The organism is Cupriavidus basilensis, from assembly GCF_000832305.1.
GTDB lineage: Bacteria > Pseudomonadota > Gammaproteobacteria > Burkholderiales > Burkholderiaceae > Cupriavidus > Cupriavidus basilensis_F.
The window spans coordinates 1,308,191-1,420,086 of record NZ_CP010536.1 but is presented as its reverse complement, the minus strand read 5'-3'; the positions used below and the strand labels follow the sequence as shown (position 1 = coordinate 1,420,086).

The window sequence follows — 111,896 nt, the reverse complement described above, 5'->3', positions numbered from 1 at the left end:
GATGCCCACACAGGGATCGTGGCGGCCGAAGGTTTCCACCGTGGCGGGCTGGCCTGCCTTGTCGATGGATTCGCGCGGGGTGCGGATGCTGGAGGTGGGCTTGATTGCCAGGGAGACGGTAACATCCTGGCCGGTCGAGATGCCGCCAAGCACGCCGCCGGCGTTATTGCCACGGAAGCCTTCGGCGCTGAGCGAGTCGCCATGCACGCTGCCGCGCTGGCTCACGCTCTCAAACCCCGCGCCGATCTCCACGCCCTTGACGGCATTGATGCCCATCATGGCATGCGCGATGTCGGCATCGAGCTTGTCGAACAGCGGCTCGCCCAGGCCCACCGGCACATGGCTCGCCACCACCTCGATGCGCGCGCCGACCGAGTCGCCGTCGCGGCGCAGCGCGTCCATATAGGTTTCCAGCTCCGGCACGATCTCCGCATTGGGGGCAAAGAAGGGATTTTCCGGCACTTCCGCCCAGTCCACGAACGGCACGCGGACTTCGCCGAGTTGCGACATATAGCCCCGGATCTCGGTGCCGTACTGCTCGCGCAGCCACTTCCTGGCCACGGCCGCCGCCGCCACCACGGGCGCCGTCAGGCGGGCCGACGACCGGCCACCGCCGCGATAGTCGCGGATGCCGTACTTCTGCCAGTAGGTGTAGTCGGCGTGGCCCGGGCGGAAGGTCTCGACGATATTGCCGTAGTCCTTGCTGCGCTGGTCGGTGTTGCGGATCAGCAGGCAGATCGGCGTGCCGGTGGTCTTGCCCTCGAACACGCCGGAGAGGATCTCGACCTGGTCGGGCTCCTGGCGCTGCGTGACGTGGCGCGAGGTGCCGGGCTTGCGGCGGTCCAGGTCCAGCTGGATGTCGGCCTCGGTCAGGGACATGCCCGGCGGGCAGCCATCCACCACCGCGCCGATGGCCGGCCCGTGCGATTCGCCAAAAGTGGTGACAGTAAAGAGCAGGCCGAGAGTATTGCCGGACATGATGGGAGGCCGCGCAGGGCGTGAGAATTGGGGAACGGGCTACATTGTAAGGCTTTTGCCGCCCTTCCGGCCCGCCCCGGCTCTCGCTCAGGACGCGGGCGCTGCCTGCAGGTCCGGATAGAAGCGCTCCCGCATCCGCGCCACGTAGGCCACCAGGGTGGGGTGGGATTCGGCGGCGGTGCGGATCGGCGTGTCGAACAGCGGGCACAGCGCACCGGCCATGAAGGCGAAGACCGTGGCGTCGGCGCCGCAAGGCTTGTCGCCCATCAGGTAGGGCTGGCTGCCCAGCACGTCGGCCACGGCCGCCACATCGCGGCCGGCGATCGCGGCCAGATCAGCCGGGCTATGGCGCCCGAGCCCCTGCGTCCACAGGATGCGGCGGATCTTCGAGCGCACAAAACGCATCGCCAGCCCGCGCACCGGCCACGGCACGGCGCGGAAAAACGTCGCCGGGCCCCGGGCAAAATTGGCGTCATGGTTCCAGCGCGCGTCGGCCACCGCCCAGTAGAAGTTATCTTCCAGCATCTTCTCGACCGCCCAGGCCGTGCCACGCTGGGACTGCGTCAGCCCTTCATCGAAGTCGATGTGGTAGGTCTTCTCCAGGTGCCAGCGGATCAGCGTGGAGTCCGCCACCACGCGGCCCTCGTCGTCGAGATAGGGCAGCTTGCCCTTGGGCGCGCGCCGCAGGCCGCCCTGCGCGGCGCGGTACGGCAGCCCCGCGAGCTTGAGCAGCATGTCGGCCTTGGTGACGAAAGGGCTGGCGTCTGGCAGGCCGAAGGCCGGCCCGAAGGTGTAGAGCGTGATCATGCTTGCCGCCTCCCGCTTGTCGTTAGCGCCACTCGCCGCGCAAGCCCTGCACCACCTGCTGCAGGGCCTCCGGCGTGGCCAGTTCCGGCGCGATCGGGTCGCCCACGACCAGTTCCAGCCGGTTCAGGATGCCGCGCCGGAATGGCCGGGACATGGCATTGCCGCCCTTGCGGGAGAAAAAGCTGCCCCACAGCCCGCGCAGCGCCATCGGCACGACCGGCACGGGGGTGCGCCGGATGATCTGCTGCACGCCCTGCTTGAAAGGATTGAGCTCGCCGGTGGCCGTGATCTTGCCCTCCGGGAAGATGCAGACCAGGTCGCCGCCGGCCAGCGCCCGCGCGACTTCGTCGTAGGCGCGCTCCAGCATGGCCGGGTCCTCGTGGGCCGGCGCGATCGGGATCGCCTTGGCCTGGCGGAAGAACCACGACATCAGCGGCACCTTGAAGATGCGGTGATCCATCAGGAAGCGCACCGGCCGCGGGCTGGCGGCCATCAGCACCACCGCATCGGCAAAGCTGACGTGGTTGCACACCAGCACCGCGGCGCCCTCGGCCGGAATGTGCTCGGCATTGACGCGCTTCAGGCGATACACCGTATGCACCAGGATCCAGGCAATGAAGCGCAGCAGGAATTCCGGCACCAGCGAGTAGATGTAGATGGCAACCACCGCGTTGAGCAGCCCCACCACCAGGAACAGCTGCGGAATGCTGAATCCGGCCTGGGTCAGCACCACCGCCAGCAGCGAGGAGCCGATCATGAAGAAGCTGTTGAGGATGTTGTTGGCGGCGATGATGCGGGCCCGGTGCGTCGGCGCGCAGCGGCTCTGGATCAGCGCGTACAGCGGCACGCTGTAGAAGCCGCCGAACATCGCCAGCAGGAACAGGTCGATCAGCACGCGCCAGTGGCGCGGGTCGGCGGCGAAGCCGGCCAGCCCGGACAGCTCGCCGTGCTGCTCGCCGTTGCTGGCGAAGAACAGGTCGACCGCGAACACCGTCATGCCAATCGAGCCGAACGGCACCAGACCGATCTCGACATGCCGACCGGACAGCCGCTCGCACAGCAGCGAGCCGGTGCCGATGCCCAGCGAGAACACCGCCAGCAGCAACGTCACCACGTTCTGGTCGCCGCCCAGCACGTCCTTGGCAAAGCTGAAAAACGAGGTGAGGAAGGTCGCGCCCAAAAACCAGAGCCAGGAAATCCCCAGCAGGCTCAGGAACACCGTGCGGTCGGTGCGCGCCAGCTTGAGGTTGCGCCAGGTCTCGGAAAACGGGTTCCAGTTGATGCGCAGGTCGGGTTGCGGCGCCGGCGAGTCCGGCACGCGCGCGGACACCATGCGACCGGCCAGCGCCAGCGCCACGCAAGCTGCGCCGACATAGAACGGCCCCACGATCTTCTCGCCATGGGTCAGGCCGGCCAGTTCGCCGCCAAGCAGGGTGCCGAGCAGGATGGCCACGAAGGTGCCCATCTCCACCAGGCCGTTGCCGCCCACCAGCTCTGTCTCGTCCAGGTGCTGCGGCAGGTAAGCGAACTTGACCGGACCAAACAGCGTCGAGTGCAACCCCATCAGGAAGGTGCCCGTGTAGAGCAAGGGCGCGCTGTGCATGGCAAAACCCGCCAGCCCTAGCAGCATAATGGCGATTTCCAGCGTCTTCACCAGCCGGATCAGCCGGGACTTCTCGATCTTGTCGGCGATCTGGCCGCTGGTGGCCGAGAACAGCACGAACGGTGCGATAAAGATGGCCGAGATCAGGAACGCCGCGCTCTTGGCGTCAACACCGTCGAACAGGGCCGTATGGTAGGTGACCAGCGAGGTGAAGGCGACCTTGAACAGGTTGTCGTTCATGGCGCCCAGGAACTGGGTCCAGAAGAACGGCGCGAAGCGGCGCGTGCGGAGCAGACGGAATTGGTTTTGTTGGCTCATGTAGCGCTCATGTCGCGGTCGGCTCAAAAAGATGCCGCGTCGTTGCGCGGCATTTACCACTGGTACGGACTACGGGCGCGCCCCAGGAGGGGGCACGGCCCGCAGCGCCTCGATCGGCCCAACCCGGCCGCCGCTACGTGGCGCCTCTCGCGCCATGGGCGGCTCAATCGGTCTTTTCTTCCGGCCAGTCGCGGATGTAGGCCTTGAGCATGCGGTTCTCGAAGCTCTGCTCTTCCACCACGGCCTTGGCCACGTCGTAAAACGAAATCACGCCCATCAGCGTCCGGTTGTCCAGCACCGGCAGGTAACGGGTGTGGCGCTCCAGCATCATGCGGCGGACTTCATTGACGTCCGTCTCCATGGTGCAGGTCAGCGGCGCGTCGTCCATGACCTTGCGCAGGCTGGTGGTGCCGACGTTGCCGCCGTTGGCGGAGAGCGTCTTGATGATCTCGCGGAAGGTCAGCATGCCGACCAGGTCGCCGTACTCCATCACCACCAGCGAGCCGATATCGTGCTCTGCCATGATATTGACCGCCAGCAGCAATGACGTTTCCGGCTTCACCGTATAGAGCGTGTTGCCCTTGATCTGCAGGATGTCGCTGACTTTCATGATGGTCTCCGCTTCTCTGAATCTGCTGTTTTGCTGTTTATTACCTGCCGCCGCCGGCATGGCCTGATGCGCCGATCCTAGCCGAAACCAGCCGCCCAAGTAAAGCACGGGCCGCCGCCGGGGCCGCCAAGGCTATTTGCCGTGCCCCCGGCGGCAGCGGATGCTACGATGCGATCCGCAGACAACTCTAGCCCTTGAAGCCATGTCCGGTACCCGTTTCGACACCCTGGCGCTGCATGCTGGCGCCGCCCCCGACCCCGCCACGGGGGCGCGGGCCACGCCCATCCACCTGACGACATCCTTCGTTTTTAAAGACAGCGAGCACGCCGCCTCGCTGTTCAATATGGAACGCGCGGGCCACGTCTACTCCCGCATCTCCAATCCCACGGTCGCCGTCCTCGAGGAGCGCATCGCCGCCCTGGAGAACGGCGCCGGTGCGATCGGCGTGGCTTCGGGCCAGGCCGCGCTGCATCTGGCGGTGGCGACACTGATGGGCGCGGGCTCGCACATCGTGGCGTCCAGCGCCCTGTATGGCGGCTCGCACAACCTGCTGCACTACACGCTGCGCCGCTTCGGCATCGAGACCACCTTCGTGCAGGCGCGCGACATCGACGCCTGGCGCGCAGCCATCCGGCCCGAGACCAAGCTGCTGTTCGGCGAGACCCTGGGCAACCCCGGGCTGGACGTGCTCGACATCCCGACCCTGGCGCAGCTCGGCCAGGACAACGGTATCCCGCTGCTGGTCGACTCCACCTTCACCACGCCCTACCTGCTCAAGCCCTTCGACCTGGGCGCCGGCCTGCTCTATCACTCGGCCACCAAGTTCCTGGGCGGCCACGGCACCACCATCGGCGGCGTGCTGGCGGAAGGCGGCACCTTCGACTTCGAAGCCTCCGGGCGCTTCCCGGAGCTGTCGGAGCCCTATGCTGGCTTCCACAACATGGTCTTCACCGAGGAGAGCACGGTGGCCCCGTTCCTGCTGCGCGCGCGCCGCGAAGGCCTGCGCGACTTCGGCGCCTGCCTGAGCCCGATGGCCGCCTGGCAACTGCTCCAGGGCATCGAGACGCTGCCGCTGCGCATGGCCCGCCATGTGGACAACGCGCGCCGCGTGGTGCAGTTCCTGGTGTCGCACCCGATGGTCGAGTCGGTCGCCTATCCGGAGCTGGAATCCCATCCGGACTACGCGCTCGCCAGGCGCCTGCTGCCGCGCGGCGCGGGCGCCGTGTTCAGCTTCAACCTCAAGGGCAACCGTGCCGCGGGCCAGCGCTTCATCGAGAGCCTGGCGCTGTTCTCGCACCTGGCCAATGTGGGCGATGCCCGCTCGCTGGTGATCCACCCGGCCTCCACCACCCACTTCCGCATGGACGCCGCGGCGCTGCAGGCGGCCGGCATCAGCGAAGGCACCATCCGTCTGTCGGTCGGACTGGAAGACCCTGACGACCTCATCGACGACCTCAAGCGCGGCCTCAAGGCAGCCGAGAAAGCCATGAGCGCCAAAGGAGGGCAAGCCTGATGGAACTGACGATCGCAGGCCGTAAGGCCTACGCCTATACCGGCGGCAAACCCTTCGACCCGGCCCTGCCCTGTGCCGTGTTCGTGCACGGCGCGCAGAACGACCACAGCGTCTGGGCCCTGCAGACGCGCTGGTTCGCCAACCACGGCTTCAGCGTGCTGGCGGTGGACCTGCCCGGCCACAACCGCAGCGAGGGCATGCCCCTCGATACGGTCGAGGCCATGGCCGACTGGGTGATCGAACTGGTCCGCGCAGCCGGTGTCAGCACCCCCGCGCTGGTCTTCGGGCACAGCATGGGCTCGCTGATCGCGCTGGAAACGGCCGCCCGCCACCCTGACGCGGTGCGCGGCATCGCCCTGCTTGCCACGGCCTACCCGATGAAAGTCGCCGACGCCTTGCTCGACGCCTCGCTCAACCGCGTGGACCAGGCCATCGCCATGGTCAACGCGTGGTCGCACTCCAGCCTCGCCAACAAGCCCTCCTCACCGGGACCGGGCTCGTGGATGCAAGGCGGCAGCCAGCGCCTGATGGAACGCGTGGCACAACGCAACCCCGAAGGCCACGTCTTCCACAACGACTTCTCCGCCTGCAACGCCTACGCCAACGGCGACGCCGCGGTGGCCGCCGTGCGCTGCCCCGCCCTGTTCATCAGCGGCAGCAAGGACATGATGACCTCGCCCAAGGCCGCCCAGGCGCTCGCCGCCAGGATGGCATCGGCCAGCACAGTCACGGTGCCCTGCGGGCACGCGCTGATGGGGGAAAAGCCGGATGAAGTACTGGACGCGCTGGCAGCGTTCGCGCGCAAGGTGGTAGCGGCAGGCTGAAAGCGGCGGCGCAGCAAGCGCCCGTCCTCTCCCCCACAAGCGGGAGAGGGGAGCCAACCAGCGGCAAGATCAACCAACTGTGGTAGCCGTGATTCCCGCCCCCAGGCGGAAATCACCCAAGCGCGATGCGAAGCGAGCCGTCAAGGTGTGCCAAGGCCGTATGGGGCGCCTCGGGATTCGGCGAAAAGAGTGGAAAAGAGGGACCCATGTCTGAGTATCGCCTCAAGGCGATGCGAGTTTGGGTCCCGGCCGCTCTTTTCGTCGAAGCCCGAGGAGGTAGTCGCCCCATCCGGCGCGCCTTCTTTGCCTACTTTTTTGGCAAGACAAAAAAGTAGGTCGCCGCCCCGCAGGGGTGGTGAAACCGCAGTTGAAGTTGACGTTAAGCCGTTGCAGTTGCAGTTGCAGTGACAGTCCCCCCCACCTAAACTAAAAACCCCCGAACACCCCACAGGCCCCCGCCATGCCCCAGGCCCACCCCCGTGAGTTCGAGAATTTCGCCGCCTTCTACCCCTTCTACCTGAACGAGCACCGCAACCCCACTTGCCGCCGCCTGCATTTCGCCGGCTCCACCGTGGCATTGCTGTGCCTGCTTGCACTCCTGCTCAGCGGCAACTGGTGGTGGCTGGCAGCGGCCGCGGTGTCCGGCTATGCCTTCGCCTGGGTCGGCCATTTCGGCTTCGAGAAAAACCGGCCCGCCACCTTCCGCCATCCGCTCTACAGCCTGATGGGCGACTGGGTGATGTACGGCGATATCTGGCGCGGCAGGATTCCCTTCTAGGCCTGCGAGGCCTTCAGACCTGGCCGTGCCAGCCGGGCGGCACCACCTCCAGGGTGCGCCGCGCGGAATCGGCGGGGCGTTCCTGGGCGGCCGTCCCGGTCTGCGTTTGCGCCTGTTGGTCCTGCTGGTCCTGTTGCTGGCGCCGGAACACGGCCTCGAGCGGCTGGTCCAGGCGCGGGTTGTCCAGCACCTGCTTGAGCGCATCGGCACCCCGCAACTGCTGCGCCAGCGCCGTGCGCGGCAAGCGCGGCAGGTTCAGCACCAGCCGGTCGTGCAGCGTGCGCAGCGTCACCTGGCCCGGATCGCACAGCAGCGCCCAGTGCGCCTGGCCGCGATCCTGCGCCAGCCTGCCGACCAGATGCATGCCCTTGAGCTTGCCGAGCAGGCCAGCCAGGTAGTCCGCCTCCACCCGCAGCTTGCGCCCCAGGTCGAGCTCGCCGACGCTGCGCGGCACTTCATCCCGCGCCCGATAGAGCAGGTAGAGCACGCCCAGCGCGTCGAAGAACTCGCTGCCAGCAAAGGTGCGGCGGCGCCAGTAGCCCTGCCGGATCACCGGCAGGTTGGCGGCGATGGTGGCACCCAGCAGCGTCACCAGCCAGCTCAGGTAGATCCACAGCAGGAAGATCGGCAGCGCGGCAAAGGTGCCGTAGACCGCGGTGTAGGTCGGGATATGGGTGACGAAGTAGCCGAAGCCGCGTTTGGCCAGCTCGAAGGCCAGCGCTGCCACCAGCCCGGCGGCGATCGCGTCGCGCCACTCCACGTTGGCGTTGGGCACGGCCGTGTAAAGGAAGGCAAAAGCGACCGCCGACAGCAGCACCGGCGTCAGGCCGACCACCAGTCCCAGCCCGAACGGCATGGTGCCGACATAACCAGCCGAGACCGAGATCAGGTAGGAGCTGATCGACAGGCTGGCGCCAATCAGCACGGGGCCCAGCGTCAGCACGGCCCAGAACACCAGCACGCGCTGTGCCAGCGGGCGGCGTTGCTTGACGCGCCAGATCGCGTTGAGCGCGTCCTCCACCGTCAGCATGGTGAGCACCGAAGTCACCATCAGGCCACCCAGGCCCACCGCCGTGAGGCCCTTGGCGTTCTTGGCGAACTGGCCAAGGTAGCTGGTGATGGAATTACTGACGTTGCCAGGAATCAGGTTCTGGAACAGGAAGGATTCGGTCGCGCTGCGGAACTCGCGGAACACCGGGAAGGCCGCCAGCAAGGCGAAGGCCACCGTCAGCACCGGCACCACCGCCAGCACCGTGGTGAATGTCAGGCTGGCCGCGACCTGCGGCAAGCGTCCTTCGCCGGCGCGGCGCAGCGCGTAGCGCGTGAGCGCGCGTAGTTTTTGCAGATTCCATTCCCTGCGCAGGCGAACGATGCGGGCGGCTAACATGCGGGGGCAAACTCCTTACCGGATTCCGTGGCGAGGCCGCAACTATAATACGCGCATTGCCCTCGCGCGCCGCGCAAGGCACAAACCCGGCCTGCCTCCCGGGACCGCTCCATCCTGGCGCCACCCCGGTTACACCGTCAGGCGCCGTAGCCCCGTCCATGACCGAACTCCTAGTCCTCTACTACAGCCGCCACGGCAGCACCCGCAAGCTGGCCGAACTCATCGCCACCGGCATCGACAGCGTGCCCGGCGCCCAGGCGCGCCTGCGCACGGTGCCGCCGGTCTCGACGGTGAGCGAAGCCACCGCTCCGGATATCCCCCCGCAAGGCCCGCCCTACGCCGAACTGCGCGACCTCGAGGAATGCGCGGGCCTGGCCCTGGGCAGCCCCACGCGTTTCGGCAACATGGCCGCGCCGATGAAGTACTTCCTCGACGGCACGGTGGCCCAGTGGCTGTCCGGCGCCCTCACCGGCAAGCCCGCCTGCGTGTTTACCGCCACCGGCAGCCTGCACGGGGGCCAGGAAACCACCTTGCTGTCCATGATGCTGCCCCTGCTGCATCACGGCATGCTGGTCATGGGCCTGCCCTATTCGGAAAGCGCGCTGATGACCACCACCGGCGGCGGCACGCCCTACGGCCCAAGCCACCATGCGCGCGTGGACAACAGCGCGCCGGTGTCCGAGGAGGAAGCCGCGCTCGCTCGCGCCATGGGCAAGCGCCTGGCCGAGACCGCGCTGCGCCTGGCCGGCGGGAGCCGCGCATGAGCGCCGCCCCGAAAGTCCCGGACGTGTCGCACGCCACGGCGCCGTCCACCGCTAACGCCAGCGACGGCGCGCTGCACAATGCCGCCCTGTGGCGCGTGAGCGCCGGCAGCCTGATTGCGCTGATCGTGCTGTGCATCGCCTGGGAATGGTTCCTGGCGCCGCTGCGCCCGGGCGGCTCGTGGCTGATCCTCAAGTTCCTGCCTCTGCTGCTGCCGCTGCGCGGCGTGCTGACCCGCAACCGCTACACCATGCAGTGGTCGTCGATGCTGATCCTGCTGTTCTTCACCGAAGGCATCGTGCGCGCCACCAGCGACCGCGCGCCATCGTCCACGCTGGCGTGGGCCGAAGTGGCGCTGACGCTGCTGTTCTTCTTCGGCACCATCCTCTACCTGCGCCCTTACAAGCGCCGCGCCAAGGCCCTGCAGCCGGCCAAGCCCGGCAAATGACCACGCCGGCGAGCTCGCCATCAGCCCGCACCGATCCATCTCAGCGCGGCCGCTCTCGCAGCAACCGCCCTCCCGGACCCACCGCCATGAACGCCTCGCACCTCGATTCCTTCCTTGCCCTGTGCCGCGCCGCGCTCGGCGAGCAGCACGTGCTGACCGACGCCGCCGATCAGGCCCCCTACCTGACTGACTGGCGCAAGCGCTACACGGGCGAGGCAGTGGCGGTGCTGCGGCCGGGCTCAGCGGAGGAAGTCGCCGCCGCCGTGCACGCCTGCCACGCGCACAAGCTCGCCGTGGTGCCGCAAGGCGGCAATACTGGGCTATGCGGCGGCGCCACGCCGCAGGCGGACCAAGCTTCGGTGGTGATTTCGCTGCAACGCTTGAACCGCGTGCGGCAGGTGGACCCGCTCAACAACACCATCACCGTGGAAGCCGGCGTGATCCTGCAGCAACTGCAGGACACCGCGCGCGAGCATGGGCGGCTGTTCCCGCTGAGCCTGGCCGCGGAAGGCAGCTGCACCATCGGCGGCAACCTCTCCACCAACGCGGGCGGCACAGCCGTGCTGCGCTATGGCAATACGCGCGAGCTTTGCCTTGGGCTGGAGGTGGTAACGCCTGCCGGCGAGATCTGGGACGGCCTGCGCGGCCTGCGCAAGGACAACACAGGCTATGACCTGCGCGACCTGTTCATCGGGGCGGAAGGCACGCTCGGCATCATCACCGCCGCCGTGATGAAGCTCTATCCGCTGCCGCGCGCTCGCGTCACCGCGCTGGCAGCCGTGGCCAACCCGCGCGCTGCGCTGGCCCTGCTGGCCATCGCCCAGCAGCGCGCGGGCGCCATGCTGACCGGCTTCGAGCTGATGTCCGAGCGGTGCCTGTCGCTGGTCACCACGCATTACCCGCAACTGCGCTATCCGTTCGACCGCCCGCACCCCCAAGTCGTGCTACTGGAACTGTCCGACAACGAAAGCGAAGACCATGCGCGCGCCATCTTCGAAGCGCTGATGGAAACTGCCTTCGAAGCCGGCGTGGTGCAAGACGCGGTAGTCGCCGAATCCGTGCAGCAGTCACGCGACTTCTGGAACCTGCGCGAACATATCCCGCTCGCCCAGGTCGACGATGGCAAGAACATCAAGCACGACATCGCCGTGCCGATCTCGCGCATCGCCGATTTCATCGACACCACCGACGCCCTGATCCAGCAAGCCTTCCCCGGCGCGCGCATGGTCACCTTCGGCCATCTCGGCGACGGCAACCTGCACTACAACGTGTCGCCGCCCGTGGACGAAAGCCACGATACCTTCCTCGGCAACTCGGAAGCCATCAACCTGATCGTGCATGACAGCGTGCATGCGCATCGCGGCTCGATCTCCGCCGAACATGGGCTGGGACAGCTCAAGCGCGAGGAGAACCGCCGCTACAAGAGCGGCGTGGAGCTGGCGATGATGCGGGCGATCAAGCAGGCGCTCGATCCCCAGGGCTTGATGAATCCGGGCAAGGTGATCTGACAGGAAATGCCCGCCGGTGGCTTAGCGCGCCGCCGGAATTTCCACGACCTGCCAGCCCTCGTTGCGGTCCGCCAGGAATCGCATCACGGAATCAACGGTGACGGTCCTGATGCGATCGGAGAAGCGCAGTTCAGTGGGATGGTCGTCAAAGGCCACGTTGGCCTTGAACACGCGGCCACCCGGGCGCTTGAACGTACCGATCTTCATCTCGGACGGCTGGTAACCGGCCAGCTTGAGCCAGGCCTGCGCCATCCTGCAGGCGCAGCAGCAGGCGATCGGCGATCTGCTTGGGAGAGACGAGCGGCCGGGCTATCCCGCGAACCAGGCGGGCAACCTTTCAACCGCCCGTCAACTCCGCCACGTGCTGGTCCTTCAGCTTGACGTAGTTGGCCGCCGTATAGCGGAAGAAGCCAAGCTCCTTCTCCGTCAACGCCCTCGCCTCTTTCGCCGGACTGCCGACATAGAGATGCCCGCGCTTGAGCACCTTGCCAGGAGGCACCAGGCTGCCGGCGCCGAGGATCACTTCATCCTCGATCACCGCGCCGTCCATCACGATGGTGCCCATGCCGATCAGGATGCGGCTGCCTATCGTGCAGCCATGCAGCAGCGCCTTGTGGCCGATCGTCACGTCGTCGCCGATGGTGAGCGCAAAACCATCGGGATTGAACGGCCCGGCGTGCGTGATGTGCAGCACGCTGCCGTCCTGCACGCTGGTGCGCGCGCCGATGCGAATGCGGTGCATGTCGCCACGAATGGTCACCAGCGGCCAGACGGAGCTGTCCGCGCCGATCTCTACGTCGCCGATCACGACGGCACTGGGGTCGACGAACGCGCGATCGCCGAGTTGGGGGGCCTTGCCCTGGAAGCTGCGAATGGTCACGATAGAAGCCTGGATACGGAAAGTCGCCAATCAAGCGCGCGCTGCGGCGCCCGGATGGCGCCGGGTCAGCGTGGAGCGCGCCGGTTCGAGCATTCTAATCCGCTGGCTGCCTGCATCGCCGCGTCGCGTGATTCGCATGGGCAAGGTGTCAATCCAAGTGCCTGAATTGCGCTGAAGCACGCACGCATTGCGCCAAAGCCTCCCCCATTGCCTGCTTGAACAATGCCGGCTTCCCGAAATGCCGCCCGAGACGCGGTCTCGAAATCTTGCCGTCCTGCTCGATGGCACGCGCTGCGCGCTCACTATCAAATGGCCTCTGCCACGCCCGCCTGCAACGCCTTCCCCATGATCGAAGGCGGCTGCGCCCCGGCTATGACGGCATTGCCGATCCGGATCGTGGGCACGGAGCGCCCCCCCTCGCGCTGCGCCTTGGCCTGCGCCACCTCGACCTGCGCTTCGCCGTCGGTGCCAGACAGGTGGTCCTGTACGGCTTGCGCATCGAAACCAGCCGATACGGCCAGCGGCACGAGTACATCGATCAGGCCGATGTGCTCGCCGCGGGAGAAGTACGCAGCGAAGATGGCATCGAACAACGCTTCCACCATGGCTGCGCCGCCGGTCTGTTGGGCGAAAGCCATCAGCTGGTGCGCAAGCCGGGTGTTGGGCGTGACCGTGATCAGGTCATAGTTGAAATCCAGTCCGGCGCGCCGGCCCATCATCGCCACCTCCACATCCATAGCCTGCGAGCGGGCCCAGCTGCCGAACTTCGCAGTGCGATAGGCCTTGCGGTCGGCGCCTTCCAGCGGCATGGCCGGGTTGAGCTCGTAGGGCACATAGGAAATCGCAGGGGCAACCTCGGTCGACATGCGCCCGATGGCCGTCTTCAGGTTGCGATAGCCGATCCAGCACCACGGGCAAATGAAGTCATAGGTGATCTGGATGTCGACGGGATGCATGACGGCTCCTTGCCTAAGTGATGGAGCCAGCGTAGATGGCGGCCCGTACCAGCGCAATGACATGCCAGCGCAAACCTGCTTTGCTGCCCATGCAACGCTCCTTTGCCCCCGCATGCGTTCTCTGCGGGCCCCGACGCTTCTACGATGCAACACATACACACGTACGCTGGAGCCACACATGAACACCCATGACGCATAGAAGTGGCGCAGCCGGCATGCAGCATTGCGCCGATCAGGGTAAGCCCTCCCCTTTTTCGCTCTTGGCCGTTCTCTTCAGCTGCCCTACAATTTATCACACGATCACTAATCGATCGATCAATAGTAGAGTAACAGAGGCAACCATGACCATCCGCAAGCTCGCGCACTTCTCGATCCGCACCACGGACGTCGAGCAATCCTGCGCTTTCTACGAACGCATTCTCGGCTTCAGGCAAGGCTATCGCCCGCCCTTCGACTTCCCCGGCGCGTGGCTGTACATGGGCGGGGATGAAGGTGACTTCGGCACGGTCCACATCATCGGCGCCGACCCCGGCAACCCCGGCGGGCTGTCCGCCTACCTCGGCGACCGCGCCCCCTCGGCGGCGGGCACCGGCACCCTCGACCACATCGCGTTCCTGGCCACGGGCGTGGCGCAGATGTGGGCGAAGCTGGAAGCCGAGGGCATCCCATGGCGCGACCGCACGGTCCCCAGCCTGGGCCTGCATCAGGTGTTCATCGAGGACCCTTCCGGCGTCACCATCGAACTGAACTACCCCGCCGCCGAGGTGGCGGGCCTTGAAATCCCGGGCAACGGCGCGCGCGCGCCCCACCCCGAAGTGGCAGGAGACTGATCATGACAACCCGATCGACAAGGCCGAAGGCCATCATCGTGGGCGGCTCGCTGGGCGGGCTGTTCGCGGCCAACCTGCTTGCCCGCGGCGGGTGGGAAGTGGAGGTATGCGAGCGCGTTCCCGAAGCCCTTGCCGGGCGCGGCGCAGGCATCGTCACGCACCCGGAATTGTTCGAGGCCCTGGCCGCCGCCGGGGTCGAGGTGGACGACGCCATCGGTGTGCAGGTGAAGTCCCGGCTGACGCTGGGCCAGGACGGCAGCGTGCTGTCGCAGCGTGAGCTGCCGCAAACGCTGACGGCTTGGGGCAAGATGTACCACGTACTGCGATCCGCCTTCACCGGGGGCACCTACCACACGGGCGCCAATGTAGTGTCGGTGCGCAGCGAGCCCGGCCGCGCCGTGGTGATGCTGGACGACGGCTCGATCCATCACGCCGATCTTGTCATCGCCGCGGACGGCTTGCGCTCCGCAATGCGCGAGGACCTGTTGCCCGGGGCCAGGCTCCAGTACGCAGGGTACATCGCCTGGCGCGGCCTGGTGGACGAGACGAGCCTGAGCAAAGCCACGCGCGACATGCTGTTCGAGAAGTTCGCCTTCTGCCTGCCGCCCCGCGAGCAGATCCTCGGCTACCCGGTGGCGGGCCAGGGCAACAGCACCCGGGTTGGCGAGCGCCGCTACAACTTCGTGTGGTACCGCGCCACCAGCGAAGACGTGGACCTGCCCGACCTGCTGACCGACGCCAGCGGCAAGCGCTGGTCCGGCGGCATCCCGCCGGCGCTGATCCGCCCGGACGTGCTTGCCAGCATGGAGCAAGCCGCGCTGGCCAACCTGGCGCCACAGTTCGGCGAGGTCGTGACCAAGGCCGCGCAGCCGCTGTTCCAGCCCATCTTCGACCTTGAGGTGCCGCGCATGGCCTTCGGGCGCGTGGCGCTGCTCGGCGACGCCGCCTTCGTGGCTCGCCCGCACTGCGGCATGGGCGTGACCAAGGCCGCGGGCGACGCCATCGCGCTGGTCAAGGCACTGCAAGCGCATGACAGCGTCAGTGCCGCACTGGAAAGCTACAGCGCCGAGCGCGTGCAGGTGGGCGCGGCCATCGTCCAGCACGCGCGCCACCTCGGCGCCTACATGCAGGCGCAGCTCAAGAACGAGACCGACCGCCATATGGCCGAGCGCTATCGCACGCCGGAAGCCGTGATGCGCGAGACGGCGGTGTCGACGCGCTTCTGAGCGCACCGCCGCACTCCCGCCAGACCCACCGCCCCCAACGGAGACAACCTTGGAACACACCGCCCCCACCTTTGCCGCAGCCGCCCGCGAAAGCGCCGCGCTCGCTGCGCCCCCACCGAATCCCCTGCTCGCCGATCCGGCATTCCAGTCCCTGGTAAGCGCGCGGCGCAGGTTCGCGTGGGCCCTGACCGCCATCATGCTGGCGGTGTACTTCGGCTACATCCTCACGCTCGCCTTCCGGCCCGCGCTGCTGGGCCGGCAACTGACCCTGGGCCAGCCCATGAGCGTGGGCATTCCCGTGGGCTTCGGCATGTTCGCGCTGACCTTCCTGCTGGTTGCGGTGTATGTGCATCGCACCAACACCGTGTACGACCAGCGGATCAGCGAAATCAAGCAAGGGGCAGCAAAATGAAGCAAGCCAACCTCTGCGCCATCGGCGCGGCCCTATTGCTCACCGCCTTGCCAGCCTTTGCGGCGCCGGGCTCGGTGGGCCAGGGCATGAACGTCATCGCCATCGCCATGTTCCTGATGTTCGTCGCCGCCACGCTCGTGGTCACGCGCTGGGCGGCCAGGAGCAACCACAGCGTGGCCGACCACTATGCGGCGGGCGGCAAGATCACCGCCCTGCAGAACGGCTGGGCGATTGCCGGCGATTACATGTCGGCGGCCTCCCTGCTGGGCATCTCCGCGCTGGTCTTCACCAGCGGCTACGACGGCCTGATCTACTCCATCGGCTTTCTCGCCAGCTGGCCGATCATCCTGTTCCTGATCGCCGAGCCACTGCGCAACCTGGGCCGCTTCACGCTGGCGGACGTGGTCTCCTACCGCCTGCGGCAGCGCCCCATCCGCGCATTTTCCGCGTCCAGCTCCATTGTCATCGTGCTGCTGTACCTGGTGTCGCAGATGGTGGGGGCCGGCAAGCTGGTGGAGCTGCTGTTCGGCTTCAGCTACACGGCGGCGGTCGTGCTGGTCGGCGTGTTGATGGTGGTCTATGTGTTCTTCGGCGGCATGCTGGCCACCACCTGGATCCAGATCATCAAGGCGGTGCTGCTGCTGGCGGGCGCCGCTTTCATGGCATTCATGGTCATGAGCCGCTTCGGCTTCAGCCTGAATGCGCTGTTCGCGCAGGCCATCGAGGCCCACGGCAAGCACGCGGCCATCATGCGCCCGGGCGGTCTGGTCTCCGATCCCGTCTCGGCGGTATCGCTCGGCCTGGCGCTGATCTTCGGCACCGCCGGCCTGCCACATATCCTGATGCGCTTCTTCACCGTTGGCGACGTCAAGGCGGCACGCAAGAGCATCCTGTACGCCACCGGCATCGTCGGCATCGGCTACGCGCTGATCATCATCATCGGCTTCGGCACCATCGCGCTGGTCGCCAGCGATCCGGCCTACCACACACCTGCCGGCGCGGTGATCGGCGGCGTCAACATGGTGGCCGTGCACCTGGCCCATGCCGTCGGCGGCAACCTGTTCCTCGGCTTCATCTGCGCGGTGGCGTTCTCGACCATCCTGGCCGTGGTGGCGGGGCTGACGCTGGCCGGCTCCTCCGCCATCTCGCACGACCTCTATGCCAAGGTTCTGCGCCAGGGCAACGCCACCGACAAGGAGGAGATGCGCGTCTCCCGGATGACCACGCTCGTGCTGGGCGTACTGTCTATCCTGCTGGGCATCCTGTTCGAGAAGCAGACCATTGCCTTTATCGTCAGCCTGACCTTTTCGATCGCCGCCAGCTCGAATTTCCCGGTGCTGCTGCTGTCGATCTACTGGCGCGGACTGACCACGCGGGGCGCTGTGGTGGGCGGCTCTCTTGGTTTGCTGAGCGCGGTGGTGCTGACGGTGCTGAGCCCGACCGTGTGGGTGCAGGTGCTTGGCCATGCGCGCGCCATCTACCCCTACGAATATCCGGCGCTGTTCTCCATGCTGGTGGCCTTTGCCGGCATTTACGTGTTCTCGGTCACCGACCGGTCAGCGCGCGGTGCGCGCGAACGCGGCGCCTTCAACAATCAGCTGGTCGATTGCGAGCTCGGGCTGGTCAAGCCGCAGTAGGTCCCGTGTCCTGTGCTGCCGGCCCCACGGCCGGCAGCCCGGCCGCGCCTCGCAATTTATCACCCGATTGGTACAATGCCGCGAACGCTCCGCACGGGACGTGCCTGTCACAGGTGAACGAATGAAACGAGACGCAACGCCGCCGGAGACCCCAGCCCCGGCCAAGACCGCGAAACGGCTGCTCCCCGAAGAGCGGGAGCAACAGATCGTGCAGAAGGCCATCGAGCACTTCACGCGCAACGGATTCTCCGGCAGCACACGCGATCTCGCCAAGCAGATTGGCGTCACCCAGCCCTTGCTGTACCGCTACTTCTCCAGCAAGGAGGCGCTGATCGACCGGGTCTACAGCGAAGTGTTCCAATGGCGGCCCGACTGGGAACGCCAGATCGCCGATCGCGCCACGCCGCTGACCGAACGGCTGTATGCGTTCTACCTCGACTATGCGTCCGTGATCCTGCGCGAGGAATGGATCCGGGTCTTCATCTTTGCCGGCCTCACGCGCGAAGGCATCAACAACAAGTACCTCAACAAGCTGCGCAGCAAGGTCTTCCTGCCCGTGCTGGCCGAGGTTCGCGCCGCGTACGGCATCCCGGAGCCGCGCAATGCGGCCGAGCTGGAAGCCGAGGTCGAGTTGATCTGGGGCCTGCACGCGGCCATCTTCTATCTCGGCGTGCGCAAATGGGTCTATGGCCTCAAGGTGCCCGCGGACATCGGCGCCGTGATCCGCCGCAAGGTGGACATGTTTCTCCACGGTGCGCCTGCCGTCATGCGCTCCCTGCGCGCGCCCGACAAGCCCGGCAACTGAGCCCCTGCAGGGATAGACGGCACTCTTACCGCTGGAGTCCTACCTATGGACAAGCTGCTGGCATTGAAGCTGTTCGTCGAGACGGTCGACGCCAAGGGGTTCTCCTCCGCCGCGCGCCGGGTCAACCTGGCCACGTCATCGGTGACCCGCATGATGGACAGCCTGGAGGAGGAGCTGGGCACCGTGCTGCTGAACCGGTCGACACGGCAGGTGACGGTGTCCGAGGCCGGCGCGGCCTATTACCAACGGGCGCGCAAGATCCTCGACGCGGTGGCGGAAGCCGACGCGCTGATCGCCGACCGTGGCGATACGCCGGTGGGCCAGCTTCGCGTGTCGCTGCCGGTGGCGTTCGGGCGCCGCTGCATTGCGCCGTTCCTCGGCAGCCTGATCGCGCAGTATCCGAAGCTGGAACTGGAAGTCACGCTGACCGACGAGATTGTCGACCTGCTTGGCGAACGCATCGATCTATCCATCCGCCTGGGCAGCGCCGCGTCGCTCGACGAAGTGGTGGCGCGTCAGATCGGCACGTTCCGGCGCAGGGTGGTGGCAAGTCCTGGCTATCTGCAGCAGCGCGGCATCCCCACCGCGCCGGCGGAGCTGGCCGGGCACGCGTGCCTGCGCTTCACGTACGGCGCGGGCCAGCAGATGTGGACCTTGCTGCGCGGCACCGAGGAAATCCAGGTGCCCGTTCCGGGCACCTTCAAGAGCAACAACGCCGAAGTGCTGCGCGAACTGGCGCTGGCCGACGGCGGCATCGCCCTGCTGCCCGACTGGCTGGTCGACGACGATATCCAGAGCGGACGGCTGACCGCGCTCCTGGAAGACTGGACCGTCAACCCCAACCGCGCCAGCTCGGCCATCTCCGCGCTTTACCTGCCCAACCAGCGCGGCTCGCGGCGCATCGCCGCCTTTCTCGACTTTCTCTCGCGGATTCCCGGGCCGACCGGCCGGAGCGAAGCAGGCGGCTGACGCCTCCACCCCGTCCCCCATCCCCTTGCCGCCAGCGCAACGCAACGTTGCGCTGTAGCCCGATTCTCCGGCGACGGGTTAGCACCTAACCTTCAGGTCAGCTCTTTTCGAGACAGCCAGCGCAGCGCGAAGGCAAGCCTGCTGCCGCCGACCCATCGCACCTGACGGAGAACCACCGTGACCCACCATCTCTTCACCCCCGTTCGCCTCGGCAACCATACCCTGGCGCATCGCGTTGCCATGGCGCCGCTGACGCGCTCACGCGCCGGCCAGCCCGGTAACGTCCCCACCGACATGAATGTCGAGTACTACCGGCAGCGTGCCGGCGCGGCGCTGATCGTCACCGAAGCCACGCAGATCTCGCAGCAGGGGCAGGGCTACGCCTGGACACCGGGCATCCATAGCGAGGCGCAAATCCAGGGATGGCAAGCGGTCAGCGACGCCGTGCATGGGCAAGGCGGCGTCATCTTCATGCAACTGTGGCACGTCGGCCGCGTCTCGCACCCGGTGTTCCAGCCCGGCGGCGCGCTGCCAGTGGCGCCCAGCGCCCTGCCCGTCCCCGGCAAGACCTTCATTATCGACGCGCAGGGCAACGGCGCCTGGGGCGACGTGCCTGTGCCACAGGCGCTGACCCTGGCCGGCATCCACGATATCGTGTCCGACTACCGGCACGCCGCCCGCAACGCCATGGCTGCCGGCATGGACGGCGTGGAGATCCACGCGGGCAACGGCTACCTGCTCGACCAGTTCATCAACTCCAACAGCAACCAGCGCGACGACGCCTACGGCGGCAGCATCAAGAACAGGGCACGGCTGCTGCTGGAGGTGGTGGACGCAATCGCGGCGGAGGTCGGGCCCGCGCGCGTTGCCGTGCGGCTGACGCCCATGGGGCGCTTCATGGGCATGGGAGATGCGTCGCCCGAAGAAACCTTCGGCTACATCGTGCGCCAGCTCGACACCCGGGGCCTGGCCTACCTGCACCTGGTCGAGCCGGCCATGGTCGGCACCGTCAAGGAGGAGCACGCCGATCCCCGCTGGGACGCGATCATCCAGCAATTGCGCGCGGCCTACCGCGGCGTGCTGATGCTGGCGGGCGGCTACGGCCGCGACACCGCCGAACACGCGCTCGCCAGCGGCCGCGCCGACATCATTGCCTTCGGCCGCCCGTTCATCGCCAATCCCGATCTGCCCGCCCGGCTGCGCGGCGGCCTGCCCTTGAACGCACCAGATGCCACGTCATTCTTCGGCGGCGGTGCCGCAGGCTACACCGATTATCCAGCTGCGGCGTGAATGCGGGTGGCCGGTAGGCGAACGGCGCGCTCGGCCGGGTCGCGCACCTCCCGCCCGCGCCATCGCGCCGGCACACCACCCTCTCACACTTTGGTTTGGGCGTCACAGACCACCCGTCTGATTGTTGCCGCTCAACACGGCTCCTACCATGCGAGTTGAGCCGCGCCTACCCGCCGCTGCCAAAGGTCCCGACGCATGGAGTGCGCGCCTCGGGCCTCTATCGAAACAAGGATGCCCGCAATGAACCGGCATCGACTCCCGATCCCTTCCTGCAGCTGATCCAGGACTACGCAGCGCCCCGCATGCGCTTTGGCCGCGCCGTGCTGCTAGGCGATGCCACCTTCGTGGTGCGTCCGCATACCGGCGCGGGCGCGGGCAAGGCGGCAGCCAATGCCGTGGCCCTGGCGCGCGCGCTGCAGGCCGGCGGGGAGCGCATCGACGACGCACTCGCGGTGTGGGATCGAAGCCAGTGGGCCGTGGACAGGCGCCTGGCCCAGTGGGGCATCTCGCTCGGCCGGCGCATCATGGGCGTGATGCAGCCTGACTGACCGGCGCGATCGATTCGTGCGCGGTCGATGGCCCGGTCCTTGACGCTGAAGCGGCGCAAGATCTCTCGCTTGCCAACGACGCCATGCGGTCCATCGGCACGCGCTTGCGCAGGTCGTGGATGCCGTCTCGGCGGGCGAGGTACATGCTGGCTCCCGGTCAGTCTGTGTCAGATACACATGCGCACACACGCGGGAGCAGCAATGAAACGGGGAGCACAAAAAACAAAACCCCGGAAGACCGCAATCTTCCGGGGTTCCGCCGCCAATACTGATGTAGTGGCGGAGACGGAGGGATTCGAACCCTCGATCCAGGTTTTGGCCCGGATGCTCCCTTAGCAGGGGAGTGCCTTCGACCTCTCGGCCACGTCTCCCAAATCTGCCGTTGTGTGAGGGAGGCCACACAACGAAGCGCGTATTCTATCGGTCAGATTTCAATTGGTCAACGGTGATTCGATGACTAATTGAAAAAACTTGCACAGCCCGTTAGAAGCGCAGACCGCACGCGGCCTGCCTTGCATGGATCACGCCTGATCCAGCTCGAACACCTTATGCAGCGCGCGCACGGCGAGCTCCATGTACTTCTCGTCGATCAGCACCGAGATCTTGATTTCCGACGTGGAGATCATCTGGATGTTGATGCCTTCTTCGGACAGCGTGCGGAACATCTTGCTGGCGATGCCGACGTGCGAGCGCATGCCCACGCCGACGACCGAGACCTTCGACACCTTCGGGTCGCCCGATACGCTGGCGGCGCCGATGTGCGCCTTCACGCTATCGTTGAGGATGGCAAGCGCGCGCTGGTATTCGCCGCGCGGCACGGTGAAGGTGAAGTCGGTCTTGCCGTCGACGGACTGATTCTGGATGATCATGTCGACGTCGATGTTGGCGTCGGCCACCGGGCCCAGGATCTGGTATGCGATGCCGGGCTTGTCGGGCACGCCCAGGACGGTGATCTTCGCCTCGTCACGGGCAAAGGCGATGCCGGAGATGACGGCTGCTTCCATTTCAGAATTTTCCTCAAAAGTGATCAGCGTGCCCGAGTGCATTTCTTGCTCGAGGGGCATCAGGGGGTCGGTGAGCGACGACAGCACGCGGGTCTTCACGCGGTACTTGCCGGCGAATTCCACCGAGCGGATCTGCAGCACCTTGGAGCCCAGGCTGGCCATTTCCAGCATTTCCTCGAAGGTGATCTGGTCCAGGCGGCGAGCGTCTTCCACCACGCGCGGATCGGTGGTGTAGACCCCGTCCACGTCGGTGTAGATCAGGCATTCCTCAGCCTCGATGGCAGCGGCGATCGCCACGGCCGAGGTATCGGAACCACCGCGGCCAAGCGTGGTGATGTTGCCGTTGTCGTCGATGCCCTGGAAGCCCGTGACCACCACCACGCGCCCGGCGTCGAGATCGGCCAGGATGCGCTCGTCATCGATGGACTCGATGCGGGCCTTGGTATGGGACGAGTCGGTCTTCACCGGCACTTGCCAGCCGGTGTAGCTGATCGCGTCGACGCCCTCGCTTTGCAGCGCAATCGCGAGCAACGCGGAACTGGCTTGCTCGCCGGTGGCGGCCAGCATATCCAGCTCGCGCGGGCTCGGCTGCGCCGAAATTTCCTTGGCAAGGCCAAGCAAGCGATTGGTCTCGCCTGACATGGCCGAAGGCACCACGACTACGCGGTGACCTGCACGATGCCATTTGGCAACGCGCTTGGCGACATTCTTGATGCGTTCCGGAGAACCCATCGAAGTGCCACCGTATTTGTGAACGATGAGAGCCATCTGTTTGTCGACACCAGCGATTGTGCAAACCCTTGAAAATACACGAAGGGGAGCCCCAAGGCAAGGTGTGGGCGGCTCGGACGACGGCCACGCAAGTGGCGCGCGAGGAATATTGCGGGCGGAAAGCGGCCTGCCGAGGCTTACTCGGCGGCTGCGCCCTGCCCGGGCGATGCGACCGGCTCGACCCACTCGACCCATTCGACACGCCAGCGCGGCGCGGCCGGCGCATCCGGCCAGCGCCGGTGCATGCCAAGGCCCGCCGCGAACACGAGCTGATCGCCCGACCACAGCAGCGGCAGCCGCGCACGCCGCGCCATCGGCACGCCAGCCTCCTGGTAGGCCTGCTTGAGCGCGCGCGCGGGTCCGCCCGGGCGCAGCACGATGCGCTCGCCGCCTTGGCGCGCGGCGAGGCGCAGGGGCCGGTGCAGCATCGCCTCCGGCAGGCCGAAGGTATCGTCGCGCGTAAAGCGCAACTCACCGTGCCAGGCAGGCACGGCCAGGCGTGCCTCGCCCTGCCAGTGCAGCGCCAGGTCTTCAGACTCGATGGCCGGCCCCGCGCGGCGGGCCAGCACGCGCCCCCTGAAGCGATGCAACATCAAGGTCTCGTGCTGGATGGCAGGCTCGCCGCCTTCATGCTCGATCAGTTGCGCGCGCATGGCGGACAGCCGCGCGGTGGACGGGGCCTGCGTGCCAAGCTCGCGCAGCCACAGCCGCAGCACGGCGTCGGCCTCGGCCGGCGGCAGCGCGCGCAGTCCGGCAAGATCGAGTTCAGCCAGCGTGCTGGCATCGCGTGGCGTGCGCACCAGCCCCGCCATCCATTGCGTAGCCAGCGCGTCGAGCAATTCGCCGGCCTGCGCCAGGTGAGCAGCAGCTTGCGCCACGTTGGCGCGCAACGCGGGAAACGCCGCGGCCAGCGCGGGCATGTGCTGCCGCAGCGCGTTGCGGGCGAATCGGGAATCGTCATTGGAAGGATCATCGATCCAGGGGAGCGCATTCACGGCGCAGTACGCATCGATGTCGTCGCGACCGACGTCGAGCCACGGGCGCAGCAAGACGATCTGCTGCCTCGCCCCGAGCCTGCGCAGGCTCGGCATGCCGCCAAGCCCGGCCAGCCCGGCGCCACGGAACAGGCGCAGCAGCACCGTCTCGACCTGGTCGTCCAGGTGATGGGCAAACAGCAGCAACTCCGCCCCGGCCTCGTCGCACATGGCTTCGAGCGCAGCGTAGCGCGCGCGGCGCGCCGCCGCCTCCAGCCCTTCGCCCCGCCCCTGGCTGACCGAGACACGCTGGCTGTAAAACGGCAGTTGCCAGTCGGCGCACAGCGTCGCGCAGAACACGTCCCACTTGTCCGCCTCAGCCTGCAGGCCATGATGCACATGCAGCGCCACCACGCGCAGCGGCAGCGACGACGCCACCACCGCCGCACGCAGCGCGTGCAGCAGCGCGACCGAATCGCGTCCGCCGGAGAGTGCCACCGCCACCGTGCCTGCCCGTGCGCCGCCGCCAGAAACAACAAAGGCCGCACCGGCCTGAAGCGCCTGTGCGACCTTGTCGGTCAAGCCGGCGGACGGGTCAGCCCGGTGCGCCGGTTTCCTTGAACTTGCCATAAGCCAGCAGACGCTCATTGCGACGCGCTTGCAACTCCTTCACGCTCATGCCCTGGAACTGGCGCAGCGAATCGGCCAGCGAACGCTTGAGCATGGCGGCCATGCCCTTGACGTCGCGGTGCGCGCCGCCCAGCGGCTCGCTGACGATCTTGTCGATCAGGCCAAGCGCCTTGAGACGGTGCGCGGTCAGGCCGAGGGCTTCGGCAGCTTCCGGCGCCTTCTCGGCGGTCTTCCACAGGATGGAAGCGCAGCCTTCCGGCGAGATCACGGCGTAGGTGGCGAACTGCAGCATCTGCACCACGTCACCCACGGCAATCGCCAGTGCGCCGCCCGAGCCGCCTTCGCCGATGATGGTGGCGATCAGGGGCACCTTGAGGCCCGCCATCACGTAGAGATTGTGACCGATGGCTTCGGACTGGCCGCGCTCTTCGGCGTCGATGCCGGGGAATGCACCCGGGGTGTCGACGAAGGTGAAGATCGGCAGGCCGAACTTGTCGGCCAACTCCATCAGGCGCTTGGCCTTGCGGTAGCCCTCGGGCTTGGGCATGCCAAAGTTGCGCATCGCGCGCTCTTTGGTGTCGCGTCCCTTCTGGTGACCGATCACCATGCACGCCTGCCCGTTGAAGCGGGCCAGGCCGCCCACGATGGAGAGATCGTCGGCAAAGTTGCGGTCGCCGTGCAGTTCGTGGAAGTCGGTGAAGATCTCCCGCACATAGTCCAGCGTGTAAGGACGCTGCGGGTGCCGGGCGATCTGTGCCACCTGCCATGGGGTCAGGTTGGCGTAGATGTCCTTGGTAAGCTGCTGGCTCTTGCCGGCCAGCCGCGAAATCTCTTCGGAGATATCGACAGCCGAATCGTCCTGCACAAATCGCAGTTCTTCGATCTTTGCCTCGAGTTCGGCAATCGGCTGCTCAAAATCTAGGAAGGTGGTTTTCATGAGACTCGCGTACCTGTCTGTGAAGGAGCGCATTCTACCGGAATTCGCCCACTAAACCGCAAGTCTGCGGATGCAGTCTCGCGCACTTCCATGCAAATTTTGCTGCCTTCCAGCCTAATACGTCACAGGCAGGGGATCAAGACTGCGCCACATGTACCAGGTGGCGACGGTGCGCCAGGGCTCCCAGTTGGCCGCCACCTCGCGCGCCTCGCTGCGCGTGACGGGCTCGCCACTGAAATAATTTGCCGAGATGGCGTTGATCAACCCGACGTCATCGAGCGGCAGCACATTGGGCCGCATCAGGTTGAACATCAGGAACATTTCGGCGGTCCAGCGGCCAATGCCGCGGATCTGCGTCAGCTCCGCGATGACGGCTTCGTCATCCATCTCGGTCCAGCTATTCACATGCACGCGCCCTGCCTTGAAATGCTCGGCAAGGTCGACGATGTATTCCGCCTTGCGGCGCGACAGGCCGCAGGCGGCCAGGTTGTCGTGCCCCGCCTTGAGCATCTGCGCCGGCGTGAGCTTGGGACAAACCGCCACCAGCCGCTCCCACACCGTCTGCGCGGCCTTCACCGAGATCTGCTGGCCCACCACGGAGCGGGCCAGCGTGATGAACGGGTCGCCGCGCGAGATCAGGTGCGCGGGGCCGTAGGTGGGGATCATCTTGCGCAGGATGCGGTCGCGCTTCATCAGGTCGGCGCAGGCCTCGTCCCAATAAGCCGGACGCACGGCATCCACCACCGTTTCGACCGGCAGGGGCAGCGCCTCGGCTTGCGGCAGCACGGGCGCCTTGGCCGCGCGCGTGCCGGTCTTGAGGGCGGGCTTGCCGTCCGCCTTGAGCACCGGGCCAGGTGACTTGCCGGCAGCCTTGGCGGCCGCTTTCACAGGCCTGGCAACTTTCGCCGCCGGGCTCGCCTTCGGCGGCTTTGCAGGCAGCTTCACGGGCGCCGGCGGCTTGGCCGCGGGCTTGGCCTTGGTGGTCGCAGCAGTCTTGGACGGCGCCGCGGGCGTCGCCGTCTTGCGCACGGCAGCGTTCAAGCGCGCCTCCACTCGGTAGCACCGCCGGGCTTGTCCTCGAGAACCACGCCGCCCGCCAGCAACTCGGCACGGATGCGGTCGGCTTCGGCAAAATTGCGCTCGGCCTTGGCCTGCTTGCGCGCCGCGATCAGCCCCTCGATCTGCTCCGGCTCCAGGCCATCGGCCGGCTTGCCGCCTTGCAGGAACGCATGGGCGTCGCGCCCGAGCAGGCCCAGCGTGGCGGCCAGGCCCTTGAGCTGGCGCGCCATCGCGCCGGAGCCGGTGCGATTGACTTCGCCCGCCAGGTCGAACAGCACGGCCATGGCGATCGGCGTATTGAAGTCATCGCCCATTGCATCGACAAAGCGCCGCGCATGCGCCTCTTCCCAGTCCAGCGGCAGGACATCGGGCTGCACGTCCTTGAGCGCCGTGTACAGGCGCGTCAGCGAGTGACGAGCGTCTTCCAGGTGGACATTGCTGTAGTGCAGCGGGCTGCGGTAGTGCGCGCGCAGGATGAAGAAGCGCACCACCTCGGCGTCGTACTCCTTGAGCACATCGCGGATGGTGAAGAAGTTGCCGAGCGACTTCGACATCTTCTCGTCGTTGATGCGCACGAAGCCGTTGTGCATCCACAGGTTGACGAACGTCTTGCCGCTCGCGCCCTCGGACTGCGCGATCTCGTTCTCGTGGTGCGGGAACTGCAGGTCGGCGCCACCGCCGTGGATGTCGAAATGCTCGCCCAGCAAGGCGCAGCTCATCGCCGAGCACTCGATATGCCAGCCCGGGCGGCCCGAGCCCCACTTGGAATCCCACTTGCTTTCGGCGGGCTCGCTTTCCTTGGCGGACTTCCACAGGACGAAGTCGAGCGGATCGTGCTTGGCTTCGTTGGTGGCCACGCGCTCGCCGGCGCGCAGGTCCTCCAGCGACTTGCCCGACAGGCGGCCGTAGTTGGGAAACTTGCGCACGGCGTAGTTCACGTCGCCATCGCTGGCGTGGTAGGCCAGGCCGCGGGCTTCGAGCTTGCTGATGATGTCGAGCATCTGCGGCACGTAGTCGGTGGCGCGCGGCTCATGGTCCGGGCGCTGGATGCCGAGCGCGTCGGCGTCTTCGTGCATGTAGCGGATGAAGCGGTCGGTCAGCGCGCCGATGGTCTCGCCATTCTCCGCGGCGCGGCGAATGATCTTGTCATCGATGTCGGTGATGTTCTGTACATACGTCACGTCGTAGCCGGCGGTGCGCAGCCAGCGCTGCACCATGTCGAATACCACCATCACGCGCGCATGGCCGACGTGGCAATAGTCGTACACCGTCATGCCGCAGACATACATGCGTACACGGCCGGGTTCGATTGGCACGAAAGGCTGCTTTTCACGCGCGAGCGTGTTGTAGATATTCAGAGGATGCATGAAACGAGGTGAATGGATGAGGGATTGGCGCCATTGTCGCGCCATTCGCGAGACCGGCAACTTGCGCCAACGCAAAGCCTGGCGCGACCCATATCTTACCGGAAGCGCCCGAGCGCGGCAGGCCGTCGCCCGCCTTGCACCTCGCCACGGCCAAGCCGGCTCGGGCCGGGCCAGCGCAGGCCGGCGCGCCGATACCCGGGCCGGCATGGCCGCGCTTTGCTAGAATGCCGCGGAGTATAACGGACCGCCCTTACATGAGCCTGTTCCTGCCCACCCTAGCAACCGTGTCATCCCAGCCCGCGCGCCAACGCATTGCGGCCGCCTCATTCGCCCTGGCGGCGATCCTGGCAGGCCTCCTTGCCGTAGCGGGGCCTGCGCGCGCGCAGAACGGTCCGCTATCGCTCGCGGTGCCGGCCACGACACCAGGCGGCGTGCGCTCGGCCGACCCTGGCATGGCGGACGCCGAGAAGGCGGCGGCGCATCAGCAATACGGCGAGGCCATCGACCGCTTCGACCGCGTGCTGGCCACCAACCCGCGCAATGCCCAGGCACGCTTCGAGCGGGCCTGGGCCCTGGCCCAGGCCGGGCGCGAGGACGAGGCCATCGCGGCGCTGCAATCCATGGCCCAGGACTTCCCTGAGTTGCCCGAACCGCACAACAACCTGGCGCTGCTGTACGCCAAGCGCGGGGACTTGAAGCGCGCCGAAGCGGAATTGCTGATCGCGATCGATGTCAAACCCGATTTCGCCGTGGGCTATGCCAACCTTGGCGACGTCTACCGCCGCCTGGCCGAGAATGCCTACCGCAATGCACTGCGGCGCAATCCCAAGGATGCGGGCGCCGCTGCCAGCCTCAAGCAATTGCAGCCTGTCGAGGCCATCCAGCCGCCGGCAGACGGCGCCCGAGGGCCAGGCGCGGCAGCCAGCAAGCCGGCCACGGCGCCCAAGCCTTAAATACCTTGCCCAACGGGCCGGGCCGCTACCCTGCCAGGCCCTATCGTTTCCCCGATCCACGGAGTCAAGCATGATCTTTTCGCGTCGCCTAGTCCTTGCCGGCATCGCCGCCGCAGCCATGGCGCTCTCGCCGCTGGCCGCGCAGGCACAGCAGACGAAAACCGAACGGGTGCAGTTCGTCACCAGCGCCGGCAAGTTCACGCTCGAGGTTTATCCGGACGCCGCGCCCAAGACTGTCGCGAACTTCATGGAGTACGTGAAGAGCGGCTTCTATAGCGGTACCATCTTCCACCGCGTGATCAATGGCTTCATGGTGCAAGGCGGTGGCTTTGACCGCGACATGAAGCAAAAGCCCACGCGCGCGGCGATCCCGCTGGAAGCCCAGAACGGGCTGAAGAACAAGGCCGGCACGGTGGCCATGGCGCGCACCAGCGATCCGAACTCCGCCACCGCCCAGTTCTTCATCAATGTGGTGGATAATTCGAGTCTCGACTATCCGTCGCCGGACGGTAACGGCTATGCCGTGTTCGGCAAGGTGGTGGAAGGCATGGATACCGTCGACAAGATGAAGAACGCGCCCACCACCTCGTATGGCCCGATGCGTAATGTGCCGGCCACGCCGATCGTGATCGAGTCGGCTACTGTCGTCAAATAACCGCCGAACAAACACCGAACAAAGGAACGCAAATGTCCAAGGTAGAACTCCACACCAACCAGGGTGTCATCACCATCGAACTCGACGCTGAAAAGGCACCGAAGTCGGTTGAGAACTTCCTGTCGTATGTGCGCAAGGGCCACTACGACAACACCATTTTTCACCGCGTGATCAAGAACTTCATGATCCAGGGCGGCGGCTTCGAGCCCGGCATGAAGCAAAAGGGCACCGATGCCCCGATCGAGAACGAAGCCGGCAACGGCCTGAAGAACGATCGCTACACGGTTGCCATGGCGCGTACCAACGCACCGCACTCGGCCACCGCGCAGTTCTTCATCAACGCGGTCGACAATGACTTCCTGAACTTCACCTCGCCGACCCCGCAAGGCTTCGGCTACGCCGTGTTCGGCAAGGTGACCGACGGCTCCGACGTGGTCGAGAAAATCAAGGGCGTGCGTACCGGCAGCGCTGGCTTCCACCAGGACGTGCCGCTCGAAGACGTGGTCATCGAAAAGGCCGTGGTGGTCGAATAAGCCACGGGCCATCACCGGGACACGTTCCACCGGGCCCCGCGGGGTCGCTCCATGCCGTCAGGCCAGCATCTCTTTCCAACAGCATGACTGTGACCCCATCCACGCCGGCGGCCGGCGCCCTTGCGGTGCCTGCGCCGGCGTGGTTCATTTCCGACCTGCATCTCACCCCCGGCATGCCGCGCACGCTGGCCTCCTTCGAGCACGTGCTCGAACGCGCGGCGCAAGAGGCGCGCGCCCTGTTCATCCTGGGTGATTTTTTCGAATTCTGGGTTGGCGACGAAGAAACCGACAGCCCCTTCGCGGCGCAGGTGGCCGCCAGGCTGCGCCAGCTTGCCGAACGCGGCGTCCAGGTCTACCTGATGCACGGCAACCGCGACTTCCTGCTGGGGCAGCGTTTTGCGCGCGCCGCTGGCGCCACCTTGCTGCCCGACCCCACCGTGATCGACTGCGCTGGCCAGCGCGTGGTGCTCAGCCACGGTGACATGCTGTGCACCGACGATGAGCGCTATATGCGGTTTCGCCACTGGACCCGCAAGCGCTGGGTGCAGCGGGTATTCCTGTCGCTGCCGTTGACGCTGCGGCTGCGCGTGGCGCGCCGCCTGCGCGCCGATAGCGAAGCGGGCCGCACGCAGGCCCGCCGCGACGCACCGCCAGACTACGGCGACACCACGCCGCAAGCCGTGGCCGCGCTATTGCGCGCCAGCCAGGCGCCGGCCCTGGTGCATGGCCATACGCACCGCCCCGCCCGGCACGAGAGCCCGGAAGGCGTGCGCTGGGTGCTGACCGACTGGGACCTCGACGGCAAGCGGCCGCGCGCCGCCGTGCTGCAACTTGACGCGGGCGGATTCAGTGTGCTACCGCAAGTAAGCTGACGCCAAATCCGCCCGCTGCGCTTCATCGACCTGCTTCATCAAACTACTTCATCAGCTTGCGCAGCTCGCTCGCATCGAAGCGGTCGTTCGGCGTGTTCTCGAGATGCTCGCCGAGCCGGTCCAGCGCGGCCATCACGGTCTCCAGCCGCTCGTGCTGTTGCGCCGCGTTGTCGATCAGGCTCTTGAGCGCCAGCGAGACCGGGTCGTCTGCGTTCGGCGTGATGCCATAGGCGGAGAACTCCTGCTTGGCGCCCTGCTGCCCGCTGGGTGCGTCCGGCAGGATGATGCGCGCCGGGATGCCGACCGCGGTAGCGCCCGGCGGCACCGGCTTGAGCACCACGGCGTTGGAGCCGATGCGCGCGCCGTCGCCGATGGTGTAGCCGCCGAGCACCTTGGCACCGGCGCTCACCACCACGTTCGCACCTAGCGTGGGATGGCGCTTCACCCCCTTGTAGAGCGAGGTCCCGCCCAGGGTCACGCCCTGGTAGATGGTGCAGTCGTCGCCGATCTCGGCGGTCTCGCCCACCACCACCCCCATGCCGTGGTCAATGAACACGCGCCGCCCCACCTTGGCGCCAGGGTGGATCTCGATACCGGTGAAAAAGCGGGCCCAGTGCGAGATCCAGCGGCCCAGCCAGTGAAACCCTGCATTCCAGCAGGCGTGCGCGAAGCGATGGAACACCACGGCGTGAAAGCCGGGATAGCAGGTCAGTACCTCCAGACGGCTGCGTGCGGCGGGGTCGCGCCGCATGATGGCGTCGATATCTTCCTTCAGGCGAGTGAACATCTTGGTCGTGTCGTGTTGCCACGCCGTGCGCCGCGCGCCCTGGGCCAGGGCTGGCGCGATCGCCGGCATGGTCATTGGCCGGTGAAAACGGGATCAGGGAGTGTAAGAGATTTGCTGCCCTGCTGCCGTCATGGACATTGGCTGCAATGGCGCCGGCCGCCCCGCGGAACATGCCGGACATGTGAGGCATGTTGGATCTGCGGGATCTGCGGGACCGGCGGCGCCTGCCATCAACATCGCTCGGGCACGTGCACCAGGCCGGTCATCAGGCGGCGCGCGCTGGTGGAGGGCAACGACCCACTGGCCGGCGCGAGATAGTCGAGCACGATCCCGTCCGCCGCGAACGGCAGGCCGTCCTCGGCAAAATCGCCATCCTCGAGCGGATGGCCATTGCGGCAAGGCACGCGGGCAACGACGGCCTGGCCCGCGCTCAGCAACCAGATGCGCACCGTGGTGACGCTATCGCGCGCCGGCACGAAACCGCGCCAGATCGCGAACGGCGCCGCCGCGGCCAGCAGCTCGCCGCCATTGCCGGCCCAGTCGATCCGCGGCTCGCCGATGGCCACCGCGCCGAACAGGCAGTCCACATCGCAATCGGGACGCTGCGAGGGGCGCACCAGCACGACATGGCTGGTGTTGGCGGTGGCGCCACCCATGCCATCGCTCTGCCGGCCATGCGGATCGGGCGAGCCGATCACGCGCAGCAGCACGGCATCGCGGTCGCCCGGATCGGTGGGCAAGTCGTCAGCCAGGAAGAAGACCCCTTTGCTGGTGCCGCCACGCATGTAGTAGGCCGGAATCTCCACCTGCTCACTTCTCCTGTTTGGTTGGCGCCCGTGCGTCTTGGCCTTGCGTGGCTGCCAGCATGTGCTTGGCAATGCCCCGCAGGATATTGACCTCCTCGCGCTCCAGCCCGCTGCGCGCGAGCATCCGGCGCAAGCGCGGCATCAGCTTCTTCGGGCTAGCCGGATCCAGGAAGCCGATGGCTTCCAGCCCTGACTGCAGGTGGCCGAACATGGCCTCGATCTGCTCGGCCGTGGCCGGTTCGCCAGCATAGCCGATCTCGGCGAGCGGCGTCGCCCTCACCTCCAGCAGTGCCAGGCGCATCTCGTAGGCCACCAGTTGCACGGCCTGGGCAAGATTGAGCGAGGTGTAGGCGGGATTGGCGGGAATGTGGGTGACTGCCGAGCAGCGGTCGACCACCTCGTTGGGCAGGCCGAAGCGCTCATTGCCGAACACAAAGGCAATGTGGGCGCCGGCGGCTTGCGCGCCTTGCGGGGTGGCTTGCAGGGCGGCAATGCGGGCACCGGCCTGCGCCACCGCGTCGCGCGGCAGCAAACGGGGCGGCCCGAACTCGCGCTGGCGTGCCGTGAGCGCCACTGCGTAGGCGGTACCGGCCAGCGCGGCCTCGATGTTGTCGACGATCACCGCGCCTGCCAGTACGTCGTCGGCGCCGCTGGCCATGGCGATGGCATCCGGATGCTCGCGCACCGCCGGCTCACGTGGCGAAACCAGCACCAGGCTGCCCGGCGCGGCGCCGAAGCCCATGGTCTTCATGGCCCGCGCGACGGCGCCGACATTGCCGGGATGGCTGGTCTCGACCAGCACGAAACGCACTGCGGCAAACGCGGCGGGGGCCGTCAGGGCCGCATCGGCTGCCGGCCCTGGAGCGGCAGCGGAAACTCCCTGGCAAGGCGCGCCAGATGGCGGATCAAGGTCCGGACCGGCCTGGGTGGCGGGGGCTGCGGCGGGGGCGCCGTTGGCGTCGGCGCTCGTCTGGTTCTGCGGGTTCATATACAATTCAGGCTTCATCTTCGGTGCGCCGCCCGTTTCATGCGGTAGCGACGCGCCCGTTCTTCTACAATCCGTTGTGTTGTCAGCCGCCCCAAAGGGCAGCGCGCCGGCCTTTTGCGCCAGGCCGCGCACCCTTGGCCGGCCTGGAGAGATTCATGCATCCGATGCTAAATATTGCCGTCAAGGCAGCCCGCAAGGCAGGTTCCGTCATCAACCGCGCGTCGATGGACATCGACCGGGTTCAGGTATCTCGCAAGCAGCACAACGATTTCGTCACCGAAGTCGACCGCGCCGCCGAGGCAGCGATCGTCGAGATCATCCGCACGGCCTATCCGGATCACGCCATTCTAGCGGAAGAGTCCGGCCAGTCCTGGGCCGAAGGCGAAGAACCCACCAGCGAATACGTCTGGGTCATCGACCCGCTCGACGGCACCACCAACTTCATCCACGGCTTTCCCCAGTACGCGGTCTCGATCGCCCAGCTGCACAAGGGCGTGCCGGCACAAGCCGTCGTCTACGACCCGGCGCGTGACGAACTCTTCACAGCCAGCAAGGGCGCCGGCGCGTTCCTGAACAACCGCCGCATCCGCGTGTCGCGCCGCGACAAGCTGGCCGACTGCCTGATCGGCACCGGCTTCCCCTACCGCGACATGGAAGGCCTGGACCAGTACATGGAACTGTTCGCGCTGATGACGCAAAGCTGCGCCGGCCTGCGCCGCCCTGGCGCCGCGGCGCTCGATCTGGCCTATGTGGCCTGCGGCCGCACCGATGGCTTCTTCGAGCAAGGCCTGCACCCGTGGGACATGGCCGCCGGCATGCTGCTGGTGACCGAGGCCGGCGGCCTGGTGGGCAACTACGCCGGCGAAGCGCGCCAGCTCGAACAAGGCGAAGTGCTGGCCGGCAACCCCAAGGCGTTCGCGCAGATGGTGCGCCTGCTGTCCCCGTTCTCGGTGGACAACGCCAAGCCGGCCCGCTAAGCACCCCGGCAACAACGCAGCGCGATGGCGTCGCGGCGTGAAGGCGCTGCGATGGCCATGGCGTGCTGCCGCCTCAAGCATCCACCGTGACCGCCCTGCCCGGCATCGTCTCGCCGGGTGCCTCGGCCATCGCCTCAGCACAAACGCACTGCCCCCAGCTTCGCACATAGTCCGGCACGCTGGGCTGCACGCCATCCGGCACCGGCCGCTGCCCCTGGAGGCGCAGCGGCAGCACGCCCGCCCATACCGGCAGCGCCATATCGGCCTCGTCATCCTTGGGCCCGCCGCTGCGGATCTTGGTGGCGGCTTCCTCCAGCCCGATGCGCAACACCGTGGTCGCCGCCAGCTCATTGGCATCCCCCGGCCTGGCTTGGCCCGAACGCCCCAGCGCAATGCGCTCCAGGAAGGCATCCATCGCCGCCGCCTTCGCTGCGCCAGCCACCACTTCAAAACTGCCGTAGATCACCGCCGAGCGGTAGTTCATCGAATGATGAAACGCCGAGCGCGCCATCACCAGGCCGTCGAGGTGCGTCACGGTGACGCAGACCTGGCTGCCTGTCGCGGCCAGCTTCAGCATGCGGCTGCCATTGGAGCCATGGATGTAGAGGTGCTCGCCCTCGCGCCAGCACGCGGTGGGAATGCAGTGGGTGCCGTGATCGTCGGTGAAGGCCAGGTGGCACAGGTAAGCATCGTCGAGAATCGCATGCAGTGTGGCGCGATCATAGTGGCCGCGATCGGCGACGCGCCGCACTCGGGTACGTTCGCTCGGCGGCATGGGTTTCTGGCTCATGGTGGCTCCTTGTCCTGGGGTTGTGGGTGCCGGCCGGCAATCTCGTTGCGTTACGGCGATGCCGCCAAGATAGGGATTTCGTGGCACCATGGCTAGACCCAGCCGACCTACGGTTTTTAGAACCACGAAACCACGGAAACCACGGAAACCACGACATGGACTACGGCCTGCTGGTCTCTACCTTCAAGCGCCAGCTCGATGGCCGCAAGCTCACCCAGCAGCGGCTCTTGTACGAGTGCTTGCGCGGCGCCATCCTCGACGGGCGAATCGCCCAGGGCAGCCAGCTGATCGCCACGCGCACCCTGGCGGCGGAACTCGGCATGGCACGCAACTCCGTGATCTACGCCTACGAGAGCCTGGCGGCCGAAGGCTTCGTGGTACCGACGCGGCACGGCACCACGGTGGCGCGCGTGGGCCTGGTGCCGGCCGGCCACGGCACGGAGGCAGTCAAGCGTGTCGCCGAGTTGTCGCGGCGGGTGCGCGGGCTGCAGCGCGATGCCGACGACATGCACGACTTGCTGCCGTTCGTGCCCGGCGTGCCCGACCTGGATGGCTTTGCGCTGGCCGCGTGGCGGCGCAGCATCGAGCGCGCCTGGCGCCAGCTCGGCCCGCGCCATCTTGGCTACGGCAAGGTCGAGGGGCAGCCCGCGCTGCGCCACGCCATCGCCGAGTACCTGAAGGTCTCGCGCGGGGTGCGCTGCGACATGGACCAGGTCTTCATCACCGACGGCACGCAGACCAGCCTGGACCTGTGCGCGCGCATCCTGGCCGATGCCGGCGACACGGCCTGGATCGAGAATCCCGGCTACGGTGGCGCGCGGGCCGCCTTCCAGTCGGCCGGCCTCGTACTCGAGCCCGTGGCGGTGGATGCGGACGGCCTGGCGCCCCGCCCGGAGCAGTGGCGCGACGCCCCGCCCCGGCTGATCTACATCACGCCATCCCATCAGTATCCACTGGGCTCCATTCTCAGCCTGGAACGGCGCCTCAAGCTCATCGAAGATGCCCGCGCCGCCGGGGCCTGGATTGTCGAGGACGACTACGACAGCGAGTTCCGCCGCGGCGGCGTGCCGCTCTCGGCCGTGCAGGGGCTGAGCGAGGATGCGCCGGTGATCTACCTGGGCACGTTCAGCAAGACCATGTTCCCGGCGCTGCGCCTGGGCTTCATGGTGGTGCCGCGCTACCTGGCCGCGACCATCGCCGGCACGCTTGGCGAAATCACCCGGCGCGGCCACGTGGCCGAGCAGATCGCACTGGCCGACTTCATCGACAGCGGCCAGTTCGCCCGCCACCTGCGCCGCATGCGCCAGCGCTACGGACAGCGCCGCGACGCCCTGGAGGCGGCACTGGCGAAGCACTTGCGCGACAGCGTGACGGTATCGGCCAGCGCTGGCGGCATGCACCTGTCCGCGCGCCTGGAACTGCCGCTCGCCGACACCGTGGTCACCCGCGCGGCGCGTGCGCAGGGACTGATCGTGCGGCCGCTGAGCACCTACCGCTTGCCCGGCACGCCGCTGGCGCAGTACAACGGCTTCGTGTTCGGCTACGCCGGCGTGCCGGCCGGCGCCATCGACGGGCTGATCGCGCGGCTGGCCCAGGTGATCGACACGCTGCGGCGCGAGCTGGCGTCATAGCGCGGCCTCGAACCCGTTCTTGCGAATCGGCCCGCTTGCCGCCTACATTACTTGCAGGGAGTGCCGAGCTCCCGGTGCTGGCGCGCGGGCAGGGGCGCCGCCGGCGGCAAATTCCGGCGCCGCGCTTTCGTGCGCTGCGCCGCAGTCGCGTCCAGGGTGGCGAACATGACGGCATGGTCGAAGTGGTGGCGGCACCTGGCCGGAAAACCGCTCGATCCGCTCGCCCCGGAAACCCGCCACGCGATCGCCGTGGTGCCGGTGCTGGCCTGGGTGGGATTAGGCGCCGACGGGCTTTCCTCTTCGTGCTATGGGCCCGAGGAGGCATTCCTCGCGCTTGGCACCCATACGCCGCTGGCGCTCTTCCTTGCGCTGGCCACCGCCAGCACGGTATTCATCATCGCGGTCGGCTACAACCAGGTCATCGAGCTGTTCCCCACCGGCGGCGGCGGTTACCGCGTGGCCACGGCCTTGCTGGGGCCGCGTCCCGGACTGGTGTCGGGCGCAGCGTTGCTGGTCGATTACGTGCTGACCGTCGCGACGTCGCTGGCCAGTGGCGTCGACGCGTTCTTCAGCTTGCTGCCGGTAGAGGCCCAAGCCTTCAAGCTGGCCACCGAGCTGGTGATCGTGATCATGATGACCGGGCTCAATTTCCGCGGCATGAAGGAGTCGATCCTGGTGCTGATGCCCATCTTCCTGGCCTTCGTGGTACTGCATCTCGGGCTGATCGTCTATGGCGTTGCAGCACACGGCGACCATCTCGGCGCGGTCGTGCCCAACGCCATTGGCGAGGCCTCCGGCATGTCCCAGGCGATGGGTCCGATCGTGGTGGCGGCGCTGCTGATGCGCGCGTTCTCGCTGGGTGGCGGTACCTACACCGGGCTGGAGGCGGTCTCGAACAACGTGAACATGCTGGCCGAGCCGCGGGTGTCGAACGGCAAGTGGACGATGTTCTACATGGCGACCTCGCTGGCCTTCACGGCGGGTGGCATCATCCTGCTTTACATGCTGTGGAACGCAGCGCCGGTGGAAGGCAAGACGCTGAACGCCGTGGTCTTCGACCGCATCATCGACCATCTTGGCTTCGGCTCGGCATGGTCCCGCCATGCGCTGCTCGCGGCGCTGCTGGCCTCCGAGGCTGGGCTGCTGCTGGTGGGCGCGCAGACCGGCTTCCTGGACGGCCCGGCGGTGCTGTCGAACATGGCGGCGGACTACTGGGTGCCGCGGCATTTCCGCGACCTCTCCGCCCGGCTGGTGCGGCAGAACGGCGTCATCGTCATGGGCCTGGCCAGCTTGCTGATCCTGTTGTGGACGCACGGCCAGGTCGCGGTGCTGGTGGTGCTGTACAGCATCAATGTCTTTCTGACCTTCAGCCTTTCCTTGCTCGGCCTTTGCATCTACTGGTGGCGCCATCGCGGCGAGCCGCGCTGGATCGCGCGCTTCGCCCTGTCCCTGCTGGGCTTGTCGGTCACCGCCACGGTCCTGGTGATCACGCTGGTGGAGAAATTCACCGCTGGCGGCTGGCTGACCGTGCTGGTAACAGGCTTGGTGGTTGCGCTGTGCGTCTTCATCAAGCGCCATTACACGACAACGCGTGCCGAGCTGGCCCGGGCCGATGCCCTCTTCGCCGGCAGCCCGCCGCTGGTCGATGCGAGCCGCGTGCGGCCCCTCGATCGCAGCCTGCCCACCGCCATCGTCCTGGTGGGCAAGCACCGCGGCGTCAGCATGCATGCGCTGCTCTGGGTCGAGCGCCTGTTTCCCGGACACTTCAAGAACATGATCTTCCTCGCCGTGGGAGAGGTCGATGCGCAGAGCTACGAGGGCCAGGAAACGCTGCACCGCCTTCAACAGACGATTGGTGAGTCACTGCGCTATTACGTCGCCAATTGCCAGCGCCACGGCCTGGCGGCCGATTCGCGCGCGGCATTCGGCACGAACCCGGTGCTCGAGTTCATGACGCTGGTCGATGCGGTGACGGCTGAGTACCCGAACAGCGTCTGCTTTGCCAGCAAGCTGATCTTCCAGCACGTCAATTTCCTGACAGCCTGGTTGCATAACCAGACGCCGGGCGAGTTGCAGGAGCGGCTACACCTGCAAGGCAAGCAGATGGTGCTGCTGCCGATGAACGTAGCTTGATCGCGCGGCCTACTTGACCAGCGTCACCGGTACACGTGACATGCGTATCAGCTTGTTGGTCAACCGGCCCGCCAGCAGCGCGCCAACCGCCGTGCGCCCGGCAGTGCCCATCACGATGGCATCGCAGTCGTTCGCGGCCGCCGCCCGCGCAATGGTCTGCGCCACGTCGCCCACCTTGATTTGCGCCACATAGCTGGCCCCGGCGTCGTCCAGGATGCTGCGTGCATCGCGCAGCGCAGCCTCGCCGCTCGCCGCCTCCAGCTTGCGCAAGGCGGCCAGCGAGTGAAAGGCCGAAGCGCGGCCGGACTCCAGCGGCGGCTGGACATTGAGCAGGACTACCTCGGACACACAGCGGTCCCGGAACATGAAGGCAGCATGACGCACAGCATCCAGCGCGTGCGCGGAGCCGTTGACGGGTACCAGAACTCTCAGCATGTCGAACCCCTTCCCTTGTCTCGATCTTCGATCGTTTCACCGCCGGCGTGTATCTGCCGGTCATCACGATTCCATATAAGTTCGGATCCCGCAAAGATGCTGTAAAGAGACGGATGGCCGCGTATTTTTTTTGTAAACATCCGTCACGGTCGAACGGGCTGCGGCGCGGCGCATGGCGGCTATGTCGACACCTGAGCACAGCACAGCCCGCAGCGGGGCAAAAGCCGAAAAGCCGCCTTGGCGGCCTGCCCGGTCCCTCCCGCGCCACTCCCCCATCCTGCCCCCTCAGCCCCCTCAGCCCCCTTCGGTGCCCGGCTCGCAGTAAAATGCCGGTTTTATCCGCGCCCGCCCATCCACGGTGCCTGCCGCGCACGCCGCGCCAGGCCCGCGGGCCGCCGGAGTACCCGAAAACAGGCGGTTTCGCCAGAGCCGCCCGAGAGGATTGCATGTCCGTAGAACCCCGACAGTCCGCCAAGACCGAGCCCAAGGCCGGCAGCGCGGAAAAGCACACGCCCATGATGGCGCAGTACCTCGGCCTGAAAGCCGACCATCCGGACACCTTGCTGTTCTACCGGATGGGCGACTTCTACGAGCTCTTCCACGACGATGCCGAAAAGGCTTCGCGCCTGCTCGACATCACCCTGACTTCGCGCGGCAGCTCCAACGGCGTGCCAATCCGCATGGCCGGTATCCCCTTTCATTCGGTGGACCAGTACCTCGCGCGGCTGGTCAAGCTGGGTGAATCGGTGGCGATCTGCGAGCAGATCGGTGACCCGGCCACCAGCAAGGGGCCGGTGGAGCGCAAGGTGGTGCGCATCGTCACGCCGGGCACGCTGACCGACGCGGCACTGCTGCCGGACAAGGTCGATACCTACCTGATGGCGGTGCACCAGCAAACCACGCGCCGCGGCGTGAGCAAGACCGGGCTGGCCTGGCTCAACCTGGCTAGCGGCGAGCTGCGCCTGATGGAGTGCGAGGTGGCGCAACTCGGCCGCGAACTGGAGCGGATCCGCCCGGCGGAGCTGCTGTATGCCGATGGCATCGAGCTGCCTGCGCTGGAGTGCGCACGCACCCGGCTGCCGGAATGGCATTTCGACCAGGAAGCCGGCACCCGCCGCCTGCGCGAGCAGCTCGGCGTGGCCAGCCTCGATCCGTTTGGCTGTGCCGGGCTGGGCGCGGCGCTCGGCGCAGCCGGCGCGCTGCTGAACTACGCGGCCTCCACCCAAGGGCAGTCGCTGCGCCATGTGAAGGGCGTGACGGTCGAGCGCGAATCCGAATTCGTTGGCCTGGACACCGCCACGCGGCGCAACCTGGAGCTGACCGAGACCCTGCGCGGCGGCGAGTCGCCGACGCTGTTCTCGCTGCTGGACACCTGCGCCACCGCCATGGGCAGCCGCCTGCTGCGCCACTGGCTGCACCATCCGCTGCGCGACAGCGCCATCCCGCAGGCACGCCAGCAGGCCATCGGCGCGCTGATCGACCAAGGCACCGATGCGCTGCGCGCTGCGCTGCGCCGGCTGTCGGACGTGGAACGCATTACCGCACGCCTGGCCCTGATGAATGCGCGCCCGCGCGACCTGTCCTCGCTGCGCGACACGCTGAGCGCCCTGCCCGACGTGCAGGCCTGCCTGCGCGCCGACGATGCCGCGCCGTTGCTCAACCAGACGCTGACGGAACTGGCGGTGCCCTGGGAATGCCATGCCCTGCTGGCCAGCGCGGTGGCGCCGGAGCCGGCCACCGTGATCCGCGACGGCGGCGTGATCGCCCGTGGCTACGATGCCACGCTCGATGAGCTGCGCGATATCTCGGAGAACTGCGGCCAGTTCCTGGTCGACCTGGAAGCCCGCGAGCGCACCCGCACCGGCATCGCCAACCTGCGCGTGGAATACAACCGCGTGCATGGCTTCTATATCGAGGTGACCAATGGCCAGGCCGACAAGGTCCCCGACGACTACCGCCGCCGCCAGACGCTGAAGAACGCCGAGCGCTACATCACGCCCGAGCTCAAGGTCTTCGAGGACAAGGCCCTGTCCGCGCAAGACCGCGCGCTGGTGCGCGAGAAGCAACTGTACGAGGCATTGCTCCAGCAGTTGCTGCCGCATATCGGCGAGTTGCAGCGGGTCGCCGGCGCGCTGGCGCGCCTGGACGTCCTCGCGGCGCTGGCCGAGCGCGCGCAGACGCTGGACTGGACCCAGCCCGAGCGCGTCGCGGAAAACGTGATCGACCTGACCCAGGGCCGCCATCCGGTCGTGGAGGGCCAGCTCGCCGCGGAATCCGTGCCGTTCATCGCCAATGATTGCCAGTTGACCGAAGCGCGCAAGCTGCTGCTGATCACCGGCCCGAACATGGGCGGTAAATCGACCTTCATGCGCCAGACCGCGCTGATCGTGCTGCTGGCCTGCGTGGGCGCCTATGTACCGGCGCGGCGCGCGGTGATCGGCCCGATCGACCGCATCTTCACCCGCATCGGCGCCGCCGACGACCTCGCGGGCGGGCGCTCCACCTTCATGGTGGAAATGACCGAGGCCGCCAGCATCCTGCACAACGCCACGCCGGCCAGCCTGGTGCTGATGGACGAGATCGGCCGTGGCACGTCGACCTTCGACGGCCTCGCGCTGGCGTGGGCGATCGCGCGGCACCTGCTGGCGCATAACCGCAGCCATACGCTGTTTGCCACCCATTATTTCGAGCTGACGCAACTGCCGCAGGAGTTCACGCAGGCGGCCAATGTCCACCTGTCCGCGGTCGAGCATGGCGACGGCATCGTCTTCCTGCATGCGGTGCAGGACGGCCCCGCCAGCCAGAGCTACGGCCTGCAGGTGGCGCAGCTGGCAGGCGTGCCGCAGCCGGTGATCCGTGCCGCGCGCAAACACCTGGCCTGGCTGGAGCAACAGTCGGCGCACGCCACGCCCACGCCGCAACTGGACCTGTTCGCCGCGCCGCCCTCGCCCTCGGACGATGACGACGACTACCTGGAACAAAGCGAAGGCGAAGGCAATGAAGGCAATGGCCAACCCGTCAACGCGATTTCCGTGCAGCAAGCCGCCTTGCTAGATGCGGTGGCCGAGCTCGACCCGGACAGCCTGACGCCGCGCGACGCGCTCGACGCGCTCTATCGGCTGCGCGCGCTCGCCAAGGATGCCGTAGCCACCGCATGACACCAACCGGGATCGCGCACCCGCGCAGGCGGCGCCTGGCCGCACTGGCCATGCTGGGCGTGCTGCTGGCGCTGCCTGCGCCGCCGGGCCAGGCGCAGGCGAACCGCGCCCGGGTTCCGGCTCCGGTTCCAGCCACCGAAACGACACGCGTGGCCCTGGTCGCCGACCAGCCGCAGTGGCCGGCCGCCGAAGCCGGCACTGCCCGCCTGCTCGATTTCCTGGCTGCGCGCCGGCTGGAGTTTGTCGTCCATCTGGGCGGCATCAAGGGCGATACCGAATCCTGCGGCGACACCCTGCTTTCCGCTCGCCAGCGGCTACTCGACCAGTCGCCGCTGCCGCTCGTCTACCTGCCTGGCGAAACCGACTGGGCGGAATGCGCTCGCGCCGCCAACGGGCGCTTCGATGCGGTGGAGCGGCTGAACCGCCTGCGCGAGCTGTTCTATCCGGCCGATACCACGCTGGGCCAGCGGGTGCTGCCGCTGATGCGGCAATCCGAACAAGCTACCTTTCGCAGCTATCGGGAAAACGTGCGCTGGCGTGCCGGGCGCGTCATGCTGGTGGGGTTGAACCTGCCGGGCGACAACAATCACTATCGCTCGGAGGGCGGGCGCAACGGCGAGTTCGAGGATCGCCGCGAGGCCAACCGCCAATGGCTGGCGCGCGCGTTTTCGCTGGCGCAGCAGCAGAACCTGCCCGGCATCGTGCTGCTCATGCATGCCGACCCGCAGTTCGGCAACGGCTGGGAGCAGCGTGGCAAGCCCTCCCTGTTCGACGGCTTCCTGCGCCGGCGCGCGCGCGATGGCTTCCTGGAGTTCAAGCGCCAGTTGCGCGAGCTGGCCGGGCGCTACCGGGGCCAGGTCCTGCTGGTGCATACCGGCCAGGGCGGCTTCGGCGTCGACACGCCACTGAAAGACGCCAGCGGCAAGACGCTGCGCAACGTCTCCCGCGTGGTGTTGCCAAGCGGTGCGCCCGGCCAGTACACCGAACTGGTGATCACGCCGGGGTCGCCGTCGCTGTTCGAGGTCACGCTCAAGGATGGCCCCGAGGCGGAATAAATGGCGTCAGCCCAACTCCGCAAGCACAAAGAAAAAGCCGGCGATGCCGGCTTTATTCGTGGGACCTTCCGCGAGGGCGCGCGCGCGTGGCGCACTCAGTGCAGCGTGCGGCTGCTGTCGCCTTCGTCGTCCTCATCTTCGTCCACGACTTCGATGCCCGAGGCGCCATGCGCGTGGCCGTGCTGCACTTCGTCACCCGTGGCTTCGCGGACTTCCGCTACCTGCAGCCAGAAACGCAGCGCCATGCCGGCCAGCGGGTGGTTGCCATCCAGCACCACCTTGTCTTCAGCCACATCGGTCACGGTGTAGATGATCGAGTCTTCGTCGTCGCCGTCTTCGGGCACGCCTTCGAACTGCATGCCGACTTCCAGCGGCTCGGGGAAACGGTCGCGCGGCTCTACCTTGACCATATCGGCGTCGTAATCGCCGAAGGCTTCCTCGGGCTCGAGCTGCAACTGGGTTTCGAAGCCGGCCTCATGGCCTTCGAGCGCTTCCTCGATCTTGGGGAACGTGCCATCATATCCGCCGTGCAAGTAAACCATCGGCTCATCCGACTCCTCGATCAGATTGCCCTGCGCATCCGACAGCTTGTACACCACGGATACCACCGTGTTCTTAGCGATTTTCAATTCTTGACTCCATGAACGATTCCGCATTATACGCGCAGGCCTTGCCCCCCGGCCCCGTCGATCCTGACGCGCCGCTCACCCTCCTGGGTGGCATGACGCCAGCTGCTTTCATGCGCGATATCTGGCACCGCAAACCCCTGCTGGTTCGACAAGCCGTACCGGGAATCGTGCCGCCGGTATCGCGCGAGTCGCTTTTCCAACTGGCCGACCGCGACGACGTCGAGTCGCGCCTGGTGTCGCACTTTCGCAACCGCTGGAAGCTCGAACAAGGTCCCTTCGCCGCCGATAACCTGCCCTCGCTGAAAGCCCGTCAATGGTCGCTGCTGGTGCAGGGCGTTAACCTCCACGATAGTGCAGCCGCAGACTTGCTGGGGCAATTCCGTTTCGTCCCGGATGCGCGCCTGGACGACCTGATGGTCAGCTATGCCACCGACGGCGGCGGCGTGGGTCCGCACTTCGATTCTTACGACGTTTTTCTGTTGCAAGTATCGGGCCGGCGCCGCTGGCGCATCTCGTCCCAGACCAAGCTCGATCTGGTCCCTGACCTGCCACTCAAGATCCTGGCGGACTTCACGGCCGAAGAAGAATGGGTGCTGGAACCAGGCGATATGCTCTACCTGCCACCTCAGTATGCCCACGACGGCGTGGCTGACGGCGAGTGCATGACGTATTCGATCGGCTTTCGCGCACCGGCCTACCGCGAACTGGCGGGGCACTTCCTGGCCTGGCTCTCGGAAACGGTCGAGGACAACGAGGATCTGAACGGGCGCTACGCGGATGCCGGTGAGCCGGCAACGGCACATCCGGCCCAACTGCCGGCCCAGATGGTGCGAGCGGTGACCGAGAAACTCAGTGCCCTCCGTTGGTCGGGTAGCATGGTCTCGGAGTTTCTGGGTGCGCATCTCTCCGAGCCCAAGCCAAGCGTGGAGTTTGCGGAAATATCCGAAATCGCGCTGAAGAAATACAACAAACTCGCCCTGTCTCACGGCGTCGTGCTTGCGCCGGGATCGATTGCGTTGTATGACCGCACCCATTTCTTTATCAATGGCGAAGCATACGAGCCGCCCTCGGCGCTGGCGCGCTGGCTGCGCCTGCTGGCGGACCAGCGCTGCCTGAGCGCCGCGGAAGTGACTGCCTGCGCGGATCTGCCGGATCTGATGGAAACTTTCCATCACTGGGCGCTGGAGGGCTGGCTGCAATTCGGACCCGCTTCGCTGTAATAATCCGTAACAACCAAAAACAGGAAAAGACAGCGCTACACAAGCCGGGAAAACGCGGATATAATCACCGGCTGGCTAGTACTGTGTACCACTGCATTTGTCGGCACCCGGGAGAGCCTCTATTTTGCAGTTCAAGAGCGATAATTACCGGTAATTATTCATCGCCTGTTTTTCTGTTATTAAAGTTAAAGGACGAACAATGAAGAAGTCTCTCCTGATCGCATCGCTGCTCGCCGCCGTTGCTCTCGCCGCTTGCGGCAAGAAAGAAGAAGCCGCTGCTCCGGCACCGGAAGCTTCGGCTCCGGCTGCTGCCGCTCCGGCTGAAGCATCGGCTCCGGCTGCTGCTCCCGCTGCTGACGCATCGGCTCCGGCTGCTGCCGCTGACGCTTCGGCACCGGCTGCTGACGCATCGGCTCCGGCTGCTAAGCAGTAATCGGTCTCGACCGATAAAAAAGCCGACCTTCGGGTCGGCTTTTTTACGTCCGTAGCTTTTACGCCTGCAGGCTTCGCCGGCGTGTTGCCGGCCCCGCCTCAGGCCCTGACCGGCTGCCAGCCCAGCCCTTCGTGCTGGTCCGCCACCAGGATGTCGCCTGACGACACCCCCAGCACCGAGGCCAGTGCCTGGGTGGCCAGCTCCCGGGTATTGTTCTGTTGGCTCAGGTGCGCGGCCACCACGCGCTGCAGCCCGGCATGCGCCACTCGCTCCAGGATGCCGGCCGCCACTTCATTGGCAAGGTGGCCAAAATCGCCGCCAATGCGCTGCTTGAGTGAATACGGGTAGGCGGAATTGCGCAGCATCTCCCGATCGTGGTTACATTCCAGCACCAGGGCATGCACCCCCGCCAGCCGCGCGGTAACGTAAGGCGTCTCCATGCCGGCATCGGTCAGCACGCCCAGACGGGCGTCGCCGTCACTTAGCACGAACTGCAACGGCTCCCGCGCATCGTGCGGCACGGTGTAAGGGAGGATGTGAAGGCCGCCGATCACCAACGGATGGTCGGCACCACACACGCGTACGTCGGCCTTGTCCGCCCCGCGCATGTGCGAGGTGGCAAGCCAGGTGCCGTGGCTGGTATGTACCGGCAGGTCGTGACGGGAAGCAAAGGCGTAAGCCGAGCCGACATGATCGCCGTGCTCGTGGGTAACCAGCACGGCATCGAGCTGATCCGGCGTGATGCCGAGCCGCTCCAGCCGCCGCGCGGTTTCGCGAATGCCGAAGCCGCAATCGAGCAACACCCTGGTCGTGGTGGTGCCCTCTTGCGACTCGATCAACAGGGAATTGCCCTCGCTGCCGCTACCGAGGAAGGCAAAGCGCATCATGCGCCCGCCTCCCCTGGCAGCCCGGCGAGCCACCTCGCGGCCGGGCGCCGCGGGGTGGTTTGCGTGACCCGCATGCCGGTCAGCGCAGTTGCTCGTCGAGCAGCGAAAGAATGCGTTTGCCGACTTCGGTGCCTTCCGGCTGGCCCGCATCGTTCTGCACCGTCACGGTCGTGCCGGTGCCATCACCCTTCAGTGCCACGCGATACTTCTTCGCCTTCTTGCCGTCCTCGGTGCCGGTCTTGGTGAACAGCTTGGAGAAGAAACCGCGGTTGTCCACGGTGTCGCGCGGATCGACATAGCGCACGTAGTACAGGCCTTGCGCGCGGTCCCGGTCTTCCACCGTAAAGTTCACGCGGTCCAGCGCCAGGCCGACCGAGCGCCAGGCACGGTCGAACGGCTCGGACAACTGCAGTGCCTGGCTGCCATTGACCTGTGTCAGGCTGGCATTGGCGCTAGGCGCTGCACCCTTTGCGGCAGTGGCGCCCGCGGCGGCGGCGGCTACCGGCGAGGCGGGGTTCTTGGCCATGCGGTCGGCCTGCTCCTTCTGCACCCCCAGGCGCTGCGCGAAGCGCGAAAGGAATTCGGCCTCCAGCTCGGGATCGGAGGGGCGCGGCGTCCAGGTCGTGGTCGACTTGTCGATGCCGGTCAGTTGCTCCTGCGCGCCACGGTGGCTGATGAAGACTTCCAGGCTGCCGTTCTGCGAGCGCTCCAAGCGCGTGCGGAACTTGTCGCGCTCGGACGTCGAGTACAGCCCGTCGAAAACCTTGCCGATCGTGTTGCGGATGAAATCCTGCGGGATCTTGGCGCGGTTCTCGGCCCAGTCGGTTTCCATGATGCCGGTCTCTGGCGAGTCCTGCACCAGCAGGAAACCGCTCTCCTGCCAGAATTCACGCATCGACTGCCACAGCTTGTCCGCCGGCATGCCGTTGCTGATCACCAGCCAGCGCTGGTTGCCATCGCGCTCCATGCGGATGCCTTGCGTGGAGGGCAGCACGTTCTCGGCGCCCACCTGCTGCTGCACGACCTTGTTCGACTGGTTGTAGGTCGACAAGGTGGACGTGCCGTTCTGATCCGGCACGGAGTAGCGGCGGTCGCCTTCGATCTTGGTCAGGTCCGGCGGCACGTCCAGCGTGGAGGTGCGCTTGGCAGCGGACTTGTAGTCGATCTTGTCGGGCGCCATCGCGTCATTGATGCTGCTGCAACCGGACAACGCGCTTGCCACTAGCACGGGCAAGACCAGGGCGGCACGGCCAACTTGCGTTGCACCGTGGCGGTTAAGCTTGAGTTTCATTGACACGCAATCCTAGTTGAGGGATGACGGCAAAACACAGTGCGATCAGCCGAGCAGGCCGGCCGCCGACAGCGCCTTGCGCACCACATCGTGGTATTCCGGTGACAGCGGAGTAAGCGGGAGGCGGATGCCACCCTGCATTCTGCCCATTTGCTGGAGCGCCCACTTGACGGGAATCGGGTTGGCCTCGACGAACATCGCCTTGTTCAGCGCAACCAGTTCCATATGGATGCGACGCGCGGTAATCGCGTCGCCCTTCAAGGCAGCCACGCACAATTCGTGCATCTTGCGCGGCGCCACGTTGGCCGTGACGGAGATATTGCCATGGCCACCCAGCAGCATCAGGGCAATCGCCGTGGGATCGTCGCCACTGTAGATGGAGAAGCCCTGCGGCGCATCCTTGATCAGTTGCGCGGCACGGTCGATGTTGCCGGTCGCTTCCTTGACGCCGATGATGCCCGGCACCTGCGCCAGGCGCAGGATGGTGTCGTGCTGCATGTCGGCCACGGTACGGCCCGGCACGTTGTACAGCACGACAGGCAGCTCCACCGCTTCCGCGATCGTGCGGAAATGGCGATACATGCCTTCCTGGGTGGGCTTGTTGTAGTAGGGCACCACCTGCAGCGACGCATCGGCGCCGACCTGCTTGGCAAACGCGGTCAGCTCGATTGCTTCCTTGGTCGAGTTGCCGCCGGTGCCGGCGATGATCGGGATGCGCTTGTCGGCCTGCTCCACGGCGACGCGGATCAGCTCGCAATGCTCATCCACGTTCACCGTGGGCGACTCGCCGGTGGTGCCGACGATCACGATGCCATCGGTGCCCTCGGCCACGTGCCAGTCGACCAGGGCGCGCAGCGCGGGGAAATCCAGGCTGCCATCTTCCTGCATCGGCGTCACGATAGCGACGATGCTGCCGTTAATCTGTGTCATAACGTTTGAGAATTCGAGAAACGAATACCGCGATTGTACCGGATACCCAAGGCCTTCCGACCGCACCTTCGACCGGGAAAAACCCAAGGCAGTTCAACGCGTGAAGCCCAGGTCTCGCCGACCGGGCCCGCAAATAACCGGGGCCGCACTTCAGCCCGGCAAAGGATACCGCGGCGGCGCTCCGCCGCCCGTTTTGCCTATATCTTCGCGAATCGCGCAAATACGCTGCACAAAGGCAGTTTTAGGCGCTTTCAACACGCCATCTTCGTAGGCGATCACGCGCAAGATGCCGTGCACGGCATCCAGCAACTCACCCGGCCGTAGCAGGAAATCCGGGTTCGAAGGCTTGCCCACGGTCTCGTTGCCAGCCGCGAATGTTTCATAAAGAAGCACGCCGCCCGGCGCCAGCGCAGCGAACAAATGCGCCCAAAGCGGCCTGTGCAGGTAATTGGTGACCACGATCGCGTCGAAGCCCGGCTCGTCCGCCAGCGGCCACGTGCCCTGCTCCAGGTCGACCGGGCGCGTGGCCACGCCTTCGGGCAAAGCCGCCAGCGCGGCCAATGCCGCCGCATCGCGATCGACGCCCAGCACCGCATGGCCGCGGCACGCGAACCAGATGGCGTGCCGGCCATTGCCGCAGGCCAGGTCGAGCACGCGGCCGCCCGGGCGCACCAGATGTGCCCAACGCGCCACCCACGGCGACGGTGCGCCCAGCGGCGCGTGGGGGATGCCCGCCGCCGTGCTCACCGGTACCCCAGGCCCATGACGGCGCGCACGTCGCGCATCGTCTCACGCGCCACCTGGCGGGCCTGGTCGCAGCCGTGGTCGACAATGGCGCGCAGCAGCGCGGGATCATCCATGTATTTCTGTGCCCGCTCCAGCATGGGCTGCTGCTCGCGCAGGATGCCCTCAATCACCGGCTGTTTGCATTCGATGCAGCCGATGCCGGCGCTGCGGCAACCCTTCTCGACCCACTCGCGGGTGGGCGCGTCCGTATAGACCTGGTGCAGTTGCCACACCGGGCAACGCGCCGGGTCGCCGGCATCGGTGCGGCGCACGCGTGCCGGATCGGTCGGCATGGTACGCACCTTCTTTTCCACCGACGCCTTGTCCTCGCGCATGCGGATGGTGTTGCCATAGGACTTCGACATCTTCTGGCCGTCCAGCCCGGGCATGCGCGATGCCGCGGTCAGCAGCGCCTGCGGCTCGACCAGGATGGTCTTGCGCGAGCCGCCCAGGTAGCCCAGCAGCAACTCGCGGTCTTCGGCGGCCAGGCTCTGCGACTGCGCCACCAGCGCGCCGCCCTCCTCGAGCGCCTCTGCCTTGCCCTGCTCCTGATAGGCGCGGCGCAGTTCCAGATAGGCCTTGGTGCGCTTGCCGCCCAGCTTTTTGGCGGCTTCCTGCGCCTGCGCCTCGAAGTCTGGCTGGCGCCCGTACAGATAGTTGAAGCGGCGCGCGATCTCACGCGTGATCTCCACGTGCGGCACCTGGTCCTCGCCCACGGGCACGCGGCCGGCACGGTAGATCAGGATGTCGGCGGCCTGCAGCAGCGGATAGCCGAGAAAACCGTAGGTGGAGAGATCCTTGTCCTTGAGCTTCTCGATCTGGTCCTTGTAGGTCGGCACCCGCTCCAGCCAGCCCAGCGGTGTACCCATCGACAGCAGCAGGAACAACTCGGCATGCTCGGGCACTCGGCTCTGGATGAACAGCGTGGCGCGTTCGGGATCGACGCCGGCGGCGAGCCAGTCGATCAGCATCTCCCACACGGATTCGCCGATCACCTCCGGCGATTCATAGTGCGTGGTGAGCGCGTGCCAGTCTGCCACGAAGAAGAAACAGGGATATTCGGCCTGGAGCTGGACCCAGTTCTTGAGTACGCCGTGATAATGGCCCAGGTGCAGCGCGCCGGTAGGCCGCATGCCGGAAAGAACGCGATCGGGGAACATGTCTATCTGTATTTGTGGGAATCGGTGCAGGTACGGGTACGCGTGGTCGAGGTCTGCGCCGGCATGGGCGCCGGCGCCGCGGCTTACTGCACCAGCGCCAGGATGGGTTGCAGCATCAGCAACACCAGGCTCCTGAGCGCCCCCATCACCGGCTGCATCCACACTTTGGTAATCACGCCAGCCGCCACCAGCGCCAGCACCACGAAGATGCCATAGGGCTCGATGCGCGACACCGCTTGCGCGATGCGCGGCGGCAACAACGCAGTCAGGACGCGGCCGCCGTCGAGCGGCGGCACGGGGAACAGGTTGAACGCAGCCATCACCAGGTTGACCAGCACGCCGGCCTGCGCCATTTGGGTGAAGAAGGGCTCCTGCACCCTGGCGACCACCAGGCCGACTGCCACCAGCGCCCACAGGAAGGCCTGCAACACATTGCTGCCCGGGCCCGCCAGCGCCACCCACATGCCATGCCAGCGCGGATTGCGCAGGTGGTCGAAGGCGACCGGCACCGGCTTGGCGTAGCCGAAGACGAACTGTCCGCTGGTCATGAAATAGAGCAGCAGCGGCACCGCGATGGTGCCGATGGGATCGATATGGCGCGCCGGGTTAAGGCTGACGCGGCCCATCGAGTAGGCGGTGTTGTCGCCAAACAGCTTGGCCACGTAGCCGTGCGCGGCTTCATGCAGCGTGATGGCGAACAGGACCGGCAGGGCGTAGACCGCTAGGGTCTGAATCAGGGAAGAATCCATGGGTCGCTATTGTACCGGGGCCGCGGCAAAGCGACTGTTCGGTGGCAATCACAGTCCAAAACGCTCGATATCACCACGTCCCTGCCTTACCAGTTCTGGCTCGCCGGCGGTCAGGTCGATCACCGTGGTCGGCTGCGCGGGCGCGGCGCCGCCGCAGATCACCAGTTCCAGCAGTTTTTCCAGCCGGGCGCGGATCACCTCAGGCTCGTTGAGCGGGGCTTCGTCGCCCGGCAGCTGCAGGGTGGCCGAAATCAGCGGCTCGCCCACTTCGGCCAGCAGCGCCAGCGGAATGGGATGATCGGGCACCCGCACGCCAATGGTCTTGCGGGCGGGATGCGAAAGCCGGCGCGGCACTTCCTTGGTGGCCTCGAGGATGAAGACGTAGGGCCCGGGCGTAGCGCCCTTGAGCCAGCGGTACTGCCGGTTGTCCACCCGCGCGAAGTTGCCAAGCTCCGACAAATCGCTGCACATCAGGGTCAGATGGTGCTTGTCGTCGATCCCGCGCAAGCGGCGCAGCCGCTCTACCGCCGCCTTGTCGTCAAGGCGGCAGGCCAGCGCGTAGCTGGAGTCGGTGGGCAAGGCAATCAGCCCGCCCTGCCCGATGATCTGCGCGGCCTGCTTGATCAGGCGGGATTGGGGGTTGAGCGGATGGATATCGAAGTATTGGGACATGTGCGGGCCTGGGGCGACCGGCCGCGGGATGGGCGCAAACGCCGCGCGCATTCCGGGCCAGTTCTGCGATGGAGAGAAGCGAATGGAACGCATGGCGGGTTCGGGACGGCTGGGCGCGGGGCGGCCGTTGGCCGGCGCGGCTTACCAGTCATGCCAGACCGGGGTGACCGACGACGGCAGCGGCGGCAGCGAGCCCAGCTCGATCCGTCCCTCGCCCGGCCCGTGGAAGTCCGAGCCGCGCGAGCCCAGCAGGCCATAGTGATGCGCGACATTGGCATATTGGCGGTACTGCTCCGGCGTATGGCTGCCGGTGACCACCTCGACCGCGGCCCCGCCAAGCTGCTTGAACTCGTCGAACAGCGCATCGTGCTGGAGTTGCGTGTAGTGGTAGCGGCCCGGGTGTGCCATCACCGGAATGCCGCCGGCCGCCTGGATCCAGCCCACCGCATCGGCCAGTTTGGCCCAGCGGTGCCCGACATAGCCCGGGCAGCCTTCGCCGAGGTAGTCGTCGAACACTTCGCCAATGGTCTTGCACCGCCCTTGTTCCACCAGCCAGCGCGCGAAATGGGTGCGCGAGATCAGGTCGGGATTGCCGACATGGCGCAGCGCGCCTTCATAGGCGCCCCCGATGCCGATCGCGGCCAGCGCTTCGCCGATGTCCTGCGCCCTGGCAGCCCGCCCGGAGCGCGTGGCCGCCAGGCCGTTGACCAGCACCTGGTTGCCGGGGTCGATCTGCAAGCCAACGATATGCACGGTCTGCCCGGCCCACGTCACCGAGATCTCCACCCCGGGCACGTAGCGCATGCCAAGCGCCTCGGCCGCGGCCCGCGCCCTGGCCTGGCCCTTGACCTCGTCATGGTCCGTCAGCGCCCAGAACGCCACGCCGCCGGCATGCGCGCGCGCGGCCACGTCCTCGGGGGACAACATGCCGTCGGACACCGTGGAATGGCAATGCAGATCTGCGTTGATTGCGTGTGAATTTTGCATGCGTCTATTCTACTCTCGCGATAATTCCGCGTTAATCCACCTTCAATCCGACTTTAATACCGCGCCAATGCGCGCCGCGTGGGCTGGCCCACACATCCGCGCCGATAGCCCTGCCGCCAACGCTGGCGTAGGCGGCGGGACCGGCCCCGCGCGGTATAGTTGGGGCCTGATGACCCTCCTGCCGGGGCGCCGCCACGCGCGCCGCCCGCCAAGCCATGCCGATCCAAACCCCTGCTTGCGCCACGCCTGATTCCCGCACCCCAACCGTCCCGGCCGACGTGATCCGCACCGATGTGCTGATCGTCGGCGCCGGCCCGGTCGGCCTGTTTGCCGCCTTCCAGGCGGGCGTGCTGGGGCTGAAGTGCGAGCTCATCGACGTGCTGGACCGCGCTGGCGGACAGTGCACCGAGCTCTACCCGGAAAAGCCGATCTATGACATCCCCGCGGTGCCGGGCTGCCTGGCGCAGGACCTGGTCGACCGCCTGCTCGAGCAATGCGCGCCGTTCGCTTTTCCCATGCATTTCAACGAGCGCGCCAACGGCCTGGCCGAGGTCCCACCCGAACCTCAGGCCACGGCCGGCCATGAGCACCCGCACCGCCTGCTGGTCACAACCGACACCGGCAAGCGCTTCGACGTGGCCGCGGTGCTGATCTGCGCCGGCGCCGGCGCTTTCGCCCCGCAACGCGTGGCGCTGCCCGAGGCCGCCGCGCTGGAAGACCGCCACCTGCACTACGCTGTACGCGACACCGCGCGCTTCGCCGGCAAGCGCGTGGTGGTGGCCGGCGGCGGAGACTCCGCCCTGGACTGGGCGCTGGCGCTGCGCAAGACCGCGGCGCGCGTTACGTTGCTGCACCGCCGGGAAGGCTTTCGCGCGGCCGACGGGGCGGTGGCCGAAATGCGCGCGGCCGTGGCCGCCGGCGAGATGGACTTCGTGGTGGGCATGCTCGGCGCGCTCAAGACCGAAGGCGACGCGCTGGCCGGGGTCGACATTCGTACCCGGGAAGACACGATCAGCCTGCCTGCCGACGAACTCGTAGCGCTGTACGGCCTCGTCTCCGAACCCGGCCCGATCGCCCAGTGGGATCTCGACATGCGCGCCGGGCGCATCGTGGTGGATACCACCACCTACGAAACATCCCGCCGCGGCATTTTCGCCGCGGGCGACATCGCCTTCTACCCCAACAAGCAAAAACTCATCCTCTCCGGCTTCCACGAGGCAGCCCTGGCCCTGCGGCGCGCCTATCACTATGCCTTCCCGGAAAAGGCACTGGTCCATGTGCACACCAGCAACAACGCCACGCTCAAGGAAAAGCTGACGCACGCCTAAGAGGCTGTTTCAACATGAAGCGAAGCGGTTCTGGCTAGGCGCGCGGCCGCAGACAGTACAACTGGTACGGCAAGGCCGCGCAACGACGCCAGAATCTTTTTGAAATGGCCTCTAAAGCGCGTCGGCATGCACGGCCCACAGCATCAGACGCAGAAAGACTCGACCAGCCCGGCCACCACGCGCGGCTGGTCGTGATGCAGCATATGGCCGGCGTCATCGACAATGGCCTCGCGGAAATCGCGAAACGCCTTGAAGCGCTGCTTGAACTCCGCCAGCGGCTGGCCCTTTGCGATATGGCTGAGCGTCTGCGAATTGCGCGCTTCCACGTGCAACACCGGCGCTGTGGCCTGCGCCCAGATCGCCATGACCTCGTCGAGCCGGTACAGCACCGGATTGACCATCTTGTGCGCGGCATCGCCCAGTATCTCCCAGCGGCCTTGCGCATTGCGCGCTGACCAGTGCTCGGCCAGGAAGGCGGCGCGGTCGTCGGGCAGGCGCGGATTGGTCTTCTGCAGCCGTGCCGCCACCGCCTCTACGCTGTCATAGGAACGCAACGGCTGGCGCTCGCGCAACTCGTCGAGCCAGCGCGCATAGCGCCCGGGTGCTTGCTCGGCGCGCGTACCGGTCATGCCAAACCCCTCCAGGTCGACCACGCGGCGCACCCGCTCGGGGCGGATGCCAGCGTAGAAGCAGGCCACATTGGCGCCCATGCTGTGCCCCACCAGGTTCACCGGCGCGTCCGGCTGGTAGTGGTCGAGCACGGCCTCGAGATCGGCGACATAGTCGGGAAACCAGTAAGACCCGGTGCCGGGATAGCGCGTAGGCCAGTCGGTCTGGCCAAAGCCGCGCCAGTCCGGGGCGATCACGTGCCAATCGCGTTCCAGCGCGTCCACCATGAACTGGAACGAGGCGGCCACGTCCATCCAGCCATGCAGCAGGAACAAGGTGGGCGCACCGGGCTCGCCCCAGTGGCGCACGTGCATATGGAGGCCGCGCAACGTGATAAATTCCGAGCGCGAGGTTTCTCTAATTGTCATGGTGTCTCCCCGGGTGCCTTTTCCCTGATCGTGGCAGACGCTTTCACCCGCGGCAACGGGGAAGCCAAAAAAATAGAACGATCGTTCGTTTGTGGATTATAGCGGCAAGCCGGCCCGGCCCGCATCCCGAACGCAACCCAGGAGACCCAGCATGGCCGCACCTGCCCTGCCAGCAAGCCGGCGCGACGACTATCCCGCGCTACACTCGCAATTCCACTGGCATGTGCCCGAGTTTTTCAACCTGGCCGAAGCATGCTGCGGCCGCTGGGCACGCGACCCGGCCACGATGGATCGCATCGCGGTCCACACCGAGCACGAGGACGGGCGCCGCGCCAGCTACAGCTACGCCTTCATCCAGGCCGAGGCCGATCGCCTCTGCCGGGCGCTGCGCACGCTGGGTGTGGCGCGGGGCGACCGCGTGGGCATCGTCATGCCGCAGCGCATCGAGACGGTAATTGCGCATATGGCGATCTATCAGCTCGGCGCCATCGCCATGCCGTTGTCGATGCTGTTCGGCCCGGAAGCCCTGGCGTACCGCCTCCAGCACAGCGAGGCGTGCGTGGCGATTGCCGACGAATCCTCAATCGACAACGTGCTGGCCGCGCGCGCGGAGTGTCCGGCTCTGGCCACGGTGATCGGCGCCGGTGCCGCCGTGGGCCGCGCGGAGCACGACTGGGATGCGCTGCTGGCCGCCGAGTTGCCGGCGTTCACCGCGGTCGTGACCAAGGCCGATGAGGCTGCGGTGCTGATCTACACCAGCGGCACCACCGGCCCGCCCAAGGGCGCCCTGATCCCGCACCGCGCGCTGATAGGCAATCTCCCCGGCTTCGTCTGTTCGCAAAACTGGTTCCCCCATGCCGACGACGTGTTCTGGAGCCCGGCGGACTGGGCCTGGACCGGCGGGCTGTGGGATGCGCTGATGCCCACGCTGTACTTCGGCAAGACCATCGTGGGCTACCAGGGCAGGTTCTCCGCGCAAACCGCCTTCGAGCTGATGGCGCGTTATCGCGTCACCAATACCTTCCTGTTTCCCACCGCGCTCAAGCAGATGATGAAGACCTGCCCCGCCCCGCGCGCGCATTACCAGTTGCACCTGCGCGCGCTGATGAGCGCGGGCGAGGCCGTGGGAGAAACCGTGTTCGCCTGGTGCCGCGACGCACTCGGCGTGGTCGTCAACGAGATGTTCGGCCAGACCGAGATCAACTACATCGTGGGCAACTGCACCGCGCAAAACGACGATGGCCAGCCAGGCTGGCCGGCGCGCCCGGGCTCGATGGGAAGGCCCTACCCCGGGCACCGCGTCGCCGTCGTCGATGACGAGGGCAGGCCCTGCGCGGCTGGCGAGGACGGCGAGGTGGCCGTGTGCAGCACCGACGTCCACGGCCATCCCGACCCCGTGTTCTTCCTCGGCTACTGGCGAAATGACGACGCCACCGCCGGCAAGTACCTGGCGCGCGACGGCCTGCACTGGTGCCGCACGGGCGACCTGGCGCGCATCGACGAAGACGGCTACCTGTGGTACCAGGGGCGCGCCGACGATGTCTTCAAATCCTCCGGCTACCGCATTGGCCCGAGCGAGATCGAGAACTGCCTGCTCAAGCATCCCGCCGTGTCGAACTGCGCGGTGGTGCCCTCACCGGACCCGGAGCGCGGCGCGGTGGTCAAGGCGTTCATCGTGCTGGTGCCATCGATCGTGCGTTCGGCGCAGGCCGACGCCGCGCTGGTCGCCGAGCTGCAGCAGCATGTGCGCGGCCAGCTTGCGCCGTACGAGTATCCCAAGGTCATCGAATTCATCGCGCAGTTGCCGATGACCACCACCGGCAAGATCCAGCGGCGCGTGCTGCGCGAAATCGAAGCCCGGCGCGGCGCGCCAGCGCACCCGTAGCACTGGCAGGCGGGTGCGGCCGCAAGGCTCTCGCCCGCCCCTGCCCCAGGCACTCAAACCCGCCCCCCAAGCCCCGCCTCCCAGCGTCCGGCCGGCACAACCTGCCGCGCCACCGACAACCGATCGCCCGCGTCGATCCGCGCCGCCCTCCCGGCAGTCAAGTTTTCGTCGAATCTGACGTTAGCAAGGACATGCGGAGCGCATCGCTATTGCGCATCCCATTCGGCAGATCGGTCCACACGTTCCAGTCGCAGAGGAAGGCATCCATGCCAGCGCATTTTCTCCGAAAAATTTATAGGATCATCCCTATAAAAGCCAACAAGAATCATTCTCTTTTTCCCATTTTTATCAGGGTTTTTCTTATATCCCCAGCGGCATCGACACGGCCGATAGCAGCGCATTTCGCAACCTGATCTGCAACCTGACCTAACAGATTAGTGCAAAAAAAGGGTTGGGAAAACTCTGATTATCTTGATTGTTTTTCCCAATTTCGGGAAATAAAGTTCCCAAAGAGCGCACAGAAATTTCCCAATGTGCCTCAAGTCAATGACGAACAGGAGATCACGATGAGCACGTTTGCAAGCACCGGCCGCGCCGCCTCCCACCGCTTCGCTCTTCGGCTGCCGCTGGCCCTGGCGAGTGCTTTGCTTTCGGTATCCGCGTGGGCCGCGGACGGCGTGATCTACTTCCGGGGGGCCATCGTCGCGCCCCCCTGCAATACGCAAATCAGCACGAGCGGGACCGCCTCGCTAAGTTGTCCGGCAAACGGCACGCATGCCGCGGAGTCTGCCGCCCTGCCGCTACAGCCTGGCCGGGCCGTCCAGCTGGCGACCGCGCGCGCCTTTGTCGTGCCCGTGCAATTCGCGACCGGCCCCGGTAGCGGCAACAAGCAGGGCTATGTCGTGGTGACGGAATACAACTGAGCGGCCTGTCCCTCGAGCCACGCCAGCTCATCCTCGTCGAAACCCGCCGCGCGGCGCGCCGCCAGGTTGAAGGGCGGCCGCAGGCGCGGCGCCTGGTAGCGCTCGGCCAGTTCGGCGTAGGTGGCGACGGGGTCCAGGCCGCGGGAGGCGCATAGCCAGCGGTACCAGTGGTTGCCAATGGCTACGTGACCTACCTCGTCGCGCAAGATGATGTCGATGATGGCGGCGGCCTCATGATCGCCCGCGGCTGCGAGCTTGGCGCGCACCGGCGGCGAGGCATCCAGCCCGCGCGCCTCCAGCGTGCGCGGCACCAGCGCCATGCGCGCCAGCACGTCGCCGGCAGTCTTGTCCGCCATCTCCCACAGGCTGTTGTGCGCCGGAAAATCGCCGTAGCATGCATCCAGCGTGGCCAGGTGCTGCGCGAGCAGGCTGAAATGCAGCGCCTCCTCGTCGGCCACGCGCAGCCAGTCCAGGTAGAAGGCTACCGGCATCGCATCGAATCGCCAGATGGCATCCAGCGCCAGGTTGATCGCGTTGAACTCGATATGCGCGAGCGCGTGGATCAGCGCCGCGCGGCCGGCGGGCGTATGGATGGAGCGGCGCCGCTCCACCCGCTGCGGGGCCACCAGTTCGGGCAGCGCCGGCCGGCCGGGCAACGGCAGTTCGGCCGCGATCGCCTCGCCGATGCCCAGGGCGTCTGGCGCCATGGCCTCGGCCGCCAGCCGCATCCGGCGTGTGGCCGCAGCCTTCTCGTGCGCGTCGCTCAGGCACAGGATGGCAAGCGCCTGGCGGCGCAAGGACGGCGCCGCCGCGCCGGATAGAGCACCAGGCGTGGCACCGCGATCGGGGTCAGGGGCGCCAGGCGACGCGGCGTCGGGTAGGTTTGCTGGCATAAGCGTAAAATCCGGTTTGCCGCCATTGTAGGGCCCGGCAGGTGGCACCCTATGCCAGCAGGCCCGCCCACGACCCTTTAAAGCCCGGCGGCAAACCCCATATACCCATACGAACTTGTGCAGGAGACCCCATGGCGCTTTACCAGCTCGGCGACGTTGCCCCCACCATCGATCCGGATGCCTACGTGGCGCCGGAGGCCACCATCATCGGCAACGTGACGCTCAAGGCGCGTGCCAGCGTATGGCCAGGCGTGGTGATCCGAGGCGACAACGAGCCGATCGTGGTTGGCGAGTCCAGCAATGTGCAGGAAGGCACCGTGCTCCATACCGACCCCGGCTGCCCGCTGACCATCGGCGACAAGGTCTCGATCGGCCACCAGGCCATGCTGCACGGCTGCACGGTGGGCGAAGGCTCGCTGATCGGCATCCAGGCGGTGATCCTGAACCGCGCGGTGATCGGCAAGGAGTGCCTTGTCGGCGCCGGCGCCGTGGTCACCGAAGGCAAGGTGTTCCCGGACCGTTCGCTGATCCTCGGCGCGCCGGCCAAGGTGGTGCGAGAGCTCACCGAGCAGGACGTGGCCAACCTGTATCGCAATGCCGAGACCTATGCCACTCGCCAGGCCATGTACAAGACACAACTCAAACGCATCGACTAAGCGACCAAGGCGCCGCGCCAGCGGCTCCGCATTACCGACGGATCATCGTGACTGACACCACCACCCCTGACACCCTGCAGAAATTCCTGTTCGACGCGGCCCCCGTGCGCGGCGAGCTGGTACGCATGCAGGCCACCTGGCAAGAAGTGCTGCGCCGCAACCATTACCCCACGCCGGTGCGCCGGCTGCTGGGCGAAATGATGTCGGCCGCCGCCCTGCTTTCGGCCAACCTGAAGTTCAACGGCGCGCTGGTGATGCAAGTGCACGGCGATGGCCCGGTGCGCATGCTGGTGGTGGAGTGCCTGTCCGACCTGTCAATGCGAGCAACGGCCAAGCTGGCCGAAGGCGTGACGCTGGCCGACGACGCCACATTGGCGGATCTCGTCAACGTCAGCGGCCACGGCCGCTTTGCCATCACGCTGGACCCGCAGGACAAGCTGCCCGGGCAGCAGCCGTACCAGAGCATCGTGCCCCTGGCCGACAAGCATGGCCCGATGACATCCATGACCGCCGTGCTCGAGCACTATATGCAGACGTCCGAGCAGCTCGACACGCGGCTATGGCTGGCCGCCGACGACAAGGTTGCCGCCGGCATGCTGCTGCAAAAGCTGCCCTCCTACGGCGGCACGCTGGAAGGCCACGCCGAGCGTGAGCCCGCGCAAGTCGGCGAAACCGGCGCGCCGCTGGCGGAGACCGCCCGCGCGCAGGACCTCGACACCTGGGACCGTGCCTGCCAGCTCGGCGCCACGCTCAAGGACGCCGAACTGCTGGCCGAGACCCCGGACACCTTACTGCGCCGCCTGTTCTGGGAAGACCTGGAAGCCACCGGCCTGCGTGTGTTCGAGCCGCTGACGCCGCACTTCCAATGCTCGTGCTCGCGCGCCAAGGTGGCGGGCATGCTGCAGAACCTGGGCCGCGTGGAAATTGAAGACATCCTGGTGGAACGCGGCGAAGTGGAAATCCAATGCGATTTCTGCGGCCAGCAATACCACTTCGACCCGGTCGACTGCGCGCAGCTGTTCACGCCGGTGCCTGTGGCTACCGGCGCCGGCGACGGCGCGGGCCAGCAGCACTGAGCGGCGGCGCGCGCAACGGCGATGCGAGCGACGGTGCGGGCCATGATGCGAAGCGCAACGGCAGGAACCTTTCTGCACTGCGCCGGGGTCCAAGCGTCAGCGCCTCACCAGAGTCAGGGAGTCATCATGTCCGCTTTGTCCTCTCACCCGTGCGCCACGATCAGCGCCATGCTGCTTGGCGCCGTGCTGGCCTGCGGCGGCTGCGCCCAGCTGCCGCGCGACCTCAACGGCTCGCCGCCGACAGCCCGCCTGGCGCCCAACGGCGTGCCGCCGCCGCCCGTCACCGCGGAAGAAATCCAGAAGATCGGCGAGCTGAACCGCCAGGTACTGCGCGAGCAGGATGCCGCGATTGCCCGCCAGCAACAGGCGGAAGCCATGGCGCGGGCGGCAACCTACTATGCGTATCCCTCGCCTAGCTGGAACCTGTACTACGGCGGCTGGGGCGGCGGGCACTGGGGCGGCGGAGTCGGATTCAGCAGCCCGGGATACCGGGGCTGGGGCTACGGTGGCTATCCGTACTGGTGGTAAGCAGCGGTAAGCAGCTAACGAAACTGGTGCAGCAGGCAACCAAGGACGCGAGCCTGCGTCATCCATGCCGTTGCGCAGCAACGGCGGCAGACGCCACGAGACAGAAACGGGAAAGACGCCAGCTTAGTGGCGATTGAATGCCGGGGAGTTCGCCGGAGGCGGCAGCGGCGGCGTGGCGCTGACCTTGGGGGCCGGTGCCACGAACTGCACGAACACCTCGCCATCCTTGACCATGCCCAGCTCATAGCGGGCACGCTCCTCAATGGCGCCGGTGCCATCCTGCAAGTCCTTCACTTCCCCTTCCAGCTTGGCGTTGCGCAGCTTGAGCGCCTGGTTGTGCGCAATCTGTTCCTGCGCCTGCTTGTCCATATCCCACACACGCAGCCAGCCGCCCTTGCCCAGCCATAGTGGATACTGGATGGCGAGCAACAGCACAAACAACAGCAACGAGATCAGGCGCATGGATTCCGGCGCTTAAGCAAAAGAAGGGAAGTTGCGTCATGCGCCGGCCGCGGCATTGTGCGCGGCCGGCGCATGGCACGAGCTTAGCGCAGATTGTAGAACGCGCTCTTGCCCGGGTAGCTGGCGATATCACCGAGATCTTCCTCGATGCGCAGCAGCTGGTTGTACTTCGAGATACGGTCCGAACGCGACAGCGAGCCGGTCTTGATCTGGCCGGCGTTGGTGCCCACCGCGATATCGGCGATGGTGCTGTCCTCGGTCTCGCCCGAACGGTGCGAGATCACGGCCGTGTAGCCGGCGCGCTTGGCCATTTCGATGGCGGCGAAGGTTTCGGTCAGGGTGCCGATCTGGTTGATCTTGATCAGGATCGAGTTGCCGATGCCCTTTTCAATGCCTTCCTTCAGGATCTTGGTGTTGGTGACGAACAGGTCGTCGCCCACCAGCTGCACGCGCTTGCCCAGCTTGTCGGTCAGCACCTTCCAGCCGTCCCAGTCGCCTTCGCCCATGCCGTCCTCGATCGACACGATCGGGAACTTGTCGCACAGGTTGGCCAGGTAGTCGGCGAACTGGGTCGAGGTCAGCTTCAGGCCTTCGCCATCCAGGTGGTACTGGCCTTCGGCTTCGTGATAGAACTCGGTGGCCGCGCAGTCCAGCGCCAGCAGCACGTCTTCGCCCGCACGGTAGCCAGCCTTCTCGATGGCCAGCAGGATGGTGTTCAGGCACTCCTCGTTGGAAGCGAAGTTGGGGGCAAAGCCGCCCTCGTCACCAACCGCCGTGGACATGCCCTTGTCGGACAGGATCTTCTTCAGTGCGTGGAACACTTCAGCGCCGCAACGCAGGGCTTCACGGAAGCTCGTTTGCGAAACCGGCATGATCATGAATTCCTGGATGTCCAGGCTGTTGTTGGCGTGCGCGCCACCGTTGACGATGTTCATCATCGGCACCGGCATCTGCATCGCGCCCGACCCGCCGAAGTAGCGGTACAGCGGCAGGCCGGCTTCTTCGGCAGCGGCACGGGCCACGGCCATCGACACGGCCAGCGTGGCGTTGGCGCCAAGGCGGGCCTTGTTGTCGGTGCCGTCGAGGTCGATCAGGGTGCGGTCCAGGAAGGCTTGCTCGGAAGCGTCCAGGCCCATGATGGCTTCGGAGATTTCGGTATTGATATGCTCGACCGCCTTCAGCACGCCCTTGCCGAGGTAGCGCGACTTGTCGCCGTCACGCAGCTCGATGGCTTCGCGCGAGCCGGTGGATGCACCCGACGGCACTGCCGCGCGGCCCATCACGCCGGATTCGAGCAGGACGTCGCACTCGACCGTCGGGTTACCGCGCGAGTCGAGAACTTCGCGACCGATGATATCTACGATTGCACTCATGGATTCCTCTTGGACTGTTGATGCTTGAGATGCTTGATGACTTCTTACTACACGGGCGCCATGCCCTGGACTACCGCTGGCTACAGCTGACCGAACTGGCTGACGCTTAAGCCTCAGGCGCCTTCCACCACGATCATGTTCATGCGCGCGGCATGCTCGCGCGACCTGCGCGCGGCGCGGTATTCCTCGCTGTCGTGGAACGACTTTGCCGCGTCATAGCTGGGAAACTTCAGCACGACGACGCGCGTCGGGGCCCAGTCGCCCTCGAGCTGCTCGGTCTTGCCACCGCGCACCAGTACCTCGGCACCATGCACCTTCATGGCATGGCTGGAGAGCACTTTGTACTCTTCATACTGCTGGGGATCGGTGACATCGACGTGGGCAATGATATAGCCGCTGGCCATGGCGTATCTCCGTGTGTTCTTATGATGTTGATTCTACTTGGCTGATCATGGCCGCCTGATGACGGCCATGACCGCGGAGGCACGGCAAGCTCAGGCGCAAGCCACCGGCCAGCCGAAATTGTCTTCCAGGAAGCCGGTGCGCTTGACCAGGGTGTCCAGGTCCTTGAGCACCGACAGCAGTTCCTTCATGCGCGACAGCGGCACGGCGTTGGGGCCGTCCGACATGGCCTTGCTCGGATCCGGATGGGTTTCCATGAACAGGCCCGCCACGCCAACCGCCACGGCGGCGCGGGCCAGCACCGGCACGAACTCGCGCTGGCCGCCCGAACTGGTGCCCTGGCCGCCCGGCAACTGCACCGAGTGGGTGGCGTCGAACACCACCGGCGCGCTGGTCTCGCGCATGATCGCCAGCGAGCGCATGTCCGAGACCAGGTTGTTGTAGCCGAAGGAAACGCCGCGTTCGCAGGCCATGAAGCTGTCTTCCGGCAGCCCGGCCTCGCGCGCGGCATCGCGCGCCTTGTCGATGACATTCTTCATGTCATGCGGCGCCAGGAACTGCCCCTTCTTGATATTGACGGGGCGGCCGCTCTGCGCGCAGGCACGGATGAAGTCGGTCTGCCGGCACAGGAAGGCCGGCGTCTGCAGCACGTCGACCACGGCCGCCACCGGCTTGACCTCGTCGATCTCGTGGATGTCGGTCAGCACCGGCACGCCGATCTCGCGCTTGACGGTGGCGAGGATCTCGAGACCCTTCTCCATGCCCAGGCCACGGAAGGTCCGGCCCGACGAGCGGTTGGCCTTGTCGAACGAGGACTTGTAGATAAAGGGAATACCGAGCTCGCTGGTGATCGCCTTGAGCTCACCGGCCGTATCCAGCGCCATCTGCTCGGACTCGATCACGCACGGGCCGGCGATCAGGAAGAAGGGCCGGTCCAGGCCGACGTCAAATCCACAGAGTTTCATCGCTAATCTCCTGCTTGCGGTGCCGGGGCTCAGCCCGCCTTCTTCTGCTGGCTGGCCAGCGCCGCTTCCACGTAGGCCTTGAACAGCGGATGGCCATCGCGCGGGGTGGAGGTGAATTCCGGGTGGAACTGCACGCCAACGAACCACGGGTGCAGGCTTTCCGGCAGTTCCATCATCTCGGGCAGGTCTTCGGTCGGCGTACGCGCCGAGATCACCATGCCCGCCTTTTCCAGCGTCGGCACGTAGTGATTGTTGACCTCGTAGCGATGGCGATGGCGTTCGTTGACTTCCGGGCCATAGATCTGGCTGGCCTTGGTTCCAGCCTTGACCGGCACGCGCTGCGCGCCGAGGCGCATGGTGCCGCCCAGGTCGGACTCGGCGGAGCGCTGCTCGACCTTGCCTTCGCGATCCACCCACTCGGTGATCAGCGCGACCACCGGATGTTCGGTTTCCAGGTTGAACTCGGTCGAGTTGGCATCGGCCATCGCCGCCACGTGGCGAGCGAACTCGATCACGGCCAGCTGCATGCCCAGGCAGATGCCCAGGTACGGCACCTTGTTCTCGCGAGCGTACTGGATCGCACGGATCTTGCCTTCCGTGCCGCGCTTGCCGAAGCCGCCCGGGACCAGGATCGCGTCCAGCGGCTTGAGCACTTCGAGGTGACCGGACTCGAGCTCTTCCGAATCGATGTACTCGATGTTCACGCGGGTGGCGGTGTGCATGCCGGCGTGGCGCAGCGCTTCGATCAGCGACTTGTAGGATTCGGTCAGGTCGACATACTTGCCCACCATGCCGATGGTGACCTCGTGCTGCGGGTTTTCCTGGGCATTGACCAGGCGCTGCCACATGGAGAGATCGGCCGGTTTGGGATCGATACGCAGCTCCTCGCAGATCAGGCGGTCGAGGCCTTGCTCGTTGAGCATCTGCGGGATCTTGTAGATGCTGTCCACGTCCCACACCGAGATCACGGCTTCTTGCGGGATATTGGAGAACAGCGAAATCTTGGCGCGTTCTTCGTCCGGAATCGGGCGGTCGGCGCGGCACAGCAGCGCGGTCGGCGAGATGCCGATTTCACGCAGCTTTTGCACCGAATGCTGGGTCGGCTTGGTCTTGAGCTCGCCGGCGCTGGCAATGAACGGCACCAGCGTCAGGTGCACGAAGGCGGCGTGGTTGCGGCCCATGCGCAGGCTCATCTGGCGCGCGGCTTCCAGGAAGGGCAGCGATTCGATGTCACCCACCGTGCCGCCGATCTCCACCAGCGCGACGTCCGCCTTGCCACCGTGCGACGCAGCCGCGCCGCGCTCGATGAAGGCCTGGATTTCGTTGGTGATGTGCGGGATCACCTGCACCGTCTTGCCGAGGTACTCGCCGCGGCGTTCCTTGCGGATCACCGATTCGTAGATCTGGCCCGTGGTGAAGTTGTTCGACTTGCGCATCTTGGCCGAGACGAAGCGCTCATAGTGGCCGAGATCGAGGTCGGTTTCCGCACCGTCTTCCGTGACGAACACTTCGCCATGCTGGAAGGGGCTCATCGTGCCGGGATCGACGTTGATGTAGGGATCTAGCTTGAGGAGGGTGACTTTGAGGCCGCGCGACTCGAGAATGGCCGCGAGCGAAGCAGCAGCGATGCCCTTGCCGAGAGAAGAGACGACACCACCGGTGACGAAGACGAATTTGGTCATAAACCGAGCTTGCCGGGGAAATCGGGATTATACATGAGAGGCCGCCTGCTGCAGCGCCGCATTTGCGACAAGTCGCCTTGCCCGGCAACCGCTGAGACGCTTTCGGCGCTTCGCACTCGTGCCCCCGCGCCCCGCCCTATCCTGCCCCGCCTACGGACGCGCGCAGGCAGTGCCGTCGCCCCGCATTTGCCCGACCAGATCGCGGATCAGTCCGGCGGTCTGCCCGGGATGCTCCATCGGATACAGGTGCCCGCCCTCGATAAAGCGCAGGCGCTCGCCCACCAGCTTGCGCGTGGCGCCGAGCCCGCATTGCCGCACTTCGCGCGAGCGCGTGCCTGCGACAAAGCTGACCGGCACCGGCGCGCCCCCAGGCTGGTGGGCAGCGTGCGGTAGATCTGGTACTCGATCTCGCGCTCGAAGCGCAGGCGGCGCTCGGCGTCGTTGCCGGTCGGCTCCGTGCCATGCATCGCATAGTCGCGCAGCACTTCCTCGTCCCACGATGCAAACACCGGCTTGGAGCGGAAATGCTCCCACACCGCCTCGGCATCCGGCCAGTGCGTGCGCCGCCGCCGGGTCGCGGCAGCCGGGCTGGGCCGCTCATCCAGGCCGAAGCGCTGACCGGCCTTGAGCAAGGCGGCGCGCCACCCGGCAATCACGGGCGAATCCAGCATCACCACGCCGCGCACCCACTGCGGGCGGCGCAGCGCGGCCATCAGCGACAGGAAACCACCAAGCGAATGCCCCACCAGCCATACCGGCTCGCGGTACTTCTGCTCGATCGAAGCCAGCAGCTCATCGACCAGGTGCGGCCACTCGCGCGTGACCGGGAATTTCGGGTCGTGGCCATAACGGTCCACGGCGCGGATCTCGAAATCGTCTTCCAGCGTTCCAAACAGCTTGCGGTAGGTGCTGACCGGAAAACCGTTGGCGTGCGAAAAATGCAGAATGTCGCGCATCGGGGTATTCGCGGTGCGCCCTCAGTCCTGCGTGCCGGCACGTTCGCGCGTGGCGCGCACTGGCTGGCCCCAGCGGTCGCCCGCGCCCTGGCGCGCCAGCGGAAACTCGGCCGGCGCGTTGGCATCCCACTCCGGATCGTTGATCTCGCCGAAGACCTGGCGCAAGCGTTGCCCCCAGGTATCGCGGATCATGCGGAAGTAGGCGTTCTTCTCGTCAATGTTGACAAAGCGGGTCACGCGCAGCGAATCGCCCTCGTAGACCAGCAGGTCCAGCGGCAGGCCTACCGAGATATTCGACTTCAACGTGGAATCCATCGAGATCAGCGCACACTTGGCTGCCTCGCCCAGCGGCAGCGTCGGCTCGACCACGCGATCGATGATGGGCTTGCCGTACTTGGCCTCGCCGATCTGAAAATAGCAGTTCTCGGGGGTGGCCTCGACGAAATTCCCGGCAGCGTACACATGGAACAGGCGCACGCGTTCGCCGCGGATCTGGCCGCCGAAGATCAGGCTTACATTGAACTCGATGCCGGCCTCGCGCAGCGCGTGGGCGTCGTGCTTGTGCACCTGGCGCACCGCGTCGCCAACGATGGCGGCCGCCTCGAACATATCGCGCGCCGCCCACAGCGAGCGCTTCTCGTCGCGGCCCTCCGCCAGGATCTGGCGCACCGCCTGGCTGATCGCCAGGTTGCCCGCGGTCAGCAAGACCATCACGCGGTCGCCCGGCTCCTCGAACACGGTCATCTTGCGAGCGGTCGAGATCGCATCGACACCGGCATTGGTGCGCGAATCAGAGAGGAACACCAGCCCGGCATCCAGCCGCATGGCTACACAGTACGTCATGATCTTGTCTTGTAATGGTGCACGTTCACGCCTGGCCCATCGCCAAGCCTGTCGCCCGGGCCAAGGCCGCATTCTAGCGCCGCGCAGGTGCGCCCGGGACCTTGCGGCGCGCCCGCTTTTGGTGCGCGACGCACCACCTCATTCACTGCAACGGCAAAATGGCGATCTCGACCGCCAGCCGCTCGCCGCTGCCACCTTCGCGAATCCCGCGCACCGGCGCGGCCATGCGATAGTCCCGCCCGACCGCCAGCCGGATATGGCGCGCGTCGCTCAGGCAGCCGTGGGTCACGTCGATGCTGCACCACAACTCCTTGCCGGCATCCACGCAGACATCGGCCCAGGCGTGGCTGGCCAGTTCCGTTGCGGCCGGGTCATGGAAATAGCCGCTGACGTAGCGCGCCGGCATGCCCAGGGCCCGGCAGCATGCCACCATCACTTGCGCCTGGTCCTGGCAAACCCCACGGCCCAGTGCGAACGCGTCGCTGGCCGAGGTGTCCACATCGGTGCTGTCCGACTGGTAGCGCACCCGCCCGGCGATGCCATTGGCCAACGCCAGCAGCGCGGGCACTGTCGCCCCTGCCGCCAGGTAGGGCGCGGCAAAACGCACCATCTCCGGCTTGGCGGCGGTCAGCGGCGTGCCGCCAAGGTAATACAGCGGCGACACACGCGTCTCGCCGGCCGGCGGCGCATCGCAGAAAAACGGTCCGTGCGCATCCACTGGCGGCGTCACATCGACCACGCCGCCGGCCTCGATCACCAGCGTATGCGCCGGCCCGGCCACAGTGAAGCTGTGCACGATATTGCCGAAGCCGTCACGCGCCTCGGACAGGTTGCCGGGAACGGACAACTGCCATTGCTGCACGGCCTGCAGCGGGCCCGAGCGCGGCGCGAGGCGCAGTTCGTGCACGCTGCGCAGGAACGGCTCGGCGTAACGGTAGACCGTCTTGTGGTGAATCTTGTATTTCATGATGTGGCGAGGCCGGCACCCCCCACTTCTAATAGGTCAGGCAGCGAGCAGCGGCACGAGGAAATCCCGGCTGATGCCGTTGCCGAGGTCGCCGATGCGCTCCAGGAAACTGGTCAGGTAAGCATGCAACCCGACGGCGAAGATGTCGTCGATGCGCGCATATTTCAAATCGGCGTGGAGTTTACCAGCCTGGCGCTCGGTCTCCGAAGAATGGTGGTTGCCCACCAGCGCCAGGATCGACACCACCTCGTCCATGCTGGACACCAGCGAGCGCGGCATGTCGGGGCGCAGCACCAGCAGTTCGGCCACGCGCTCCGGCGTGATCACGGTGCGATACACCTTGCGGTACACCTCGAAGCCCGACACTGAGCGCAAGACGGCCGCCCAGTGATAGAAATCGTTGGCGTCGCGATTGGGATCGCTATCGTCGACCGTGCTGGCCTGGAACTTCACGTCCAGAATTCGCGCGGTGTTGTCGGCGCGTTCCAGGAACGTGCCCAGCCGCATGAAGTGGAAGGCATCGTCCTTGAGCATGGTGCCAAACTGCACGCCTCGGGCCAGGTGGGAGCGGAACTTCACCCACTCGAAGAACTGCGAAGGATCCTCGCGCAGCACGCCATCGGCGATCATGCGCTGCACGTCGAGCCAGGTGGTGTTGATGGTCTCCCAGACCTCGGTGGTCAGCGAGCCGCGCACCGCGCGGGCGTTCTCGCGGGCCGCGCGCAGGCAGCTCATGATGGACGAGACATTGGTCATGTCGCGCACCATGAAGTCAATGACATCGTCGCGCGTGAGCAGGCCGTACTTCTCGTCGAACACCGTGGTCAGCTCGGAGATATCGAGCATGGCCCACCAGCCTTGTTCCGCCACTTCCGCGGACTGCGGCAGCAGCGAAGTCTGGTAGTTCACGTCCAGCATGCGCGCGGTGTTCTCCGCGCGTTCGGTATAGCGCGCCATCCAGAACAGATGGTCGGCGGTGCGGCTAAGCATGGTCAGTCCCCTCGTACAGCGCTGTTCGCCCGCGCGCCGCCGGCAACGCGGCGGCCTGCGCGGGAATCACAAACTATCCTTGCGTGCGCCGCGCCTCAGCGCTCCAGCACCCAGGTGTCCTTGGTGCCCCCGCCCTGCGAGGAGTTGACCACCAGCGAGCCTTCGCGCAGCGCCACGCGGGTCAGCCCGCCCGGCACCATGCGCACGTCCTTGCCGGACAGCACGAACGGACGCAGGTCGATGTGGCGCGGCGCGATCCCCGACTCGACATACGTCGGGCAGGTGGACAGTGCCAGCGTGGGCTGCGCGATGTACTGCTCGGGACGCGCGCGCACGACCTCGCGGAACGTGTCGATCTCCGCGCGCGTGGCGGCAGGCCCCACCAGCATGCCGTAGCCGCCGGCCCCGTGGGTTTCCTTGACCACCAGCTCGCTCATGTGGTCCAGCACGTACTGCAGGTCGTCCGGGCGGCGGCACATGTACGTCGGCACGTTGTTGAGGATCGCTTCCTCACCAAGGTAGAAGCGGATCATGTCGGGCACGTAGGGATAGATCGACTTGTCGTCGGCCACGCCCGTGCCAATGGCGTTGCAGATGGTGACATTGCCCGCGCGGTAGACCGAGAGCAGCCCCGCCGCGCCCAGCGTGGAATCCGAGCGGAACACCAGCGGGTCGAGGAAATCGTCGTCGACCCGGCGATAGATCACGTCGATGCGCTGCGGGCCCTGGGTGGTGCGCATGTAGAGGTGCTCGTCCTGTACGAACAGGTCGCTGCCCTCGACCAGTTCCACGCCCATTTGCTGCGCCAGGAAGGCATGCTCGAAGTAGGCGGAGTTGTACATGCCGGGCGTGAGCACCACCACCGTGGGATCGGCTATGTTCTGCGGCGAGACGCCGCGCAGCATGTCGAGCAGCAGGTCGGGATAGTGCGCCACCGGCGCCACGCGATTGCGCGCGAACAGGTCCGGGAACAACCGCATCATCATCTTGCGGTTTTCCAGCATGTAGGACACACCGGAGGGCACGCGCAGGTTGTCTTCCAGCACGTAGAACTCGCCCTCGCCAGCGCGCACTACATCGATGCCGGCCACGTGGGCGTAGATATCGCGGGGCACGTCGATGCCAAGCATTTCCGGGCGGTACTGCGCATTGTTGTAGATCTGGTCTGGCGGGATCACACCGGCACGGATGATGTCCTGCCCGTGATAGATATCGTGAATGAAGCGGTTCAGCGCCGACACCCGCTGGCGCAGGCCGCGCTCGAGCGTTGCCCACTCGCTGGCGGGGAAGATGCGGGGAATGACATCGAACGGGATGGTCCGCTCGGTACCGCTGTTCGACTCGTCCTTTTCGCCGTAAACGGCGAACGTGATGCCCACGCGCCGGAAGATCAGGTCTGCCTCGGCGCGCTTGTTGCCCATGGTGCCTTCGGACTGGCGCGCCAACCAATCCGCGAACTGCTTGTAATGCCCCCGCACGGCACCTGCCGGCAGGGACTCGCCCGCGTGGATTGCTGCTGCCACGCCATCTTGCCAATCGAGCATCTCGTCGAAAAACCGCGCCGCCATGATGGCCGTTCCCCCATGATTTGGGTGCCGCCCGAACTGCCGGCTATCCCGTTTTGATTGGCTTGTTGTTCCCGGCACAGCACCTTGAGATCACCACCCGAGGCCCGGCGGCTTGGCCGCGGACCATCTCGTCATGCTTCGAAGTGCTGTCCCTATAGGATACCTATGACCACGAAAGCCGCAAGCGGCAGGCATTCGCGCCATCAAACGTGGATAAGCAAGATGTTTGCCAGCCTTGGCTTCGGGCCGGCGTGGCATCGGTTCAGCGGGCGATCGCCACGCCTTTTTGTGCCTGCACTCCAGCCAGGATGCACTGCACCAGCGCCTCCGGCGTCTGGCGGATATCGAGCACCAGGGCCTCGCGCGGCTCCTCCAGGGTCTCGAACTGGCTCTGCAACAGGGCGGGATTGAAGAAGTGCTCGCTGCGCTCGGCCAGGCGGCCGCCAATGATCGCGGCATCGCCCTTCATGTAGACAAAGGTCACGCCGCCGTCAGCGGGCGTCAGGCGGTCGCGGTAGGTCTGCCGCAGCGCGGAACAGGTAAAGACGTGGGTGCGCCCCTCGGCGCGGGCCGCATCGATCGCCGCGCGCATCGCGGCCAGCCAGGGCCAGCGGTCATCGTCGGTCAGCGGGATGCCGTTGTGCATCTTCGCCTTGTTGGCCGCGCTGTGGAATTCATCGGCGTCATGGAAGCCGCATTGCAAGGTCTTGGCCAGCAACTGGCCGACCGTGGTCTTTCCGCTGCCGGAAACGCCCATCAGGATGTAGATCATGTCTGCTCCAACGATCATGTTCGGATGGTTTTCCCATCCTTGTCGGTCGTCCCCGCGCCGGCCGCTGGCCGGCTCCGCAAGCGTTCAGCCATGAAGCCATGATGGCCCCGCATGGGCCGGCTCGGGGTCGTCTCCGCCAGCCATCGGCTGCCGGGGACACAAATGACACAAATTTAAGGGGCGCTGCCTATTGTGCGACGGCCGCGCCCGTTTGGACAGCGCCGGGCACATCGGCCTCGGAGAGGTCCAGCGCGCTGCCGCCCTCCTCCGCGATCCGCGCGTTGCGGCGGAACAGCCCGAACAAGCCCCGGCCGACGCTGAAGTTCGCGAAGGCGTCGTCCGGCAGCACGGCAGAAGCGCGCGTCGCCAGGTCGCCGTCGCCATTGGCAGCGCCGAGCCATTCCAGCGTGCCTGCCACGGCGTCCACGCGGATCCGGTCGCCGTCACGCACGCGCGCCAGCGGGCCGCCGGCAAGTGCCTCGGGCCCTACATGGATCACCGCCGGCACCTTGCCAGAAGCGCCGGACATGCGGCCATCGGTCACCAGCGCAACCTTGTGGCCGGCATCCTGCAGCGAGCCCAGCACCGGGGTGAGACGGTGCAGCTCTGGCATGCCGTTGGCGTTGGGTCCCTGGAAACGCACGACCGCGATCATGTCGCCGGTGAACTCGCCGGCTTCGAACGCGGCTTGCAATTGCTCTTGCGAGTCGAAGACGCGTGCCGGTGCCTCGACCACCCGATGCTCGTCCGCCACCGCCGACACCTTGATCATGCCGCGGCCGAGATTGCCTTGCAGCAAGCGCAAGCCGCCCTCGGCGGAAAACGGTTCGGCAGCGGTGGCCAGCACCGTGGCATCACCGCTGACGGCGGCGCCGTCGCGCCACTGCAGCACGCCGTCGATCATCACGGGCTCTTGCGTGTAACGGGCCAGGCCACGCCCGGCCACGGTTTCCACGTCCTCGTGCAGCAACCCGGCGCTGAGCAGCTGGCGAATCACGTAGGCCACGCCGCCCGCGGCGTGGAAGTGGTTCACGTCGGCCGAGCCGTTGGGGTAGACCCGCGCCAGCAGCGGCGTGATGCGCGAGAGACGGTCAAAATCATCCCAGTCGATCAGGATGCCCGCCGCGCGCGCCATCGCCACCAGGTGGATGGTGTGGTTGGTCGAGCCGCCCGTGGCCAGCAGGCCGACCACGGCATTGATCACCGCGCGCTCGTCCACGATGCGCGCCAGCGGCAGGTAGTCGCCGCCCCGCGCCGTCAGGGCCAGCGCGCGCTGGGCCGCGGCGGCGGTGAGCGCGTCGCGCAGGCCGCTGTCCGGATGCACGAAGGCCGCGCCCGGCATATGCAGGCCCATGATTTCCATCAGGAACTGGTTGCTGTTGGCGGTGCCGTAGAAGGTACACGTGCCGGCGCCGTGATAGGCCTCGCATTCGGCCTCCAGCAGAGCTTCGCGGCCCACCTGACCGGTTGCGTAAAGCTGGCGCACGCGCGCCTTTTCCTTGTTGGACAGGCCCGTCGACATCGGCCCGGCCGGCACGAACACCACCGGCAGGTGGCCGAACTGCAGCGCGCCCATCAACAGGCCCGGCACGATCTTGTCGCACACGCCCAGCATGACCGCGGCATCGAAGGTGTTGTGCGACAGCGAGACCGCCGTGGCCATCGCAATGGCATCGCGCGAAAACAGCGACAGTTCCATGCCGGCATTGCCCTGCGTGATGCCATCGCACATCGCCGGCACGCCGCCCGCCACCTGCGCCACGGCGCCAACGGCACGCGCGGCCTCCCGGATCACGCCAGGATAGCGCTCATACGGCTGGTGGGCCGACAGCATGTCGTTGTACGCGGTGACGATGCCGAGGTTGGCAGCATGCTCGACCCGCAGCTTGAGCTTGTCATGCGCGGGCAGCGCGGCCAGGCCGTGGGCAAGGTTGGCGCAGGACAGCCCGCGCAAGGGGCCCATTTCCTGCTGGGCGCGTTCGCAACGCGCGAGATAGGCGGCGCGGCTGCGCTGGCTGCGCGCGATCACGCGCTCGGTGACGGCGTGGACTTCGGCGTGGAGGGCTTTTGACATTGGGGGAGTTCCTGGTCGTGATGCCTGATCGTATCCGGGAGGACTTGGGGACTAGCGTACGCCGGCTGGCGCTATTGTCTGTAGATTTTCTACATTATATCGAAAGCCGGTTTGAAAACACCATGCACACGCATCACAAAGCGCCTTATTAGCTGCATATTCAGCGCAAATAGGTGAAACCCCTAGCCAATCGCCACACTGAAGCCGCGATGATCCCTCCTCGTATTATGTAGAATATCTACATTACGCTCGATTCGTCGAGCCACGGATTCCGGGGCCAGAGCCAGAACAGTTCCCCGGCACAGACAGCCATCCCTGCCCTACCATGCGCGACCGAATTCTTGCCGTCTACGACACACTTCGCCCCTCAGAACGCCGCCTTGCCGACTATGTCGCCCGCCACGGCGCCAGCGTGATCCGCTTGTCGATGCCCGAGCTGGCCGAGCGCGCAGGCGTGTCCCAGCCCACAATTGCGCGCTTTTGCGCGGCGCTGGGCTACGACGGCTTTCGCGAGTTCAAGCTCCAGTTCGCCCAGAACGTGGGCGGTGGCACGCCCTTCGTGCACCAGGACGTCAAGGCTGAGGACCGCCCCGCCGATATCGCCGGCAAGGTGTTCGACCGCACCATCGCCACGCTGATGACCGTGCGCAATGCACTGTCGGCAGACCAGATCGAACATGGCATCCAGCTGCTCGCCGCGGCCAGGCGCATCGAGTTCTATGGCTGCGGCAACTCGGGCATCGTCGCCCTGGATATCCAGCACAAGTTCTTCCGCCTCGGCATGCCAACCGTTGCCTACTCGGACTCGCACGTCTTCAGCATGTCGGCGGCGCTGCTCGGGCCCGGCGACGTGGCCGTGCTGGTCTCCAACAGCGGGCGCACGTGGGACATGCTGGCCGCCGCCACGCTCGCCCGTGCCAGCGGCGCCAGCGTGCTGGCGCTGACCCACAGCGGCTCGCCGCTTGCCGCGCTGGCGGACGTCTGCGTGTTCTCGGACGTGGAGGAAGACAGCGAGGTCTACACGCCGATGACCTCCCGCATCTGCCACCTGGTGCTGGGCGACGTGCTGGCCGCAGGCGTTGCCCTGGAGCGCGCCGACACCGTCTGCGCCGGCCTGCAGCGCGCCAAGGCGCACTTGCGCGAGCGTCGCATCGCCCAGGCCGAGCCCGCGCATCTCAGCGAGGCGCAGGCGGCGCCGCGCGCCAGTAGCGCCGCGCGTGCTGGCGGTAAGCCTGCAGCGCGTAAGACTCGCCGCGCGTCGTAAGCTGGACCGCGCCAGTCTCGTCGCTGCGATAGCGGGCGATCTCGTGCGATCCGTAGCGGCCCCAGATCTCGGGCCGGGGATGCCGGTGGCGGTTGCGGTAGCCCACCTGGAACAGCGCGACCTCCGGCGCCACCACGGCCAGGAACGCGCCGCTCGATGAGGTGTTGCTGCCGTGATGCGGCACCTGCAGGAAGTCCGCGCGCAAGTCTTGCGTGGACAGGCGTGCCAGCAGCGCCGCCTCGTCGCGCCGGCCGATATCGCCGGTCAGCAGCAGGCTGCGCGCGCTACCCGCCACCTTGAGCACGCAACTGCGCGCATTGCTGTTGATGGCGGCATTCTGCGCGTTGCCCGGCAAGGGATGCAGCATGGCAAAGCGCACGCCATCCCACTCCCACTGCTGCCCCGCCTCGCAAGGCTGCGCCTCCAGGTGCGCGGCGCTCGCCGGTGGCACCAGCAGCCGATGTCCCTGCGGCGCGCCCGATAGCAGGCTGTCCACCGGCAGCGCCGCCATGATGTCGCGCGCACCGCCCGCGTGGTCCGCGTCTTCATGGCTGATCACCAGCGTGTCCAGCCTGCGCACCCCCGCGCTGCGCAGGAACGGCACGATGTCCCGCGCGCCGGCGCTGTTGCCCGGTTCGCCGCGCGCGGCGCCCCAGCCGTAAGCCGGCCCGGCATCGTAGAGCAGCACGCGCGAGCGCGTCTCCACCAGTACCGCCGTGCCCTGCCCGATATCGATCGCGGTGGCGCGAAACTCCCCGTGCGCCACTGGCTGCCTTCCCGCCAGCACCATCGGCAACAGCAGTACCACGCCATGCAGGCGCGCGCGCACGCCACAGGGCACGGGCGCCAGCAACAGCAGCGAGCCCAGCACCGCCAGCGCCAGTGCCACTGGCCCGGCGCGCGCGGCCTGCCACACCGCCCACGGCAGCGCCGACAGCCACTCCAGGCCCAGCACAAGCCAGTGCAGCAGCAGATGCGCGGGGCTGAGCAGCCAGCCCGCCAGCGGCGCGGGCATCGCCGCCGCCAGCAAGGCCATGGGCGTCACCAGCAGGCTGATCAGCGGGATCGCCGCCGCATTGGCCAGCGGCGAAATCACCGAGACCTGCTGAAACAGCAGCAGAGTCAGCGGCACCAGCCCGATAGTGACGCACCATTGCGTGCGCGCCGCCTGCGCAAGGCTGGCGCGAACACGCTGCCAACGCGTCGGCGCGGACTGATTGGCCGGTTGCGCCGCGGCCAGGAAGATCACGCCCACCGCGCCAAACGAAAGCCAGAACCCGGGCGACAGCACAGCCCAGGGGTCGAGCCCGATCGCCACGAACGCCGCCCAGGCCAGCACCAGCGAGGCCGGCGGCGTGCGCCCGCTCCATAGCGCCAGCGCCGCCACCACCAGCATCGACACGGTGCGCAGCGCCGGCACCTGCATGCCCGCCAGCAGGCCGTAAACGAGGGCCGCGATCACCGCGCCCACCAGCGCGGCGCGCCGCGCCGGCCACCACAGCGGCAAGGGCCGCGGCAGCCATCGCCCGAGCCCGAACGAATGCCGCCACAGCCAATAGACGATGCTGGAGAACAGGCCGGAAATCATGGTGATATGCAGGCCGGAAATGCTGATCAGGTGGCCGATGCCGGTGCGCGTGAACACGGTCCAGTCCCGCTGCTGGATGCCGTGCTGATCGCCCACCACCAGGGCCGCCAGCACCGGGGCGAAGCGGGCATCGGGCGGCAGGCTTTGCAAGACGTGATCGCGCACCTGCGCCCGCCATCGCGCGATCCGCCACGCGAGCCGTTCGCCGACGGCGTCCTGCGGCTCGCCGATGGCGTCGCGCACGTAGCCGGTGGCGCCAAGCCCGGCCGCCATCAGCCAGAATTCGTAATCGAAACCATGCGGGTTGGCCAGGCCATGGGGCTGGCGCAAGCGCACGGTGAAGACGTAGCGCTCGCCCGGCCGCAAGCTGGCCGGGGCATCTTCCCAGCCCAGCAAGACGCGGGGCGGCATGGCCGCCGCATCGTCGAGCGCGAATACGAAGCGCAGGCCGCGCGCGGCCTGCGCCGGCAGCCCGGCCACCACGCCGCTCAGCTGCAGGTCGACCCCTTCCAGCCCGGGTGCCAGCCGCTGCGCCAGACGAACCTCGGCGCGCCACGCCGAACAGCCGAAACCAGCCAGCAGCGACAATACGATCCAGGCCACCCGCGCCCAGCCAGGCCAGCGTGTGCGCAGGCACAGCGCAAGCGCGGCCGCCAGGAGCCCGGCAGCCGCCAACACCCACACCGCGCCGCCACGCGGCAGCGAGCCTTGTTGCTGCAGCCACCAGCAGCCCGCCACGAAGGCGAGCAAAAACAGACGCATGCGGACTCCCTAAATGGGTCGATGGGATATCGGATGCGTCTGCTTATACGGCCGCTCCCGGCCGCCAGACTTGTCAGGATGAAACGGGTTGGTTGCCGATTGTTTCGGCCGGGGCCGATGCAGGCAATGCCGCGGGGAACATGGTTGACGCGAACGCGCCCAGCCGCGGCAAGGCGGCCACGGAGTTGCGCCACATCGCCTGCGCCAGCGGCGCGGCATCCAGCTCGCGCAACTCGCTCAGCACGCGCGCCACGCCGGCCACTTCGGCGGGCGTGTTGCGCGCCTTGTGCTGCTCGCCGAACTGGTCGTCGGACAGCCAGGCGGGCGCGATGTCGGGCGCGTCGGTTTCCAGCACGATGGCGTCGAGCGGCAGTTCCGTCGCCAGGCGCCGGATCTGGTTGGCGCGGCTGAAGGTCAGGTTGCCGCCGAAGCCCAGCTTGAGGCCCTGGTCGATAAATCCCCGCGCCTGCTGCGCGCTGCCGTTGAACGCATGGGCAATGCCCTGGCGCACGCCGATGCGGCGCAACTGGGCCGCCACCTGGTCCTGCGACTTGCGCACATGCAGCAGCACCGGCAAGTCCAGCTCGCGTGCAATCTTGAGTTGCTCGGCATAGATCCAGGCCTGGTGCGTGGCATCGAGGCCGGGCACGAAGAAATCGAGCCCGATCTCGCCGATGCCGACGAAGCGCGGATCGGCCAGCGAGGCTTGCGCCTCGCTGCGCAAAGCGTCGAGGTCGGCCTGCCCCGCGCCTGGCGTGCACAGCGGATGGATCCCCAACGCGTAGACGCAGCTAGCGTGGCGATGCGCCAGCGCCCGCACCGCGGCAAAGTTCGACACGGCCACCGCCGGCAGCACGATGCCCGTCACCCCCGCCGTGGCAGCGGCGGCGGCAACGGTGTCACGGTCGGCATCGAATTCGCCGGCATCGAGGTGGCAATGCGTATCGATCCACATGGCGGGTTCCGCTGGTGCCTGGGCGCTCTCAGCGCTCGCGGTGGATATGCCCATCGCGCAGCCGCAGCACGCGATCGCAGCGGCTGGCCAGGTCAAGATCGTGGGTCACGATGACAAAACTGGTGCCCAGCGTGCGCGACAGCTCCAGCATCAGGTCGTAGACCCCGCCCGCGGTATGGTCGTCCAGGTTGCCGGTGGGCTCGTCGGCCAGCACGCAGGCCGGGCCGCCCACCAGCGCGCGGGCGATTGCCACCCGCTGGCGCTCGCCGCCGGACAGCTCGCCGGGCCGGTGCTGTGCCCGGTCGCCCAGGCCCACGCGCTCAAGCACCGTCATCGCCGCCGCGCGCGCCTCGGGCTGGCGCAGCCCGCGGATGCGCATCGGCATGGCCACGTTGTCCAGCGCGGTGAACTCGGGCAGCAGGTGGTGGAACTGGTAGATAAAGCCCAGCTCGCGGTTGCGCACGATATTGCGCTCGCTCTCGCGCAGCGCGGTGAAGGGCCGGCCCTTCAAGGCGACCCGCCCGCTGTCCGGGTTGTCGAGCCCGCCCAGCACATGCAGCAGCGTGCTCTTGCCGGAACCGGAAGCGCCCACGATCGCGACTTTCTCGCCCGCATCGACCCGGACATCCACGCCCTTGAGCACGGTCACGTCCAGGCCACCCTGGCGGAAGCGCTTGGTCAGGCCTTCGGCCAGCAGCACCGGCATATCCGAGCCGGCCTTGCCGGCGGCGTCGGCGGCATTACCGGCCTGTGCGGCGTGCATCAGGGTTTCACTCATAGCGCAGCGCCTCCGCCGGGTTGACGCGGGCAGCACGCCAGCTTGGGTAGAGCGTGGCCAGGATGGACAGCACGAAGGAGACGATACCGATGGTCGCAATGTCGTTCACGCGGGGATCCGAGGGCAGTTCGCTGATGAAATAGATGTCGCGCGGCAGGAACTGCACATGCAACAGCCGTTCGATAAAGGGCACGATCACATCGATGTTGAAGGCGATCAAGGCGCCGCCGGCAACCCCCGCCAGCGTGCCGATAAAGCCGATGGCAACGCCCTGCACGATAAAGATCTTGGTGATCGAGCCGGGCTGGGCGCCCATGGTGCGCAGGATGGCGATGTCAGCCTGCTTGTCCGTCACGGTCATGACCAGCGTGGACACCAGGTTGAAGGCCGCCACCGCGATGATCAGCGTCAGGATGATGAACATCATGCGCTTCTCGGTCTGCACCGCGGCGAACCAGTTGCGGTTCTGCTTGGACCAGTCCCGCAGGTAAAGCTCGCCCGAGAGCGTGCCGGCCAGTTCGTCGGCCACCTGGGGGGCGCGCTGCATGTCCGTCAGTTTCAAGCGCACGCCGGTGGGCCCGGCGAGGCGGAACATGGCTTCGGCATCGCGGATATTGATCAGCGCCAACGCGTTGTCGAACTCGAAATGGCCGGACGAGAACACGCCCACCACCGTGAACTGCTTGAGCCTCGGCAGCACGCCGGCCGGCGTGATGGTGCCCTGCGGCACCACCAGCGTGACCTTGTCGCCCACCTGCACGCCCATCGCGTTGGCCAGCTCATTGCCCAGGGCGATGCCGAACTCGCCCGGAACCAGGCGCTCCATGCTGCCGCCCCGGAACTGCTTGCCGATATCGGAAACCTTGGGCTCTTCCGAAGGCTCGACCCCGCGCAACAGCACGCCGCGCACGGCGTCCTCGCGGGTCAGCATGGCCTGCGCGGCCACATAGGGCGCAGCACCGATCACTTCTTTGTTGCGCATCGCCTCGGCGGCGGTCTTCTGCCAGTCGGGCAGCGCCCCGGGGCCAACCACCTCGATGTGCGACAGCACGGAGAGCATGCGGTCCCGCACTTCTTTCTGGAAACCGTTCATCACCGACAGCACCACGATCAGCGCCGCCACGCCCAGCGCGATGCCGAGCATGGAAATCATCGAGATAAAGGAAATAAAGGTGTTGCGGCTGGCGCGCTTGCTTGCGCGGGTGTATCGCCAACCGATCTGCCACTCGTAAGGAAAGTTCAAGAGGGTTCCTGTTGTTAAGGAGAAACGCCGGCGCCACACCGCCGACGCCACTGATGACTTGCTGGCCGCACACCCGTGGCGCCGCTCGCGCCACTGCCGCAACCGGGCCGGGGACGATATTTCCTCCGCCAGCCAGCCGCAAGTTTACAATCTCGGCACCATGATGACGCACCTGACCCTGATTGTGCCCTTTTCTGTCCCGCCCGGCGCCGCGATCGACGCCGACGGTGGGGGCAACGACGCCATGCTCGAAGCCCTGCTGCGGCAGTTGGAGTTGCCGGCGCTGGGAAAGTTGCTCACGCGCGCCAGCCCCGGCCCGCGCGAGCGGCACGACGACCCCTTCCTGCGCGCGCTGCCGCATGAGCGCTGGCTGGCCGGGCGCGCCGGGCTCGACACCGCCCGTGTGCCCAGCGCCCCGTACATGCGCCTGGCCGACATGACCGCCGCCGGCAACGGTGCCACGGCGGACGATGGCCAGGCCTGGGCCTGCCTGCAGCCGGTGCATATCCATGCGGCGCGCGACCACCTCGTGCTGATGGACCCGGCTCAGCTGCATATCCGGGCCGAGGAGTCCGCCGCCCTGCACGCCGCGGTGGCGGCGCTGCTGCAGGAATCCGGCATTGTGCTTGAAACACCGCACCCGGCGCGCTGGTACATCCCGCAAGCCGTGTTCGGGCCACTTGTGGCCGCCAGCCCGCTGCGGGCCACCGGCCGCAATATCGATGTGTGGATGCAGGCCGGCGAGCGCGCCCGCGACTGGCGCCGGATCCAGAACGAAATCCAGATGACCTGGTACGACCATCCGGTGAACCAGGCCAGGGAAGCCGCGGGAGCGTTCTCCGTCAATTCGGTCTGGCTCCACGGCGGCGGTACCCTGCAGCCGGTGCCGCGCCTGGCGGACACGGTACTGACCGGCGACGCCTTCCTGCGCGGCGTGGCGCTGGCCGGCGGCGCGGCATGCCAGCCCCAGCCGCCGCGGTTCAAGGCGCTCCAGGCGCTGCAGGGCAGCGCCATGGTGCTGCTGGACGACGCCATCGAATCCCATATCGCGCAGGACTGGGGCCTGTGGATCGAGCGCATGCACACGCTCGACGCCGAATGGTTCGCGCCCGCCCTGGCCGCCCTCGAAGCCGGGCAGTTGCAAGCGGTCACGCTCATGCTGTCCGGCGACAACCACTACGCCGAGTTCACCGTGCGCCGCGCCGACCTGCGCAAGTTCTGGCGCGGCCTGGGCCAGCGCGGCGACTGGCGCGCGCTGCTGTCCGACCTCGCCTATGCCGCCTGATCCCCTGGTTTTCCGCAAGACCCCGCAATGACAAAAATCGCTGTTCGCTCTTTTTCCACCGAGCACGCTGGCAAGCTGGCCGGGTTCGGCCTGCATCCCACGCTGGCGCGCATCCTCTCGGCACGCGGCGTGCGCGAGCCGGCCGAGCTCGCCACCGAACTGCCCGGCCTGGCGCCGCCGGCTGCCATGAAAGGCATCGACCACGCGGCCACCTACCTGGCCGACGCCATCGCCGCGGGCCGGCGCCTGCTGATCGTGGCGGACTACGACTGCGACGGCGCCACCGCCTGCGCGGTGGGCGTGCGCGGTTTGCGCATGCTGGGGGCGCGCATCGACTACATCGTGCCCAACCGCTTCGAGTACGGCTACGGCCTGACCCCGGAGATCGTGGCCCTGGCCGCCAGGCAGCAGCCGGACGTGATCGTGACGGTGGACAATGGCATTGCCAGCGTCGACGGCGTGGCGGCGGCCAATGCGCTCGGCATCGACGTGGTGGTGACCGACCACCACTTGCCCGGCGACCAGTTGCCCGACGCAGCAGTGATCGTCAACCCCAACCAGCCCGGCTGCGAATTCCCCAGCAAGAACCTGGCGGGCGTGGGCGTGATGTTCTACGTGCTGCTGGCCTTGCGCGCCGAACTGCGCCGCCGCGGCGTGTTCGACGCGCAGACCCAGCCGCGCCTGGACACCCTGCTGGACCTGGTTGCGCTAGGCACGGTCGCCGACGTGGTCAAGCTCGACAGCAACAACCGCATCCTGGTGGCGCAGGGCCTGAAGCGCATGCGCGCCGGGCGCATGCACGCCGGCGTGGCCGCCCTCTTCCGTGCCGCCGGGCGCGAGGCCACGCGCGCCAACACGTTCGACCTGGGCTTTGGCGTGGGCCCGCGCCTGAACGCCGCAGGGCGGCTGGCCGACATGTCGCTAGGCATTGAATGCCTGCTGACCGACGACGCCAACCGCGCCTGGGAGATCGCCCAGGAACTCGATGGCATGAACCGTGAGCGGCGCGATATCGAAGCTGGCATGCAGCAGGAAGCCTTGCAGATCCTCGAAGGCCCGCTGGGCGCGCTGGATCCGGCCGCACGCTTTACCGTCAGCGTGTTCAACGACACCTGGCACCAGGGCGTGATCGGCATCGTGGCCTCGCGGCTCAAGGAAAAATACCACCGCCCCACCATCACCTTCGCCCCGGGCGACGAAGACACGATCAAGGGATCGGGCCGCTCCATCCCGGGCTTTCACCTGCGCGATGCGCTGGACCTGGTGTCCAAGCGCCATCCCGGCCTGCTGAAGAAGTTTGGCGGCCACGCCATGGCGGCCGGCCTGACCCTCGGCGCCGACAGCTTCGGGCAGTTCATGGAAGCGTTCGAGGCAGTGGGGCGCGAATGGCTGAGCGACGAGCAGCTGGCCCGGGTGATCGAGACCGATGGCGACATCGAGGATGCCTGCTTCAGCCCGGAATTCGTCTCGCTGCTGGAGCAGCAGGTCTGGGGCCAGGGCTTCCCGGCGCCCACCTTCTGCGGCGAGTTCGACGTGCTGCGCCAGAGCGTGCTCAAGGGCAAGCACCTGAAGCTGCAGCTAGGGCGCGGCAGCCAGCGCTTTGACGCGATCTGGTTCAACCATGCGGATTCGCTGGGCGCCAGCGCGCTGGTGGCCTACCGGCTCGACAACAACACCTTCAACGGCATCACACGGGTGCAGATGGTGATCGAGCACGCGCAGTAGCGCGCCTGGCTGGCGGGCGGCTTAACCGCGCGACGGCAGCAGCCCTGCCGGATCCACCGGCTTGCCGTTGTTGCGCACCTCGAAATGCAGCTCGCTGTCGGCCGTGCCCATGCGCCCGACCTCCTGCCCGCTGGATACCTGCGCGCCCTCGCTGACCGAGGGCTTGTCCAGGTTGCCATACACCGTCAGCCAGTTGTCGTCGTGCTTGATGATCACAAGCATGCCGTAGCCGCGCAGGTCGCCGACGTGGATGGCCTTGCCGGCGGCGGCCGCGCGCACCACGCTGCCGGGCGCCGTGTTGATACGCAGGCCCTTGCTGGCAGGCGGCCCATAGCCAGCGGTCACGCGGCCGTCGGCCGGCCATTGCAGGCGGATGCTGGTGGCGGGCGCACGCGACGGTGCGCTGTTATCCACCCGCGGGGTGTCCCCGACCGCCACCGGGCCGTTGCCAGCCGCCGTGCCGGCGCTGGCGCCGACTGGCGGGCGGACCCGAAGCAGTTGCCCGACTTCGATCCGGTCCGCGCTGGGCAGCTGGTTCCAGCGCACCAGGTCGCGCACGGCGCGCTTGTGCCGCCGGGCCACGGTGTACAGGGTGTCGCCGCTCTGCACCCGGTAGTAACCATCAGGCGCGGGCTCGCTGGCCAGGGTGCCGCAGCCCGCGGCCAGGCACGCCGCCGCGGCGGCGGCCAGCAGGCCAAGCGCTCGGCGCCGCGCGTTCGTCTTGTCGTGGTTGCTTTGCTTCATCACGTACTTATCGTCCCTCCCTGTCCTTGACTTGAAGCCTGCCGGGTGGCCGGCCTTGGGCCGACGGCGCGTTCGAGTCTGCCATGACGCACCCGCAACTGTAGACCCTCCAGGGGGCAAACCGTTCGAAATCGCGCAACAGACGCGATCAGAGCCGGGGCAAAAGCCCCCGATCCGCTATAATTCAAGGTTTTGAAAGCGCAGGAACATCATGGAAGCAGAACGCCTCAACGCCATCTCCGGTGCCATCTCTGATCTCCGTTCGCGAACGGAAGATCTACGGGGGTATCTTTGACTACGATGTCAAAGTAGGACGACTCGACGAAGTCAACGGCGAACTCGAGGACCCCGAGGTCTGGAACAACCCCAAGCGGGCCCAGGATCTCGGCAAGGAAAAGAAAATGCTGGAGGGCGTGGTCGGCGTGCTCAGCAAGCTCACGGACGACCTTAGCGGTGCCGACGAGCTGTTCGAACTCGCCCGCGAAGAAGGCGACGACGACACGCTGGAAGCCATCGAGACCGACGTTTCCGGCTTCGAAGCCATCGTCGCCGACATGGAATTCCGCCGCATGTTCTCCGGCGAAATGGACCAGGCCAACGCCTTTATCGACATCCAGGCCGGCGCCGGTGGCACCGAAGCCTGCGACTGGGCGTCGATGCTGCTGCGCCAGTACCTGAAGTATTGCGAGCGCAAGGGCTTCAAGGCCGAAGTGCTGGAAGAGTCGGAAGGCGACGTGGCGGGCATCAAGAGCGCCACGATCAAGGTCGAGGGCGAGTACGCGTTCGGCTACCTGCGCACGGAAACCGGCGTGCACCGCCTGGTGCGCAAGTCGCCGTTCGATTCGTCGGGCGGCCGCCACACGTCGTTCTCGTCGGTCTTCGTCTACCCCGAGGTCGACGAATCGTTCGAGGTCGACGTCAATCCGGCGGACCTGCGCGTGGATACCTACCGTGCCTCCGGCGCGGGCGGCCAGCACATCAACAAGACCGATTCGGCCGTGCGGATCACGCACATCCCGACCGGCATTGTGGTGCAGTGCCAGAACGACCGCTCGCAGCACCGCAACCGCGCCGAAGCCATGTCGATGCTGAAGTCGCGGCTGTATGAGCACGAAATGCGCAAGCGCCAGGCCGAAGCCGACAAGCTGGAGTCGTCCAAGACCGATGTGGGCTGGGGCCACCAGATCCGCTCGTACGTGCTGGACCAGAGCCGCATCAAGGATCTGCGCACCAACGTGGAAATGTCCAACACGCAGAAGGTGCTGGACGGCGACCTGGATCCCTTCATCGTAGCCAGCCTGAAGCAAGGGCTGTAACCACGCAGCGGCGCCGCGCCGCCGCCACGCGCCCCCGGCAAGGATCGGCGTGCGGCGGCGGCAGGTGCGGCCTCTCACCTGCCGGGACAATCTTGACCATGACCGCAGCATCGACCGCAGCAACGCATCTGATCATCATCACGGGTACCTCGCGCGGGCTCGGTGCCTCGCTGACGCAGGCATTGCTCAAACCGGGCAACCGCCTGGTATGCGTGTCCCGCAGCCGCAATCCCGAGCTGGAACGGGCGGCCTCCGCCAGCGGCGTCAAGGTGGCCTGGCACTTGCAAGACCTCTCCCAAGCCGGCCCGTCGGCAACCTGGCTCGGCAGCGTCCTCGATGTCGTCGAGGAAACGCTTGCCAGCGTCACGCTGATCCTGAACGCGGGCGTGATCGATCCGATCGGCCCCATCGCCAACCTGCGCGAGCCGGCGCTGGTGCAGCATCTGCTGACCAACCTGGCCACGCCGATGACCATGAGCGCGGCCTTCCTCTCGCACACCGAGCGCTTTGGCTGCCCACGCAAGATCCTGGCGATCTCCTCCGGCGCGGCACGCCGCCCGGTCGAAGGCTGGAGCGCATATTGCGCCAGCAAAGCGGGCCTGGACATGTTCGTGCGCTCCATCAACGCCGAGTACGCGCAGGCGCCGGCGGAACGCGCCGTGCGCGCGGTGGCGCTGGCGCCGGGCGTGGTCGATACCGGCATGCAGGCCACCATCCGCAACGCCGACTTTGCGCAGGTGCAGCGCTTCCGCGACCTCAAAGACAACGATCAGCTGGCCTCGGCCGACGACACCGCACAGCGTATCGCTGCGTACCTGGAGCGGCCTGATTTCGGCAGCACCGAGCTGGACGACATCCGCAATACATGAACTTCGCGCGGGCCTGGCCCGAGCGACTCACCAAGACATCATGACCGAATCCAACCGCGCTCCCGCCGAGACCAACGTCCCGGCCGCAGCCGACGAAAACAAGATCATCGCGGAACGGCGCGAGAAGCTCCAGGCCCTGCGTCAGCAAGGCCCGGCCTTCCCCAATGACTTCCGCCCGACCCACCAGGCCGCCGCGCTGCACACGCAGTACAGCGAGACCGAGCAGGCCGTGCTCGAAGCCACCCCGGTGGAAGTCGCCATCGCCGGGCGCATGATGCTCAAGCGCGTGATGGGCAAAGCCAGCTTTGCCACCGTGCAGGACGGCTCGGGCCGCATCCAGTTCTACATCAGCCGCGATGCGATTGGTGAAGACGTGTACGCCGCCTTCAAGAAGTGGGACCTGGGCGATATCGTGGCCGCCCGCGGCACGCTGATGAAGACCAAGACCGGCGAGCTGTCGGTGGCGGTGACCGAGCTGCGCCTGCTGTCCAAGAGCCTGCGCCCCCTGCCCGGCGACTACTACGGCCTGGCCGACCAGGAACAGAAATACCGCCAGCGCTATGTGGACCTGATCGTGTCGCCGGAAACGCGCGCCACCTTCCGCGCCCGCACCAACGCCATCAGCTCGCTGCGCCGGCACATGGCCAGCAACGACTTCATGGAAGTCGAAACGCCGATGCTGCACCCGATCCCGGGCGGCGCCACGGCCAAGCCGTTCATCACCCACCACAACGCGCTGGACATGCAGATGTTCCTGCGCATCGCGCCCGAGCTGTACCTGAAGCGCCTGGTGGTGGGCGGTTTCGAGCGCGTGTTCGAGATCAACCGCAACTTCCGCAACGAGGGGGTGAGCCCGCGCCACAATCCCGAGTTCACCATGATGGAGTTCTACGCGGCCTACACGGACTACCGCTGGCTGATGGACTTCACCGAGGACCTGATCCGCCAGGCCGCGATCGACGCGCGCGGCAGCGCCGTGCTGACCTACCAGGACCGCGAGCTGGACCTGTCCAAGCCGTTCCATCGCCTGACCATCACGCAGGCCATCCAGAAGTTCGCGCCGCAATATACCGATGCGCAACTGGCCGACACGGAGTTCCTGCGCGCCGAGCTGAAGAAGTTCGGCATCAACACCGGCGCGCCGCAATTCCTCAACGCGGGCCTGGGCACGCTGCAACTGGTACTGTTCGAGGAAACCGCCGAAAGCCAGCTGTGGGAGCCGACGTTCATCATCGACTACCCGGTGGAAGTCTCGCCGCTGGCGCGCGCCTCGGATACCCAGCCGGGCATCACCGAGCGCTTCGAGCTGTTCATCACCGGCCGCGAAATCGCCAACGGCTTCTCCGAGCTGAACGACGCCGAAGACCAGGCCGAGCGCTTCCGCAAGCAGGTCGACCAGAAGGATGCGGGCGACGAAGAAGCGATGTACTTCGACGCCGACTACATCCGTGCGCTGGAATACGGCATGCCCCCGACGGGCGGCTGCGGCATCGGCATCGACCGCCTGGTGATGTTGCTGACCGACAGCCCGAACATCCGCGACGTCATCTTGTTCCCGCATCTGCGCCGCGAGGACTGACGCGGCACGGCGGCCTCGCCGGGCCGCCTCGCACAGCAAAAAGCCCCGCCGGTTTTTGGCGGGGCTTTTTGCTTGTGACTGCGAGCTTGTTACAAACACAGCCCGCGAAGGCCATGCCTTTTACCGCCAAGCCTATGATTCAGCTGAGAATTTCAGCCTACAGAAACTTACAAAATCAAACGGAAAATGGCCGTGAATTGGGCCAAACTAGGTCCATCGAATCGCTAGCCATCAGTACCGCTGACCGGCTGCGTTTTGCGAGGAAAACAATATGTCGAATCCGACCTTGCACCAATCCAACGAGCCTGCCTTGCCCGCTTCCCTGCCCACCCAACGCCGCCTGCATCCGCTGGTAGGCGCCGCCGCGGTAGCCGTCGTGATCGCCAGCCTGACCGCGGTCGCCGCCATGACCGGCGTGCTGCCCACCAGCAAGGCCACGCAGGGAGCGCCGCAGTCCCTGACCGCGCCTGTTGCCGCCAATGGCACCGTCAATGGCGCCATCAATGGTGCCGACACCGCGCAACTGGCGGCGCCGGGCAGCACCACGCGGCCGCCCGAGACCGCGAACCTGGCGCAAGCGCCCGTCGCCCCGGCCGCACCGACACCCCCCGCTGCACGCCGCGCCCAGGAGCGCAGCAGCGCCAGCCGCGATGCGGGCTATGGCCCCGCGGCCAGCCGCAACGACAACGGCGCCTACGCCGAACGCCAGCCGGCGCAAGGCAGCGCGTATGCCGGCCGCGTCGTAGCCATAACACCGATCGAAGCGCCCAAGCCCGCCAGTGGCCTGGGCGCCGTCGGCGGCGCGGTCATCGGCGGCCTGCTCGGCAACCAGATCGGCAAGGGCAATGGCCGCATCCTGGGCACCGTTGCCGGTGCCGTGGGCGGCGGCTTTGCCGGCAACCAGATCGAGAAGACCGTGCGCAAGGACACCAGCTACCAGGTCCGCGTGCAGATGGACAACGGCAGCCACCGCACCTTCACGTATCAAGCCGACCCGGGCGTGCAGATCGGGGAACGTGTGCACATGCAGGATGGCCAGCTGGTCGCTGGCTGAGCCGGCATCCGCAACAGCGAAAAAAAACCGCGTTTTGCGCGGTTTTTTTTCGTTCCAGCCCTTACTCCGCTTCTTCAATCCAGGCGGATTGAATCGCTTCCAGGATCTTCTCGCCCGAGCGATCGGCCACATCGGCAAAGCCGTCCAGCTCCATGACCCAGCGGTGCAGGTCGGTGAAGCGGATGGTGGTGGGATCCACGTCCGGGTACTTGTCGTACAGGGCGGCGGCGATGTCGTAGGTGTCGGTCCACTTCATGGGAATTCTCTCCGGTCAGTTCTGGTCAGCTCTGGTCAGGCGAGCAAGCCGGCGAATGCGCCGCGCTCAATGCTCTTCCTTGGCATGGTTGATCGTGTACTTGGGGATCTGCACGGTGAGGTCGCTGTCGGCCACCAGGGCCTGGCAGGACAGGCGCGAGTTGGGCTCCAGGCCCCAGGCCTTGTCGAGCAGGTCTTCCTCTTTTTCCTCAGCCTCTTCCAGCGAGTCGAAGCCCTCGCGCACCACCACGTGGCAGGTGGTGCACGCGCAGGACTTCTCGCAGGCGTGCTCGATCTCGATGCCGTTGCTGAGCAACGCGTCGCAAATGCTGGTACCGGCTTTGGCTTCAAACACGGCCCCTTCGGGGCAGAGTTCGACGTGGGGCAATACGATGATCTGTGGCATGGAATGTCCTGGATATGGATAGGGTGCGATTGGCCTCGGGAATCAGCCCAGGTCCTGCACCTTGCGGCCGGCCAGCGCGCTCTTGATCGAGCGGTCCATCCGGCGGGCGGCGAATTCGTCGGTGCCGTGGGACAGCGCTTCCACCGCTGTCTTGATGGCGTGGTGATCTTCGCCTGCGGCAATGTCGCTAGTGGCCGCGATCAGGCGCTCCACGTCGGCGCGCTCCTCGGCCGAGAGCAGGTCGCCATCGAGTTCCAGCGCGCGGCGCGTGGCTTCGATGAGGCGCGCGGCGTCCACGCGTTCCTCCGCCAGCGCACGGCTCTTCATGTCGTGCTCGGCTTCCCGGAAGCTGTCCTGCAGCATGCGGGCGATCTCGTCGTCGGCCAGGCCGTAGGACGGCTTGACGGTGATGGTCGCCTCCACGCCGGATTGCGTCTCGCGCGCGAAGACCGACAGCAGCCCGTCGGCGTCAACCTGGTACGTCACGCGAATGCGTGCCGCGCCGGCCACCATCGGCGGAATGCCGCGCAGCTCGAAACGCGCCAGCGAGCGGCAATCGCTCGCCAGTTCGCGCTCGCCTTGCAGCACGTGGATGGCGATGGCCGTCTGGCCGTCCTTGAACGTGGTGAATTCCTGCGCGCGGGCGACTGGGATGGTGCTGTTGCGCGGGATGATCTTCTCGACCAGGCCACCCATGGTTTCCACGCCCAGTGACAGCGGAATCACGTCCAGCAGCAGCCACTCCTCGCCGGGCGCGCCGTTGCCGGCCAGCAGGTTGGCCTGCATGGCAGCGCCCAGGGCCACGACCTTGTCCGGGTCGAGGTTGGTCAGTGGCGGCTGGCCGAAGAAGTCTCCCACCGCCTTGCGAATCGACGGGATGCGGGTTGCGCCGCCAACCAGCACGACGCCCTTGACCTCGTCCGCCGCGACGCCGGCATCGCGCAGCGCCTTGCGCACGGGCGACAGGGTCTTTTGCACCAGCGGCGCGGTCAGTTCGACGAAGGTCGTGGCCGACAGCGTCAGGTGCACGATCTCGCCACTGTTCAGCACGGCATCGATCACAGTCGAATCGGCCGCCGACAACGCTTCCTTGGCCGTGCGCGAGCGCACCATCAGCAGGCGCATATCCTCGGCGGACAGCGGTTGCAGGCCAGCCTGCTCGACGATCCAGCACATCAGGCGCTGGTCGAAATCGTCGCCACCCAGGGCGGAGTCGCCGCCGGTGGCCAGCACTTCGAACACGCCCCGGCTGAGCTTGAGGATGGAGATATCGAAGGTGCCGCCGCCGAGGTCGTACACCGCGTAGATGCCCTCGGAAGCGTTGTCCAGGCCGTAGGCGATGGCTGCCGCGGTCGGCTCGTTGAGCAGGCGCAGCACTTCAAGGCCGGCGAGCTGCGCGGCATCCTTGGTAGCCTGGCGCTGGGCGTCGTCGAAATAGGCAGGCACCGTAATCACCGCGCCGACGAGTTCGTCGCCGAGCGAATCCTCGGCACGCTGGCGCAGCGTGGCCAGGATTTCCGCCGAGACTTCCACCGGGCTCTTCACGCCGGCCACGGTCTTGATCTGCACCATCCCGGGCGCGTCGACGAAATCGTAGGGGCTGTGCTCGATATGCGCGACGTCGCGCAGGCCGCGCCCCATGAAGCGCTTGACCGAGACGATGGTGTTCTTGGCGTCGTGCACCGCCTCTTCCTGCGCGCGGTAGCCGATCTGCGTACCCTTGGGCAGGTAGCGCACGACCGAAGGCAGCAGCGCGCGGCCGCTTTCGTCGGTCAGGACTTCGGGAATGCTGTTGCGAACCGCCGCCACCAGCGAATTGGTGGTGCCAAGGTCGATGCCGACCGCGAGCCGCTTCTGGTGGGGTGCCCGCGACATGCCGGGTTCGGAGATCTGGAGCAGTGCCATGATGAATCTTCTTTATTCGTGCGGTGGCAAAAACGGCCCGTCGCACAGGCCGGCTTTGCGCCGGGGCGCCATTGTGGCATGGCTGGGGCGAACTTGCCTGGCGGCGCTGGAGTCCCTCGGGGAACGCTAGCCTTCCAGGCGGTCGATCGCCTCGCTGGTATCGTGTTCGATTTTCTCGATGAACATCAATTGCCTGGCCGCGCTGCCGGCACCCGCGTTATCGCCGGCATCGAGCAGCGCACCCAGCGCCGCGTGGCGCTCGCGCTTCTCGCCACGCAACGCACGCAGCAGCGCATCGAGGCGCGCAACATCATTGTCTTCAACCGCTTCCTGCAGGGCCTCGCGCCATTCCATCTGCTGCATCAGGAAGGCGGGCGCCATGGCAGTATTGCTCTCGGCCTGGATGTCCACGCCACGCAGCGTCAGCAGGTAGATCGCGCGCTTGAGCGGCTGGCGCAGCGTGCGGTATGCCTCGTTGGCATGCGCGGCCCATTGCATGGCCACGCGCCGCTCGGCATCGCCGGCGTTGGCAAAGCGGTCCGGGTGCGCCTGCGATTGCACGGTCAGGTAAGCGGCATCCAGCGCCGCTTCGTCGACTGCATATCCGACCGGCAGGCCGAACAGCGCGAAATAATCGTCTTTCAACACCTTCCCCAACAAAAAGGAGCGGCTGCGCCGCCCCTTTGAACTTCCTTCAGCGTGAAAGCGGCACGCTGACCGCGCGGCACGGGCCGCAGCAATGTGGCGGCTGATCCGGTCAGGCAGCGCGCTTTGCGCTGCCGCCCGCCCAATCCGCCGGCGGTTCCGCCCGATCGCATTTCAGGCAGTTCACCAGCACGCCCATCCTGGCCGCACGCCCCTGCGGCGTCAGCGTCCACGGACGCATCTGCCAGGGCGGGTCATGGCGCATATGCTGGCCATGCCCGCAATCGAGTTCCGCCACCCAGTGGCTTTCCTCGTCCTGGTGAAAGCCGGCAATGCTGCGTTTCATCGTATCCGGCGTACTGATGCCAGCACGCTCAAACCCGGAACGACTCTCCGCAGCCGCACTCATCCTTGACGTTGGGGTTGTTGAAGCGGAACCCCTCGTTCAGGCCTTCGCGCGCGAAATCGAGCTCGGTGCCGTCGATATACGGCAAGCTCTTGGGATCGACGATCACCTTGATGCCGTGCGACTCGAACACGCTGTCTTCCGGCAACAGGTCGTCGACGTACTCCAGCTTGTAGGCCAGGCCCGAGCAGCCGGTGGTCTTGACGCCGAGGCGCAGGCCAACGCCCTTGCCGCGGCGGTCCAGGTAGCGCGCCACATGCTTGGCGGCCTTCTCGGTAAGCGTGATCATCGCTGCTTCATCCCTTGATTGAACGCGGAACTCAGGCGGCCTTCTGCTCGGCGCCTTCGTGCTTCTTCTTGTAGTCCTCGACCGCTGCCTTGATGGCATCTTCGGCCAGGATGGAGCAGTGGATCTTCACCGGCGGCAACGCCAGTTCTTCGGCGATGTGCGTGTTCTTGATTTCCAGTGCCTGATCCACGGTCTTGCCCTTGACCCATTCGGTCACGAGCGAGGAGGACGCGATGGCCGAGCCGCAGCCATAGGTCTTGAACTTGGCGTCTTCGATCACGCCAGCTTCGTTGACCTTGATCTGCAGCTTCATGACGTCGCCGCAAGCGGGCGCGCCAACCATGCCGGTGCCCACCGCGTCGTCGTTCTTGTCGAACGAGCCAACGTTGCGGGGGTTTTCATAGTGGTCGAGAACCTTGGTGCTGTATGACATTTTGGCTACCTCTTGGCGTATCGGTATTTATGGGGTCTTGCGTGGGTCTTGGCGCTTGGTGCTTAGTGCGCGGCCCACTGGATGGAATTCAGGTCCACACCGTCCTTGAACATTTCCCACAGCGGCGACAAATCGCGCAGCTTGGCGATCTTGCTCTTGAGCAGTTCCACGGTGTAATCGACTTCTTCCTCGGTGGTGAAACGGCCCACCGTGAAGCGGATGGAACTGTGCGCGAGTTCGTCGTTGCGGCCCAGGGCGCGCAGCACGTACGAAGGCTCCAGCGACGCCGAGGTGCAGGCCGAGCCCGACGACACCGCCACGTCCTTGATCGCCATGATCAGCGATTCGCCTTCGACGAAGTTGAAGCTGACATTGAGGTTATGCGGCACGCGTTGTTCCAGGTCACCGTTGAGGTAGACCTCTTCCATGCCCGACAGGCCACGCCACAGGCGATCGCGCAGCATGCGGATACGTTCGTTTTCCGTAGCCATTTCCTCGCGGGCGATGCGGAAAGCTTCGCCCATGCCCACGATCTGATGCGTGGCCAGCGTGCCCGAACGCATGCCGCGCTCGTGACCGCCGCCGTGCATCTGCGCTTCCAGGCGCACGCGCGGCTTGCGGCGTACGTACAGCGCGCCCACGCCCTTCGGGCCGTAGGTCTTGTGTGCCGAGAACGACATCAGGTCGCACTTCAGCGTGTTCAGGTCGATCGCCACCTTGCCGGTGGCCTGGGCCGCGTCGCAATGGAAGATGATGCCCTTGGCGCGGCAGATCTCGCCGATCTGCGCCACGTCCTGGATCACCCCAATCTCGTTGTTGACCAGCATCACCGACACCAGGATCGTGTCAGGGCGGATCGCCGCCTTTAGCACTTCGATGTCGACCAGGCCGTTTTCCTGCACGTCGAGGTAGGTCACCTCGAAGCCCTGGCGCTCCAGCTCACGGGTGGTGTCGAGCACAGCCTTGTGCTCGGTCTTCACCGTGATCAGGTGCTTGCCCTTGCCCGAATAGAAATTGGCCGCACCCTTGATGGCGAGGTTGTTGGACTCGGTTGCGCCCGATGTCCACACGATCTCGCGCGGATCGGCGCCCACCAGTGCCGCCACCTGCTCACGCGCCTCTTCCACCGCGCGCTCGGCATCCCAGCCGTAGGCGTGGCTGCGCGAAGCCGGATTGCCGAACTGTTCACGCAAGTACGGAATCATCTTGTCCGCCACGCGCGGGTCTACCGGCGTGGTGGCTGAGTAATCCATGTAGATGGGGAAATGTGGGGTGCTCATCGTTATGACTGCCTTTTAGGGACCGCTATGCTTGACGTTGCTCTCTGTTCTCTTGCCGGCTGCCCGTCTTACGACTGAGCCAGGCTGAAAACCGAATTCACCACCCGCGCACGCGCGGGCTTTTCCTGCTTGTCCGGCTTGCCGATCGGCGCGGCCACGGTTTGCGCAGCCGACTCCTCGCGCATGTCGTGCAACACCGCGGGACACTTGGCGCGCTGCTGGTCGACCAGGTTCTTCAGGGAGACGGAATCGAGATACTCGACCATTTTCTGGTTCAGCGTGGCCCACAGTTCGTGGGTCATGCAGCGACCGGTTCCCTCATCTCCGTTACAATTACCCTTTCCGCCGCATTGCGTGGCGTCGAGCGGCTCATCGACTGCGATGATGATGTCCGCCACCGTCACGTCTTCCGCCTTGCGGGCAAGACTGTAGCCGCCGCCCGGGCCGCGCACGCTTTCCACGATCTCGTGGCGGCGCAGCTTACCGAACAGCTGCTCGAGGTAAGAGAGGGATATTTTCTGGCGCTGGCTGATGCCCGCTAGCGTAACGGGACCCTGATCCTGGCGCATGGCCAGGTCAATCATGGCGGTTACCGCAAAGCGGCCTTTGGTCGTCAGTCTCATGATGCTGGGGAGTACTTGATCATTTTGGTCAAGTATAAAAGAAGTCGACTAATTCAGTCAAGTACCCCTGCCGCATCGCATCAAACCTGCCCCTGCTCCGCCGAGGCCCCGCCAACGGGCGCGCGCGGCGGCACGATCAGCGACCAGGGGTGTTTCAGAATGCGCCGCCGCACGGCTGAACTCAGCGCCCGGCGATCCACCGGGCGCAGGCTGCGTGATCGCAACGCCATATTGAAGGCCAGCGCGAAGCTCACCGCGACGTTCAGCAGCCCCATCAGCGCAATGCCCGCCACCGCCAGCCAGAACGACGGCATCTTCAGCACGGCAATGCCCAGCACCCCGATCGCGGCGCCCACCGAGCCGGTCGACAATGTGACGTGCCGCACTTCCATGTGGGGGCCGAAGAAACTGAGGATCTCCGGTCCCAGCCCGAGCAGCAGTCCCAGCGACACATTGGCAGCGATCCCCGACATATTGCGTTTCCAGAAGTCTGCCATCCGCGTTGCTCCCCGCGCACCCAGCACATAGCGCAGGCGGCGGTTGTACGCCATCACGTCATGCACCTTGTGCAGCGCGAACCAGTTGTCGGCCCATCCCGCCACGAGGCTGGACAGCCACAAGAGTACCCCCGTGAAGATCGCGTAGATCGGCGTGGGGCCAAGAATGGAAAACGACTCGATGGTGGCGATCGCCTTGGCGGGTGTGATCAGGTTGGCGCCCAGGATGCGGTTGGCGAGCCACTGGATGCCCATCGCCACCGGGAACACCACCGCCAGGTTGCCGAAGATCGCCGCGGCGTTTGAGCGGATCATGGCGATGGTATCTTCAACGAAGATCTCCCGCCCCTCCGGCCTGCCGACCGCATCGAGCCGGTGCGCCAGCGCCGGGCCGGTCATCGCCGGCTGCTTGGTGGCCAGGGTGAAATGCGCGAAGTGGATCACCAGGAAGCTGCCCGCATAGTTGAGCGAGGCCAGCAGGCCCTCGATGAACTTGTCCAGGTGCAGCCCATAGATCAGGAACTTGAGATAGACCGTGCCCACGGTGATCAAGCCGCCTCCGGCAGCGGCCCGCATCAGCTCGCGATACTCGCGGCGATCGCGCGTGATGTAGTGCTCACCGGTCTCGGCCGAACGCTCAACCACCTTGCGCGCCAGTTGCGAAAACGAGGTGCCCGCCAGGTGCCCGATGCTGCGTCGCGCCTGGGTGGAGCGGATCAGCGCCGCGATCAGGTGGGCGTGCCGGCCGCGCCGCTGCGGCTCAACCCAGGTAGCCAGCAACAGTTCGATGCGCGCGAGCCGGACCTTCATGCGCTCGATCTGGAACACCACCTCCACCGAGACGCCGTTCTCCTCCAGGTCGTCGTACACGCGCTGAGCCGCCTGATGGCAGCCATCGAGCAGCGCGCGGAAATAGTTGAGCCGGTGCGCAAAGGCCTCGCCGCCGCGCGCTGCCTCCTCCTCGTCGCACAAGGCTTGCACAGCGCTGTCCAGCCGGAAAAACGGCGTGTCCTGCACCTTGCCCTTGAGCCGCGAGCGAATCGCCTGGCTCAGTCCGGTAGCACGCACCTGGCTGACCAGCACCTGGATGCTGGTGGTCAGCGTGCGGTCGAAACGATCCCATTCAGGCAGCTCGGCAGCGTCGCCCGGCGCTTGCGGGTCGTCGGTACGCAGCACGGCCGCCAGCCGTTCGAGCAGGTCGCCATCGAGCGCCTCGACCCAGTCGGCATCGTTGTCATCGATAAACAGCAGCGCGAACAGGCCCGCCATATCGCTGCGGTTGGGCGGAGGGGGCAGGAACCGCGCCTGCAGCCGGTTCAGCACCTCGCTCCAGAAGCCCGGGTGGGAAGCCACGCCGGTGTCGCACAGCAAAGTGACCGGATCGTTATCGCGCACGATGGCACGCACCATGCGGGCAAAGCGCCCCGCCACTTCCGGATTGCGGCCAAGCACCTGGAGCAGGTAGCGCAGCCGCACGTGCTCCCGGCGGCTCTTATCGGCCGCCACGCCTTCGGCGCCCGGCAGCCCGTCGCGCCGGATCCAGTAGCCCAGCTCGATCAGCCAGCCGTTACGGTCCGCCAGCGGCGCCTCCGGGTCCGCTGCCGCCAGGATTGCGTCGAGTTGCAGGCTGGCATTGCGCGACTCGCGCCATTTGCGGAACAGGGAACGAAACATGAATTCTCGTGAAAGTAATGGAAAGGCTGCATGGGCGGCCGAGCGCGATCAGGTGGCGCCGCCAAGCCCCTGGGCACGCAGCATGGCGATCACGCCATCGCAAGCGTCTTCGACATAGTCGAGCACGCGCTCGAAGCCATCACCCTCGCCGTAGTACGGATCCGGCACTTCGTCCGCGGCGTGCCGGCTGGCGAAACTCATCAGCAGGCGCAGCTTGTCCTCGCGCCCAGGGGGGCAGATGGCGCGCAGCGCCGCCAGGTTGTCCCGGTCCATGGCAAGCAGCAGGTCGAAACGGGCGAAATCCTGCGCCATGACCTGGCGCGCGCGTTGCGCGCAGAGGTCATAGCCACGGGCCAGCGCATGACGCTGGGAGCGCGCATCCGGCGCGCGCCCGATGTGATAACCATGCGTGCCGGCGGAATCCAGCTCGACCAGATCGGCCAGGCCAACCGGCTCCAGCTTGGCGCGCAGCACGCCCTCCGCAGTCGGAGAACGGCATATGTTTCCCATGCAACACATCAAGATGGCGTATTTCTTCATCGGCGTATGGCGCTATCCGGCGCCGAAAACAAGGCAACAAAACGCGGCACGCGCGACGGGCTTGCAGCCGGCGCACCGGGCGCGGCTGCCACACCGAAGCCGGATTCTACAGCCCTGCCAACGGGACCGCGCTCACGCGAGCGCCGGTACGCCGGTCTAGGCCGCCGGGCAAAAAAGATGACGCAAAGGTGCAGCCCACCGCATAATCGTGCGGTGAACCTCCGCCTCAGCCCACTCCTCCTGGCGCCCCTTCTGCTTTGCGCAAGCCTGGCCGACGCCGCCGAACCGTCCGCCGATGCGGATGCCGCCTCCGGCGCAGGCTGCGAGAGCCTGCTCACCGTGGTCCGGCACAGCCTGGAGAAAGAAATTGGCGCGGCCTGCGCTGCCCCTGCCTCGATACCGGAACCGGCCACCGCATGCGCCACGCAACGCGAACCGCTGCGCGCCATCGTGGACTTCATCGGCAAGCGCAAGGCCGCCAGCGCGGACGAGTGCGACACCCTGCTGGAAGTCAACAAGCGCTTGCGCTCGCTGCCCCCGAAGGGCTAGCGGGCAAATCGGCTCAGGGCAGCTTGGCCGCCAGCACATCCAGCTTTTCGATGGAGGGCGGCTTGGCGAACAGGTCGGGCGCCTTGGCCATCAGGGCCTCGGCCACCTTGCCGCAGAGATGGGCGTTGCGCCCCGCCTCATCGGGAAACGCATCGAAGATGCCGAACATGGATGGCCCGAGCCGCAGCGCAAACCATGCCGTGGTGCCGGCTTCGGCCTGTACCAGCGGCAGGCCGGCGAGCAGGAATTCCTCGACTTCCTTTTCCTTGCCGGGCTTCGCATGCAGCGGAACCCACAGAGCGAACTTGACCATGGATCATCTCCTCACCACTGTCCGGGATTCCCACTATAGGCGGTAGCCAGGCAGCACGCCTGCATCCCGCAGGCGTGTGGGCAAGGCAGGGCTCACGCCCTCAGGACGCGGCCGCGGCGGCCGGCGGCAGGTGCTCCCCATCGCCGCTGGCGCCAAAGATCTGGCGCTTGAGCTTGGCCAACTGATCGCGCACCTGCCCGGCCTTCTCGAACTCGAGATTCTTGGCGTGCTCGAACATCTGCTTCTCCAGCCGCTTGATCTCCTTCGCAACCTGCTTCTCGCTCATATCCTCGTACTTGGCGCGCTCTTCCGCGGCCAGCAGCTCGGCCTTGACCTCGCCCGGGTCGTAGACCCCGTCGATGATGTCCTTGATGCGCTTGACCACGCCGCGCGGCACGATGCCATTGGCTTCATTGAACGCGATCTGCTTGGCGCGGCGGCGCTCCGTCTCACCGATCGCCCGCTTCATCGAATCGGTCATCCGGTCCGCGTACAGGATGGCGGTGCCGTTGACGTTACGGGCCGCGCGGCCGATGGTCTGGATCAGCGAACGCTCGGCGCGCAGGAAGCCTTCCTTGTCAGCGTCGAGAATTGCCACCAGCGAGACTTCCGGAATATCCAGGCCCTCGCGCAGCAGGTTGATGCCGACCAGCACGTCGAAGGTACCCAGGCGGAGGTCGCGAATGATCTCGACGCGCTCCACCGTATCGATGTCCGAGTGCAGGTAACGCACCTTGACGCCATTCTCCGTCAGAAACTCCGTGAGCTGCTCGGACATGCGCTTGGTCAGCGTGGTCACCAGCACGCGCTCGCCGACGGAAACCTTCTGGTGGATCTCTGACAGCAGGTCGTCAACCTGCGTGGTCGCGGGACGCACGTGGATGATCGGATCGACCAGGCCGGTGGGCCGCACCACCTGCTCCACCACCTGGCCCGCGTGCTCGTTCTCGTAGTTGGACGGCGTGGCGGAGACAAACATCACCTGCCGCATCTTGCCCTCGAACTCCGAGAACTTGAGGGGGCGGTTGTCCAGAGCGGACGGCAGCCGGAAGCCATAGTCGACGAGGGTCGTCTTGCGCGCCTTGTCGCCGTTGTACATGCCGTTGAACTGACCCATCAGCACGTGCGACTCGTCCAGGAACATCAACGCGTCCTGCGGCAGGTAATCGACCAGCGTTGGCGGCGGATCGCCCGGCTTGGCGCCCGACAGATGGCGGGAGTAATTCTCGATGCCCTTGCAGAACCCGAGCTCGGAGAGCATTTCCAGGTCGAAGCGGGAGCGCTGCTCCAGCCGCTGCGCCTCCACCAGCTTGTTCTCCTTATAGAAGAAGTCCAGGCGCTCGCGCAGTTCTACCTTGATGTCCTCGATCGCCCGCAGCACGGTCTCGCGCGGGGTCACGTAGTGGCTCGACGGATAGACCGTGAAGCGCGGGATCTTCTGCCGCACCCGCCCGGTGAGCGGGTCGAAGAACTGCAGCGAATCGATCTCGTCGTCGAACATGTCGACGCGCACCGCCAGCTCGGCATGCTCGGCCGGGAAGATGTCCAGCGTATCGCCGCGCACGCGGAAAGTGCCGCGCTGGAAATCGGTCTCGTTGCGGGTGTACTGCATGGCGATCAGGCGCGCGATCACATCGCGCTGGCTGATCTTGTCGCCGGTGCGCAGCGTCAGGATCATCTTGTGGTACTCGGACGGGTTGCCGATACCGTAGATGGCCGAGACGCTGGCCACGATGATGGTGTCGCGCCGCTCCAGCAGGCTCTTGGTGGCCGACAGCCGCATCTGCTCGATATGCTCGTTGATCGAGGAATCCTTCTCGATGAACAAGTCGCGCTGCGGCACGTAGGCTTCGGGCTGGTAGTAGTCGTAATAGCTGACGAAGTATTCCACGGCATTGCGCGGGAAGAACTCGCGGAACTCGGAATACAGCTGCGCGGCCAGCGTCTTGTTGGGCGCGAACACGATGGCCGGACGGCCCATGCGGGCAATCACGTTGGCCATGGTGAAGGTCTTGCCCGAACCGGTCACCCCCAGCAGGGTCTGGTAAGACAGGCCGTCCTCCACACCCTCGACCAGTTGGCGGATCGCCTCGGGCTGATCGCCCGCCGGCAGATAGGGCTGGTAAAGCTGGAACGGCGAGCCGGGAAAGGTCGCGAACTTCTCTTCATCCAGCGCGGGCGCGACTTCAACGAGATTCGACATAAGCTGGCAGGGGAAAACCTCAGGAAAACGGGCAGATACGCTAGAATCTTGGGGCTGGCGGCCAGGTATCAAGATGGGGGTCGCCCGCACTCCCGAGCGCAGTCCGGAGCATTCTACGCCTTCCCGTTTTGTTACATAGCTGACCACGAGATCCCAAATGAGTTTGTTTTCTGCCGTCGAGATGGCCCCGCGCGACCCGATCCTGGGCCTGAATGAAGCCTTCAATGCCGATACCCGTGCCACCAAGGTCAATCTGGGTGTTGGCGTGTACTTCACCGACGAAGGGAAAATCCCTCTGCTGCGCGCCGTGCAGGAAGCCGAAAAGGCCCGCCTGACCACCGCCACCCCGCGTGGCTACCTGCCGATCGAAGGCATCGCCGCCTATGACCAGGCCGTGCAGACCCTGCTGTTCGGCAAGGAATCGCCGCTGATCACCGAAGGCCGTGTTGTGACCGCCCAGGCACTCGGCGGCACCGGCGCGCTGAAGATCGGCGCCGACTTCCTCAAGCGCCTGTACCCGGACGCCAAGGTCGCCATCAGCGACCCGAGCTGGGAAAACCACCGTGCCCTGTTCGAGGCAGCCGGTTTCCCCGTGATCAACTACGCCTACTACGATGCTGCCAGCCACGGCCTGAATTTCGCCGGCATGGTGGAGTCGCTCAAGTCGTACGCCGCCAACACCATCGTGGTGCTGCACGCCTGCTGCCACAACCCGACCGGCGTTGACCTGTCGGCCGAGCAGTGGAAGCAGGTGGTGGAACTGATCAAGGAACGCAACCTGATCCCGTTCCTCGACATGGCCTACCAGGGCTTCGCGGAAGGCATCGAGCCGGATGGCGCCGCCGTGCGCCTGTTCGCCGAATCCGGCCTGCCGTTCTTCGTGTCGAGCTCGTTCTCGAAGAGCTTCTCCCTGTACGGCGAGCGCGTGGGCGCGCTGTCGATCGTCACCACGGGCAAGGAAGAAGCCCAGCGCGTGATGTCTCAGGTCAAGCGCGTCATCCGCACCAACTACTCCAACCCGCCGACCCACGGCGGCACCGTGGTCGCCACCGTGCTGAACAGCCCGGAGCTGCGCGCCATGTGGGAGCAGGAACTGGGCGAGATGCGCGACCGCATCAAGCTGATGCGCCATGCGCTGGTGGACAAGCTGGCCGCCAAGGGCGTGCCGGGCGACTTCTCCTTCGTCAAGTCCCAGCGCGGCATGTTCTCGTACTCGGGCCTGAACTCGGCCCAGGTCGACGTACTGCGCAACGAGCACGGCATCTACGCCGTGGGCACCGGCCGCATCTGCGTGGCCGCGCTGAACAGCCGCAACATTGACGCGGTGGTCAACGCCATCGCCGCCGTGCTGTAACGCAATACGCGCAAAAGTGCACAAAAAGGCGACTTCGGTCGCCTTTGTCGTATCTCACGACAATTTTTCACGTTCTTTTGCATTTGTCATCGAGAAGTACAGTGTTTGTCCTATTGTCTTTTTCCGATGTGAGCGTACCTTAGGGTATATGCTGCATCGCACGATCGTTCGATTACGCGCATAATCGGTAACACATTAGCAACTGTGTTTGTTGTATTTGTATTGTCCAGGCGTTGAATTCCAGCTTCGCCCCCAGCCTGATAGGGACCACGTCATGCTTTACCAGCTGCATGAATTCCAGCGCTCGATGCTGCACCCGCTTACCGCATGGGCGCAGGCTACGGCCAAGACCTTTACCAATCCCCTGAGCCCGATGTCCCTGGTGCCCGGCGCCACGCGACTGGCTGCCGGCTACGAGTTGCTGTACCGACTCGGCAAGGAATACGAAAAACCCGAATTCGATATCAAATCGGTACGCTCCAACGGCCGGAACATCCCGATCGTCGAACAGACGATCATCGAAAAGCCCTTCTGCAAGCTGGTGCGCTTCAAGCGCTATGCCGACGATCCGGAGACCATCAAGCTGCTCAAGGACGAGCCGGTGGTGCTGGTGTGCGCCCCCCTGTCGGGCCACCACGCCACGCTGCTGCGCGACACCGTGAAGACCTTGCTGCAGGACCACAAGGTCTATGTGACCGACTGGATCGATGCCCGCATGGTCCCGATCGAGGACGGCCGTTTCCGCCTGGCGGACTACATCCATTACATCCAGGACTTCATCCGCCATATCGGCGCTGAGAACCTCCATGTGATCTCCGTGTGCCAGCCTACGGTCCCGGTGCTCGCGGCCATCTCCCTGCTGGCATCCGCCGGCGAGAAGACGCCAAAGACCATGACCATGATGGGCGGGCCGATCGACGCACGGCGCAGCCCGACGGCCGTGAATTCGCTCGCGACCAACAAGTCGTTCGAGTGGTTCGAGAACAATGTGATCTATACGGTGCCGGCGAACTACCCGGGCCATGGCCGCAAGGTGTATCCGGGCTTCCTGCAGCACGCCGGCTTCGTGGCGATGAACCCCGACCGCCACCTGTCCTCGCACTACGATTACTACCTGAACCTGGTCGAGGGCGATGCCGACGACGCGGAAGCCCACGTGCGCTTCTACGACGAGTACAACGCCGTGCTCGACATGGACGCCGAGTACTACCTCGACACCATCCGCGAAGTGTTCCAGGAATTCCGCCTTGCCAACGGCACCTGGGAGATCGATGGCCAGCCGGTGCGCCCGCAGGACATCAAGGGCACCGCGCTACTGACGATCGAGGGCGAACTGGACGACATCTCGGGCGCCGGCCAGACCGCCGCCGCGCATGAGCTCTGCGCGGGCATCCCCAAAGCGCGCAAGCAACACATCACCGCGGCCAAGTGCGGCCACTACGGGATCTTCTCCGGCCGCCGCTGGCGCCAGGAGATTTACCCGGAACTGCGCGATTTCGTGCTCAAGCATCGTTGAGTCACGGCGCTTAAGCTGCAGCCCCATAATAAAAAACGCCCGCAAGCTGCGGGCGTTTTTTATGGGGCTGCAAGCTGCCTCAGCGGCGCTCCAGGTAGGCCAGCAGCATATCGGTGTGCAACTCGGCAAAGCGCTCGTGCTCATCCTGCGCCGCCACGTCGCGCCCGATCACCGCGCTGATGGTGTAACGGTTGGACAGCACGTAGTAGCCAAGCGCGGAGATCGTCAGGTATAGCTGCGAGACATCGACGTTGTCGCGGAACACCCCCTGCCGCTGGCCCCGCTTGACGATATCCGCGAGCACGTTAACCACCGGGTTGATCAACTGGTGCAGCTGGGTGGACTTCTTCAGGTGGCGCGCCTCGTGCAGGTTCTCGCTGTTGACCAGGCGGATGAACTCGGGATTGCGGTAGTACCAGTCCCAGACAAAGCGAGCCAGCGTGCGGACCGCCGCAACGGGATCCTCCTCGACGATGTGCAACTGCTCCTCGGCGGCGCGAAACTCCGCATATTGTTTTTCAAGGACGGCCAGGAACAGGCCCTCCTTGCTGCCATAGTAGTAATACAGCATGCGCTCGTTGGTCTCGGCGCGGCGCGCGATCTGGTCGACGCGTGCCCCTGCCAGGCCGCCCTTGGCAAATTCTTCGGTGGCCGCATCGAGGATGCGGCGGCGTGTTCCCTCGGGGTCCCGCTTGGTTCTGGTTTCGTTTCGCATGCGACGGCTGGTGAATCGTTGCGCGGATTATGGCACAGGGCAACCTGCGCGCAGTGGCCCGGCAAAGGGCGCATCATCGCGCGTTTCTGCACTGCGGCGAAATCGGGGATAATCCCTGCCGCGTGCCCGTTCCAGCCAGGAAAAAAGAGAACGGCATCCACGCCGTACCCGCAAACCCCAAAAGCAGTCGTGACCGCCATTTCCCAGACCCTCGCCGATCGCCTCGAAGCCCTGCTGCCGCAGACCCAATGCACCAAGTGCGGCTTCGACGGCTGCCGTCCCTACGCCGAAGCCATGGCAGCGGGCGAAGCAGCCGGCAATCGCTGCCCGCCGGGCGGGGAAGAGGGCATCCGCCGCCTGTCGGCGCTGCTCGGCACGCCGCCGCAGCCGCTGGACCCGGAGCGGGGCGTGGAGCAGGCCCGCGCGGTGGCAGTGATCGACGAAGCGCTGTGCATCGGCTGCACGCTGTGCATCCAGGCTTGCCCGGTCGACGCCATCGTTGGCGCGCCCAAGCAGATGCATACCGTGCTGGTGGACTGGTGCACCGGTTGCGACCTCTGCGTGGCCCCCTGCCCCGTCGACTGCATTGCCATGGTTCCCGTCACCGCGCAGCGCACCGGCTGGGCCGCCTGGTCGCAGGCGCAAGCGGACGAGGCCCACGCGCGCTACCTCGCCCGCCGCTCGCGGCTCGTGCGCGAGCGCGAGGAGAACGATGCGCGCCTGGCGGCCAAGGCCGCCGCCAAACTGCAGGCGCTGCAAGCCGAAGCCCCGCAAAGCGAAGAGGAACAGGCGGCGCGGGCACGCAAGCAGGCCATCATCCAGGCCGCCATCGAGCGGGCGCGCCTGAAGCAACAAGCGGTGCAGCCGCGCAATACCGAGAACGTCTCCCCTGCCGTGCAGGCGCAGATCGACGCCGCCGAGGCCCGCCGCGCCAAGGCCGGCCTTATCGCCACACCTGGCCAGGCCGATCCGGATGCCGTGCCCGGCTCCAACCCAGCCCTCAAGGACTAATGAACGCTGCCAAGTGCCGCGCCTTGTTCGAGACACTGCGCGAAGTCAACCCGACCCCAGTCACCGAGCTGGAATACAGCTCGCCGTTCGAGCTGCTGATTGCTGTACTGCTGTCCGCGCAGGCCACTGACGTGGGCGTGAACAAGGCCACGCGCAAGCTCTACCCCGTGGCGCACAGCCCGGAGCAGATGCTGGCGCTGGGCGAGGACGGGCTGATTGAGTACATCAAGACCATCGGCCTGTACAAGACCAAGGCCAAGCATGTCATAGCAACCTGCCGCATCCTGGTCGAGCAGCACGGCGGCCAGGTGCCGCGCGACCGGGCCGCGCTGGAAGCTCTGCCGGGCGTGGGCCGCAAGACGGCCAACGTGGTACTGAATACGGCGTTCGGCGAGGCCACCATTGCCGTCGACACGCATATCTTCCGGGTAGCCAACCGCACCGGCCTGGCGCCCGGCAAGAACGTGCAAGTGGTGGAGCAGAAGCTGCTCAAGACCGTGCCGCCGGAGTTCATGCACGATGCGCACCACTGGCTGATCCTGCATGGGCGCTATGTCTGCAAGGCACGCAAGCCCGAGTGCTGGCATTGCGCGATCGAGCCGCTGTGCGAATACCGCGAGAAGACCGAGGCGCCGCGCCTCTGAGCACAGGCACAACGGACAGGCAAAAAAAGACCCGCGCGAGGCGGGTCTTTACCTATCTGGCAGCGCTTGCGCTCAAACGATCCGGCAGGCTTCGTCGAACGACAGGCGCGGGCTGCGCGGGAACAGTTTGTCGGCCTCGCCATAGCCCAGGTTCACGAGGAAATTGACCGACCACTTGCCATCGGCGAAGAAGGCGGCATTCACCTTGCCAGCATCGAAACCGGCCATCGGGCCGCAATCCAGGCCTAGGGCGCGCGCGGCCAGGATGAAATAGCCGCCTTGCAACGAGCTGTTCATCAGCGCGTCGCGGGCGATCTTTTCCGGCTGGCCGGCGTACCACGAACGCGCATCGGCGTGCGGGAACAGCTTGGGCAGCTGATCGTGGAAGGCGTTGTCGAATGCGACGATCGCAGTGACCGGTGCCGAGCGGGTCTTCTCGACGTTGCCTGCGGACACGCACTCGACCAGGCGAGCCTTTTCCGCCGCGCTCTTGACGAACACGATGCGGGCCGGCGAACCGTTGGCAGCCGTCGGGCCAAACTTCATCGCGTCATAGATCTGGTGAAGCACGGCATCGTCCACTTGGCGGTCTTGCCACACGTTGTGCGTACGCGCTTCGGTGAACAGCTGGGCGATTGCAACCTGGTCGATCGGTTTCATGCGGTCGGTTCCTGAACAAATAGTGAGAACCGGATTGTATCTAAGACGCCGCCCCTCGCCACGCAAGCGATTTGAGCAAGGGGTTCAATTCTGTTGCACATCCTGCGCGCCGGAACCCTTGCTGGTCAGCCAAAGCACGCCCGCCAGGATCAAGCCGCCGCCCAGCGCCTGTGTCATCCCGACATGCTCCCCGAGCAAAAGCGCCGCCAACACCACCGTCACCACCGGCTCCAGGGTGGACAACATCGAAGCCCGCGCCGCGCCGAGCCGTTGCAAGCCGGCAAAAAAGGCCAGGATCGCCAGTACCGTGGACAGTAGCGCGATCGCCAGCAACGCCAGCCAGCCGGCCGCGCTTTGCGGGAACTGAGGCGGCACGCCGGCTCCCGCGCGCAACACCCCCACCACGACGTAGACCACCGCCGCCGCACCGCACACCACGGTGGTGGTGGCCAGAGGATTGACGCCCGCCGTCACGCGCGCGCCCACGATGATGTAGACCGAGTAGATCGCGGCCGAGGCCAGGCCAAGCCCGATGCCCAGCGCCGAGCCCTGGCCACCACCCACCGTTAGCCCCGCCCCCACCGAGCACAACACGAGCGCGATCACGGATGCGGTGCCGAGCCGTTCCTTGAGGAAGACGGCGGCGAGGATGGTGACGAAGAGCGGATACAGGTAAAGCAGCAAGGCCACCAGGCTGGCCTGGGCATGATTGAGCGCGGTGAAAAAGCAGAACGACTGGCCAACATAGCCAATGCCGCCCATGGCGGCCAGCGCCAGCACCTTGCGCCAGCCCGGCAGGCTGACGCCGCGCAGGCGCATCGCCAGCGCCAGCGCGCCCGCGGCCAGCACGAAACGCACCGCCAGCAGGCCGTAGACATCGGTGCCCGCGTCGTAAGCAAAGCGCGCGAAGATCGCCATGGCGCCAAAGGCGCTGGCCGACAGGGCGATCAGCAACACGCCCGCGAGTTGCTCGCGGGCATGGCGCAGGGGCTGCCGGACACGGGCGGCGGAGGAACGGGGATCGGACATGGTGGCGCGCTGGGCAGGAAATGGACCCGGCGACGCCAGGCAACGCCGCATTCTAGTAGCTGGCAAGCCAATTCGGTCAGCTTGCGGGAGGCCGGCTTGCGCTGCGCTGCAGCAGTGGAAGAGCTCGTTTACAATAGCGCCATCATGTTCAATCCCTCCCGCGAAGAAGTCCGCCGTTTTTTCTGTGAAGCCTGGCAGAAGCAACGCGCAGGCAGCGTCCTCACCCCCCTCGAAGTCATTGCCGTCGACTGGATCGGCGAGCATCCCGAGTATCACAGCCTGCTCACCGACACGGAAGGCGCGCTAACTCAGGACTACACGCCTGAAGGCGGCCAGACCAATCCGTTCCTGCACCTGGCCATGCACCTGTCGATTTCCGAGCAGGTTTCCATCGACCAGCCCCCAGGCATCCGCCGCGCCTACGAATCCCTGGCGCAGCGTTTGGATTCGCCGCACGAAGCGCAGCATCAGGTCATGGAGTGCCTCGGTGAAATGCTCTGGCAGGCGCAACGCACCGGCATGCCGCCGGATGGCGAGCAATACATTGCCTCGATACAGCGCCGCGCCACCCGTTAAGTAATGCCTCAACCACATCTTGGTTGAGTATAAAACATCACAAAAATCTGGCGCATGGCGTGATAGGCACGTGATAGGCTGTGCCGCGTCACAATATCCTGCCGCGTGCGCATCACCTCTTCACGAGGATGCGCTGCCGCCTCCCATGCTCAGCACGCTCAAGCCCGAGATCTGCCGCGCCACGGCCAAGCCGCCCGCTCTCCTGCTGGCACTCGCCCTCGTGGCCGCCGGGCCGCTATCGAGCCACGCCGCCGTGGCGTTGCTGCAACCGCCGAAGGTGGTCGACGGCACCAAGCCCCTGACCCTGACCTTGTTGCTGAGCGCTGACGGCGCGAACCGCAGCTTCCTGGTCCCCCAGGCGATCGACGTCACGGCTTCGGCCGATCTGCAGGCCCCTGTCAGGCTCAGCATGCAGCGCGCCACTGCGGCCCCCTCGACGATCAAGTTGCGCAAGGGCGAGCACCGCACCGTCGAGTACAGTGCGCCGTTGCCGCCCAACCTGCGCGGCGTGGTCCGACTGGATCCCGTGGACATCGACGCCGCGCCTGTGCTGGTCACGCTCAACCGCGCGCCGCGCGCCGACGATCCGCGGTCGGCCCAGGTCGCGGCGCCCCCCGCACCCGCCACAAGCGCCGAAGGAAGCACCACTGCTGTGTCGACCGTGCCTGTCATTCCCGTAGCAGCCGCCAGCCAGGCGGCGCCCGTCCCGGCGGACCTGCGCGACCAGGGCCGGCTGACCTTCAACGACCCGATGTACTTCCTGGTCGGGGCGCATGGCGGGGCCAACGCCAAGTTCCAGTTCAGCTTCAAGTTCCGCATCTACCAAGGCGAGAATCCGGCTTCGCACGGCGTGCTTGAGAACCTGTACTTCGGCTACACGCAGTTCTCCCTGTGGGATCTGTCGAGCGACTCACGGCCGTTCCGCGACACCAACTACCGCCCGAGCCTGTTCTATTACCTGTCGGATGCCGGCGTGCAGAACCGCGTGATCAGCCGGCTCTCGCTCGCGGCCGGCCTGGAGCATGAGTCGAATGGCCGCGATGGCGCCCAGTCGCGCAGCATCAATACGGTGTTCGTCAAACCCACGTTTTTCCTGGGGGACATAAGCAACTGGCACTGGAGCGTGTCGCCCAAGCTGTACTACTACGTCGAGAAGAACGACAACTCTGACATTGCCCGCTATCGCGGCTACATGGACCTGAAACTGGCCTACGGCAAGCCGGACGCATGGGAGTTCGCCACCACCCTGCGCAAAGGCACGCAGAAGTATTACGGCAGCGTCGACGCATCGGTGACGTATCCGCTGGCCAGGCTGATCCCCGGCACGGCGGGTTACCTGATGGCGGGCTATTTCATCGGCTATGGCGAGAGCTTGCTGGACTACAACCGCAAGCTGCCTTGGCAATTCCGGCTGGGATACGCGCTGGCACGCTGACGCGCCGACGCGCCTAACCAGCCAGCGGCTTGCCGCTGGCCTTCAGCCGTGCGTTGGCCACCGCCGCGGCAAACTGGCCCTGCCCATGCCAGCCGGTGGCCCGCCCCAGCTTCTTGCCCTTGTGGAAGAACATGAAGACCGGAATGCCGTGCAGGCCGAATCGCTTGCCCATATCGGGGTGCGCATAGACGTTGGCGTGCAGCCAGTGCAGTTCCAGCGCCCGCACCGGGTCTAGATCGGCCAGCATGGCTTTCTTGGCCATCTCGCAATTGAAGCAGTCCACGCCCCAGAAAAACACGCAGACCAGCGCATCGCCGGCAGCGGCGATAGCGTCATCAATGCCGGCGCCGTCCACCTCGCGCATGCCGAACACTTCGAAGGCACGATGGTCGAGGTGCGACGCCGGATCCACCGTGGTGCCGGGCATGGCGGCATTGTCTGGCTTGATGGACATAGACGTCTCCAGCAATGAAAAACGCCCGGGCCAGCGGCACCGGGCGTTGCTTGTGCCAGCCCGCCGGGCGGACCGCCAAGCGGTGGCGCTTACTTGGGCGCGGACACCGTGACCAGCGCCGGGCGCAGCACGCGATCAGCGATCGTGTAGCCGCGCTGCAGCACCGTGACCACGGTGTTCGGCTCCTGCGGCGCCGGCACCATCGAAATGGCCTGGTGACGGTGCGGGTCGAACTTCTCGCCAACCGGGTTCAGCTCTACGATCTTGCCCTTCTCGAAGGCGCTGACGAGCTGGCGGGCGGTCAGTTCGACCCCTTCACGCAGCTTGGCGATATCGCCCGACCCGTCGGCCAGTGCCGCCTGCAGGCTGTCCATCACGGGCAGCAGGTAGTCGGCAAAGGTCTCGATGGCAAATTTATGGGCCTTGGCGACGTCCTCCTGGGCACGGCGGCGGATGTTCTCGCCTTCCGCGGTAGCCCGCAGGAACATGTCGTAGTTCTCCTTGGCCTTGGCTTCAAGCGCGGCCAACTGGGCCGCCACGTCCACGGTGGCGGCGTTATCGGCCTGGCCGGCCGGGGCGGTGTTCAGCTCCTCG

The 111,896-nt window shown here is 66.4% G+C and carries 108 protein-coding genes, 1 tRNA gene and 1 pseudogene (2 of these 110 running past the window's edge); 45 read left to right on the top strand and 65 right to left on the bottom strand.

The window, feature by feature from the left end:
- The 4 genes from aroC to RR42_RS06470 all read right to left on the bottom strand — a co-directional run.
- Positions 1–978 carry the 5' portion of a chorismate synthase gene (aroC, locus tag RR42_RS06485; protein ID WP_043345004.1) on the bottom strand. 141 nt of this gene lie to the left of the window's left edge, so the window shows 978 of its 1,119 coding nt (coding positions 1–978); its start codon is at positions 976–978; its stop codon lies off the left edge, out of view.
- 87 nt (positions 979–1,065) lie between these two features.
- Positions 1,066–1,785, bottom strand: a complete 720-nt coding sequence (locus RR42_RS06480) for a glutathione S-transferase C-terminal domain-containing protein (RefSeq protein WP_043345002.1) — start codon at positions 1,783–1,785, stop codon at positions 1,066–1,068.
- 22 nt (positions 1,786–1,807) lie between these two features.
- Positions 1,808–3,706: an MFS transporter gene (locus RR42_RS06475; protein WP_043345000.1), complete on the bottom strand. Its 1,899-nt coding sequence runs from the start codon at positions 3,704–3,706 to the stop codon at positions 1,808–1,810.
- Between the two features lie 163 nt (positions 3,707–3,869).
- Entirely contained in the window at positions 3,870–4,316 is a 447-nt protein-coding gene (locus RR42_RS06470) for a CBS domain-containing protein (RefSeq protein ID WP_006163173.1), read from the bottom strand.
- Between the two features lie 202 nt (positions 4,317–4,518).
- Here RR42_RS06470 and RR42_RS06465 point away from each other — a divergent pair, with 202 nt between their 5' ends.
- The 3 genes from RR42_RS06465 (at position 4,519) to RR42_RS06455 (ending at position 7,431) form a co-directional block, all read left to right on the top strand.
- The gene (locus RR42_RS06465) at positions 4,519–5,829 is read left to right on the top strand and encodes an O-acetylhomoserine aminocarboxypropyltransferase (protein WP_043344998.1); all 1,311 of its coding nucleotides are present in this window, start codon (positions 4,519–4,521) and stop codon (positions 5,827–5,829) included.
- Complete coding sequence (locus tag RR42_RS06460) at positions 5,829–6,653, top strand: alpha/beta fold hydrolase (protein ID WP_043344995.1); 825 nt, start codon at positions 5,829–5,831, stop codon at positions 6,651–6,653. Before RR42_RS06465 ends, RR42_RS06460 begins: the two co-directional genes overlap by 1 nt.
- Positions 6,654–7,113: 460 nt before the next feature.
- A complete protein-coding gene (locus RR42_RS06455) occupies positions 7,114–7,431 on the top strand; it encodes an Mpo1-like protein (protein WP_043344994.1) in 318 nt (105 codons plus the stop codon).
- Positions 7,432–7,444: 13 nt separating this feature from the next.
- Here the strand turns inward: RR42_RS06455 and RR42_RS06450 are convergent, their stop codons facing one another.
- The gene (locus tag RR42_RS06450) at positions 7,445–8,818 is read right to left on the bottom strand and encodes a YihY family inner membrane protein (RefSeq protein ID WP_043344992.1); all 1,374 of its coding nucleotides are present in this window, start codon (positions 8,816–8,818) and stop codon (positions 7,445–7,447) included.
- 158 nt (positions 8,819–8,976) lie between these two features.
- Here RR42_RS06450 and wrbA point away from each other — a divergent pair, with 158 nt between their 5' ends.
- From wrbA to RR42_RS06435, 3 genes are all read left to right on the top strand, one after another.
- On the top strand, positions 8,977–9,582 hold the full coding sequence (wrbA, locus tag RR42_RS06445) for an NAD(P)H:quinone oxidoreductase (protein ID WP_043344989.1): 606 nt from the start codon (positions 8,977–8,979) through the stop codon (positions 9,580–9,582).
- Complete coding sequence (locus tag RR42_RS06440) at positions 9,579–10,028, top strand: DUF2069 domain-containing protein (RefSeq protein ID WP_082054815.1); 450 nt, start codon at positions 9,579–9,581, stop codon at positions 10,026–10,028. Before wrbA ends, RR42_RS06440 begins: the two co-directional genes overlap by 4 nt.
- A gap of 86 nt (positions 10,029–10,114) precedes the next feature.
- Positions 10,115–11,536 (top strand): FAD-binding oxidoreductase, encoded by a 1,422-nt coding sequence (locus tag RR42_RS06435; protein ID WP_043344988.1) that lies wholly within the window; start codon positions 10,115–10,117, stop codon positions 11,534–11,536.
- Positions 11,537–11,557: 21 nt separating this feature from the next.
- Here RR42_RS06435 and RR42_RS06430 read toward each other — a convergent pair whose 3' ends face one another.
- The 3 genes from RR42_RS06430 to RR42_RS06420 form a co-directional block, all read right to left on the bottom strand.
- Positions 11,558–11,788, bottom strand: a complete 231-nt coding sequence (locus RR42_RS06430) for a DUF2145 domain-containing protein (protein WP_043344986.1) — start codon at positions 11,786–11,788, stop codon at positions 11,558–11,560.
- Positions 11,789–11,873: 85 nt separating this feature from the next.
- Entirely contained in the window at positions 11,874–12,416 is a 543-nt protein-coding gene (locus RR42_RS06425; RefSeq protein WP_043344984.1) for a gamma carbonic anhydrase family protein, read from the bottom strand.
- Between the two features lie 305 nt (positions 12,417–12,721).
- Positions 12,722–13,372 carry a DsbA family oxidoreductase gene (locus tag RR42_RS06420; RefSeq protein ID WP_043344982.1) on the bottom strand — a complete coding sequence of 217 codons (651 nt, stop codon included), beginning with the start codon at positions 13,370–13,372 and terminating at the stop codon, positions 12,722–12,724.
- Between the two features lie 341 nt (positions 13,373–13,713).
- Between RR42_RS06420 and RR42_RS06415 the strand changes: the two genes are divergently transcribed.
- From RR42_RS06415 to RR42_RS06380, 8 genes are all read left to right on the top strand, one after another.
- Positions 13,714–14,202 carry a VOC family protein gene (locus RR42_RS06415; protein WP_043344981.1) on the top strand — a complete coding sequence of 163 codons (489 nt, stop codon included), beginning with the start codon at positions 13,714–13,716 and terminating at the stop codon, positions 14,200–14,202.
- Between the two features lie 2 nt (positions 14,203–14,204).
- Positions 14,205–15,428 carry an FAD binding domain-containing protein gene (locus tag RR42_RS06410; RefSeq protein WP_043344980.1) on the top strand — a complete coding sequence of 408 codons (1,224 nt, stop codon included), beginning with the start codon at positions 14,205–14,207 and terminating at the stop codon, positions 15,426–15,428.
- 49 nt (positions 15,429–15,477) lie between these two features.
- Entirely contained in the window at positions 15,478–15,840 is a 363-nt protein-coding gene (locus RR42_RS06405) for a DUF485 domain-containing protein (RefSeq protein ID WP_043344978.1), read from the top strand.
- Positions 15,837–17,477 (top strand): cation/acetate symporter ActP, encoded by a 1,641-nt coding sequence (gene actP, locus RR42_RS06400; protein WP_043344976.1) that lies wholly within the window; start codon positions 15,837–15,839, stop codon positions 17,475–17,477. The genes RR42_RS06405 and actP overlap by 4 nt, the downstream gene beginning before the upstream one ends.
- A 208-nt stretch (positions 17,478–17,685) precedes the next feature.
- Positions 17,686–18,282 (top strand): TetR/AcrR family transcriptional regulator, encoded by a 597-nt coding sequence (locus RR42_RS06395; protein ID WP_043344975.1) that lies wholly within the window; start codon positions 17,686–17,688, stop codon positions 18,280–18,282.
- A 45-nt stretch (positions 18,283–18,327) separates the two neighbouring features.
- Entirely contained in the window at positions 18,328–19,251 is a 924-nt protein-coding gene (locus RR42_RS06390) for a LysR family transcriptional regulator (RefSeq protein WP_043344974.1), read from the top strand.
- Between the two features lie 177 nt (positions 19,252–19,428).
- A complete protein-coding gene (locus tag RR42_RS06385; protein ID WP_043344973.1) occupies positions 19,429–20,541 on the top strand; it encodes an alkene reductase in 1,113 nt (370 codons plus the stop codon).
- 155 nt (positions 20,542–20,696) lie between these two features.
- Positions 20,697–21,089, top strand: a complete 393-nt coding sequence (locus RR42_RS06380; protein ID WP_043344972.1) for a hypothetical protein — start codon at positions 20,697–20,699, stop codon at positions 21,087–21,089.
- Positions 21,090–21,366: 277 nt separating this feature from the next.
- Here the strand turns inward: RR42_RS06380 and RR42_RS06375 are convergent.
- The 6 genes from RR42_RS06375 to cysS form a co-directional block, all read right to left on the bottom strand.
- Positions 21,367–21,460, bottom strand: a tRNA-Ser gene (locus RR42_RS06375).
- 150 nt (positions 21,461–21,610) lie between these two features.
- Positions 21,611–22,861, bottom strand: a complete 1,251-nt coding sequence (locus RR42_RS06370) for an aspartate kinase (RefSeq protein WP_043344971.1) — start codon at positions 22,859–22,861, stop codon at positions 21,611–21,613.
- 140 nt (positions 22,862–23,001) lie between these two features.
- Positions 23,002–24,468: a tRNA lysidine(34) synthetase TilS gene (tilS, locus tag RR42_RS06365; RefSeq protein ID WP_419188873.1), complete on the bottom strand. Its 1,467-nt coding sequence runs from the start codon at positions 24,466–24,468 to the stop codon at positions 23,002–23,004.
- Positions 24,434–25,405, bottom strand: coding sequence for an acetyl-CoA carboxylase carboxyltransferase subunit alpha (locus RR42_RS06360; protein WP_043344969.1), 972 nt, complete (start codon positions 25,403–25,405; stop codon positions 24,434–24,436). The genes tilS and RR42_RS06360 overlap by 35 nt, the downstream gene beginning before the upstream one ends.
- Positions 25,406–25,519: 114 nt before the next feature.
- Positions 25,520–26,458, bottom strand: a complete 939-nt coding sequence (locus tag RR42_RS06355) for a DNA-3-methyladenine glycosylase family protein (RefSeq protein ID WP_173430674.1) — start codon at positions 26,456–26,458, stop codon at positions 25,520–25,522.
- Positions 26,443–27,831: a cysteine--tRNA ligase gene (gene cysS / locus RR42_RS06350; protein WP_043344964.1), complete on the bottom strand. Its 1,389-nt coding sequence runs from the start codon at positions 27,829–27,831 to the stop codon at positions 26,443–26,445. The genes RR42_RS06355 and cysS overlap by 16 nt, the downstream gene beginning before the upstream one ends.
- Positions 27,832–28,085: 254 nt before the next feature.
- Here cysS and RR42_RS06345 point away from each other — a divergent pair, with 254 nt between their 5' ends.
- From RR42_RS06345 to RR42_RS06330, 4 genes are all read left to right on the top strand, one after another.
- Positions 28,086–28,784 (top strand): tetratricopeptide repeat protein, encoded by a 699-nt coding sequence (locus RR42_RS06345; protein WP_043344963.1) that lies wholly within the window; start codon positions 28,086–28,088, stop codon positions 28,782–28,784.
- Positions 28,785–28,854: 70 nt separating this feature from the next.
- Positions 28,855–29,439, top strand: coding sequence for a peptidylprolyl isomerase (locus RR42_RS06340; protein WP_006163145.1), 585 nt, complete (start codon positions 28,855–28,857; stop codon positions 29,437–29,439).
- Positions 29,440–29,471: 32 nt separating this feature from the next.
- Positions 29,472–29,972: a peptidylprolyl isomerase gene (locus RR42_RS06335; RefSeq protein ID WP_006163144.1), complete on the top strand. Its 501-nt coding sequence runs from the start codon at positions 29,472–29,474 to the stop codon at positions 29,970–29,972.
- 83 nt (positions 29,973–30,055) lie between these two features.
- Positions 30,056–30,844 (top strand): UDP-2,3-diacylglucosamine diphosphatase, encoded by a 789-nt coding sequence (locus RR42_RS06330; RefSeq protein ID WP_043344960.1) that lies wholly within the window; start codon positions 30,056–30,058, stop codon positions 30,842–30,844.
- A 43-nt stretch (positions 30,845–30,887) separates the two neighbouring features.
- On the opposite strand, the gene cysE is transcribed toward RR42_RS06330, so the two are convergent.
- The 3 genes from cysE to RR42_RS06315 all read right to left on the bottom strand — a co-directional run bounded on the left by cysE (position 30,888) and on the right by RR42_RS06315 (position 33,443).
- Entirely contained in the window at positions 30,888–31,631 is a 744-nt protein-coding gene (gene cysE / locus RR42_RS06325) for a serine O-acetyltransferase (RefSeq protein ID WP_006163142.1), read from the bottom strand.
- Positions 31,632–31,861: 230 nt separating this feature from the next.
- Complete coding sequence (locus RR42_RS06320) at positions 31,862–32,437, bottom strand: PrpF domain-containing protein (RefSeq protein ID WP_052494477.1); 576 nt, start codon at positions 32,435–32,437, stop codon at positions 31,862–31,864.
- Between the two features lie 4 nt (positions 32,438–32,441).
- On the bottom strand, positions 32,442–33,443 hold the full coding sequence (locus RR42_RS06315) for an RNA methyltransferase (RefSeq protein WP_043344958.1): 1,002 nt from the start codon (positions 33,441–33,443) through the stop codon (positions 32,442–32,444).
- A gap of 137 nt (positions 33,444–33,580) precedes the next feature.
- Between RR42_RS06315 and RR42_RS06310 the strand changes: the two genes are divergently transcribed.
- Positions 33,581–34,402: an inositol monophosphatase family protein gene (locus RR42_RS06310; protein ID WP_043344957.1), complete on the top strand. Its 822-nt coding sequence runs from the start codon at positions 33,581–33,583 to the stop codon at positions 34,400–34,402.
- 73 nt (positions 34,403–34,475) lie between these two features.
- On the opposite strand, the gene RR42_RS06305 is transcribed toward RR42_RS06310, so the two are convergent.
- Positions 34,476–35,192 carry a pyridoxamine 5'-phosphate oxidase family protein gene (locus tag RR42_RS06305; protein ID WP_082054814.1) on the bottom strand — a complete coding sequence of 239 codons (717 nt, stop codon included), beginning with the start codon at positions 35,190–35,192 and terminating at the stop codon, positions 34,476–34,478.
- A 155-nt stretch (positions 35,193–35,347) separates the two neighbouring features.
- On the opposite strand from RR42_RS06305, the gene RR42_RS06300 reads away from it, so the two are divergent.
- Both RR42_RS06300 and RR42_RS06295 read left to right on the top strand, forming a co-directional pair.
- Positions 35,348–36,823 carry a PLP-dependent aminotransferase family protein gene (locus tag RR42_RS06300; protein WP_043344955.1) on the top strand — a complete coding sequence of 492 codons (1,476 nt, stop codon included), beginning with the start codon at positions 35,348–35,350 and terminating at the stop codon, positions 36,821–36,823.
- Positions 36,824–36,988: 165 nt separating this feature from the next.
- Positions 36,989–38,956 carry an APC family permease gene (locus tag RR42_RS06295; protein WP_043344952.1) on the top strand — a complete coding sequence of 656 codons (1,968 nt, stop codon included), beginning with the start codon at positions 36,989–36,991 and terminating at the stop codon, positions 38,954–38,956.
- Between the two features lie 9 nt (positions 38,957–38,965).
- Here the strand turns inward: RR42_RS06295 and RR42_RS06290 are convergent, their stop codons facing one another.
- Positions 38,966–39,391: a universal stress protein gene (locus tag RR42_RS06290; protein ID WP_043344951.1), complete on the bottom strand. Its 426-nt coding sequence runs from the start codon at positions 39,389–39,391 to the stop codon at positions 38,966–38,968.
- Positions 39,392–39,906: 515 nt separating this feature from the next.
- Here RR42_RS06290 and mutS point away from each other — a divergent pair.
- Both mutS and RR42_RS06280 read left to right on the top strand, forming a co-directional pair.
- Positions 39,907–42,549, top strand: a complete 2,643-nt coding sequence (gene mutS, locus RR42_RS06285; protein WP_043351485.1) for a DNA mismatch repair protein MutS — start codon at positions 39,907–39,909, stop codon at positions 42,547–42,549.
- Positions 42,546–43,604 carry a hypothetical protein gene (locus RR42_RS06280; RefSeq protein ID WP_043344948.1) on the top strand — a complete coding sequence of 353 codons (1,059 nt, stop codon included), beginning with the start codon at positions 42,546–42,548 and terminating at the stop codon, positions 43,602–43,604. Before mutS ends, RR42_RS06280 begins: the two co-directional genes overlap by 4 nt.
- Positions 43,605–43,699: 95 nt before the next feature.
- Here the strand turns inward: RR42_RS06280 and RR42_RS06275 are convergent, their stop codons facing one another.
- Positions 43,700–44,233, bottom strand: coding sequence for an FKBP-type peptidyl-prolyl cis-trans isomerase (locus tag RR42_RS06275; RefSeq protein ID WP_043344946.1), 534 nt, complete (start codon positions 44,231–44,233; stop codon positions 43,700–43,702).
- 11 nt (positions 44,234–44,244) lie between these two features.
- Here RR42_RS06275 and RR42_RS06270 point away from each other — a divergent pair, with 11 nt between their 5' ends.
- Positions 44,245–45,453: a cupin domain-containing protein gene (locus RR42_RS06270; RefSeq protein WP_173430673.1), complete on the top strand. Its 1,209-nt coding sequence runs from the start codon at positions 44,245–44,247 to the stop codon at positions 45,451–45,453.
- Positions 45,454–45,652: 199 nt separating this feature from the next.
- A complete protein-coding gene (locus tag RR42_RS40930) occupies positions 45,653–45,886 on the top strand; it encodes a hypothetical protein (protein ID WP_082054812.1) in 234 nt (77 codons plus the stop codon).
- Between the two features lie 98 nt (positions 45,887–45,984).
- Here RR42_RS40930 and RR42_RS06260 read toward each other — a convergent pair whose 3' ends face one another.
- The 8 genes from RR42_RS06260 to RR42_RS06225 all read right to left on the bottom strand — a co-directional run bounded on the left by RR42_RS06260 (position 45,985) and on the right by RR42_RS06225 (position 53,348).
- A complete protein-coding gene (locus RR42_RS06260; RefSeq protein ID WP_043344944.1) occupies positions 45,985–46,773 on the bottom strand; it encodes an MBL fold metallo-hydrolase in 789 nt (262 codons plus the stop codon).
- Between the two features lie 79 nt (positions 46,774–46,852).
- Positions 46,853–48,064: an outer membrane protein assembly factor BamC gene (bamC, locus tag RR42_RS06255; RefSeq protein WP_043344943.1), complete on the bottom strand. Its 1,212-nt coding sequence runs from the start codon at positions 48,062–48,064 to the stop codon at positions 46,853–46,855.
- Positions 48,065–48,109: 45 nt separating this feature from the next.
- A complete protein-coding gene (gene dapA / locus RR42_RS06250; protein WP_006163130.1) occupies positions 48,110–48,994 on the bottom strand; it encodes a 4-hydroxy-tetrahydrodipicolinate synthase in 885 nt (294 codons plus the stop codon).
- 150 nt (positions 48,995–49,144) lie between these two features.
- A complete protein-coding gene (locus tag RR42_RS06245) occupies positions 49,145–49,741 on the bottom strand; it encodes a class I SAM-dependent methyltransferase (RefSeq protein ID WP_082054811.1) in 597 nt (198 codons plus the stop codon).
- Positions 49,738–50,940 carry a tryptophan--tRNA ligase gene (locus RR42_RS06240; protein WP_043344942.1) on the bottom strand — a complete coding sequence of 401 codons (1,203 nt, stop codon included), beginning with the start codon at positions 50,938–50,940 and terminating at the stop codon, positions 49,738–49,740. Before RR42_RS06240 ends, RR42_RS06245 begins: the two co-directional genes overlap by 4 nt.
- An 83-nt stretch (positions 50,941–51,023) precedes the next feature.
- Positions 51,024–51,689, bottom strand: coding sequence for a site-2 protease family protein (locus RR42_RS06235; RefSeq protein WP_043344941.1), 666 nt, complete (start codon positions 51,687–51,689; stop codon positions 51,024–51,026).
- A 48-nt stretch (positions 51,690–51,737) separates the two neighbouring features.
- On the bottom strand, positions 51,738–52,361 hold the full coding sequence (locus tag RR42_RS06230) for an L-threonylcarbamoyladenylate synthase (RefSeq protein WP_043351481.1): 624 nt from the start codon (positions 52,359–52,361) through the stop codon (positions 51,738–51,740).
- A 141-nt stretch (positions 52,362–52,502) separates the two neighbouring features.
- A complete protein-coding gene (locus tag RR42_RS06225) occupies positions 52,503–53,348 on the bottom strand; it encodes a 3',5'-nucleoside bisphosphate phosphatase (RefSeq protein WP_043344939.1) in 846 nt (281 codons plus the stop codon).
- Positions 53,349–53,563: 215 nt separating this feature from the next.
- Here RR42_RS06225 and RR42_RS06220 point away from each other — a divergent pair, with 215 nt between their 5' ends.
- Positions 53,564–54,676 (top strand): NAD(P)/FAD-dependent oxidoreductase, encoded by a 1,113-nt coding sequence (locus RR42_RS06220; RefSeq protein WP_052494476.1) that lies wholly within the window; start codon positions 53,564–53,566, stop codon positions 54,674–54,676.
- A 143-nt stretch (positions 54,677–54,819) separates the two neighbouring features.
- On the opposite strand, the gene RR42_RS06215 is transcribed toward RR42_RS06220, so the two are convergent.
- Positions 54,820–55,713 (bottom strand): alpha/beta fold hydrolase, encoded by an 894-nt coding sequence (locus tag RR42_RS06215; RefSeq protein ID WP_043344937.1) that lies wholly within the window; start codon positions 55,711–55,713, stop codon positions 54,820–54,822.
- A gap of 151 nt (positions 55,714–55,864) precedes the next feature.
- Between RR42_RS06215 and RR42_RS06210 the strand changes: the two genes are divergently transcribed.
- Both RR42_RS06210 and RR42_RS06205 read left to right on the top strand, forming a co-directional pair.
- Positions 55,865–57,598, top strand: coding sequence for an acyl-CoA synthetase (locus tag RR42_RS06210; RefSeq protein ID WP_043344936.1), 1,734 nt, complete (start codon positions 55,865–55,867; stop codon positions 57,596–57,598).
- A 566-nt stretch (positions 57,599–58,164) separates the two neighbouring features.
- Positions 58,165–58,521, top strand: coding sequence for a hypothetical protein (locus tag RR42_RS06205; protein WP_043344935.1), 357 nt, complete (start codon positions 58,165–58,167; stop codon positions 58,519–58,521).
- Here RR42_RS06205 and RR42_RS06200 read toward each other — a convergent pair.
- Complete coding sequence (locus tag RR42_RS06200; RefSeq protein ID WP_082054810.1) at positions 58,494–59,414, bottom strand: ferritin-like domain-containing protein; 921 nt, start codon at positions 59,412–59,414, stop codon at positions 58,494–58,496. The genes RR42_RS06205 and RR42_RS06200 overlap by 28 nt on opposite strands.
- 131 nt (positions 59,415–59,545) lie before the next feature.
- Here RR42_RS06200 and RR42_RS06195 point away from each other — a divergent pair, with 131 nt between their 5' ends.
- The 3 genes from RR42_RS06195 (at position 59,546) to RR42_RS06185 (ending at position 61,674) form a co-directional block, all read left to right on the top strand.
- Entirely contained in the window at positions 59,546–60,070 is a 525-nt protein-coding gene (locus RR42_RS06195; protein WP_006160208.1) for a gamma carbonic anhydrase family protein, read from the top strand.
- Between the two features lie 47 nt (positions 60,071–60,117).
- Positions 60,118–61,146 carry an Hsp33 family molecular chaperone HslO gene (locus RR42_RS06190; RefSeq protein ID WP_043344934.1) on the top strand — a complete coding sequence of 343 codons (1,029 nt, stop codon included), beginning with the start codon at positions 60,118–60,120 and terminating at the stop codon, positions 61,144–61,146.
- Between the two features lie 126 nt (positions 61,147–61,272).
- Positions 61,273–61,674 (top strand): hypothetical protein, encoded by a 402-nt coding sequence (locus RR42_RS06185; RefSeq protein WP_043344933.1) that lies wholly within the window; start codon positions 61,273–61,275, stop codon positions 61,672–61,674.
- A 123-nt stretch (positions 61,675–61,797) separates the two neighbouring features.
- On the opposite strand, the gene ftsB is transcribed toward RR42_RS06185, so the two are convergent.
- The 12 genes and pseudogenes from ftsB to edd form a co-directional block, all read right to left on the bottom strand.
- Positions 61,798–62,136 carry a cell division protein FtsB gene (gene ftsB, locus RR42_RS06180; protein ID WP_043344932.1) on the bottom strand — a complete coding sequence of 113 codons (339 nt, stop codon included), beginning with the start codon at positions 62,134–62,136 and terminating at the stop codon, positions 61,798–61,800.
- Positions 62,137–62,219: 83 nt separating this feature from the next.
- Complete coding sequence (gene eno, locus RR42_RS06175) at positions 62,220–63,509, bottom strand: phosphopyruvate hydratase (protein ID WP_043344931.1); 1,290 nt, start codon at positions 63,507–63,509, stop codon at positions 62,220–62,222.
- Positions 63,510–63,622: 113 nt separating this feature from the next.
- Entirely contained in the window at positions 63,623–63,913 is a 291-nt protein-coding gene (locus RR42_RS06170) for a DUF1330 domain-containing protein (RefSeq protein ID WP_043344930.1), read from the bottom strand.
- A gap of 90 nt (positions 63,914–64,003) precedes the next feature.
- Positions 64,004–64,876, bottom strand: a complete 873-nt coding sequence (kdsA, locus tag RR42_RS06165) for a 3-deoxy-8-phosphooctulonate synthase (RefSeq protein ID WP_043344928.1) — start codon at positions 64,874–64,876, stop codon at positions 64,004–64,006.
- 29 nt (positions 64,877–64,905) lie between these two features.
- A complete protein-coding gene (locus RR42_RS06160) occupies positions 64,906–66,558 on the bottom strand; it encodes a CTP synthase (RefSeq protein WP_043344927.1) in 1,653 nt (550 codons plus the stop codon).
- 150 nt (positions 66,559–66,708) lie between these two features.
- Positions 66,709–67,514 (bottom strand): annotated as a pseudogene (locus RR42_RS06155) (alpha/beta fold hydrolase).
- A 21-nt stretch (positions 67,515–67,535) separates the two neighbouring features.
- Positions 67,536–68,357 carry a peptidase gene (locus RR42_RS06150; RefSeq protein WP_173430672.1) on the bottom strand — a complete coding sequence of 274 codons (822 nt, stop codon included), beginning with the start codon at positions 68,355–68,357 and terminating at the stop codon, positions 67,536–67,538.
- A gap of 142 nt (positions 68,358–68,499) precedes the next feature.
- Positions 68,500–69,324: a transglutaminase family protein gene (locus tag RR42_RS06145; protein ID WP_043344924.1), complete on the bottom strand. Its 825-nt coding sequence runs from the start codon at positions 69,322–69,324 to the stop codon at positions 68,500–68,502.
- Positions 69,325–69,360: 36 nt separating this feature from the next.
- Positions 69,361–70,314 (bottom strand): alpha-E domain-containing protein, encoded by a 954-nt coding sequence (locus tag RR42_RS06140; RefSeq protein WP_043344923.1) that lies wholly within the window; start codon positions 70,312–70,314, stop codon positions 69,361–69,363.
- 95 nt (positions 70,315–70,409) lie between these two features.
- Positions 70,410–71,882 (bottom strand): circularly permuted type 2 ATP-grasp protein, encoded by a 1,473-nt coding sequence (locus RR42_RS06135; RefSeq protein WP_043344922.1) that lies wholly within the window; start codon positions 71,880–71,882, stop codon positions 70,410–70,412.
- 262 nt (positions 71,883–72,144) lie between these two features.
- Complete coding sequence (locus RR42_RS06130) at positions 72,145–72,654, bottom strand: gluconokinase (RefSeq protein WP_043344920.1); 510 nt, start codon at positions 72,652–72,654, stop codon at positions 72,145–72,147.
- 187 nt (positions 72,655–72,841) lie between these two features.
- The gene (edd, locus tag RR42_RS06125) at positions 72,842–74,728 is read right to left on the bottom strand and encodes a phosphogluconate dehydratase (RefSeq protein ID WP_043344917.1); all 1,887 of its coding nucleotides are present in this window, start codon (positions 74,726–74,728) and stop codon (positions 72,842–72,844) included.
- Between the two features lie 325 nt (positions 74,729–75,053).
- On the opposite strand from edd, the gene RR42_RS06120 reads away from it, so the two are divergent.
- On the top strand, positions 75,054–75,992 hold the full coding sequence (locus RR42_RS06120; protein ID WP_043344915.1) for a MurR/RpiR family transcriptional regulator: 939 nt from the start codon (positions 75,054–75,056) through the stop codon (positions 75,990–75,992).
- Here RR42_RS06120 and RR42_RS06115 read toward each other — a convergent pair.
- From RR42_RS06115 to RR42_RS06100, 4 genes are all read right to left on the bottom strand, one after another.
- A complete protein-coding gene (locus RR42_RS06115) occupies positions 75,904–78,342 on the bottom strand; it encodes a DNA internalization-related competence protein ComEC/Rec2 (RefSeq protein WP_043344913.1) in 2,439 nt (812 codons plus the stop codon). The two genes, RR42_RS06120 and RR42_RS06115, sit on opposite strands and share 89 nt — an antisense overlap.
- 73 nt (positions 78,343–78,415) lie before the next feature.
- Positions 78,416–79,297 carry a TatD family hydrolase gene (locus RR42_RS06110; RefSeq protein ID WP_043344910.1) on the bottom strand — a complete coding sequence of 294 codons (882 nt, stop codon included), beginning with the start codon at positions 79,295–79,297 and terminating at the stop codon, positions 78,416–78,418.
- Between the two features lie 28 nt (positions 79,298–79,325).
- Positions 79,326–80,075, bottom strand: a complete 750-nt coding sequence (gene lolD / locus RR42_RS06105) for a lipoprotein-releasing ABC transporter ATP-binding protein LolD (RefSeq protein WP_043344908.1) — start codon at positions 80,073–80,075, stop codon at positions 79,326–79,328.
- A complete protein-coding gene (locus RR42_RS06100) occupies positions 80,068–81,318 on the bottom strand; it encodes a lipoprotein-releasing ABC transporter permease subunit (protein WP_043344906.1) in 1,251 nt (416 codons plus the stop codon). The genes lolD and RR42_RS06100 overlap by 8 nt, the downstream gene beginning before the upstream one ends.
- Positions 81,319–81,478: 160 nt before the next feature.
- Between RR42_RS06100 and RR42_RS06095 the strand changes: the two genes are divergently transcribed.
- Together RR42_RS06095 and recJ are read left to right on the top strand one after the other, a co-directional pair.
- The gene (locus RR42_RS06095; RefSeq protein ID WP_043351476.1) at positions 81,479–82,603 is read left to right on the top strand and encodes a hypothetical protein; all 1,125 of its coding nucleotides are present in this window, start codon (positions 81,479–81,481) and stop codon (positions 82,601–82,603) included.
- Between the two features lie 27 nt (positions 82,604–82,630).
- Positions 82,631–84,328, top strand: a complete 1,698-nt coding sequence (gene recJ / locus RR42_RS06090) for a single-stranded-DNA-specific exonuclease RecJ (protein WP_043344905.1) — start codon at positions 82,631–82,633, stop codon at positions 84,326–84,328.
- Between the two features lie 21 nt (positions 84,329–84,349).
- Here recJ and RR42_RS06085 read toward each other — a convergent pair whose 3' ends face one another.
- A complete protein-coding gene (locus RR42_RS06085; protein WP_043344902.1) occupies positions 84,350–85,072 on the bottom strand; it encodes a peptidoglycan DD-metalloendopeptidase family protein in 723 nt (240 codons plus the stop codon).
- Between the two features lie 211 nt (positions 85,073–85,283).
- On the opposite strand from RR42_RS06085, the gene prfB reads away from it, so the two are divergent.
- The 4 genes from prfB (at position 85,284) to RR42_RS06065 (ending at position 89,890) form a co-directional block, all read left to right on the top strand.
- Positions 85,284–86,388 (top strand): peptide chain release factor 2 gene (gene prfB, locus RR42_RS06080; RefSeq protein WP_144409746.1). Its coding sequence is split into 2 segments (ribosomal slippage): positions 85,284–85,364 and positions 85,366–86,388, totalling 1,104 coding nucleotides; the frame shifts between segments, so codons are not numbered across the junction.
- Positions 86,389–86,486: 98 nt separating this feature from the next.
- Positions 86,487–87,257 (top strand): SDR family oxidoreductase, encoded by a 771-nt coding sequence (locus RR42_RS06075; protein WP_043344900.1) that lies wholly within the window; start codon positions 86,487–86,489, stop codon positions 87,255–87,257.
- A 40-nt stretch (positions 87,258–87,297) separates the two neighbouring features.
- Positions 87,298–88,836 carry a lysine--tRNA ligase gene (lysS, locus tag RR42_RS06070; protein ID WP_043344898.1) on the top strand — a complete coding sequence of 513 codons (1,539 nt, stop codon included), beginning with the start codon at positions 87,298–87,300 and terminating at the stop codon, positions 88,834–88,836.
- A gap of 271 nt (positions 88,837–89,107) precedes the next feature.
- Positions 89,108–89,890, top strand: coding sequence for a glycine zipper 2TM domain-containing protein (locus tag RR42_RS06065; RefSeq protein WP_043344897.1), 783 nt, complete (start codon positions 89,108–89,110; stop codon positions 89,888–89,890).
- A gap of 61 nt (positions 89,891–89,951) precedes the next feature.
- On the opposite strand, the gene iscX is transcribed toward RR42_RS06065, so the two are convergent.
- The 11 genes from iscX to RR42_RS06010 all read right to left on the bottom strand — a co-directional run bounded on the left by iscX (position 89,952) and on the right by RR42_RS06010 (position 98,843).
- Entirely contained in the window at positions 89,952–90,146 is a 195-nt protein-coding gene (iscX, locus tag RR42_RS06060; protein WP_006160183.1) for a Fe-S cluster assembly protein IscX, read from the bottom strand.
- A gap of 66 nt (positions 90,147–90,212) precedes the next feature.
- Entirely contained in the window at positions 90,213–90,551 is a 339-nt protein-coding gene (fdx, locus tag RR42_RS06055) for an ISC system 2Fe-2S type ferredoxin (RefSeq protein ID WP_043344894.1), read from the bottom strand.
- 42 nt (positions 90,552–90,593) lie between these two features.
- Positions 90,594–92,456 carry a Fe-S protein assembly chaperone HscA gene (gene hscA, locus RR42_RS06050; RefSeq protein ID WP_043344892.1) on the bottom strand — a complete coding sequence of 621 codons (1,863 nt, stop codon included), beginning with the start codon at positions 92,454–92,456 and terminating at the stop codon, positions 90,594–90,596.
- Positions 92,457–92,582: 126 nt separating this feature from the next.
- Positions 92,583–93,101 carry a Fe-S protein assembly co-chaperone HscB gene (hscB, locus tag RR42_RS06045; protein WP_043351472.1) on the bottom strand — a complete coding sequence of 173 codons (519 nt, stop codon included), beginning with the start codon at positions 93,099–93,101 and terminating at the stop codon, positions 92,583–92,585.
- 112 nt (positions 93,102–93,213) lie between these two features.
- Positions 93,214–93,447 (bottom strand): DUF3565 domain-containing protein, encoded by a 234-nt coding sequence (locus RR42_RS06040; protein WP_043344889.1) that lies wholly within the window; start codon positions 93,445–93,447, stop codon positions 93,214–93,216.
- A gap of 28 nt (positions 93,448–93,475) precedes the next feature.
- On the bottom strand, positions 93,476–93,796 hold the full coding sequence (gene iscA, locus RR42_RS06035) for an iron-sulfur cluster assembly protein IscA (RefSeq protein ID WP_017229301.1): 321 nt from the start codon (positions 93,794–93,796) through the stop codon (positions 93,476–93,478).
- Positions 93,797–93,827: 31 nt separating this feature from the next.
- Positions 93,828–94,229, bottom strand: coding sequence for a Fe-S cluster assembly scaffold IscU (gene iscU / locus RR42_RS06030; RefSeq protein WP_006160178.1), 402 nt, complete (start codon positions 94,227–94,229; stop codon positions 93,828–93,830).
- A gap of 62 nt (positions 94,230–94,291) precedes the next feature.
- The gene (locus RR42_RS06025) at positions 94,292–95,515 is read right to left on the bottom strand and encodes an IscS subfamily cysteine desulfurase (RefSeq protein WP_276288603.1); all 1,224 of its coding nucleotides are present in this window, start codon (positions 95,513–95,515) and stop codon (positions 94,292–94,294) included.
- Positions 95,516–95,577: 62 nt separating this feature from the next.
- Positions 95,578–96,132 (bottom strand): Fe-S cluster assembly transcriptional regulator IscR, encoded by a 555-nt coding sequence (gene iscR / locus RR42_RS06020; RefSeq protein WP_043344885.1) that lies wholly within the window; start codon positions 96,130–96,132, stop codon positions 95,578–95,580.
- An 80-nt stretch (positions 96,133–96,212) separates the two neighbouring features.
- Positions 96,213–98,303, bottom strand: coding sequence for a site-specific recombinase (locus tag RR42_RS06015; RefSeq protein ID WP_043344883.1), 2,091 nt, complete (start codon positions 98,301–98,303; stop codon positions 96,213–96,215).
- 48 nt (positions 98,304–98,351) lie between these two features.
- Complete coding sequence (locus RR42_RS06010; RefSeq protein WP_043344881.1) at positions 98,352–98,843, bottom strand: low molecular weight protein-tyrosine-phosphatase; 492 nt, start codon at positions 98,841–98,843, stop codon at positions 98,352–98,354.
- Positions 98,844–99,056: 213 nt separating this feature from the next.
- On the opposite strand from RR42_RS06010, the gene RR42_RS06005 reads away from it, so the two are divergent.
- Positions 99,057–99,392 carry a hypothetical protein gene (locus tag RR42_RS06005; RefSeq protein ID WP_043344880.1) on the top strand — a complete coding sequence of 112 codons (336 nt, stop codon included), beginning with the start codon at positions 99,057–99,059 and terminating at the stop codon, positions 99,390–99,392.
- Between the two features lie 13 nt (positions 99,393–99,405).
- On the opposite strand, the gene RR42_RS06000 is transcribed toward RR42_RS06005, so the two are convergent.
- Together RR42_RS06000 and uvrB are read right to left on the bottom strand one after the other, a co-directional pair.
- Positions 99,406–99,705, bottom strand: a complete 300-nt coding sequence (locus RR42_RS06000; protein WP_043344878.1) for a putative quinol monooxygenase — start codon at positions 99,703–99,705, stop codon at positions 99,406–99,408.
- 100 nt (positions 99,706–99,805) lie between these two features.
- Entirely contained in the window at positions 99,806–101,908 is a 2,103-nt protein-coding gene (gene uvrB, locus RR42_RS05995; RefSeq protein WP_043344876.1) for an excinuclease ABC subunit UvrB, read from the bottom strand.
- A 157-nt stretch (positions 101,909–102,065) separates the two neighbouring features.
- On the opposite strand from uvrB, the gene RR42_RS05990 reads away from it, so the two are divergent.
- Together RR42_RS05990 and RR42_RS05985 are read left to right on the top strand one after the other, a co-directional pair.
- Positions 102,066–103,262 carry an amino acid aminotransferase gene (locus RR42_RS05990; protein ID WP_043344875.1) on the top strand — a complete coding sequence of 399 codons (1,197 nt, stop codon included), beginning with the start codon at positions 102,066–102,068 and terminating at the stop codon, positions 103,260–103,262.
- A gap of 274 nt (positions 103,263–103,536) precedes the next feature.
- Positions 103,537–104,778, top strand: coding sequence for a polyhydroxyalkanoate depolymerase (locus tag RR42_RS05985; protein ID WP_043344872.1), 1,242 nt, complete (start codon positions 103,537–103,539; stop codon positions 104,776–104,778).
- A gap of 79 nt (positions 104,779–104,857) precedes the next feature.
- On the opposite strand, the gene RR42_RS05980 is transcribed toward RR42_RS05985, so the two are convergent.
- Positions 104,858–105,493, bottom strand: coding sequence for a TetR/AcrR family transcriptional regulator (locus tag RR42_RS05980; protein WP_043344870.1), 636 nt, complete (start codon positions 105,491–105,493; stop codon positions 104,858–104,860).
- Between the two features lie 189 nt (positions 105,494–105,682).
- Between RR42_RS05980 and rsxB the strand changes: the two genes are divergently transcribed.
- Complete coding sequence (rsxB, locus tag RR42_RS05975) at positions 105,683–106,504, top strand: electron transport complex subunit RsxB (RefSeq protein ID WP_043344868.1); 822 nt, start codon at positions 105,683–105,685, stop codon at positions 106,502–106,504.
- Complete coding sequence (nth, locus tag RR42_RS05970; protein WP_043344865.1) at positions 106,504–107,148, top strand: endonuclease III; 645 nt, start codon at positions 106,504–106,506, stop codon at positions 107,146–107,148. The genes rsxB and nth overlap by 1 nt, the downstream gene beginning before the upstream one ends.
- A 72-nt stretch (positions 107,149–107,220) precedes the next feature.
- Here the strand turns inward: nth and RR42_RS05965 are convergent, their stop codons facing one another.
- Both RR42_RS05965 and RR42_RS05960 read right to left on the bottom strand, forming a co-directional pair.
- Positions 107,221–107,808 carry a malonic semialdehyde reductase gene (locus RR42_RS05965; protein ID WP_043344864.1) on the bottom strand — a complete coding sequence of 196 codons (588 nt, stop codon included), beginning with the start codon at positions 107,806–107,808 and terminating at the stop codon, positions 107,221–107,223.
- Positions 107,809–107,892: 84 nt separating this feature from the next.
- A complete protein-coding gene (locus RR42_RS05960) occupies positions 107,893–108,837 on the bottom strand; it encodes a DMT family transporter (protein WP_052494474.1) in 945 nt (314 codons plus the stop codon).
- Between the two features lie 144 nt (positions 108,838–108,981).
- On the opposite strand from RR42_RS05960, the gene RR42_RS05955 reads away from it, so the two are divergent.
- Together RR42_RS05955 and RR42_RS05950 are read left to right on the top strand one after the other, a co-directional pair.
- Complete coding sequence (locus tag RR42_RS05955; RefSeq protein WP_043351469.1) at positions 108,982–109,413, top strand: DUF1841 family protein; 432 nt, start codon at positions 108,982–108,984, stop codon at positions 109,411–109,413.
- Positions 109,414–109,558: 145 nt separating this feature from the next.
- Complete coding sequence (locus RR42_RS05950) at positions 109,559–110,848, top strand: phospholipase A (protein WP_052494473.1); 1,290 nt, start codon at positions 109,559–109,561, stop codon at positions 110,846–110,848.
- Between the two features lie 13 nt (positions 110,849–110,861).
- Here RR42_RS05950 and RR42_RS05945 read toward each other — a convergent pair whose 3' ends face one another.
- Both RR42_RS05945 and grpE read right to left on the bottom strand, forming a co-directional pair.
- The gene (locus tag RR42_RS05945; protein WP_052494472.1) at positions 110,862–111,302 is read right to left on the bottom strand and encodes a thioredoxin family protein; all 441 of its coding nucleotides are present in this window, start codon (positions 111,300–111,302) and stop codon (positions 110,862–110,864) included.
- An 89-nt stretch (positions 111,303–111,391) separates the two neighbouring features.
- Positions 111,392–111,896, bottom strand: partial view of a nucleotide exchange factor GrpE gene (gene grpE, locus RR42_RS05940; RefSeq protein ID WP_043344862.1) — the 3' portion only. 53 nt of this gene lie beyond the right edge of the window; the window shows 505 of its 558 coding nt (coding positions 54–558); the start codon falls outside the window, past its right edge — the gene reads right to left on this strand; its stop codon occupies positions 111,392–111,394.

What these genes read in the sequence shown, in the direction of transcription:
- iscU (WP_006160178.1), bottom strand. Translation starts at nt 94,229, where the DNA reads ATGTCATACAGCACCAAGGTTCTCGACCACTATGAAAACCCCCGCAAC.
- RR42_RS05960 (WP_052494474.1), bottom strand. Translation starts at nt 108,837, where the DNA reads ATGTCCGATCCCCGTTCCTCCGCCGCCCGTGTCCGGCAGCCCCTGCGC.
- RR42_RS06345 (WP_043344963.1), top strand. Translation starts at nt 28,086, where the DNA reads ATGAGCCTGTTCCTGCCCACCCTAGCAACCGTGTCATCCCAGCCCGCG.
- recJ (WP_043344905.1), top strand. Translation starts at nt 82,631, where the DNA reads ATGACAAAAATCGCTGTTCGCTCTTTTTCCACCGAGCACGCTGGCAAG.
- RR42_RS06185 (WP_043344933.1), top strand. Translation starts at nt 61,273, where the DNA reads ATGTCCGCTTTGTCCTCTCACCCGTGCGCCACGATCAGCGCCATGCTG.
- bamC (WP_043344943.1), bottom strand. Translation starts at nt 48,064, where the DNA reads ATGAAACTCAAGCTTAACCGCCACGGTGCAACGCAAGTTGGCCGTGCC.
- RR42_RS06435 (WP_043344988.1), top strand. Translation starts at nt 10,115, where the DNA reads ATGAACGCCTCGCACCTCGATTCCTTCCTTGCCCTGTGCCGCGCCGCG.
- RR42_RS06440 (WP_082054815.1), top strand. Translation starts at nt 9,579, where the DNA reads ATGAGCGCCGCCCCGAAAGTCCCGGACGTGTCGCACGCCACGGCGCCG.
- RR42_RS06095 (WP_043351476.1), top strand. Translation starts at nt 81,479, where the DNA reads ATGATGACGCACCTGACCCTGATTGTGCCCTTTTCTGTCCCGCCCGGC.
- nth (WP_043344865.1), top strand. Translation starts at nt 106,504, where the DNA reads ATGAACGCTGCCAAGTGCCGCGCCTTGTTCGAGACACTGCGCGAAGTC.
- cysE (WP_006163142.1), bottom strand. Translation starts at nt 31,631, where the DNA reads ATGTTCACTCGCCTGAAGGAAGATATCGACGCCATCATGCGGCGCGAC.
- RR42_RS06130 (WP_043344920.1), bottom strand. Translation starts at nt 72,654, where the DNA reads ATGATCTACATCCTGATGGGCGTTTCCGGCAGCGGAAAGACCACGGTC.
- RR42_RS05990 (WP_043344875.1), top strand. Translation starts at nt 102,066, where the DNA reads ATGAGTTTGTTTTCTGCCGTCGAGATGGCCCCGCGCGACCCGATCCTG.
- RR42_RS06335 (WP_006163144.1), top strand. Translation starts at nt 29,472, where the DNA reads ATGTCCAAGGTAGAACTCCACACCAACCAGGGTGTCATCACCATCGAA.
- RR42_RS06235 (WP_043344941.1), bottom strand. Translation starts at nt 51,689, where the DNA reads ATGGATTCTTCCCTGATTCAGACCCTAGCGGTCTACGCCCTGCCGGTC.
- RR42_RS06110 (WP_043344910.1), bottom strand. Translation starts at nt 79,297, where the DNA reads ATGTGGATCGATACGCATTGCCACCTCGATGCCGGCGAATTCGATGCC.
- RR42_RS06230 (WP_043351481.1), bottom strand. Translation starts at nt 52,361, where the DNA reads ATGTCCCAATACTTCGATATCCATCCGCTCAACCCCCAATCCCGCCTG.
- wrbA (WP_043344989.1), top strand. Translation starts at nt 8,977, where the DNA reads ATGACCGAACTCCTAGTCCTCTACTACAGCCGCCACGGCAGCACCCGC.
- RR42_RS06225 (WP_043344939.1), bottom strand. Translation starts at nt 53,348, where the DNA reads ATGCAAAATTCACACGCAATCAACGCAGATCTGCATTGCCATTCCACG.
- RR42_RS05945 (WP_052494472.1), bottom strand. Translation starts at nt 111,302, where the DNA reads ATGTCCATCAAGCCAGACAATGCCGCCATGCCCGGCACCACGGTGGAT.
- RR42_RS06465 (WP_043344998.1), top strand. Translation starts at nt 4,519, where the DNA reads ATGTCCGGTACCCGTTTCGACACCCTGGCGCTGCATGCTGGCGCCGCC.
- RR42_RS06260 (WP_043344944.1), bottom strand. Translation starts at nt 46,773, where the DNA reads ATGATGCGCTTTGCCTTCCTCGGTAGCGGCAGCGAGGGCAATTCCCTG.
- kdsA (WP_043344928.1), bottom strand. Translation starts at nt 64,876, where the DNA reads ATGAAACTCTGTGGATTTGACGTCGGCCTGGACCGGCCCTTCTTCCTG.
- RR42_RS06160 (WP_043344927.1), bottom strand. Translation starts at nt 66,558, where the DNA reads ATGACCAAATTCGTCTTCGTCACCGGTGGTGTCGTCTCTTCTCTCGGC.
- cysS (WP_043344964.1), bottom strand. Translation starts at nt 27,831, where the DNA reads ATGCATCCTCTGAATATCTACAACACGCTCGCGCGTGAAAAGCAGCCT.
- RR42_RS06290 (WP_043344951.1), bottom strand. Translation starts at nt 39,391, where the DNA reads ATGCTGAGAGTTCTGGTACCCGTCAACGGCTCCGCGCACGCGCTGGAT.
- hscA (WP_043344892.1), bottom strand. Translation starts at nt 92,456, where the DNA reads ATGGCACTGCTCCAGATCTCCGAACCCGGCATGTCGCGGGCACCCCAC.
- RR42_RS05955 (WP_043351469.1), top strand. Translation starts at nt 108,982, where the DNA reads ATGTTCAATCCCTCCCGCGAAGAAGTCCGCCGTTTTTTCTGTGAAGCC.
- ftsB (WP_043344932.1), bottom strand. Translation starts at nt 62,136, where the DNA reads ATGCGCCTGATCTCGTTGCTGTTGTTTGTGCTGTTGCTCGCCATCCAG.
- RR42_RS06330 (WP_043344960.1), top strand. Translation starts at nt 30,056, where the DNA reads ATGACTGTGACCCCATCCACGCCGGCGGCCGGCGCCCTTGCGGTGCCT.
- RR42_RS05985 (WP_043344872.1), top strand. Translation starts at nt 103,537, where the DNA reads ATGCTTTACCAGCTGCATGAATTCCAGCGCTCGATGCTGCACCCGCTT.
- RR42_RS06135 (WP_043344922.1), bottom strand. Translation starts at nt 71,882, where the DNA reads ATGGCGGCGCGGTTTTTCGACGAGATGCTCGATTGGCAAGATGGCGTG.
- RR42_RS06430 (WP_043344986.1), bottom strand. Translation starts at nt 11,788, where the DNA reads ATGGCGCAGGCCTGGCTCAAGCTGGCCGGTTACCAGCCGTCCGAGATG.
- RR42_RS06150 (WP_173430672.1), bottom strand. Translation starts at nt 68,357, where the DNA reads ATGACGTACTGTGTAGCCATGCGGCTGGATGCCGGGCTGGTGTTCCTC.
- eno (WP_043344931.1), bottom strand. Translation starts at nt 63,509, where the DNA reads ATGAGTGCAATCGTAGATATCATCGGTCGCGAAGTTCTCGACTCGCGC.
- RR42_RS06205 (WP_043344935.1), top strand. Translation starts at nt 58,165, where the DNA reads ATGAGCACGTTTGCAAGCACCGGCCGCGCCGCCTCCCACCGCTTCGCT.
- actP (WP_043344976.1), top strand. Translation starts at nt 15,837, where the DNA reads ATGAAGCAAGCCAACCTCTGCGCCATCGGCGCGGCCCTATTGCTCACC.
- RR42_RS05980 (WP_043344870.1), bottom strand. Translation starts at nt 105,493, where the DNA reads ATGCGAAACGAAACCAGAACCAAGCGGGACCCCGAGGGAACACGCCGC.
- RR42_RS06300 (WP_043344955.1), top strand. Translation starts at nt 35,348, where the DNA reads ATGGACTACGGCCTGCTGGTCTCTACCTTCAAGCGCCAGCTCGATGGC.
- RR42_RS06145 (WP_043344924.1), bottom strand. Translation starts at nt 69,324, where the DNA reads ATGAAATACAAGATTCACCACAAGACGGTCTACCGTTACGCCGAGCCG.
- RR42_RS06305 (WP_082054814.1), bottom strand. Translation starts at nt 35,192, where the DNA reads ATGAGCCAGAAACCCATGCCGCCGAGCGAACGTACCCGAGTGCGGCGC.
- RR42_RS06420 (WP_043344982.1), bottom strand. Translation starts at nt 13,372, where the DNA reads ATGCATCCCGTCGACATCCAGATCACCTATGACTTCATTTGCCCGTGG.
- RR42_RS06460 (WP_043344995.1), top strand. Translation starts at nt 5,829, where the DNA reads ATGGAACTGACGATCGCAGGCCGTAAGGCCTACGCCTATACCGGCGGC.
- RR42_RS06315 (WP_043344958.1), bottom strand. Translation starts at nt 33,443, where the DNA reads ATGAAGCCTGAATTGTATATGAACCCGCAGAACCAGACGAGCGCCGAC.
- edd (WP_043344917.1), bottom strand. Translation starts at nt 74,728, where the DNA reads ATGTCAAAAGCCCTCCACGCCGAAGTCCACGCCGTCACCGAGCGCGTG.
- RR42_RS06015 (WP_043344883.1), bottom strand. Translation starts at nt 98,303, where the DNA reads ATGTTTCGTTCCCTGTTCCGCAAATGGCGCGAGTCGCGCAATGCCAGC.
- RR42_RS06455 (WP_043344994.1), top strand. Translation starts at nt 7,114, where the DNA reads ATGCCCCAGGCCCACCCCCGTGAGTTCGAGAATTTCGCCGCCTTCTAC.
- RR42_RS06240 (WP_043344942.1), bottom strand. Translation starts at nt 50,940, where the DNA reads ATGTTCCCCGATCGCGTTCTTTCCGGCATGCGGCCTACCGGCGCGCTG.
- tilS (WP_419188873.1), bottom strand. Translation starts at nt 24,468, where the DNA reads ATGGCAAGTTCAAGGAAACCGGCGCACCGGGCTGACCCGTCCGCCGGC.
- RR42_RS06075 (WP_043344900.1), top strand. Translation starts at nt 86,487, where the DNA reads ATGACCGCAGCATCGACCGCAGCAACGCATCTGATCATCATCACGGGT.
- RR42_RS06370 (WP_043344971.1), bottom strand. Translation starts at nt 22,861, where the DNA reads ATGGCTCTCATCGTTCACAAATACGGTGGCACTTCGATGGGTTCTCCG.
- RR42_RS06210 (WP_043344936.1), top strand. Translation starts at nt 55,865, where the DNA reads ATGGCCGCACCTGCCCTGCCAGCAAGCCGGCGCGACGACTATCCCGCG.
- RR42_RS06220 (WP_052494476.1), top strand. Translation starts at nt 53,564, where the DNA reads ATGCCGATCCAAACCCCTGCTTGCGCCACGCCTGATTCCCGCACCCCA.
- RR42_RS06340 (WP_006163145.1), top strand. Translation starts at nt 28,855, where the DNA reads ATGATCTTTTCGCGTCGCCTAGTCCTTGCCGGCATCGCCGCCGCAGCC.
- RR42_RS06450 (WP_043344992.1), bottom strand. Translation starts at nt 8,818, where the DNA reads ATGTTAGCCGCCCGCATCGTTCGCCTGCGCAGGGAATGGAATCTGCAA.
- RR42_RS06120 (WP_043344915.1), top strand. Translation starts at nt 75,054, where the DNA reads ATGCGCGACCGAATTCTTGCCGTCTACGACACACTTCGCCCCTCAGAA.
- RR42_RS06195 (WP_006160208.1), top strand. Translation starts at nt 59,546, where the DNA reads ATGGCGCTTTACCAGCTCGGCGACGTTGCCCCCACCATCGATCCGGAT.
- RR42_RS06480 (WP_043345002.1), bottom strand. Translation starts at nt 1,785, where the DNA reads ATGATCACGCTCTACACCTTCGGGCCGGCCTTCGGCCTGCCAGACGCC.
- RR42_RS06270 (WP_173430673.1), top strand. Translation starts at nt 44,245, where the DNA reads ATGAACGATTCCGCATTATACGCGCAGGCCTTGCCCCCCGGCCCCGTC.
- mutS (WP_043351485.1), top strand. Translation starts at nt 39,907, where the DNA reads ATGATGGCGCAGTACCTCGGCCTGAAAGCCGACCATCCGGACACCTTG.
- fdx (WP_043344894.1), bottom strand. Translation starts at nt 90,551, where the DNA reads ATGCCACAGATCATCGTATTGCCCCACGTCGAACTCTGCCCCGAAGGG.
- RR42_RS06390 (WP_043344974.1), top strand. Translation starts at nt 18,328, where the DNA reads ATGGACAAGCTGCTGGCATTGAAGCTGTTCGTCGAGACGGTCGACGCC.
- RR42_RS05965 (WP_043344864.1), bottom strand. Translation starts at nt 107,808, where the DNA reads ATGAAACCGATCGACCAGGTTGCAATCGCCCAGCTGTTCACCGAAGCG.
- RR42_RS06065 (WP_043344897.1), top strand. Translation starts at nt 89,108, where the DNA reads ATGTCGAATCCGACCTTGCACCAATCCAACGAGCCTGCCTTGCCCGCT.
- RR42_RS06295 (WP_043344952.1), top strand. Translation starts at nt 36,989, where the DNA reads ATGACGGCATGGTCGAAGTGGTGGCGGCACCTGGCCGGAAAACCGCTC.
- dapA (WP_006163130.1), bottom strand. Translation starts at nt 48,994, where the DNA reads ATGACACAGATTAACGGCAGCATCGTCGCTATCGTGACGCCGATGCAG.
- RR42_RS06475 (WP_043345000.1), bottom strand. Translation starts at nt 3,706, where the DNA reads ATGAGCCAACAAAACCAATTCCGTCTGCTCCGCACGCGCCGCTTCGCG.
- lysS (WP_043344898.1), top strand. Translation starts at nt 87,298, where the DNA reads ATGACCGAATCCAACCGCGCTCCCGCCGAGACCAACGTCCCGGCCGCA.
- RR42_RS06000 (WP_043344878.1), bottom strand. Translation starts at nt 99,705, where the DNA reads ATGGTCAAGTTCGCTCTGTGGGTTCCGCTGCATGCGAAGCCCGGCAAG.
- iscR (WP_043344885.1), bottom strand. Translation starts at nt 96,132, where the DNA reads ATGAGACTGACGACCAAAGGCCGCTTTGCGGTAACCGCCATGATTGAC.
- RR42_RS06470 (WP_006163173.1), bottom strand. Translation starts at nt 4,316, where the DNA reads ATGAAAGTCAGCGACATCCTGCAGATCAAGGGCAACACGCTCTATACG.
- RR42_RS06085 (WP_043344902.1), bottom strand. Translation starts at nt 85,072, where the DNA reads ATGAAGCAAAGCAACCACGACAAGACGAACGCGCGGCGCCGAGCGCTT.
- RR42_RS06310 (WP_043344957.1), top strand. Translation starts at nt 33,581, where the DNA reads ATGCATCCGATGCTAAATATTGCCGTCAAGGCAGCCCGCAAGGCAGGT.
- RR42_RS06360 (WP_043344969.1), bottom strand. Translation starts at nt 25,405, where the DNA reads ATGAAAACCACCTTCCTAGATTTTGAGCAGCCGATTGCCGAACTCGAG.
- RR42_RS06140 (WP_043344923.1), bottom strand. Translation starts at nt 70,314, where the DNA reads ATGCTTAGCCGCACCGCCGACCATCTGTTCTGGATGGCGCGCTATACC.
- RR42_RS05950 (WP_052494473.1), top strand. Translation starts at nt 109,559, where the DNA reads ATGCTCAGCACGCTCAAGCCCGAGATCTGCCGCGCCACGGCCAAGCCG.
- RR42_RS06215 (WP_043344937.1), bottom strand. Translation starts at nt 55,713, where the DNA reads ATGACAATTAGAGAAACCTCGCGCTCGGAATTTATCACGTTGCGCGGC.
- RR42_RS06040 (WP_043344889.1), bottom strand. Translation starts at nt 93,447, where the DNA reads ATGAAACGCAGCATTGCCGGCTTTCACCAGGACGAGGAAAGCCACTGG.
- uvrB (WP_043344876.1), bottom strand. Translation starts at nt 101,908, where the DNA reads ATGTCGAATCTCGTTGAAGTCGCGCCCGCGCTGGATGAAGAGAAGTTC.
- RR42_RS06410 (WP_043344980.1), top strand. Translation starts at nt 14,205, where the DNA reads ATGACAACCCGATCGACAAGGCCGAAGGCCATCATCGTGGGCGGCTCG.
- RR42_RS06115 (WP_043344913.1), bottom strand. Translation starts at nt 78,342, where the DNA reads ATGCGTCTGTTTTTGCTCGCCTTCGTGGCGGGCTGCTGGTGGCTGCAG.
- iscX (WP_006160183.1), bottom strand. Translation starts at nt 90,146, where the DNA reads ATGAAGTGGACCGACACCTACGACATCGCCGCCGCCCTGTACGACAAG.
- RR42_RS06010 (WP_043344881.1), bottom strand. Translation starts at nt 98,843, where the DNA reads ATGAAGAAATACGCCATCTTGATGTGTTGCATGGGAAACATATGCCGT.
- RR42_RS06415 (WP_043344981.1), top strand. Translation starts at nt 13,714, where the DNA reads ATGACCATCCGCAAGCTCGCGCACTTCTCGATCCGCACCACGGACGTC.
- iscA (WP_017229301.1), bottom strand. Translation starts at nt 93,796, where the DNA reads ATGATCACGCTTACCGAGAAGGCCGCCAAGCATGTGGCGCGCTACCTG.
- RR42_RS06280 (WP_043344948.1), top strand. Translation starts at nt 42,546, where the DNA reads ATGACACCAACCGGGATCGCGCACCCGCGCAGGCGGCGCCTGGCCGCA.
- lolD (WP_043344908.1), bottom strand. Translation starts at nt 80,075, where the DNA reads ATGAGTGAAACCCTGATGCACGCCGCACAGGCCGGTAATGCCGCCGAC.
- RR42_RS06170 (WP_043344930.1), bottom strand. Translation starts at nt 63,913, where the DNA reads ATGGCCAGCGGCTATATCATTGCCCACGTCGATGTCACCGATCCCCAG.
- RR42_RS06200 (WP_082054810.1), bottom strand. Translation starts at nt 59,414, where the DNA reads ATGCCAGCAAACCTACCCGACGCCGCGTCGCCTGGCGCCCCTGACCCC.
- RR42_RS40930 (WP_082054812.1), top strand. Translation starts at nt 45,653, where the DNA reads ATGAAGAAGTCTCTCCTGATCGCATCGCTGCTCGCCGCCGTTGCTCTC.